This is a genomic window from Candidatus Nitrosopumilus sp. bin_7KS (genome assembly GCF_054095835.1).
In genome coordinates this window covers 215,121-330,463 of the sequence record NZ_JBSWSO010000006.1, presented here as the reverse complement: position 1 = coordinate 330,463, position 115,343 = coordinate 215,121, and the positions used below count along the sequence as shown (strand labels likewise).

General features: G+C 33.2%; 133 protein-coding genes, 1 tRNA gene and 1 pseudogene (2 of these 135 cut by a window edge). 77 read left to right on the top strand and 58 right to left on the bottom strand.

Annotated features, from left to right (window positions below; genetic code table 11):
* Window positions 1–273 carry the 5' end (the start) of a 2-amino-3,7-dideoxy-D-threo-hept-6-ulosonate synthase gene (locus ACW9W4_RS08295; protein ID WP_457761996.1) on the bottom strand. It extends 510 nt beyond the left edge of the window, so 273 of the gene's 783 nt are visible here — the first part of the coding sequence; it begins with the start codon at window positions 271–273; its stop codon lies off the left edge, out of view.
* 157 nt (window positions 274–430) lie between these two features.
* On the opposite strand from ACW9W4_RS08295, the gene mqnC reads away from it, so the two are divergent.
* Entirely contained in the window at window positions 431–1,549 is a 1,119-nt protein-coding gene (gene mqnC / locus ACW9W4_RS08290; RefSeq protein WP_457761995.1) for a cyclic dehypoxanthinyl futalosine synthase, read from the top strand.
* On the opposite strand, the gene ACW9W4_RS08285 is transcribed toward mqnC, so the two are convergent.
* Together ACW9W4_RS08285 and ACW9W4_RS08280 are read right to left on the bottom strand one after the other, a co-directional pair.
* Entirely contained in the window at window positions 1,544–2,986 is a 1,443-nt protein-coding gene (locus ACW9W4_RS08285) for a menaquinone biosynthesis decarboxylase (RefSeq protein ID WP_457761994.1), read from the bottom strand. The two genes, mqnC and ACW9W4_RS08285, sit on opposite strands and share 6 nt — an antisense overlap.
* Window positions 2,987–3,026: 40 nt before the next feature.
* Complete coding sequence (locus tag ACW9W4_RS08280) at window positions 3,027–3,401, bottom strand: hypothetical protein (RefSeq protein WP_179363289.1); 375 nt, start codon at window positions 3,399–3,401, stop codon at window positions 3,027–3,029.
* Between the two features lie 96 nt (window positions 3,402–3,497).
* On the opposite strand from ACW9W4_RS08280, the gene ACW9W4_RS08275 reads away from it, so the two are divergent.
* From ACW9W4_RS08275 to ACW9W4_RS08265, 3 genes are all read left to right on the top strand, one after another.
* Entirely contained in the window at window positions 3,498–4,241 is a 744-nt protein-coding gene (locus tag ACW9W4_RS08275) for a trans-sialidase (protein WP_457761993.1), read from the top strand.
* 63 nt (window positions 4,242–4,304) lie between these two features.
* Entirely contained in the window at window positions 4,305–4,496 is a 192-nt protein-coding gene (locus ACW9W4_RS08270; RefSeq protein ID WP_457761992.1) for a hypothetical protein, read from the top strand.
* Between the two features lie 112 nt (window positions 4,497–4,608).
* Window positions 4,609–5,550 carry a trans-sialidase gene (locus ACW9W4_RS08265; protein ID WP_457761991.1) on the top strand — a complete coding sequence of 314 codons (942 nt, stop codon included), beginning with the start codon at window positions 4,609–4,611 and terminating at the stop codon, window positions 5,548–5,550.
* A gap of 29 nt (window positions 5,551–5,579) precedes the next feature.
* Here ACW9W4_RS08265 and bcp read toward each other — a convergent pair whose 3' ends face one another.
* The gene (bcp, locus tag ACW9W4_RS08260; RefSeq protein ID WP_457761990.1) at window positions 5,580–6,044 is read right to left on the bottom strand and encodes a thioredoxin-dependent thiol peroxidase; all 465 of its coding nucleotides are present in this window, start codon (window positions 6,042–6,044) and stop codon (window positions 5,580–5,582) included.
* 104 nt (window positions 6,045–6,148) lie between these two features.
* Here bcp and ACW9W4_RS08255 point away from each other — a divergent pair, with 104 nt between their 5' ends.
* From ACW9W4_RS08255 to ACW9W4_RS08210, 10 genes are all read left to right on the top strand, one after another.
* The gene (locus ACW9W4_RS08255; RefSeq protein ID WP_457761989.1) at window positions 6,149–6,853 is read left to right on the top strand and encodes an MIP/aquaporin family protein; all 705 of its coding nucleotides are present in this window, start codon (window positions 6,149–6,151) and stop codon (window positions 6,851–6,853) included.
* A gap of 39 nt (window positions 6,854–6,892) precedes the next feature.
* Complete coding sequence (locus tag ACW9W4_RS08250; protein ID WP_457761988.1) at window positions 6,893–7,327, top strand: hypothetical protein; 435 nt, start codon at window positions 6,893–6,895, stop codon at window positions 7,325–7,327.
* Window positions 7,320–8,141 carry a hypothetical protein gene (locus tag ACW9W4_RS08245; protein WP_457761987.1) on the top strand — a complete coding sequence of 274 codons (822 nt, stop codon included), beginning with the start codon at window positions 7,320–7,322 and terminating at the stop codon, window positions 8,139–8,141. The genes ACW9W4_RS08250 and ACW9W4_RS08245 overlap by 8 nt, the downstream gene beginning before the upstream one ends.
* 38 nt (window positions 8,142–8,179) lie before the next feature.
* Window positions 8,180–8,254: transfer RNA gene (locus tag ACW9W4_RS08240), tRNA-Arg, on the top strand.
* Between the two features lie 63 nt (window positions 8,255–8,317).
* Window positions 8,318–8,812 (top strand): hypothetical protein, encoded by a 495-nt coding sequence (locus ACW9W4_RS08235; protein ID WP_457761986.1) that lies wholly within the window; start codon window positions 8,318–8,320, stop codon window positions 8,810–8,812.
* A gap of 60 nt (window positions 8,813–8,872) precedes the next feature.
* Window positions 8,873–10,765, top strand: a complete 1,893-nt coding sequence (locus ACW9W4_RS08230) for a hypothetical protein (protein ID WP_457761985.1) — start codon at window positions 8,873–8,875, stop codon at window positions 10,763–10,765.
* A 136-nt stretch (window positions 10,766–10,901) separates the two neighbouring features.
* Window positions 10,902–12,494, top strand: coding sequence for a peptidase (locus ACW9W4_RS08225; RefSeq protein ID WP_457761984.1), 1,593 nt, complete (start codon window positions 10,902–10,904; stop codon window positions 12,492–12,494).
* Between the two features lie 73 nt (window positions 12,495–12,567).
* Window positions 12,568–12,930: a DUF6659 family protein gene (locus ACW9W4_RS08220; RefSeq protein WP_457761983.1), complete on the top strand. Its 363-nt coding sequence runs from the start codon at window positions 12,568–12,570 to the stop codon at window positions 12,928–12,930.
* Between the two features lie 49 nt (window positions 12,931–12,979).
* Entirely contained in the window at window positions 12,980–13,507 is a 528-nt protein-coding gene (locus ACW9W4_RS08215; protein WP_457761982.1) for a hypothetical protein, read from the top strand.
* Window positions 13,508–13,602: 95 nt separating this feature from the next.
* On the top strand, window positions 13,603–14,691 hold the full coding sequence (locus tag ACW9W4_RS08210; RefSeq protein ID WP_457761981.1) for a dienelactone hydrolase family protein: 1,089 nt from the start codon (window positions 13,603–13,605) through the stop codon (window positions 14,689–14,691).
* A 22-nt stretch (window positions 14,692–14,713) separates the two neighbouring features.
* Here the strand turns inward: ACW9W4_RS08210 and ACW9W4_RS08205 are convergent, their stop codons facing one another.
* The 4 genes from ACW9W4_RS08205 to ACW9W4_RS08190 all read right to left on the bottom strand — a co-directional run bounded on the left by ACW9W4_RS08205 (window position 14,714) and on the right by ACW9W4_RS08190 (window position 16,443).
* Complete coding sequence (locus tag ACW9W4_RS08205) at window positions 14,714–14,980, bottom strand: hypothetical protein (protein ID WP_457761980.1); 267 nt, start codon at window positions 14,978–14,980, stop codon at window positions 14,714–14,716.
* 13 nt (window positions 14,981–14,993) lie between these two features.
* On the bottom strand, window positions 14,994–15,923 hold the full coding sequence (locus ACW9W4_RS08200; RefSeq protein WP_457761979.1) for a transcription initiation factor IIB: 930 nt from the start codon (window positions 15,921–15,923) through the stop codon (window positions 14,994–14,996).
* A 261-nt stretch (window positions 15,924–16,184) separates the two neighbouring features.
* Window positions 16,185–16,316: a hypothetical protein gene (locus ACW9W4_RS08195; protein WP_457761978.1), complete on the bottom strand. Its 132-nt coding sequence runs from the start codon at window positions 16,314–16,316 to the stop codon at window positions 16,185–16,187.
* 1 nt (window position 16,317) lies between these two features.
* Window positions 16,318–16,443: a hypothetical protein gene (locus ACW9W4_RS08190; RefSeq protein ID WP_457761977.1), complete on the bottom strand. Its 126-nt coding sequence runs from the start codon at window positions 16,441–16,443 to the stop codon at window positions 16,318–16,320.
* A 498-nt stretch (window positions 16,444–16,941) separates the two neighbouring features.
* Here ACW9W4_RS08190 and ACW9W4_RS08185 point away from each other — a divergent pair, with 498 nt between their 5' ends.
* Window positions 16,942–17,121: a hypothetical protein gene (locus ACW9W4_RS08185; RefSeq protein WP_457761976.1), complete on the top strand. Its 180-nt coding sequence runs from the start codon at window positions 16,942–16,944 to the stop codon at window positions 17,119–17,121.
* A 252-nt stretch (window positions 17,122–17,373) separates the two neighbouring features.
* Window positions 17,374–17,769: a CBS domain-containing protein gene (locus tag ACW9W4_RS08180; RefSeq protein WP_457761975.1), complete on the top strand. Its 396-nt coding sequence runs from the start codon at window positions 17,374–17,376 to the stop codon at window positions 17,767–17,769.
* Here the strand turns inward: ACW9W4_RS08180 and ACW9W4_RS08175 are convergent, their stop codons facing one another.
* Complete coding sequence (locus tag ACW9W4_RS08175) at window positions 17,770–18,195, bottom strand: hypothetical protein (protein WP_457761974.1); 426 nt, start codon at window positions 18,193–18,195, stop codon at window positions 17,770–17,772.
* A gap of 48 nt (window positions 18,196–18,243) precedes the next feature.
* Between ACW9W4_RS08175 and ACW9W4_RS08170 the strand changes: the two genes are divergently transcribed.
* Window positions 18,244–18,798, top strand: coding sequence for a DNA-3-methyladenine glycosylase I (locus ACW9W4_RS08170; RefSeq protein ID WP_457761973.1), 555 nt, complete (start codon window positions 18,244–18,246; stop codon window positions 18,796–18,798).
* An 8-nt stretch (window positions 18,799–18,806) separates the two neighbouring features.
* Here the strand turns inward: ACW9W4_RS08170 and ACW9W4_RS08165 are convergent, their stop codons facing one another.
* Window positions 18,807–19,115, bottom strand: coding sequence for a hypothetical protein (locus tag ACW9W4_RS08165; RefSeq protein WP_457761972.1), 309 nt, complete (start codon window positions 19,113–19,115; stop codon window positions 18,807–18,809).
* A gap of 100 nt (window positions 19,116–19,215) precedes the next feature.
* Here ACW9W4_RS08165 and ACW9W4_RS08160 point away from each other — a divergent pair, with 100 nt between their 5' ends.
* The 6 genes from ACW9W4_RS08160 (at window position 19,216) to ACW9W4_RS08135 (ending at window position 24,420) form a co-directional block, all read left to right on the top strand.
* On the top strand, window positions 19,216–20,487 hold the full coding sequence (locus ACW9W4_RS08160) for an NRAMP family divalent metal transporter (protein WP_457761971.1): 1,272 nt from the start codon (window positions 19,216–19,218) through the stop codon (window positions 20,485–20,487).
* Window positions 20,488–20,542: 55 nt separating this feature from the next.
* Window positions 20,543–20,782 (top strand): hypothetical protein, encoded by a 240-nt coding sequence (locus tag ACW9W4_RS08155; RefSeq protein ID WP_457761970.1) that lies wholly within the window; start codon window positions 20,543–20,545, stop codon window positions 20,780–20,782.
* A 386-nt stretch (window positions 20,783–21,168) separates the two neighbouring features.
* Window positions 21,169–21,660 carry a DUF192 domain-containing protein gene (locus tag ACW9W4_RS08150; protein ID WP_457761969.1) on the top strand — a complete coding sequence of 164 codons (492 nt, stop codon included), beginning with the start codon at window positions 21,169–21,171 and terminating at the stop codon, window positions 21,658–21,660.
* A gap of 41 nt (window positions 21,661–21,701) precedes the next feature.
* Window positions 21,702–22,328, top strand: coding sequence for a hypothetical protein (locus tag ACW9W4_RS08145; protein ID WP_457761968.1), 627 nt, complete (start codon window positions 21,702–21,704; stop codon window positions 22,326–22,328).
* 40 nt (window positions 22,329–22,368) lie between these two features.
* On the top strand, window positions 22,369–23,130 hold the full coding sequence (locus tag ACW9W4_RS08140) for a sulfite exporter TauE/SafE family protein (RefSeq protein WP_457761967.1): 762 nt from the start codon (window positions 22,369–22,371) through the stop codon (window positions 23,128–23,130).
* Window positions 23,131–23,277: 147 nt separating this feature from the next.
* Window positions 23,278–24,420, top strand: a complete 1,143-nt coding sequence (locus ACW9W4_RS08135; RefSeq protein WP_457761966.1) for a tyrosine-type recombinase/integrase — start codon at window positions 23,278–23,280, stop codon at window positions 24,418–24,420.
* A gap of 237 nt (window positions 24,421–24,657) precedes the next feature.
* Here the strand turns inward: ACW9W4_RS08135 and ACW9W4_RS08130 are convergent, their stop codons facing one another.
* The gene (locus ACW9W4_RS08130) at window positions 24,658–25,719 is read right to left on the bottom strand and encodes a DUF4062 domain-containing protein (RefSeq protein WP_457761965.1); all 1,062 of its coding nucleotides are present in this window, start codon (window positions 25,717–25,719) and stop codon (window positions 24,658–24,660) included.
* Between the two features lie 61 nt (window positions 25,720–25,780).
* Between ACW9W4_RS08130 and ACW9W4_RS08125 the strand changes: the two genes are divergently transcribed.
* Window positions 25,781–26,035 carry a hypothetical protein gene (locus ACW9W4_RS08125; RefSeq protein ID WP_457761964.1) on the top strand — a complete coding sequence of 85 codons (255 nt, stop codon included), beginning with the start codon at window positions 25,781–25,783 and terminating at the stop codon, window positions 26,033–26,035.
* On the opposite strand, the gene ACW9W4_RS08120 is transcribed toward ACW9W4_RS08125, so the two are convergent.
* The 5 genes from ACW9W4_RS08120 to ACW9W4_RS08100 form a co-directional block, all read right to left on the bottom strand.
* Window positions 26,032–26,667 carry a hypothetical protein gene (locus tag ACW9W4_RS08120; RefSeq protein ID WP_457761963.1) on the bottom strand — a complete coding sequence of 212 codons (636 nt, stop codon included), beginning with the start codon at window positions 26,665–26,667 and terminating at the stop codon, window positions 26,032–26,034. The two genes, ACW9W4_RS08125 and ACW9W4_RS08120, sit on opposite strands and share 4 nt — an antisense overlap.
* Before the next feature lie 1,096 nt (window positions 26,668–27,763).
* Window positions 27,764–28,297, bottom strand: a complete 534-nt coding sequence (locus ACW9W4_RS08115; protein ID WP_457761962.1) for a hypothetical protein — start codon at window positions 28,295–28,297, stop codon at window positions 27,764–27,766.
* 834 nt (window positions 28,298–29,131) lie between these two features.
* The gene (locus ACW9W4_RS08110; RefSeq protein ID WP_457761961.1) at window positions 29,132–29,527 is read right to left on the bottom strand and encodes a hypothetical protein; all 396 of its coding nucleotides are present in this window, start codon (window positions 29,525–29,527) and stop codon (window positions 29,132–29,134) included.
* A gap of 150 nt (window positions 29,528–29,677) precedes the next feature.
* Window positions 29,678–31,591, bottom strand: coding sequence for a hypothetical protein (locus ACW9W4_RS08105; RefSeq protein WP_457761960.1), 1,914 nt, complete (start codon window positions 31,589–31,591; stop codon window positions 29,678–29,680).
* A gap of 316 nt (window positions 31,592–31,907) precedes the next feature.
* Entirely contained in the window at window positions 31,908–32,603 is a 696-nt protein-coding gene (locus tag ACW9W4_RS08100; protein ID WP_457761959.1) for a hypothetical protein, read from the bottom strand.
* Window positions 32,604–32,978: 375 nt separating this feature from the next.
* Between ACW9W4_RS08100 and ACW9W4_RS08095 the strand changes: the two genes are divergently transcribed.
* The 8 genes from ACW9W4_RS08095 to ACW9W4_RS08060 all read left to right on the top strand — a co-directional run bounded on the left by ACW9W4_RS08095 (window position 32,979) and on the right by ACW9W4_RS08060 (window position 40,164).
* Window positions 32,979–33,233: a winged helix-turn-helix domain-containing protein gene (locus ACW9W4_RS08095; RefSeq protein ID WP_457761958.1), complete on the top strand. Its 255-nt coding sequence runs from the start codon at window positions 32,979–32,981 to the stop codon at window positions 33,231–33,233.
* Window positions 33,226–33,690: a hypothetical protein gene (locus tag ACW9W4_RS08090; protein ID WP_457761957.1), complete on the top strand. Its 465-nt coding sequence runs from the start codon at window positions 33,226–33,228 to the stop codon at window positions 33,688–33,690. Before ACW9W4_RS08095 ends, ACW9W4_RS08090 begins: the two co-directional genes overlap by 8 nt.
* A gap of 11 nt (window positions 33,691–33,701) precedes the next feature.
* Window positions 33,702–34,088: a hypothetical protein gene (locus ACW9W4_RS08085; protein ID WP_457761956.1), complete on the top strand. Its 387-nt coding sequence runs from the start codon at window positions 33,702–33,704 to the stop codon at window positions 34,086–34,088.
* Window positions 34,089–34,091: 3 nt separating this feature from the next.
* Window positions 34,092–34,808 carry an ABC transporter ATP-binding protein gene (locus tag ACW9W4_RS08080; protein WP_457761955.1) on the top strand — a complete coding sequence of 239 codons (717 nt, stop codon included), beginning with the start codon at window positions 34,092–34,094 and terminating at the stop codon, window positions 34,806–34,808.
* Between the two features lie 49 nt (window positions 34,809–34,857).
* Window positions 34,858–36,654 carry a COG1361 S-layer family protein gene (locus ACW9W4_RS08075; protein WP_457761954.1) on the top strand — a complete coding sequence of 599 codons (1,797 nt, stop codon included), beginning with the start codon at window positions 34,858–34,860 and terminating at the stop codon, window positions 36,652–36,654.
* Window positions 36,655–36,659: 5 nt separating this feature from the next.
* Window positions 36,660–37,892 (top strand): ABC transporter permease, encoded by a 1,233-nt coding sequence (locus ACW9W4_RS08070; RefSeq protein WP_457761953.1) that lies wholly within the window; start codon window positions 36,660–36,662, stop codon window positions 37,890–37,892.
* Between the two features lie 38 nt (window positions 37,893–37,930).
* Window positions 37,931–38,095, top strand: a complete 165-nt coding sequence (locus ACW9W4_RS08065) for a hypothetical protein (RefSeq protein ID WP_457761952.1) — start codon at window positions 37,931–37,933, stop codon at window positions 38,093–38,095.
* 176 nt (window positions 38,096–38,271) lie between these two features.
* Window positions 38,272–40,164: a virginiamycin B lyase family protein gene (locus ACW9W4_RS08060; protein WP_457761951.1), complete on the top strand. Its 1,893-nt coding sequence runs from the start codon at window positions 38,272–38,274 to the stop codon at window positions 40,162–40,164.
* 435 nt (window positions 40,165–40,599) lie between these two features.
* Here ACW9W4_RS08060 and ACW9W4_RS08055 read toward each other — a convergent pair whose 3' ends face one another.
* Window positions 40,600–40,941: a hypothetical protein gene (locus ACW9W4_RS08055; RefSeq protein WP_457761950.1), complete on the bottom strand. Its 342-nt coding sequence runs from the start codon at window positions 40,939–40,941 to the stop codon at window positions 40,600–40,602.
* A 171-nt stretch (window positions 40,942–41,112) separates the two neighbouring features.
* On the opposite strand from ACW9W4_RS08055, the gene ACW9W4_RS08050 reads away from it, so the two are divergent.
* The 3 genes from ACW9W4_RS08050 to ACW9W4_RS08040 all read left to right on the top strand — a co-directional run bounded on the left by ACW9W4_RS08050 (window position 41,113) and on the right by ACW9W4_RS08040 (window position 47,260).
* Window positions 41,113–43,320: an FTR1 family iron permease gene (locus ACW9W4_RS08050; RefSeq protein WP_457761949.1), complete on the top strand. Its 2,208-nt coding sequence runs from the start codon at window positions 41,113–41,115 to the stop codon at window positions 43,318–43,320.
* Complete coding sequence (locus ACW9W4_RS08045) at window positions 43,310–45,427, top strand: hydantoinase/oxoprolinase family protein (protein WP_457761948.1); 2,118 nt, start codon at window positions 43,310–43,312, stop codon at window positions 45,425–45,427. Before ACW9W4_RS08050 ends, ACW9W4_RS08045 begins: the two co-directional genes overlap by 11 nt.
* Before the next feature lie 99 nt (window positions 45,428–45,526).
* Window positions 45,527–47,260 carry a PEFG-CTERM sorting domain-containing protein gene (locus tag ACW9W4_RS08040; protein WP_457761947.1) on the top strand — a complete coding sequence of 578 codons (1,734 nt, stop codon included), beginning with the start codon at window positions 45,527–45,529 and terminating at the stop codon, window positions 47,258–47,260.
* A 423-nt stretch (window positions 47,261–47,683) separates the two neighbouring features.
* Here ACW9W4_RS08040 and ACW9W4_RS08035 read toward each other — a convergent pair whose 3' ends face one another.
* Both ACW9W4_RS08035 and ACW9W4_RS08030 read right to left on the bottom strand, forming a co-directional pair.
* A complete protein-coding gene (locus ACW9W4_RS08035) occupies window positions 47,684–47,983 on the bottom strand; it encodes a hypothetical protein (protein WP_457761946.1) in 300 nt (99 codons plus the stop codon).
* 452 nt (window positions 47,984–48,435) lie between these two features.
* A complete protein-coding gene (locus tag ACW9W4_RS08030) occupies window positions 48,436–48,600 on the bottom strand; it encodes a hypothetical protein (RefSeq protein WP_457761945.1) in 165 nt (54 codons plus the stop codon).
* A gap of 56 nt (window positions 48,601–48,656) precedes the next feature.
* On the opposite strand from ACW9W4_RS08030, the gene ACW9W4_RS08025 reads away from it, so the two are divergent.
* From ACW9W4_RS08025 to ACW9W4_RS08000, 6 genes are all read left to right on the top strand, one after another.
* A complete protein-coding gene (locus ACW9W4_RS08025; protein ID WP_457761944.1) occupies window positions 48,657–48,851 on the top strand; it encodes a hypothetical protein in 195 nt (64 codons plus the stop codon).
* Between the two features lie 90 nt (window positions 48,852–48,941).
* Window positions 48,942–49,205 (top strand): hypothetical protein, encoded by a 264-nt coding sequence (locus ACW9W4_RS08020; RefSeq protein WP_457761943.1) that lies wholly within the window; start codon window positions 48,942–48,944, stop codon window positions 49,203–49,205.
* 170 nt (window positions 49,206–49,375) lie between these two features.
* Entirely contained in the window at window positions 49,376–49,945 is a 570-nt protein-coding gene (locus ACW9W4_RS08015) for a hypothetical protein (RefSeq protein WP_457761942.1), read from the top strand.
* A gap of 9 nt (window positions 49,946–49,954) precedes the next feature.
* Window positions 49,955–51,109 carry a thermonuclease family protein gene (locus ACW9W4_RS08010; RefSeq protein ID WP_457761941.1) on the top strand — a complete coding sequence of 385 codons (1,155 nt, stop codon included), beginning with the start codon at window positions 49,955–49,957 and terminating at the stop codon, window positions 51,107–51,109.
* 39 nt (window positions 51,110–51,148) lie between these two features.
* Entirely contained in the window at window positions 51,149–51,367 is a 219-nt protein-coding gene (locus ACW9W4_RS08005; RefSeq protein WP_457761940.1) for a hypothetical protein, read from the top strand.
* Window positions 51,357–52,757 (top strand): hypothetical protein, encoded by a 1,401-nt coding sequence (locus ACW9W4_RS08000; protein WP_457761939.1) that lies wholly within the window; start codon window positions 51,357–51,359, stop codon window positions 52,755–52,757. The genes ACW9W4_RS08005 and ACW9W4_RS08000 overlap by 11 nt, the downstream gene beginning before the upstream one ends.
* A 25-nt stretch (window positions 52,758–52,782) precedes the next feature.
* Here ACW9W4_RS08000 and ACW9W4_RS07995 read toward each other — a convergent pair whose 3' ends face one another.
* Both ACW9W4_RS07995 and ACW9W4_RS07990 read right to left on the bottom strand, forming a co-directional pair.
* The gene (locus ACW9W4_RS07995; protein ID WP_457761938.1) at window positions 52,783–53,004 is read right to left on the bottom strand and encodes a hypothetical protein; all 222 of its coding nucleotides are present in this window, start codon (window positions 53,002–53,004) and stop codon (window positions 52,783–52,785) included.
* Between the two features lie 36 nt (window positions 53,005–53,040).
* Complete coding sequence (locus ACW9W4_RS07990; protein ID WP_457761937.1) at window positions 53,041–53,601, bottom strand: TATA-box-binding protein; 561 nt, start codon at window positions 53,599–53,601, stop codon at window positions 53,041–53,043.
* A 168-nt stretch (window positions 53,602–53,769) separates the two neighbouring features.
* Here ACW9W4_RS07990 and ACW9W4_RS07985 point away from each other — a divergent pair, with 168 nt between their 5' ends.
* From ACW9W4_RS07985 to ACW9W4_RS07960, 6 genes are all read left to right on the top strand, one after another.
* The gene (locus tag ACW9W4_RS07985; RefSeq protein ID WP_457761936.1) at window positions 53,770–54,120 is read left to right on the top strand and encodes a hypothetical protein; all 351 of its coding nucleotides are present in this window, start codon (window positions 53,770–53,772) and stop codon (window positions 54,118–54,120) included.
* 17 nt (window positions 54,121–54,137) lie between these two features.
* Complete coding sequence (locus ACW9W4_RS07980) at window positions 54,138–55,112, top strand: hypothetical protein (RefSeq protein ID WP_457761935.1); 975 nt, start codon at window positions 54,138–54,140, stop codon at window positions 55,110–55,112.
* A gap of 47 nt (window positions 55,113–55,159) precedes the next feature.
* Window positions 55,160–55,879 carry a hypothetical protein gene (locus ACW9W4_RS07975; RefSeq protein WP_457761934.1) on the top strand — a complete coding sequence of 240 codons (720 nt, stop codon included), beginning with the start codon at window positions 55,160–55,162 and terminating at the stop codon, window positions 55,877–55,879.
* Between the two features lie 80 nt (window positions 55,880–55,959).
* Window positions 55,960–56,802, top strand: coding sequence for a cupredoxin domain-containing protein (locus ACW9W4_RS07970; RefSeq protein ID WP_457761933.1), 843 nt, complete (start codon window positions 55,960–55,962; stop codon window positions 56,800–56,802).
* Between the two features lie 85 nt (window positions 56,803–56,887).
* The gene (locus tag ACW9W4_RS07965; RefSeq protein WP_457761932.1) at window positions 56,888–58,534 is read left to right on the top strand and encodes a sensor histidine kinase; all 1,647 of its coding nucleotides are present in this window, start codon (window positions 56,888–56,890) and stop codon (window positions 58,532–58,534) included.
* A gap of 39 nt (window positions 58,535–58,573) precedes the next feature.
* On the top strand, window positions 58,574–58,936 hold the full coding sequence (locus ACW9W4_RS07960; RefSeq protein ID WP_457761931.1) for a response regulator: 363 nt from the start codon (window positions 58,574–58,576) through the stop codon (window positions 58,934–58,936).
* Window positions 58,937–58,938: 2 nt separating this feature from the next.
* Here ACW9W4_RS07960 and ACW9W4_RS07955 read toward each other — a convergent pair whose 3' ends face one another.
* Window positions 58,939–59,799, bottom strand: a complete 861-nt coding sequence (locus ACW9W4_RS07955) for a hypothetical protein (RefSeq protein ID WP_457761930.1) — start codon at window positions 59,797–59,799, stop codon at window positions 58,939–58,941.
* 320 nt (window positions 59,800–60,119) lie between these two features.
* Between ACW9W4_RS07955 and ACW9W4_RS07950 the strand changes: the two genes are divergently transcribed.
* The 14 genes from ACW9W4_RS07950 to ACW9W4_RS07885 all read left to right on the top strand — a co-directional run bounded on the left by ACW9W4_RS07950 (window position 60,120) and on the right by ACW9W4_RS07885 (window position 68,806).
* Window positions 60,120–60,314: a hypothetical protein gene (locus ACW9W4_RS07950; protein WP_457761929.1), complete on the top strand. Its 195-nt coding sequence runs from the start codon at window positions 60,120–60,122 to the stop codon at window positions 60,312–60,314.
* Window positions 60,311–60,790, top strand: coding sequence for a hypothetical protein (locus ACW9W4_RS07945; RefSeq protein ID WP_457761928.1), 480 nt, complete (start codon window positions 60,311–60,313; stop codon window positions 60,788–60,790). Before ACW9W4_RS07950 ends, ACW9W4_RS07945 begins: the two co-directional genes overlap by 4 nt.
* Before the next feature lie 36 nt (window positions 60,791–60,826).
* Complete coding sequence (locus ACW9W4_RS07940; RefSeq protein ID WP_457761927.1) at window positions 60,827–61,396, top strand: hypothetical protein; 570 nt, start codon at window positions 60,827–60,829, stop codon at window positions 61,394–61,396.
* A 133-nt stretch (window positions 61,397–61,529) separates the two neighbouring features.
* Window positions 61,530–61,925: a hypothetical protein gene (locus ACW9W4_RS07935; protein ID WP_457761926.1), complete on the top strand. Its 396-nt coding sequence runs from the start codon at window positions 61,530–61,532 to the stop codon at window positions 61,923–61,925.
* A gap of 36 nt (window positions 61,926–61,961) precedes the next feature.
* Complete coding sequence (locus ACW9W4_RS07930) at window positions 61,962–62,213, top strand: hypothetical protein (protein ID WP_457761925.1); 252 nt, start codon at window positions 61,962–61,964, stop codon at window positions 62,211–62,213.
* A gap of 40 nt (window positions 62,214–62,253) precedes the next feature.
* Window positions 62,254–62,424, top strand: coding sequence for a hypothetical protein (locus ACW9W4_RS07925; protein WP_457761924.1), 171 nt, complete (start codon window positions 62,254–62,256; stop codon window positions 62,422–62,424).
* Window positions 62,425–62,447: 23 nt separating this feature from the next.
* Window positions 62,448–62,966, top strand: coding sequence for a hypothetical protein (locus ACW9W4_RS07920; RefSeq protein ID WP_457761923.1), 519 nt, complete (start codon window positions 62,448–62,450; stop codon window positions 62,964–62,966).
* On the top strand, window positions 62,963–63,502 hold the full coding sequence (locus ACW9W4_RS07915; protein ID WP_457761922.1) for a hypothetical protein: 540 nt from the start codon (window positions 62,963–62,965) through the stop codon (window positions 63,500–63,502). The genes ACW9W4_RS07920 and ACW9W4_RS07915 overlap by 4 nt, the downstream gene beginning before the upstream one ends.
* Window positions 63,492–64,244 carry a hypothetical protein gene (locus ACW9W4_RS07910; RefSeq protein WP_457761921.1) on the top strand — a complete coding sequence of 251 codons (753 nt, stop codon included), beginning with the start codon at window positions 63,492–63,494 and terminating at the stop codon, window positions 64,242–64,244. The genes ACW9W4_RS07915 and ACW9W4_RS07910 overlap by 11 nt, the downstream gene beginning before the upstream one ends.
* 3 nt (window positions 64,245–64,247) lie before the next feature.
* Window positions 64,248–65,072 (top strand): hypothetical protein, encoded by an 825-nt coding sequence (locus ACW9W4_RS07905; RefSeq protein ID WP_457761920.1) that lies wholly within the window; start codon window positions 64,248–64,250, stop codon window positions 65,070–65,072.
* Window positions 65,069–65,320: a hypothetical protein gene (locus ACW9W4_RS07900; protein WP_457761919.1), complete on the top strand. Its 252-nt coding sequence runs from the start codon at window positions 65,069–65,071 to the stop codon at window positions 65,318–65,320. Before ACW9W4_RS07905 ends, ACW9W4_RS07900 begins: the two co-directional genes overlap by 4 nt.
* Window positions 65,321–65,400: 80 nt before the next feature.
* A complete protein-coding gene (locus tag ACW9W4_RS07895) occupies window positions 65,401–65,619 on the top strand; it encodes a hypothetical protein (RefSeq protein ID WP_457761918.1) in 219 nt (72 codons plus the stop codon).
* 8 nt (window positions 65,620–65,627) lie between these two features.
* Window positions 65,628–66,011 (top strand): hypothetical protein, encoded by a 384-nt coding sequence (locus ACW9W4_RS07890; RefSeq protein WP_457761917.1) that lies wholly within the window; start codon window positions 65,628–65,630, stop codon window positions 66,009–66,011.
* Between the two features lie 236 nt (window positions 66,012–66,247).
* On the top strand, window positions 66,248–68,806 hold the full coding sequence (locus ACW9W4_RS07885) for a sialidase family protein (protein WP_457761916.1): 2,559 nt from the start codon (window positions 66,248–66,250) through the stop codon (window positions 68,804–68,806).
* A 182-nt stretch (window positions 68,807–68,988) separates the two neighbouring features.
* Here the strand turns inward: ACW9W4_RS07885 and ACW9W4_RS07880 are convergent, their stop codons facing one another.
* The 5 genes from ACW9W4_RS07880 to ACW9W4_RS07860 all read right to left on the bottom strand — a co-directional run bounded on the left by ACW9W4_RS07880 (window position 68,989) and on the right by ACW9W4_RS07860 (window position 71,846).
* On the bottom strand, window positions 68,989–69,525 hold the full coding sequence (locus ACW9W4_RS07880) for a hypothetical protein (RefSeq protein WP_457761915.1): 537 nt from the start codon (window positions 69,523–69,525) through the stop codon (window positions 68,989–68,991).
* Window positions 69,515–69,814: a hypothetical protein gene (locus tag ACW9W4_RS07875; protein WP_457761914.1), complete on the bottom strand. Its 300-nt coding sequence runs from the start codon at window positions 69,812–69,814 to the stop codon at window positions 69,515–69,517. The genes ACW9W4_RS07880 and ACW9W4_RS07875 overlap by 11 nt, the downstream gene beginning before the upstream one ends.
* On the bottom strand, window positions 69,811–70,386 hold the full coding sequence (locus tag ACW9W4_RS07870; RefSeq protein WP_457761913.1) for a hypothetical protein: 576 nt from the start codon (window positions 70,384–70,386) through the stop codon (window positions 69,811–69,813). The genes ACW9W4_RS07875 and ACW9W4_RS07870 overlap by 4 nt, the downstream gene beginning before the upstream one ends.
* A gap of 19 nt (window positions 70,387–70,405) precedes the next feature.
* Window positions 70,406–71,290 (bottom strand): nucleotidyltransferase domain-containing protein, encoded by an 885-nt coding sequence (locus ACW9W4_RS07865; RefSeq protein ID WP_457761912.1) that lies wholly within the window; start codon window positions 71,288–71,290, stop codon window positions 70,406–70,408.
* Window positions 71,291–71,702: 412 nt separating this feature from the next.
* Window positions 71,703–71,846, bottom strand: coding sequence for a ribbon-helix-helix domain-containing protein (locus ACW9W4_RS07860; RefSeq protein WP_457761911.1), 144 nt, complete (start codon window positions 71,844–71,846; stop codon window positions 71,703–71,705).
* A gap of 524 nt (window positions 71,847–72,370) precedes the next feature.
* Here ACW9W4_RS07860 and ACW9W4_RS07855 point away from each other — a divergent pair.
* The 3 genes from ACW9W4_RS07855 (at window position 72,371) to ACW9W4_RS07845 (ending at window position 75,697) form a co-directional block, all read left to right on the top strand.
* A complete protein-coding gene (locus ACW9W4_RS07855; protein WP_457761910.1) occupies window positions 72,371–74,269 on the top strand; it encodes a TIR domain-containing protein in 1,899 nt (632 codons plus the stop codon).
* 186 nt (window positions 74,270–74,455) lie between these two features.
* Complete coding sequence (locus tag ACW9W4_RS07850; RefSeq protein ID WP_457761909.1) at window positions 74,456–74,611, top strand: hypothetical protein; 156 nt, start codon at window positions 74,456–74,458, stop codon at window positions 74,609–74,611.
* A 30-nt stretch (window positions 74,612–74,641) separates the two neighbouring features.
* The gene (locus ACW9W4_RS07845) at window positions 74,642–75,697 is read left to right on the top strand and encodes a DUF4238 domain-containing protein (RefSeq protein ID WP_457761908.1); all 1,056 of its coding nucleotides are present in this window, start codon (window positions 74,642–74,644) and stop codon (window positions 75,695–75,697) included.
* 4 nt (window positions 75,698–75,701) lie between these two features.
* Here ACW9W4_RS07845 and ACW9W4_RS07840 read toward each other — a convergent pair whose 3' ends face one another.
* The gene (locus ACW9W4_RS07840; protein ID WP_457761907.1) at window positions 75,702–76,157 is read right to left on the bottom strand and encodes a hypothetical protein; all 456 of its coding nucleotides are present in this window, start codon (window positions 76,155–76,157) and stop codon (window positions 75,702–75,704) included.
* A gap of 77 nt (window positions 76,158–76,234) precedes the next feature.
* A complete protein-coding gene (locus ACW9W4_RS07835) occupies window positions 76,235–77,530 on the bottom strand; it encodes a Shedu anti-phage system protein SduA domain-containing protein (protein ID WP_457761906.1) in 1,296 nt (431 codons plus the stop codon).
* 38 nt (window positions 77,531–77,568) lie between these two features.
* On the opposite strand from ACW9W4_RS07835, the gene ACW9W4_RS07830 reads away from it, so the two are divergent.
* A complete protein-coding gene (locus ACW9W4_RS07830; protein WP_457761905.1) occupies window positions 77,569–77,859 on the top strand; it encodes a DUF5615 family PIN-like protein in 291 nt (96 codons plus the stop codon).
* Here ACW9W4_RS07830 and ACW9W4_RS07825 read toward each other — a convergent pair.
* The 4 genes from ACW9W4_RS07825 to ACW9W4_RS07810 all read right to left on the bottom strand — a co-directional run bounded on the left by ACW9W4_RS07825 (window position 77,854) and on the right by ACW9W4_RS07810 (window position 79,788).
* The gene (locus tag ACW9W4_RS07825; RefSeq protein ID WP_457761904.1) at window positions 77,854–78,141 is read right to left on the bottom strand and encodes a hypothetical protein; all 288 of its coding nucleotides are present in this window, start codon (window positions 78,139–78,141) and stop codon (window positions 77,854–77,856) included. The two genes, ACW9W4_RS07830 and ACW9W4_RS07825, sit on opposite strands and share 6 nt — an antisense overlap.
* Before the next feature lie 143 nt (window positions 78,142–78,284).
* Complete coding sequence (locus ACW9W4_RS07820) at window positions 78,285–79,007, bottom strand: hypothetical protein (protein WP_457761903.1); 723 nt, start codon at window positions 79,005–79,007, stop codon at window positions 78,285–78,287.
* Between the two features lie 24 nt (window positions 79,008–79,031).
* Window positions 79,032–79,541, bottom strand: coding sequence for a hypothetical protein (locus ACW9W4_RS07815; protein WP_457761902.1), 510 nt, complete (start codon window positions 79,539–79,541; stop codon window positions 79,032–79,034).
* A 40-nt stretch (window positions 79,542–79,581) separates the two neighbouring features.
* Complete coding sequence (locus tag ACW9W4_RS07810; RefSeq protein WP_457761901.1) at window positions 79,582–79,788, bottom strand: hypothetical protein; 207 nt, start codon at window positions 79,786–79,788, stop codon at window positions 79,582–79,584.
* A 162-nt stretch (window positions 79,789–79,950) separates the two neighbouring features.
* Here ACW9W4_RS07810 and ACW9W4_RS07805 point away from each other — a divergent pair, with 162 nt between their 5' ends.
* A complete protein-coding gene (locus tag ACW9W4_RS07805) occupies window positions 79,951–80,805 on the top strand; it encodes a hypothetical protein (protein ID WP_457761900.1) in 855 nt (284 codons plus the stop codon).
* A 178-nt stretch (window positions 80,806–80,983) separates the two neighbouring features.
* On the opposite strand, the gene ACW9W4_RS07800 is transcribed toward ACW9W4_RS07805, so the two are convergent.
* Window positions 80,984–82,378 carry an MBL fold metallo-hydrolase gene (locus tag ACW9W4_RS07800; protein ID WP_457761899.1) on the bottom strand — a complete coding sequence of 465 codons (1,395 nt, stop codon included), beginning with the start codon at window positions 82,376–82,378 and terminating at the stop codon, window positions 80,984–80,986.
* Between the two features lie 70 nt (window positions 82,379–82,448).
* On the opposite strand from ACW9W4_RS07800, the gene ACW9W4_RS07795 reads away from it, so the two are divergent.
* Window positions 82,449–83,066, top strand: coding sequence for a hypothetical protein (locus tag ACW9W4_RS07795; RefSeq protein WP_457761898.1), 618 nt, complete (start codon window positions 82,449–82,451; stop codon window positions 83,064–83,066).
* Here the strand turns inward: ACW9W4_RS07795 and ACW9W4_RS07790 are convergent.
* The 12 genes from ACW9W4_RS07790 to ACW9W4_RS07735 all read right to left on the bottom strand — a co-directional run bounded on the left by ACW9W4_RS07790 (window position 83,063) and on the right by ACW9W4_RS07735 (window position 96,162).
* The gene (locus ACW9W4_RS07790; RefSeq protein WP_457761897.1) at window positions 83,063–84,370 is read right to left on the bottom strand and encodes a hypothetical protein; all 1,308 of its coding nucleotides are present in this window, start codon (window positions 84,368–84,370) and stop codon (window positions 83,063–83,065) included. The genes ACW9W4_RS07795 and ACW9W4_RS07790 overlap by 4 nt on opposite strands.
* Before the next feature lie 49 nt (window positions 84,371–84,419).
* Window positions 84,420–85,472 (bottom strand): hypothetical protein, encoded by a 1,053-nt coding sequence (locus ACW9W4_RS07785; RefSeq protein ID WP_457761896.1) that lies wholly within the window; start codon window positions 85,470–85,472, stop codon window positions 84,420–84,422.
* A 2-nt stretch (window positions 85,473–85,474) separates the two neighbouring features.
* Entirely contained in the window at window positions 85,475–86,218 is a 744-nt protein-coding gene (locus ACW9W4_RS07780; protein WP_457761895.1) for a hypothetical protein, read from the bottom strand.
* Window positions 86,218–87,039: a ParB/RepB/Spo0J family partition protein gene (locus ACW9W4_RS07775; protein WP_457761894.1), complete on the bottom strand. Its 822-nt coding sequence runs from the start codon at window positions 87,037–87,039 to the stop codon at window positions 86,218–86,220. The genes ACW9W4_RS07780 and ACW9W4_RS07775 overlap by 1 nt, the downstream gene beginning before the upstream one ends.
* Before the next feature lie 49 nt (window positions 87,040–87,088).
* Window positions 87,089–88,255 (bottom strand): cysteine desulfurase family protein, encoded by a 1,167-nt coding sequence (locus ACW9W4_RS07770; RefSeq protein ID WP_457761893.1) that lies wholly within the window; start codon window positions 88,253–88,255, stop codon window positions 87,089–87,091.
* Complete coding sequence (dndE, locus tag ACW9W4_RS07765) at window positions 88,252–88,629, bottom strand: DNA sulfur modification protein DndE (RefSeq protein ID WP_457761892.1); 378 nt, start codon at window positions 88,627–88,629, stop codon at window positions 88,252–88,254. Before dndE ends, ACW9W4_RS07770 begins: the two co-directional genes overlap by 4 nt.
* A complete protein-coding gene (gene dndD, locus ACW9W4_RS07760) occupies window positions 88,619–90,655 on the bottom strand; it encodes a DNA sulfur modification protein DndD (protein ID WP_457761891.1) in 2,037 nt (678 codons plus the stop codon). The genes dndE and dndD overlap by 11 nt, the downstream gene beginning before the upstream one ends.
* Before the next feature lies 1 nt (window position 90,656).
* Entirely contained in the window at window positions 90,657–92,165 is a 1,509-nt protein-coding gene (gene dndC / locus ACW9W4_RS07755) for a DNA phosphorothioation system sulfurtransferase DndC (RefSeq protein ID WP_457761890.1), read from the bottom strand.
* Window positions 92,166–93,260, bottom strand: a complete 1,095-nt coding sequence (gene dndB / locus ACW9W4_RS07750) for a DNA sulfur modification protein DndB (RefSeq protein WP_457761889.1) — start codon at window positions 93,258–93,260, stop codon at window positions 92,166–92,168. It lies immediately after the preceding gene.
* 75 nt (window positions 93,261–93,335) lie between these two features.
* Window positions 93,336–93,497 carry a hypothetical protein gene (locus ACW9W4_RS07745; RefSeq protein ID WP_457761888.1) on the bottom strand — a complete coding sequence of 54 codons (162 nt, stop codon included), beginning with the start codon at window positions 93,495–93,497 and terminating at the stop codon, window positions 93,336–93,338.
* Window positions 93,498–94,084: 587 nt separating this feature from the next.
* Window positions 94,085–95,284: a tyrosine-type recombinase/integrase gene (locus ACW9W4_RS07740; protein ID WP_457761887.1), complete on the bottom strand. Its 1,200-nt coding sequence runs from the start codon at window positions 95,282–95,284 to the stop codon at window positions 94,085–94,087.
* 59 nt (window positions 95,285–95,343) lie between these two features.
* A complete protein-coding gene (locus tag ACW9W4_RS07735; protein WP_457761886.1) occupies window positions 95,344–96,162 on the bottom strand; it encodes a sulfide-dependent adenosine diphosphate thiazole synthase in 819 nt (272 codons plus the stop codon).
* A gap of 190 nt (window positions 96,163–96,352) precedes the next feature.
* On the opposite strand from ACW9W4_RS07735, the gene ACW9W4_RS07730 reads away from it, so the two are divergent.
* On the top strand, window positions 96,353–98,164 hold the full coding sequence (locus ACW9W4_RS07730; RefSeq protein WP_457761885.1) for a nitrite/sulfite reductase: 1,812 nt from the start codon (window positions 96,353–96,355) through the stop codon (window positions 98,162–98,164).
* Window positions 98,161–98,958 carry a sulfurtransferase gene (locus ACW9W4_RS07725; protein ID WP_457761884.1) on the top strand — a complete coding sequence of 266 codons (798 nt, stop codon included), beginning with the start codon at window positions 98,161–98,163 and terminating at the stop codon, window positions 98,956–98,958. Before ACW9W4_RS07730 ends, ACW9W4_RS07725 begins: the two co-directional genes overlap by 4 nt.
* Here the strand turns inward: ACW9W4_RS07725 and ACW9W4_RS07720 are convergent, their stop codons facing one another.
* Window positions 98,959–100,080: a tetratricopeptide repeat protein gene (locus ACW9W4_RS07720; RefSeq protein ID WP_457761883.1), complete on the bottom strand. Its 1,122-nt coding sequence runs from the start codon at window positions 100,078–100,080 to the stop codon at window positions 98,959–98,961.
* A gap of 125 nt (window positions 100,081–100,205) precedes the next feature.
* Here ACW9W4_RS07720 and ACW9W4_RS07715 point away from each other — a divergent pair, with 125 nt between their 5' ends.
* Window positions 100,206–101,828, top strand: coding sequence for a collagen-like protein (locus tag ACW9W4_RS07715; protein WP_457761882.1), 1,623 nt, complete (start codon window positions 100,206–100,208; stop codon window positions 101,826–101,828).
* Window positions 101,829–102,115: 287 nt separating this feature from the next.
* On the opposite strand, the gene ACW9W4_RS07710 is transcribed toward ACW9W4_RS07715, so the two are convergent.
* Window positions 102,116–102,448 (bottom strand): hypothetical protein, encoded by a 333-nt coding sequence (locus tag ACW9W4_RS07710; protein WP_457761881.1) that lies wholly within the window; start codon window positions 102,446–102,448, stop codon window positions 102,116–102,118.
* Window positions 102,449–102,744: 296 nt separating this feature from the next.
* A complete protein-coding gene (locus ACW9W4_RS07705) occupies window positions 102,745–103,854 on the bottom strand; it encodes an OBG GTPase family GTP-binding protein (protein ID WP_457761880.1) in 1,110 nt (369 codons plus the stop codon).
* Window positions 103,855–103,944: 90 nt separating this feature from the next.
* Between ACW9W4_RS07705 and ACW9W4_RS07700 the strand changes: the two genes are divergently transcribed.
* The 3 genes from ACW9W4_RS07700 (at window position 103,945) to ACW9W4_RS07690 (ending at window position 107,651) form a co-directional block, all read left to right on the top strand.
* The gene (locus ACW9W4_RS07700; RefSeq protein WP_457761879.1) at window positions 103,945–104,640 is read left to right on the top strand and encodes a phosphoglycolate phosphatase; all 696 of its coding nucleotides are present in this window, start codon (window positions 103,945–103,947) and stop codon (window positions 104,638–104,640) included.
* Between the two features lie 2 nt (window positions 104,641–104,642).
* Window positions 104,643–106,529, top strand: a complete 1,887-nt coding sequence (locus tag ACW9W4_RS07695; RefSeq protein ID WP_457761878.1) for an arginine--tRNA ligase — start codon at window positions 104,643–104,645, stop codon at window positions 106,527–106,529.
* 528 nt (window positions 106,530–107,057) lie between these two features.
* Entirely contained in the window at window positions 107,058–107,651 is a 594-nt protein-coding gene (locus ACW9W4_RS07690; RefSeq protein ID WP_457761877.1) for a response regulator, read from the top strand.
* A gap of 1 nt (window position 107,652) precedes the next feature.
* Here ACW9W4_RS07690 and ACW9W4_RS07685 read toward each other — a convergent pair whose 3' ends face one another.
* The 6 genes from ACW9W4_RS07685 to ACW9W4_RS07660 all read right to left on the bottom strand — a co-directional run bounded on the left by ACW9W4_RS07685 (window position 107,653) and on the right by ACW9W4_RS07660 (window position 110,026).
* Window positions 107,653–107,952: a hypothetical protein gene (locus ACW9W4_RS07685; RefSeq protein WP_457761876.1), complete on the bottom strand. Its 300-nt coding sequence runs from the start codon at window positions 107,950–107,952 to the stop codon at window positions 107,653–107,655.
* A gap of 45 nt (window positions 107,953–107,997) precedes the next feature.
* Window positions 107,998–108,510, bottom strand: a complete 513-nt coding sequence (locus tag ACW9W4_RS07680) for a hypothetical protein (protein WP_457761875.1) — start codon at window positions 108,508–108,510, stop codon at window positions 107,998–108,000.
* Window positions 108,511–108,559: 49 nt separating this feature from the next.
* On the bottom strand, window positions 108,560–108,697 hold the full coding sequence (locus tag ACW9W4_RS07675; RefSeq protein WP_179362055.1) for a hypothetical protein: 138 nt from the start codon (window positions 108,695–108,697) through the stop codon (window positions 108,560–108,562).
* An 89-nt stretch (window positions 108,698–108,786) separates the two neighbouring features.
* Entirely contained in the window at window positions 108,787–109,107 is a 321-nt protein-coding gene (locus ACW9W4_RS07670) for a hypothetical protein (RefSeq protein WP_457761874.1), read from the bottom strand.
* A 442-nt stretch (window positions 109,108–109,549) separates the two neighbouring features.
* On the bottom strand, window positions 109,550–109,777 hold the full coding sequence (locus ACW9W4_RS07665) for a hypothetical protein (protein ID WP_457761873.1): 228 nt from the start codon (window positions 109,775–109,777) through the stop codon (window positions 109,550–109,552).
* A gap of 51 nt (window positions 109,778–109,828) precedes the next feature.
* On the bottom strand, window positions 109,829–110,026 hold the full coding sequence (locus ACW9W4_RS07660; protein ID WP_457761872.1) for a hypothetical protein: 198 nt from the start codon (window positions 110,024–110,026) through the stop codon (window positions 109,829–109,831).
* Window positions 110,027–110,535: 509 nt separating this feature from the next.
* On the opposite strand from ACW9W4_RS07660, the gene ACW9W4_RS07655 reads away from it, so the two are divergent.
* Genes ACW9W4_RS07655 through ACW9W4_RS07645 form a run of 3 tightly spaced genes read left to right on the top strand, consistent with a single transcriptional unit; the run spans window position 110,536 to window position 113,737 of the window.
* Window positions 110,536–111,459 (top strand): tRNA (adenine-N1)-methyltransferase, encoded by a 924-nt coding sequence (locus ACW9W4_RS07655; RefSeq protein WP_457761871.1) that lies wholly within the window; start codon window positions 110,536–110,538, stop codon window positions 111,457–111,459.
* Window positions 111,460–111,515: 56 nt separating this feature from the next.
* Window positions 111,516–112,379: an NAD(P)H-hydrate dehydratase gene (locus ACW9W4_RS07650; RefSeq protein ID WP_457761870.1), complete on the top strand. Its 864-nt coding sequence runs from the start codon at window positions 111,516–111,518 to the stop codon at window positions 112,377–112,379.
* 5 nt (window positions 112,380–112,384) lie between these two features.
* Window positions 112,385–113,737 carry a M20/M25/M40 family metallo-hydrolase gene (locus ACW9W4_RS07645; protein ID WP_457761869.1) on the top strand — a complete coding sequence of 451 codons (1,353 nt, stop codon included), beginning with the start codon at window positions 112,385–112,387 and terminating at the stop codon, window positions 113,735–113,737.
* Here ACW9W4_RS07645 and ACW9W4_RS07640 read toward each other — a convergent pair.
* Window positions 113,734–114,150 (bottom strand): DoxX family protein, encoded by a 417-nt coding sequence (locus tag ACW9W4_RS07640; RefSeq protein ID WP_457761868.1) that lies wholly within the window; start codon window positions 114,148–114,150, stop codon window positions 113,734–113,736. The genes ACW9W4_RS07645 and ACW9W4_RS07640 overlap by 4 nt on opposite strands.
* 94 nt (window positions 114,151–114,244) lie before the next feature.
* Between ACW9W4_RS07640 and ACW9W4_RS07635 the strand changes: the two genes are divergently transcribed.
* Window positions 114,245–114,841, top strand: coding sequence for a proteasome subunit beta (locus tag ACW9W4_RS07635; protein WP_457761867.1), 597 nt, complete (start codon window positions 114,245–114,247; stop codon window positions 114,839–114,841).
* A 24-nt stretch (window positions 114,842–114,865) separates the two neighbouring features.
* Here the strand turns inward: ACW9W4_RS07635 and ACW9W4_RS07630 are convergent, their stop codons facing one another.
* Both ACW9W4_RS07630 and ACW9W4_RS07625 read right to left on the bottom strand, forming a co-directional pair.
* Complete coding sequence (locus ACW9W4_RS07630) at window positions 114,866–115,342, bottom strand: PUA domain-containing protein (RefSeq protein WP_457761866.1); 477 nt, start codon at window positions 115,340–115,342, stop codon at window positions 114,866–114,868.
* Window positions 115,339–115,343 (bottom strand): annotated as a pseudogene (locus ACW9W4_RS07625) (homoserine dehydrogenase) (its annotated part continues 1,015 nt past the right edge of the window); the annotation flags it as partial. The pseudogene ACW9W4_RS07625 and the gene ACW9W4_RS07630, both read right to left, overlap by 4 nt.

The following is a 115,343-nucleotide window of genomic DNA, read 5'->3' as shown; positions in this document are numbered from 1 at the left end:
AGTTAACATTTTGCGATTTGGTGCTAATGATAATGATGTGCTACTTGAAAAATGAACTAAAATTCCTATTTTGGTTGGTTTTGGTAATGCTTTGAGAATTCCTTTGTTAATTATTACACTTGTGAGTCCGTGTGTTTCACATTTGTAAATTGTTGATATTGGGTCTTCAAGACCTTCAATAGGTCCGTTAGAAATGCCATGATCCATCGGAATGCATAGCATTCTTCCCTTTCTGAGAATTCGATTAAGTCTGATTTGATTTCCTGATACCATGATTTGATCTGATTTTTGTGCCCTACTTAAAAATAACGTGAATCTTTGAACTCAAATTTCTCAAAAATCGTGCACAAATCACTCGTTTTGTTTATTTCTTTTTCCATTGTTTATTTCTATCAAGAATTAAATAGAAATTCTAAGGGATTATGATTACTTGAGTCAAACTACTGAGCAGATACAAAAAAGTGATATCAAAGACATTTTAGAAAATTCTCTTAATGGACAGCGACCTGGTCCTGAAGATGTTTTGAGATTATTGGAGTCTGATGATATTCATTTGATGGGTCTTGCTGCAGGCCATCTAACCCGAAAACAGTTTGGCAAGAAAGCATCTTTTGTAAATAATATTATTTTGAATTATACCAATGTCTGTATCACTGATTGCAAGTTTTGTGCATTTTACAGATCCCCTGGCGCTGAGGATTCTTACACATTAACTCTTGATGAAATTGAAACTAGAGTAAAAACATCATGTGAGATGTTTAAGATTAGACAAGTTCTGATTCAGGGCGGCCATAATCCTAATTTGAAAATTGAATATTATGAAGATGCATTTAGGATGATTAGAGAAAAATTTCCAACTGTTGGAGTTCATGGATTGTCTACATCTGAAATTGATATGATTTCTAGAGTTGAAAAATCATCTACAAAAGAAATCTTATCTAGATTAAAGGATGCAGGATTGCAATCAATCCCTGGAGCTGGTGCTGAAATTTTAACTGATTCAGTTAAAGAAATTATTAGTCCTAAAAAAATCTCTAGTGCTGATTGGATTAGAATTATGGATGAAGCACACACATTGGGTATTCCAGGTTCTGCGACAATGATGTATGGCAGTGTGGAAAACAATAATGATATTGTTGAGCATTTCTCTAAAATTGTAAAACTACAAGAAAAGACTAAAGGGTTCATGGCATTTATTCCGTGGAACTTTGAGCCAAACAATACCTTGATGCAAGAAGAAGGAATTGTTGATTATGGAACTGGTGGAACTCAACTATTGAAAATGATTGCAATATCTAGACTAGTTCTTGATGGGCTAATACCTCACATTCAATCCTCATGGCTAACAAACGGAGTCGGTATGGCTCAACTAGCACTACAATATGGTGCTGATGACTTTGGTGGCACACTCATTGGCGAAGAAGTTGTTTCTTGCACTGGTGCACGTTCAACAGAACTTACTGAGAAAATAATTGTTGATGCAATTCACCAAATTGGCTATCAGGTAGAAGAGCGAGATAATTTCTATAATCCTATTTCAGTATCATAGTCCATAACTGGACCATTTAGCATCTACTAGATCTTTTGTCTTCTTATCTACTTTGACTTGTTGTTGAATTTCTCTTTCATATCCTTCTTCTCTAGTTTTTTGAGTTGCATCAATTCCCATCTTGGATCCCAAGTTAACTAGTGGTGATGCTGGATCTAGTGTATCAGTTGGAGTGTTATTGATAATTATAGTATCTCTTGCAGCATCTGCCCTTGTAGTGATTGCCCAAATTACATCATTGATATCATGAACATTGATATCTTCATCTACGACTACAAACATTTTTGTCAGTGATAACTGCCCCATTCCCCAAAGGCCCATCATGACTTTTTTTGCCTGTCCTGGATATCTTTTCTTTATTGATATAATTGCAAATCCTTGGAACCATCCAGCAGGTGGCATGCTAAAGTCTATCACTTCTGGATGGAACATTTGAATCAGTGGCAAAAATGAACGCTCAATTACTTTGCCGATATATGCATCCTCTAGAATTGGTTTTCCAACAACTGTTGTAACGTAGATTGGATTTTTCCTTCGCATAATTCCTGTCAGTGTAAATGTTGGGTATGGCTCAACTGGTGTATAGTATCCTGTATGATCTCCAAACGGTCCCTCATCTCTAATGTCTGCAGGATCTACATATCCTTCTAAAACAATCTCTGCATTTGCTGGAACATCCAAATCAATTGTTTTACATTTTACAGTTTTGATTCCCTCTTTTCTTGTAATCCCTGCAAAGAGATACTTGTCCAGCCCTTCTGGAACTGGGGCAATTGATGAAAATACTGTAGCCGGCTCCCCACCAATAATAATTGCAGTAGGAATTTTCTCTCCTTTTTCTTTTGATAGTTCGCTGTGATGTGCACCTCTCTTGTGTTTTTGCCAGTGCATTAGTGCATGAGTTTTATCAACAATTTGCATTCTGTAAACTCCTAGATTTCTTACTCCTGTTTCTGGATGTTTAGTTGCAACTAGTCCTAGTGTTATGAATCGACCTGCATCATCAGGCCATGATTTTAGAATTGGTAAATCATCAAATGACGCATCACTTGATGTAATCTCAGTTACTGGTCCGCTTGATTCTGCTTTAGGAAATGATGCAGTCATTTTGGATAGTTCTGGAAGTTTTTTAATTTTATTTAGTAACCCTGATGGGATATCCATCTTTGTCATATCTACAATACGCTGACCAATTTCCGTAAAGTCTGTCATCTCTAATCCGATTTCCAATCTTTTCATTGAACCAAACGCATTTCCTAAAACCGGCATGTCGTACCCTTTTACATTTTCAAAAAGTATTGCCGGACCATTAGAGTACATTTCACGTCTCATAATTTCTGCAATCTCTAAATCTGAATCAACTTCTGTTTTGACTCTCTTTAATTCTCCATGTTTTTCAAGCTCTGAAATGAAATCTCTAATTCCTTCTATTCCCACATTGACTCTCTAGTCAGATCAAGTATAAGCTTAACTGGTTTTACATTGGTGGGAGTTCTGTTTTTCTATCATGTCCGCCAGAACCGAATTTACAGTAAAAGCACAATTCTGATTCCATGTACTTTAATTGCTCAACTTGAATTGCTCCTAGTTTTAGTGCAATTTTTGTTAGAATTTTATATTTTAATGGCATTGCAGGAATTACTTCATCCATGTACACTCTGTAATGATCTGGACAAAACTTTAGAGTAACTTTTGATGGCTCTTTGCCTTTCTCGTTTACTTGTTTTGTAAAATTGATCTGCTCTCGAATGTATTCATGTTTAGGACATGGACAATCCTTTCCTCCAGGATGTTTGTAGGCTGGAGTATTCTTCCAATCAAAATCTGGATATTCTTTTTCAAAGTCATCCATGAGATCAATTGTGCATTTTAGCATATAAAACTTGATCAAAATTAGTTGGCGGAATCAACCCAAATGTACATAAACCCCAGATTGACCATCAAAATTATGGCAGCTGCTAAAAAGCAAACTAAACAAGATCTTGAAAACAAGATTGCCGAATTAGAAGCAAAGCTAAACAAACTTTCTACTCAGCTAGATTCAAAACCTGCTGAAGTAAAACCAGCAGAAACTAAACCTGCTGAAGTAAAACCAGTAGAAACAAAACCTGCTGAGGTTAAACCAGCTGAGACCAAACCAAAAGGTGTACTGCCTAAAGGAACGGATTCAAAACCAGCTGAAGTGAAACCAGCTGAAAGACCTGCAGCAACTACAAAACCTAAAGGTACACTACCTAAAGGATTTGGAGATGCACCAGCAGAAGCTCCTAAACCACAGGATGCCCCAAAACCAGCTGAAACTACATCACAACCTCCAGCAACTGTACAAGATGCATTAGAGAATGCATACATGACAGCTCCTATGACATCATTCCATGATTATAGGGCCAAAGTCACAGGTTATTCTCCAGCACCTAACAGATACTTTGTCAGACTAACAGCTCCTGTAGGTAAAGTCCCAACCAAAAATTGGAATGATCAAAAAGCAGTAGTAACAGGTTACACTGCACCATCAAACCAATACTTTGCAACAAGAGCAAGAATGGCATACCATCCTGCTGATAAGCGATTTGGAAGTTTTAGTGGAGTCCCAATGACTGTTGACGGTCTTAGTGCACAAACACAAACACAACAAGCACCACCGCAAGAACCACCAAAGCCTGCAAAAGGCACACTACCAAAAGGTTTCTAATTCAAAAATAACTTTTATTTTCTATTTTTAATAGTAATATTCTTCTCTGTTCATACACTATACATGGCTCCAAAAATCCAATGTCCTAACTGTCAACAAAATGAATGGCTTGAAAATTCTGAACTAAGCTATCTTCCAACTGTTATGAAGATGGATGATGGAACTTATGCTGCTGATCCAAAAAATGGAATTCATGTTAGATTGTGGCGCTGCAACAATTGCATGTATGTAATGCAATTCTGGGAACCTGATTGATAAAAAAACTAATGTAATTATTACAAAATATTGTTTAATTTTACTAATTAATTTGAACAAAAATTTTGTATGAACAAAATGTAAATAAACAATGCGATATTTACTGTAAGGAATGGCAGCAAAAAGCAAAGCAAGTACAAAAAAGGATCTAGAATCCAAAATTGCTGAACTAGAGGCAAAATTAACAAAATTAGCTACACAACTAGAAGCTAAGCCTGCTCCAAAACCAGCTGAAGTAAAACCTGCAGAAACAAAACCTGCTGAGGTTAAGCCAGCTGAAGTAAAACCAGCAGAAACTAAACCTGCTGAGGTTAAACCAGCTGAGACCAAACCAAAAGGTGTTCTACCTAAAGGAACAGAATCAAAACCTGCAGAAACACCAAAACCAGCTGAAACTACATCACAACCTCCAGCAACTGTACAAGATGCATTAGAGAATGCATACATGACAGCTCCTATGACATCATTCCATGATTATAGGGCCAAAGTCACAGGTTATTCTCCAGCACCTAACAGATACTTTGTCAGACTAACAGCTCCTGTAGGTAAAGTCCCAACCAAAAATTGGAATGATCAAAAAGCAGTAGTAACAGGTTACACTGCACCATCAAACCAATACTTTGCAACAAGAGCAAGAATGGCATACCATCCTGCTGATAAGCGATTTGGAAGTTTTAGTGGAGTCCCAATGACTGTTGACGGTCTTAGTGCACAAACACAAACACAACAAGCACCACCGCAAGAACCACCAAAGCCTGCAAAAGGCACACTACCAAAAGGTATGGGTGAAACACAGCAAGCACCACCACCACAAACAGCTAATGTTGATGATGGAAAGTCTAGAGGGGAGAAACTTGCAGAATATGAAGCAGATTACTTGCAAAGAATAGAACAACAAAGAATAGATGATGAAAAAGCCTTTGATGAATTACTAGAAGCAGAATCTAAAGCACGTTCTACAGCTAGTAGAGGTACTTTACCAAAAGGATTTGAACCAAAATCGGAACCTGAAGCACCAAAAGCATCTAAAGGAACTTTACCAAAAGGTTTCTAATCTATTAACAATCTTTTCTTTAATTATTTTTATTTTAAATTTAAAAAATCTTCTAGAACTTCTTTAGAATGTCCTGCAGGTTTTACCTTGGGATATATTTTGAAAATCTTTCCCTTTTCATTTACAAGAAATGTACTTCTCATTACTCCCATGTATTCTCGACCCATGAATTTTTTCTTTCCCCAAACACCAAATGCATTTGAGACTTCTTTCTCAACATCTGCCAATAATGGATATTGTATTTTCATCTTGTCACAGAATTTTTTGTGAGAATCAACATCATCTGGACTGACTCCAATAATTTCAATTCCTTCCTTTTGGAATTTTTTATAATCTTTGGAAAATTCATCGGCCTCTGTAGTACACCCTGGGGTGAAATCCTTTGGGTAAAGGTAGATGACATGCTTTTTGCCCTTGAAATCACTTGACTTTACCTTGTTGCCATTTGCATCATTTACTGCAAATTTTGGAACAGAATCGCCTTCAGAAACCATGTGTTCTTGAATGGATTACTCCTGTAATTAATTACTTTTTGAGATCAATAGATCCAAAATCAAGGTCGAATGTTTTATATGGATAAATGCGAGGTTTTAGCTTGATGGTTAATCCAAGAGCATACCTTGCAGAAGTAATTGCAACTTTTGGTTTAGTATTCTTTGGTCCGCTTTCAGTAATTCTAGCAGTTTCTGCATTTGGTGAGGACTTAACAACACAATCAGTATTGTTCATTTCTCTTGGACACGGTGGTGCCATTGCTTTGATGGTTTATGCATTCGGACATGTTTCTGGTGCTCACATTAATCCAGCAGTTACAATTCCTATGATGATTACAAAAAAGATTGGAATCGTAGATGGAGTTGGATATATCATTTCACAATTAATCGGTGCAGTTGCAGCAGCTGCAACACTTGCAGCAATATTACCTGAACTTGGCGCCAAAGTTAACTTTGGAACTCAAGGCGGTCCAAGTGATTTAATTAACAACAGTATTGGTTCTGGTTTTGCAATTGAGGCAATCTTGACATTCTTCTTAGTTACTGTAATCTTTATGGTTGCAGTTCACAAAAAAGCAACTCCTGGAATTCAAGGACTTGCAATTGGTGGAATGGTTTTCCTAATTCACCTAGTTGCAGTACCATTGACAGGTGCATCCGTAAATCCTGCAAGAACATTCGGTCCTGCTTTAATTTCTGGATTCTGGGAATTCCATTGGTTATACTGGGCAGCCCCAATATTGGGTGGAATCATTGCAGGATTGATAATGAATTATGTCTATACCAAACCAGCAGAAAAAGAAGCGTAATCCTAACGTTTTTAAAAATTTGAACTTTAAATTTTACATATGACGTCCTCTGATGCTGTTTCTGAAATGTTTAATTCAGAATCTCAGAAACTTTCTAGTCTCATTGATTCTGCAAATTCAAAAACTGACATGAATATCCATGAAATTGTAGAGACATACTATCAAGTCATGAATGTCTCATCTATGGTTACAATGCTCAAACAACAGGCTGATTCTGAGCCTAATATCTTGTCAAAAATCCAAGAGACTGAAAAACTCATTTCAGAAAAATTTGATTCTGTAATTCATCCAAAAATTATGATACAAATATCTACAACAATTCAAGAGATGACTGAGAAATTACAATCTGGAACTTCTGGAGAAAAATCAAAAGAGCAGATAGAGTCTGATGCTAAACTGTTTGAGGAATTACGTCAAACAATGAGTACTAAGGAATTTGTTGAGCAATATGAGAAAGGTATCTCTCATGATTGATGATATTGCAAAAAACCTGGTTGAATTAAAACAAGAATTCGTTAAAGTATATGATGGGAAAAGTCAAATTCAGGAATTAATTCCAAAAGAAACATCTGAATTATTCCCAATTGAGCAATCTCATTTAGATTTGCTACATGAATTTGCAACAAAGAATCCAATTTACTATAATTCTTTTGAGAAAAAAATTGGTTCTATAGATTGCATTGTGTATGAAGGTGATATTAACAAATATTGGCTGAATAGTATTCAACACGGATCAAGCAAAGCTCCGTTTTCTCCTACTTGGATAATGTCTGGATATGTCGGTGTATTACTTGTAAAGGAATTGGGATATTCTGAAGTAATTGATATTGGTTCCGGTGATGGACGAATTGCATACTGTGCAAAAGTTCTAGATTTGGAATCGTACAGTATTGAAATTGATGATATGTTAGTTGATTTACAAAATCTTTTAACATCAAAACTAGATTTTCATCCTTACTGTACAGATGCTATCTCTTTTGATTATCTTTCTCTGAATTTGACAAGACCAATATTTTTCATTGGAGGATTAGCACAAATGGGTGGAGTCTTTCTTGCAACTGGGGTGTTGGAGAAAATCAATTCAATATCTAATTTGAAAAAAAATTCTGGATGGGTATTTGCTGGAACTCTATCTCAAAAATATGCCCAAGATCCTAAAAATGAGGCTGGATGGGGGACATTAATTGAAAAAAATAATCTAAAATCCATTCAAACTATTTCATTGCCTGCTGCTTGGACCATTCATGAATCTAATGATGTTCAATACATTTTTGCAAAATCTAACTAATAGCAATCCAAATTAAGCGTAAATTTTAAAATATTTTTGGACTCGTTGCATAGCTTGGATAGTGCGATTGCTTGCGGAGCAATAGGTCGTCGGTTCGAATCCGATCGGGTCCGTATTTTATTATGTCTTGATTAGAAATCCAAATAATTCAAATTACAACACAATTTTGCAAATTTATGAGTGATGAGAATTCAAATAAACAAATTCATGATGAAATTAAAATACTTCGTAAATCCATTGACACTCTTCATTCTAAATTTGATGATATTTTAACTCCAAATCGCCCTTGGATTAGCTCTGCTGATGTGGAAAGCAAATACAAACTTGAAAAAAATACATTGAAAATATTTTTCAAAAATTTTGGAAATACACCTGCAACTAATCTACAAATGAAAGGGATTGTTAGTGCTAAGGACGATATTAATCAGAGAATTTTGAATGGTTTGTCTTTTACAGAATCCTTGGCAATTGCTCCTGGAGAGATCTTTTCATGTGTTCTTAATGTGACTATGGACCAACTCATATCTGCAACAACTGGGGATAGTCTGCATTTTGGTGTTGAATTAGAGTATTCATTTGATGGTGACAATAAAGGAAGTACTGTACTTATTGGACATGTTCATGTTACAACAAATTCTGGAATGATCTATTCATTGAAAATACTAAAGTAATTTGTAATATGTTATGAGTAGAAATACGTTTTTTAACTACTATTTCTGGGTTTTGTTATCTTGATTAAAACAGGATTAATTTTTTCTGTAATCTTTTTGATTGCTGTGGGGTTTTTTACTGTTCCTATGTCTTTTGCACAATCCTCTGATGATCTTGAAAAGGAACGATTACAGTTAGAAAAAGAACGAAGAATTTATGATGAATCTTTTCAAAATTTACAACAACAAATCAATTCCCTTACTACTACTATTACTCAATTACAAAATAGTGGAGTTGATGATGATAAACTAGAGGATATTGAGGAACAGTTAGAAGAATTGTATGAGGATTTATCTAAACTTCAAGAAACAGAACCTTCCTTACTTGAACAAGAAAATTCCTTTAAAGAAAAATCATCTCCTCTGCAAAATACTCTTACATCTGAAGAATCTGAATCAACATCAATTCCACCTTGGTTCAAAAGCAATGCAAAATGGTGGAATGAAGGATTAATTTCTGATGGCGATATAATTAATGCCCTTGAATCTTTGATAATTCAAGATATAATTCCACTAGACAAATTTGTAAAAGAATCATCTGGATTGGAGCATACTGCAGGAGTTTCTCCTGGAGGTACATTTGTCAATACATCTGATAAAGGTAAAATTCCTAGTTATCAAAAAGATGTCTTTGGATATTGGAGTAATGGTCAAGTTTCAGATTCTGAAATAGTTGATTCAATTGGGCATTTGATGAGTCAGGGAATTATTAATTCTGCAAAAATACAAGGTGAAATTGCTGAACGACAGGCAAAGTTTGATCAAAAAATGAAAGAATTAGATTCTGCATTGGAATTTACTCCAGATAAAATCCTTGATGCTGCCAAAAATGATCGTGGAGATGATATAACATCTACATCTACTGCTAATTCTGATGGCTCGAAAACCATATCCTGGTCCGATGGAATTACGTCAACGTTTTACAAAGATGGTTCCATGATCACAACTTTCCCTAACAGTGATCATTATGTTGTTGGCGAAACAGATCCATATGGGAGATCTCCTGGAACATATCAAGTAAATACAATTACTACAACAGATGGAATACAATGGCACACTTTCTCTGATGGCTCAACTGACGTTGAATACCCTTCAGGTTATGCTGAGAAAAAAGATCTTACTGGTCTAGTTCAGTTAATTTACGGACTTCGAATTCATATTCCAGGACCAGATGAAATCTCTAAAACAGAAAGTCCTGTTGAAGGTGGAATGCAACAATTAACTCAAGTTACTACATTAGTTATAAATGGAATACACTTTCCACTCTCACAATTTGCAATGTGGAAATGGACTGGAGAATGTGATGATGCATGGCACTATCATACACCAACAACTCAAGCCATTGCTATTGATGGTGTAACTGGAATAACAGATCCTGATCAAGAAAACTGTGGGTTTGGCAAAGTAGGGGAGGTTCAAGTTGCAACCACGTTTATGAGCCAAGAACAGATTCAAAAATTTAGGGATAGAACTGATTCTGATCCTCTTACTAATGAAGCAATGACTGGTGGTTCTGATGATGTGGCAAGTCCTATTGATACTAATCCTGGCCCTGTTTCTGTTGAAGAATCTAATGATGGGGTGAAAATTACTCCAAAAAAGTCTCAATTTCTTACAGATTATGATGATTGGGATGGTGATGGAATTGCTGATGAATTTGATGATTCTCCTTATCTAGTATCTACTACATTTGGATCTTTTGGAGATGGATTGCCTGGAGAGATTCTTGATATAGGTGGTCTTGAAGTTAGACTTATTGGTACTGAAGGATTTGGCGGCGTGATCATTGAGATTACAGATGATGGTAGTATGTTCAAAACATACGAAGATGGTGAAGCACCATATGCTATAATCCAAATTATGGGGGTAGAATTTGAATTTTTACCTGGAATTTATGAACTCTCATTTGGATGATTTGTAATTTTTAGTCCTAACGTATACTCTTCTAATCTAGTCCACAATATCTCCTGACAGCCTTGCTGTATGCTGGTGTACAGAACAATCCTGATAGTTCCATATTGTATTTTAAGACCTTTGAAATACTGTTAACATGATTCAGAAATTTCTTCTAGTTGCATTTGCATTACTACTTGCTGTTTCAATTTCCCCTGCATATGCCCAACACCATTCAGGATCTCTTGCCCCTCCAGTTGATTTTGATGGTATGAGATTGGCTTTGATCACTGCACTCACTCCTGAAAATTTTACACTTGGTGATTCAAAAAATCCTATTCTCTCAATTAGATTGTTTGATAGTGATACTAACACCAATGTCAAAAGTGTAACATATCGTATTCAAATTTTTCATGGGGATAGTCTTGTTGCAAATGAATATTTTTTTGATGAAGATGGAAAATTAGATTTAGAAATTAAACCAAAATCTGAATGCATGAATCAAGAACTTTGGAAATGTACAAAATATTATGGTGAAAAACACCCAATCGCTGGTGGCTACTTTGCACGTGGAGATTCAATTCCAGTTATCCAAGGACCTGTTTTTGATAAGAGTGGAGAATATACTGTAAATGTGTCAATTGTAGGCGCAACAAATCCTAAAACTATGACTACCAAAGATTTCCTTTTTGAGACCTTTGTACATATTCCTCACAAAGAAACGTTTTTGATAAAAACTGCAAATGCACAAGAATATCCAGTTTCAATAAAATCCTACAACAGTGAAACCTCGAATTTCAAACATGATGGTTTGCTAGATGCAATTTCTTATGATACCATTCTTATACAAGAATATTCGTATCAGCCTAACTCCTATGTTGAACAATTAATTATTTTAGAAAAAGATTTTTCATCATTCAAACAAGGATATGATGTTGATGTATTTGTAGATGGAAATCATCTAGATTCTCAATATGTTAAATTTGATGATTCCTCTATTAGTGAAAATATAATTAAAATTAAAATTCCACATGATCCATATATAGAAAAAAATAATGATTCATTAAACATCAAAATTTCATCTGGTAATTTGATTGAATTTAATGTTCTGGATTTAAAATTTGATAACAATATTGTATCCAAAGTATCATGGGATTCAAAGTCTGAAACAGGCAAAAATATTCCATTTACATTTTCCTTTTTTGATTCAGGAAATAATCCTGTAAGTGATATTTTATTTGCATACAGTATATCTGATTCATCTGGAAAAGAAATATGGTCAAATATTGGAACGGGTGAATCATACCTTGGCATTTTAGCCAATAATGGAATGTCTCAAGAATCTATTTTCATTCCAAGTGATGGAGAATACAGATTAAAATTAATTTTAACTGGCCAAAACTCTCAAAACTTTGAAAAATTCCTTGTGTCCCAGTTAGATTTTGATATTTCTAATTCTGTTGTACAAGAGAAAAAATCTGGTGAAATTCCATCATGGATTAAAAACAACGCAGGTTGGTGGTCTGAAGGTACTATCGATGAGGATTCTTTTATTGGTGGAATTCAATTTCTGATTAAAGAAGGAATCATAGACATCCCAGACACTCCGCAAACTGCTGAATCTAAATCCTCTGAAATCCCTCAATGGATTAAAAACAACGCAGGCTGGTGGTCACAAGGATTGGTATCTGATTCTGATTTTATTTTGGGGATTCAGTTTTTGATATCAACTGGTGTTTTGGTAGTCTAATTCGAACATACATTCTAGTGAATATTGCTAATTATCTCTAAACGCTAATAATTTAGTAGGATAAACAACATTATTGGATTATGAAAAATTCTGCTCTCAAATTTTAGATGTAGATCCTAAAGTTAGATTTGCCACAGTATTTGATGAATGGTCAGCCAAAGTAGGGGGTGGAATGAGAGAAGGAGTAGAAAGCTTACTTTCTGAACGTGCATCAAAAGAACTTGTTAATCTTGCAACATTTGATTGGAAATCAAGAAAAGATATGGCTAAAATGTTGGGGAAAACAAAATACACTCTAGCTGAATACGAAACGGTTAAGCGTTTTTCATTTTATCTTGGAGATGATCATTTACTTCTTGTAAGTACTGAAAAAGAATGCGACACTAATACCATAGTTGATCAAGTGATCAAACTATATTATGAAAATCAAAACTAATTCATTCCTAAAATTGAATCTTTTTATGAGTCAACAATGAATAATAATCATGGAATTAAAGTCTGAAAAATCAATTAAAGATTATTTAGAAAAATTACCTGATGATACTATAATCAAATACTATCTAGATGTGGAGTATAGCCCATTTCCAGTATTGCTTATTGAAGAGTACACAAGACGATTCAAACGAAAAACTAAAAATGAAATTATTAAAGATCTTGTACTACAAACTCGTCTTGCCAAAAAGAAAACCAAAGAGCTAGGTTCTATGGCAAAAAAACATAAACTAGTTGATGATGTTACACGAGAGAAATCTGAAGCGGTGATCAAACAAGCAAAGAAAAAGGGATACAAAATAAGTGAAAGACTAGCTTCGAAAGGAAGTATTTTGGGTTCTAAATTAAAAAAGAAAACAAAATCTGGCATTAAATCTGGAATTAAAGCAAAAAGGAATCTCCAAACCCCAAAACATGGAAATCTTGACTTGCTGAAAAAACTTGGTGATTTGCAAAAAGCAGGAATAATCACAAAGAAAGAATTTGATGAAAAAAAGAAAAAAATCCTTTCTAAAATTTGATTTTGATTCTATTTTCAGCTTGAATAAATGCTGTAAAGTGAGGCTAATCTACCTGTATGAAATCGTTTAAATTTTAATCAATTGTTTTGAGTGTGATGAATTCATTTTTGTATAATTTTATGATTATCTTTTTAATTGGTTTCTCGCTAGTTATCTTTAACATTTCTTCAGTTGATGCTATTCAGTCTGAAGGAAAATCCGCATGGGAAGTAATGTCAGACAAAGTTTGTGGGGATGAATTATGCTCAAAAGTTTCATCTGTTGCTGAATCTTCTGCAATGCCCTCCATTGCATATTTCCCTCCACCTTTAGTGCAAATCACTCAAGGCGTTGATCCTTCAAACGTAACATGCACTGAAGGAAAATCACTTGTCCTAAAACAATCAAATGGATTACCTGCATGTGTTAATCCTACAAGTATTGAAAAATTAATTACAAGAGGCTGGGCAATCCATGTTTTACCTGATTATGTTGATGATAACAATACTTCTGAAATTTTTACACTGGGAACACATTTGACAACTTCAGAAATGGTTGCTTACTCTGGTAATACTTCTGGTTACTTGGCAAAACCCGTAGATGATGGAAAATATCCTGGGGTTGTAATGATTCATGAATGGTGGGGATTAAATGACAATATCAAAGAGATGGCAGACAAACTTGCATCTAATGGATATGTAGTACTAGCAGTTGATCTTTATGATGGTAAAGTTGCAACTACATCTGATCAGGCAAGACAACTAATTTCATCATTTGATTCTGAATACGGAATACAAAACATGAATTCTGCAGTTTCATTATTGAGTGATGACTATTCTGCAAGCACTATTGGTTCAATTGGTTGGTGCTTTGGTGGTGGCCAGTCTCTAAATCTCGCACTAGGTAATGGTGAGATGGATGCTACTGTAATTTACTATGGTTCATTGGTAACTGATTCTGAAAAACTATCTTCTATTGATTGGCCTGTACTTGGAATCTTTGCTGAGTTAGATAAGGGAATTCCAGTTGAGACAGTTAATGAATTTGAATCTGCATTGAATCATGTAGGCGTAGATAATCAAATTTACATCTATGAGGGAGTTGATCATGCCTTTGCTAATCCTTCTGGAGAGAGATATTCACCTGAGGAATCAAAATCTGCATGGGATAGAACTCTATCCTTTTTAGAATTAAACTTGAAATAATTTTAATTCAGATTTTTTAATGTTATTTTTCTAAGCATGATTTGCATAGTTTCTCATCCATCATGCTATTTTTAGGTATGAACTTGTTTTCACAATTAGTGCATACATTATGTAACTTTAGTCCCCTAACTGTACTTTGATTCTCGTCTATGTTGATTGTTTTTCCCTCATTTGATTTTTCAAGAGGCTTTGAACTATTGTCTATCCCTTTTAGTTCTTCATCTATTTTGTTGATGTCTTCTATTGATAGTTGAATTTTGAATTCACTATCTTTAGATGTATTCTCCATTTTAAAATCCTAATTAACTTAATTTGCCAAACAAATCCAATTTTATTTTAAATTCTTGAATTCTGTTTCTTATTGAAACTGTGCTAGTATTTGCAGCTGCTGCGATTTCTGTTTGAGATTTTGATTCTCCTGTAATTACACATGCTGCATAAACTGCAGTGGCTGCCATGATTTCTGGATTTTTACCAGATATGATTCCTGCATCTTGGGCTGCAGTTAAAATCTGTGTCGCTTTACGAATTGTTTTTTCAGATGATCCTATCTTACTTGCAATTTTACTAATTGATTTTATTGGATCAACTACGGATACAGTAAATTCTAATTCTCTAAACAATATACGATATGCTCGTGCAATCTCTTTTCTTTTAATTACAAATTGATCTGCAATTTCAGTTAGGGACCTATGGTGCTCTAAATCTCGACATGAAGCATACAGACATGCTGCTGCAATGGATTTTACAGTTCTACCACGAATGATGTTTCTCTCAATTGCCTTTCTGTAAAATAGCGATGCACGCTCAACTACTGTATCTGAGAGGCCTAGTTTTGACTGTACTTTGTCAAATTCTATAAGGGCAAATCTAAGATTTCTCTCTGCAGAGTTTTTTGTCTGTGATCTACTGTCCCATTTTCGTAATCTGTCAAACATTTGAGTAGTTTTTCCAGATAGTGGCTTTCCGACTGCATCCTTGTTTTGTGCCCCTATTCTTGTATTGAGTCCCTTGTCATGCATTTTCAGTGATAGTCCGGGACCTGTTCTGGCAGTATCTGTGGTATCTGAAATAAGTCTGCGCTCTGCTCCTCTATCTTCAGCATTTTCTGAAATAACAAATCCGCAACTAGCGCAGATAGTTTCTCCAATAACTTGATCAGTTACAAATTTTGAAGCATGACAATAATCGCAAAATATCTTTGTTTTTTTAATTACTTGAACTGTAGTCAATAATTTTCCTTAAACCACGACAGGTATTTTTTCAATGATGCAATTAGTGTGGATTTCTTTATCTGTATGAAGATTGCAATTGTGGCAAATAAACTCAATTGGTTTTTTACATTCAGGACAATTTTGATGCACGTCCATATTGAAACCGCATTTTCTACAAGAGGTTATTTTCATTAATTATAGTGTGTTTTCGCTTGTATTAAAGGAGCGTAAAATTAGTGTGCACTAATGATTACACTTACATCAAAAATTAAAACTGAATTACTTTTGATTAATTACGCGACCTTGTGTGTCAAGTATGTTACCGCATGTTTCACATTCCCACTTGTCACTAGATTCTGCTTGATTAATTGTAACTTTGGATGTGTTACAAACTTTACAACGAATTGACATCTTATTTGTATCCCTTACCTTTTAATTCATTTTTTTCTAAATGTTCTTTTTCATGTTGACGTACTTTTTCAAAAGTATCTACTGTTCCTTCCCATTTAAAATCACATTCTTTACAATTATACTTCATTTTGATTTTTCTTCAGTTTTCTTTTCGGATTCTTTGAATGCATTTACATTCTCTGTGGTTTTGGTTTTACAAGAACCAAATCTTAGTTTCTCCATTATTTTTTTAAACATACTCTGAGTAGGTTACCTGTGGTATAAACTGGAGTATTGAGTCAATTTCACGCCTAAAATTCTATAGATATGTTATTTATCTATAAAGATAATGCGCTGGTATATATTGATCATAACTAACTATATAGACATGACAAAAGAAAACAATCCAACAATTATCGTTGCAAACGATGAGAAAAAAGAAGAGCCAAAAAAAGACGACTCTGCAAAAACTGACAAATAGACAACTCACTACCCCTTCTTTTCTAGGGATGATTATTGATTAGAAAATTAATTTAATATTATGATTAACATTAAACTTTGTTTATGATTTATTTTTAAATAATTATAATTCTTGAAATGTGTAATTGATGACTAGTTACATATACTGCATATGATGATGATTCACATGGCAGACTACTTGGGTGATAATAATAAAAAACAAGTTCATGATTTAGAAAATCAACAAGAAGGTTGTCAAATGGATGAAATTAAAATTGTTCATAAAAGATACTTTATTCCAGATACTTTTGAACAAGCAAATGCTGAAGGATATTTGAGTTGCATTCATTGTATTGAAAGTTCTTAATTCTAGTTGATCATACGATGTAGTTCTAACTTTAAAAAATAATGCCTATTTTTTCGCTTAGATGGTAATTCCACCTTTTATCTAATCTGAGTCTAATTCTAGTTAAAATAATGCTGAAAAATTATCTGTTTTCATAATGCCATTTGTATTTGATCCGTGGTACATGGGGTGTAATTACGCCTGAAGGCGTGGGTTGATGGAGGAGTTACTCTGATATGAAGTTCTTAAATATTATTATTTTCTAAACAAGTAATGAATTCTGAGAATTTTCATTCTTCAATCTTAATTCAAGATGTAATGACTAGAGCCCTGATTACTGTAAATCTCTCCACTACCGCATTGCAGGTAGCAAAAATGATGGAGCAGGGGGGAATTGGGGCAATATTGGTTCAGGATAATTCCAATCCTGTGGGTATTGTTACCGATAGAGATTTTGCAACAAAAATTGCAGCAAAGAATCTTCCTTTTGATACTCCTGTAGAAAAAATAATGTCCTCTCCATTAATTACGATAAATCACAATGAACCAATTTCAGAAGCTGCTCAAAGAATGACTAGTAAAAAAATTAGAAAATTAGCAGTTACTGAAAACGGTAAAGTGGTTGGAATAATTACATCCACTGATCTAGTTACACAGTTGGCAAAATAACTAGAAAGTTTTAGTCTTTCTGAGAAAAACTGTAACTGATGCCATGTAACATCCTGTGGCAATAATCTCTGAAATTAATGATGCCAAGTATGGCTCTATTCCAATTTCAAGAAAATAGTATAATGTGGGCCATCTTATTCCAAGATAAATAATTTCACCTACTCCAAATGATGAAATCAAAGTTAGTAATTCTTTTTTAATTAAATTTGACTTCATAGATTTGTATCTATCCTTGTTATCCCAATAAAATAAGACTGAAAATATTCCAAAGTAAATAATGTATCCGATAATTATTGTAAATGTTGTATTGAGGTAATTTTCTTGATCACCTAGTAACTGTGCAGCAACTGCTGATAATGATGCAGAAATTATAAAACAAATTAGAAAGCTTCTATTGATTTGTAATAATTGCGGATTTAATTTCATGATGACTCTTTGGTAACTGTTATTTTGAATCATATGATAAACCAAACTATGAAAAAGCGATGTGAGTGGGCAAAAGATGAACCTAACACCACATATCATGATAAAGAATGGGGAACACCTCAACATGATGATAAAATATTATTTGAATTTCTAATTTTGGAGGGGGCACAAGCTGGTCTGTCCTGGACTACCATTCTTAACAGAAGGGATGGCTATAGGAGGGCATTTTCTAACTTTGATGCTAAAAAAGTCTCAAAATATACTGAAAAAAAAGTAGAAAACCTACTCCGGGATGAATCTATTATTCGAAATAAACTAAAAATTAATTCTGCAATAAACAATGCAAAATCCTTCTTAAAAATTCAGGATGAATTTGGAACTTTTGACAAATACCTGTGGGGATTTGTAAACCACAAACCAATCAAAAATAAATTCAAAAAACACTCTGATTTGCCTGCAACTAGTGATATTTCAGAAAAATTAAGTAAAGATCTTAAAAAACGGGGTTTTAATTTTGTAGGCCCTACAATTTGTTATGCCTTGATGCAGGCAGTAGGGATGGTAAATGATCATACCTCTAATTGCTATCTGTATCAAAAATAATATGATGATTATTGTTCTGCTTGAAACTTTTTGAGTGTGTCACTGTATAGGTTCATTGGAACTATTTTGACTGTACTCAAAGATGAAATTCCTACATCGATGCATAGTTTTTCAATGTCATGCGCATGTTCTGCATCAATTACTATAATCCATTCATGCTCCAAAACTGACATGTAAAATTCTACAATTTTATTAATTTGATATTTTTTCATTTCACGGTCCATGTTTTCTTTGAGTTTCATGAATATTTTTTTACTATTTTCGTTGTTTATTGGACATGATTCTGGACTGTGTACTGCAAAGACTCCAAATAGCATAATGACACTAAAATGAAATTACTATTAAACTTAATCTTGAATTAATAATTTGTATGAATTTTAGGTTATATTCTCCATTTTTTAATTATCTTTGATACATGTGAACTCTAAATTCTCTAGCTTTTCAAAGACTGCAGGACCTGGAATTTTATTTGCATGTACTGCCATAGGCGTATCTCATCTTGTCCAGTCAACTAGGGCAGGAGCTGACTATGGATTGTTTATTGTGGGGTTTGTCATCTTAGTAACTATACTAAAATATCCTTTTTTTGAATTTGGTTCTCGTTATGCAAATTCTACACAGACAAGTATCATTGATGGTTACAAAAAACTTGGCAAACCTGCACTGTGGTTGTATTTTCTATTAACGATTAGTTCAATGTTTTTTGTTACCGGTGCAGTGGGATTTGTCACTGCGGGATTTTTTGAAAATCTTTTTGGAATTGATTTTCTTGGAGAGTGGACAATAATTATTTTGTTTGCAGTATGTGTAACAGTTTTAGCTATTGGAAAATTCAATGCACTTGATAGTTTAATCAAAATTATTGCAATTGTTTTAGTTGTATCTACAGTTGCTGCATTCTTACTTACCTTGTATAATGGTCCGCTAGTACCTATTGCAGGATTTGAGCCAAAAGATCTTTGGGATATTTCTGGAATCTTTTTCTTACTTGCATTAATGGGTTGGATGCCAACTGCAGTTGATCTATCAAGCTGGAATAGCTTGTGGACATTGGAGAGAATGAAACAAACAAAATACAAGCCTAGTTTGAAGGAGACTCTCTTTGAATTTCGATTAGCCTATCTGATAACTGGAATTCTAGCAATAATGTTTGTTACATTAGGTTCGTTTATTTTCTATGGTTCTGGTGAAGAACTTCCAAACAGTAATTCCCTTTTTGCACATGAAATAGTTACATTATACACACAGACAATTGGAGAATGGAGTTACATCCTCATTGCAGCTTCGGCATTCACTGTAATGTTTGGAACTATAATTGCAGTCTTTGATGGATATTCTAGATCATTACAAAGAACAGTTGAATTGATTTTTACCAAAAATGAAGAGAAAATTCGCACAAAATTTCGTACTCTATACTTGTTTTTCTTGATTCTAATTTCTGGCGGCTCACTTGTTGTGATATTTCAATTCGGAAACAATCTCAAGGAATTAGTTGATTTTGCAACTGTCTTGTCATTTGTAATTGCACCTGTAATTGCAATTTTTAATTTTAGATTAGTTACTGGTAAATTTCTTGATAAAGAACATCAACCGTCAATTTGGTTAAAAATTCTAAGTGTTTCAGGAATTGTTTTTCTAATTGGATTTGCAGTTATATTTGCGGTATTGAAATTTGGTCTTGATATCTAAATTCAAAATAATGATATTCCAATACTCTTAAGTCTCTAATTCATAAAGAAACTCTATGACTGATGACAAAAAAATGAAAATTGTATGTAAATGGTGCACTGTTTCCCAAACTTGTCATGTTGTTAGCCAAGAAATTACAGATCATCATGGCGCCTATGGAATAGATAGTGTCATGATGGCTAAAATCAAAATCCACAAGCATTTCAAAGGAAAAAATTATTGTAAAGGGGCAGATAGAACAATTGAAGTGCCTCTAAATGAGGTGCAAAAATACAATGAAAAAAACAAAGACTAGATTCTATATTCCAAAGTTCATAATTCCTAAATTGTAGTTATCCTTTCATGAGGGATTTAGTAGGCTATATCGAATGATTAATCTTGAAAATTCTTAATATATCTAGTTCAACTCCTATAATCATGAAATATTGCCATGATTGTCTAACTCCAATTAACAGTCATTCAAAAGAAGAATACTGTGTTATTTGTAAAAGAGATAAAGCGATTAAAGAAAGCACTATAGCTTAGATTGTTTCATTCCCCATTTCATCTTAGCAGGAAAAAACCATGTTACCTTGAAATGATCATATTTTCTAAAATCTCTTGCATTGTCTGAATATCTTGATGCTTTCTTGCAGTCTAGGCAGTCTAACACATTTTAAATGGATTTTGCCAAGTTAATTTATGACTACTCGTGCTCAAGCGTTAATTCCAATAACAATTGCTGCAGTCATTATTGGAGTAATAGGAATGTTGACACTTCCAAGTGATAGTAAGTTAGAATCAGTTGAATTCCCACGTGGCACTATTTTAGTTGATGACATTCCACTTGAAGTACAAATTGCAGATTCAGAACCTCGAAGAGTTCGTGGATTAATGTTTCAAGAACAATTACCTTATGATCAGGGAATGATTTTCGTATTTGCAGATCCTGGTTTGTATTCTTTATGGATGCTTAACATGCAATTTCCATTAGATATGATTTGGTTTGATCAAGATGGAAATGTCGTACATATTGAAAAAGATGTCCCTCCATGTAAGACCGTAGTTGAAATTACCAGTTGTCAAAGCGTTGTTCCAGATGGTGAGGCAACATATGTACTAGAGGTAACTTCTGGATTTGTTGATCAAAATAATATTACACTAGATTCAAAATTAACCATAATTTCTATTTAAAATTGCAAAGCCTTATCTTTGAATAAATAATTTGTAATTCAATGAACAAGCCATTATTGATCATAATGGGGGTTGTGATTATTGTTTTAGGTGCTGTAATTATTTTATATTCTACTCCTGAAATAGAATCAAAACCTGTTTACGATACAGGATTTACATATTATGATATTGAAAAAATCCAAAAAACTTTAGCTTCTCAAAATATTTTTGTATCTTCACCAACTGCAATAACTGATCATACAATTAGTCAATACTGTACATTCTTTGATAAAGGACTGCCAAGAACTGTAGAATACTGTACTACTACTGCTGTAACTGATATCCATGGGAACACTTTGGGAAATATCAACATTGGAGGTGACACTAGTTCTCCCGTCTTGGCAATAGCTAACCTTGAAACCCAAACTTTGGAATCAAATCAAGATGATGTTTTAGCAGTAATTGAGGCTATGATTGAAACCCTTGTTTGTGACTGTTGGGAGGATGAGAAGGCAGATGATGATGTTGAATCCATTTCTGCGTGGGTTGATCTTGTTCACAAATTTTACTATGATTCCAGTGAACGTGGAATCAAATCACAAATTGATGATTTGAGAACTTCTGAAATAACTTTGGAAATCACCCCTAAGGAGAATTCTGTTTTGCAGACATTGATCATTCTAAAGTAGTCTAATTATATACTGCAAATTTCTTTGATTGACGATTACAATGATTGATCAATTATGGTTAATTCCTTTAGGCTTTGCAGCTGGACTATTGGGTTCTATGATTGGTCTAGGTGGTGGAATTATTGTTGTACCTGTCTTGACATTTTTGGGATTCCCGCCTACTGTTGCGGCAAGCAATAGTCTGTTTGCTGCATTAAGTAATGCTACGGCATCTACAATTTCATATTCAAAACAAAAACGAATTGAATATTCATTGGGAATTAAATTGGGACTACTTTCAATTCCTGGAACTGTTTTAGGTGCAATAATATCAACTGATGTTACACCAGATATTTTTAAAATCTTGTTTGGATTTGTATTGATTGCATCTGCTGCTTACATATTTTTAAGAAAAAAAATTGAAACCAAAGAGAAAACAATCTCAAAACAAATGATTGTATTTGCAATTGGTGCAAGTTTTTTTGCAGGAATAATCTCTTCATTTTTTGGAATTGGGGGTGGAATAATCTTTGTTCCCTTAATGGTTGTGGGAATGGGGATGGCGATGAAAAAAGCTGCACCTACTTCTCAGATGATTCTCTTGTTTGCATCTTTGTCTGGAGTGATAGTTCATAGTTTCTTGGGACATCCGGATTTTATTCAAGCAGGATTTTTGGCAATTGGTTCATTCATTGGAGGATTAGTTGGTGCAAGATTATCTATTGATATCAAAGAGAGATATTTGCAAATTCTTGTATCTGTTGTAATCTTAATTGCAGCTGCAAAATTGTTCTTTGATTCTATATCTGTGAATTTATTTTAGAATTTTAGGCTCAATATCCTACTTTATGTTTTTATACAAATTTTGTAATGTATGTTGTTCATTAGGTCTTATGACCTAAGGGCGGGAGAGACTAGTCGGCTCTCCTGTATTTTACTCACTAAAATAGCCCCTTGCCGTGCCTATGTCATGGAATTAAACATCACTGATCCAGATTTGTCATCGCATCAGAATTTTTTAGATTATATCAGAAGTGACAAAACTAGAATAAAATATTCCAGTGACTTGCAAAAGTTTCTAGATTTAATTCCTGATAAAATATTTCAAGAAAAAAATATTGATCATACAGACAAGACTGAAGCATTTGTAACTCTGGTTAGAGATGATGTAAAACTTGGTAAATCAATAATCAATGCATACGTTAGGGAATTGAAAAAGAAAGTTGATGATAATGAAATTTCTCCTGCTAGAGTTTTGAATTTAATTAAACCCATCAAAGCATTGTTTGCAGCAAATGATATTGATTTTTCATGGAAGATGATTGGAAAATCCATTCCAAAACCTGGCAAGTCAAAAGACATGGCATACTCTAGAGAACAATTACAAATGTTAATGGCAAATGCAACTAACTTGGCAGACAAAGTTATGATTTCATTGTGTTCATCAGCTGGATTTAGGATTGAAGCATGGGATTATTTTACGTGGGAAGATGTTGTATTTTTTTACAATGATGATAATTCATTGAAAGGTGGTGCATTGCGAGTCTATCATGGTGATGATGAAGAGTATTGGACACATTTTACCCCCGAAGCTGGCAAGTATCTGTTACTATACAAAGAATCTTGGAAATCTAGATTCATGAGATATCCTAAAGATTCTGATCCTCTTGTAGTATCTGTTAGAATGCATCATCCAAGAAGAATTGGAAAGAGGGGTATGGAATCTAGAATGAATGAATTGGCAAAAAAGTGTGGGTTGAGACCTCCACTAGAACCAGGACAAAAACGTCACAAGGTAATGCTTGATCATGGATTAAGAAAATACTTTAACACAATGATGAGGCGTGCCAAAGTCAATTACTTGGATAAAGAGGACATGATGGGGCATAAAGTAGGCTTGGAATCTCACTATGAACGATATCAAGAAGATGATTTTGAGCGATTCTCTGAATATCAAAAGGCGATTCCATTGTTGACTATATCTGATGATGAACGGATGCGCGTTGAAAATGAGAAACTAAAATCAGAAAAAACAGAACTTGAACAAATTAAAGAAGACAATGAAAAAATTTTGAATTGGATTGCAAGACAAGAAAACAAAAATGAAGATTAAAAATTCTGTTTAAATCTAAATAAATTCTCTGAAGACTAGTTGCATTAGTTAAATATTCTGATGTTTCTAAGAGATCTTTTAGGTCTAACAAAGACATTTTTCAGGGTTTTTACAATAACAAAGAATACGTTTACCGTCTTTATTATTTACAAATTAAACGATATTCAAAAGTTTTCCACTAAATTAATCATAAATTGATCAAAAACTCTTTTTAAATCTAGAAAATGTTGATTAAAATCATGCAGGACCATGTTCAATTTCTCTATGAATTGCACATACTCTATTCATTGTACTTTCACCAAAAGGAGTGAGCTTCCAATAATTTGATGAATCATTCAAACTACGTTTTTTGAAATTAGGGATGATCATTCCCAAAGCATGAAGCTGAACTATTACTTCTTTTATTGCTGCATCGGATGTACCATGCCTATGAATTGACCATTGTTTTTCTCTATAATCTACTTTTTCATTTTCATATATTGTTGCATGTTCAAAGAAAAGTGCATGTGCCATCTCCTCTTCTTTTCCTTCAGGAATCAATCTAGGCAAAACAGATTTTAAAATCTGATTCCAAGTAACATCGTTAGTATATGCAATTGATTGCTTTATGCTCTCACTAGAATAATAATTTCTTCCAACAAACATATCGACAGTGAATTGTAAAGAATATACATCATCACCTTGTGCTAACGTTTCAATGCCTACGGGACCTTTGGTTTCAAAAGAGGCAATATCAATTTCAAGTTCATCAATTCGTTTTCTCAGTTCAAGATTTTCTTTTGACATTTCAGGATCAGAAATATCATTGGCACGAACCCATCCAATAGCAGGTGTAGACTTCATTAATTTTATCATACTTCTGCTTACGACAGAACCTAATTCATCAGGAGTAGCCCAAAATTTACACATCTTTTTCTGAACATGTTCTCTAAATTTTGTTAACTTTTCTTTTTTAACAGAATCTGATTCAGATTTTCCTACAGGTATGGATTTAAGATCTTTATGAAGAAAAGCAATTACAGGTTTTTTTACAGATTCAGCATATTGATATTCCATTTCCGTAAAACTGATACCTTCAGGCCCCAAACTTCCATAACGCCCACCAAGAATAACGATATAATAATCACATTCATCAATTACCTTTTTAATCAATGTCCATTGATCTTCATTTGCTGCTGGAAATAATTCCATTCCGGAAGGCATACAGTCTAATTCCAATAATGCTTGCATTACTTCTTGACGTTCTTTCTGAAGATCTTCATAAGTAGAACTGACAAATACCTGATATCGTTTATCCAATAAAATTAATGAAAATATGATCTTAATAAAGATCAAATACCCCGTTCACTCTTAATTTATTATGGGAAAATTCTGGCAAAACAATGCGACAAATCAAGAAAACAATAGAGAATTCAAGAAGCAATCAACGAAATTACAACAAAGTTTAGCAGAATTAGAGTGTGAAGAAGCAATCATTGAGGATAAGAAAGAGTTTGGCAGGGCAAAAAAGAGCATGATGAATGTTTTGCGAGCAAAGTATAGTGATGATGTGACAAATAGGGCGTTAAGTAGAGTAAATGAAAGATTACCGATGAATTTTTTTCAAAGAAATTAATCACTATGTGGTAATGCTACCTTTGTTTTTAACACTTCATTCCTAAGCGAAGAATTGTATTCAGAAATAGAAAATAAGGGTTCGAACAAACCTATTGCTTTAGCGGATTTGTCGATATCTTCTTTAGACATTTTAATTTCAAATTCTTTAATGAATTCCTCAATTTTGTGTTTTCTTTCACTGGAATCCGCAGTTATTCTACATAATCCTATACCTTTAGTAATCATTGAGTCTAATTGGTTAGCCATTTTCAACAGTTTAGAATTCTTTTTAAAATATAACAGAATTATGTCAATAATTTCATTGGAAGTTTTAAGACTGTCTTTATGACACTGAATAATAATTTTTGATTGTTCAGATATGTTTTCACAATAGACTATTTCACTAAATTTAGAATATGCCCATGTATCTCGTTCAGAAAGTTTTTCAGCAAATTCTTTTTTTATTTCTAATTCAAATCTGTAATCTTCTCGTTCTCTATCAATTCTTTTCTGAGATGATTCTCGTTCATGTTCTATTTCCATTAATTTTTCTTTATGAACTGAATTAAACCACGGAATTAATCCTGCAGAAATTCCTCCTCCAATAATCAATAATCCTAAAGGATAAAGAAAATTTTCTGCAAAACTCATAAAATCATATCATATCATACCTTGGTTTATGTTTTTTGTAAATTACTAAACAATTTGAAACTGGATTCTTATGATACGGTTGAATCTCAACGATACGCCATCCTTCAGGATCCACATAGAATTCACCTTCCGTTTCAGGGGGAGAAGTCCATCCAAACAGACCATAGTGAAAAACAAGCCTCAATTTGGCATTGCATAGTGGACATTCGTTAAGATTCATCTCTTTTCAATTTACTATGTCATTAATTCTCTCAATAAGTTAATTCTCTCATGGGGAATTACGATATTGATTAAATACTCTATTTGAGTTCAAATCTATTGAAATTTATCATGATTCGTCCACATGTGGACGAATTTTCAAATTTTTTGTCTATTAGTAATTGATGGATATCTACTTCAAATACCTCCCTTTGAATTTCTTTTTTTGGATTAGATATCTATCATTTTACGTTATTGGCGGGGTTGTGGGTGTTTGGTGACTTGTAATTTTAGATGCAGTGATGACAATCCCAAAATTATTGAGGTTGAATTTGATACGGGATCCTTACAAAAAGATGATGTTTGGCATCTGTGTGAACGTTGTAATCTAAAGCCTGAATTTTTAAAATTTCGACTGAATATCAAAAAATTAGAGGATTCTGAAGACAAATCTTTGGTTGAATTCTAATTCTTAGTTGTTCTTGTGTAACGCAGGGCGCAAACGATGCATTCTAACTGTTTCAATTTTATAATAAAAAAATAAAATCAATTTTTTTAATCATCATTTCATCAAAACGCACTATCTTATAGGGAATTGATGATGAATGATGATTTGATGATGCTTGCATAGAACACCTCTTAATTTTCATCACAAATCATCATTTTTTCATCATAAATCATCAAAAAGTCACCAAAATCCATGCGTAATGATGATTACTATGACTATGATGTGAAACTAAATTATTTTTTATTATTTTTGTTGATTTTTTATTATTTGAAAATTATTTTCATATTGGGGCAAGTTTAGAGGACAAATGACCTGATTACTGATTAGTTTTCATTAATTTAAGAACTGTATTTTCAAAATTCCATAAAGTCAACTATGTACAGCATTACATCATAATACCTCCCGTAACCCTTTCCTGTCTGAATTTTCGTTATAATCCCATGAAATCTGCAATTCTGATGGATTTGAAGTGTGACTAATTACCCAAAATGACGGACACTTAGATTCAGGCAATCTTTTGATTTTACCTGTGATGTCTTCCTTGTCAGATACAAAATGGATATAATTTGTTTTTTTATTTTCAGAACAAATTGTAAAATGAACTAGATATTTTTCTGATCCAATTTTGAAGCTTGAAGTTATTGTTGGTTTTATTTGTGATTTTAAAATAGGTGCACTGTCTTGGTTAACCTTATGTTTGGATAAAAAATCAGGATCAACATATAATGACAAACATTTTTCCATTATTGGATATACTGGATATCTCTTACGAAAATTATCTTCACCCATCTTAACATATTTTTCATAAATATTTGTACAACGAATCTCATCACTTTTTTTTAAAGAAACTTTTGCTGATGATTCTTGAAAAAGATGGGTTGATAAAATCATTGAAATTAAAAACACAATAATTATTTTTTTCATCTTTTTTTAGAATTAAAATACTGGTAAAAACAATAAAAGAAACATGTTCTGAGTGAGTGGCTTTGACCTAATGTTATTTGGAACATGTTTCTATTTTTTCTCATTCTTCATCGGTGCTTGCTTTTCTTTTTCTTTTTACCAATTTCATAACCTCCAAAAATCCAACATCCAACTAGTATTTCAGATGCATGTGAGTTATGTTTAATCTGAATGAAGTCAGCTGGTTTATCTCGTTATGACTTAAATCAAGAAGTTTTGTTCTTAAATCCTAAACACAAAAAATATTTCTGATGTTTATGAAAAAATCCTACAAATTATTATTTCCACCAAGCAAAGATGTGATCAAAACATGTACTAGATGTAATGCCCAATTTCAAAATAGGGCAAGTGAATTTTGTTCTTCAGAGTGTGCAATATTAGACCATGATGAATTACGAAAGTTATGATGATCCTCTTTGAAAAATAAAAAAGAGAGGATTAACAATCCTCAAAGTCATCATATGATTCCGAGTCAAAGTTATCATCGTCGAAATCATCGTCGTTGTCTTTTGCATTGTAGCCCATGACAAATGTGGGTTAAAATTCTAAAATATAAACAAGATGAACGATTTATACTAAACTTCTAGTAATTACTCAAAATGACCCCATTCTTGGTCCGGATTCTCTAATTGTTCCCATTTGTTTTGAATTATTTTAAATATGTTTTTTTTATTTTTTAATTGAAACATAGATTTCATTATATAAAATTTGTATTTAACCACGACGTAGAAATTATACTAAAAAATTACTGTATTCAAAAACAATTGGAAAAATAGATAAAAATATTATGTTCTCTTAGGATTGGTGGTAGTTTGCTTTGTTTGTAATTCCTTCTGGAAATGTTTTTCCTGCAGGTAAAACAGTGCCAGTATCTATGACTGCATTGTCTAAAACGGTGGTGTCTTTTTCTAATACAACGTCATCGCCAATTTTGACATCGTTACCAATAACTGCATGATCTCCTACAACTATTTTTTTGCCAAATATGCCATCATTACCAACAGTGACATTTTTTTCTAATATACAACCATCTTCCATGGTTACGCTATTGCCAATAACTACATGTTTTTCAATTACTACTTTGTTTCCAAAGATACAGTTATCACCTATTTTGGCGTCACCTTCAATTACAGTACTTTCTTGCATTTTCACGCCATTTCCTATGGTTGCCCTTGGATCTACATTTGTCATACGATATTCTCATTGTTTCCCTATAAGAAACAATTTGTAATTATATTGATTCTAAATTAATACAACTATGCTTGTTTTAATTATGGATTTACAAAATAATTATTCATGTATTTTTTAGGTTTTGAAACCCAGTTTCAGGCTTATCTGCATTTAACTAAATGCCAATCCTATTTTGATCATCTTTGTTGCAGTGGCGTGTGTTGCGCAAATTGGAGAGTAATCTGAATACTTGAAGAGCAACTCATGGCCATTTTTACAATAATTTTCATCTGAGATATCTCCGTTTTGGTTTACATTAATTACAATCGCTGCTACTTTCTCAATTGACTCTATGTCAGTGCCCGCAAGAATTGACGCATTGAACTTACCTGATTCTTGAGGAATCCATGATAATCCGACATTTAGTGTCTGCTCTGGGTTTAGTGTCCCGCTCATCGATTTTGCTGGCTGAATAATTTTGTTAGAGTCATTTTTTATCTCTATGATGTACACAAAGCTCTTCTCTGATTCGTCATTGTTTGTAATGTCTGCTGCCACTTGCAAGATTTGTCCTGATCTTATTTCATCAAACTCCATACCAAAAGAATTTACAATATTGATGTTGTCTATTTGAAAAGTCTCCAAATTGTTCTCTATTGTAATTTCATGCTCTATTGGTTGCTGTGTCTGCTCTGGAAGATCTACAATTGCAACTCCTTCTGTTACTTTGTAGAGATTGCTCCAGTCAACATTGATCTTTTGGTTGTTTTGATGGCCATTGACAATTGTTTGTAGTGCTCTTTTCTGGTCTGTCTCTAGTCTGTTTAATGCATTACTTTTGTTAACTAGCATTTTTTCTTGTGTTTTTTCAAACTCGTCTCTTATCTCGATAATTACTCTGGTAACTTCTTCTTTGGTTATGTCTGAATCTGATTTGTATTGATTAATCATACCTTGTATGATTTTTTCTATCTCATCCTTTTCTGACTGTATCTTCTCATCAAACTCTCTTTGTAGTGTGTCTCTTTTGAGATCGTATTCAGAATTTATTTTTTGAATTTCCTTGTTTATCTCATAAATAATATCATCAGTTTCCTTTTGCTTGTCCTTGTTAAGAATATATTCTTCAAGTGTGTGCTTTTTTGCAATGCTGTCTTGTATCATCTTTTTTGCGGTCTCTTCAGACACACATTGGTATTGTGATGATTCAAGATTGTATACTACTTGATAACTGTCATTGCATTTTGTTGCAGGATTAACTCGAGTGTTCTGTATTGTATGGCCTTCAATTACTAGTCCTGAAACTCCACTTGAAATCCATTTGTTTGCAGTGGGTTCATCAACACATGTTTTAGTTCCAGTTGTTATGCGGAATACTGTCACATCTCCATTTTCACATTTTGTATCTCTTGGAATTGATTTATCATCAGCATTTACCAAGATGTAACTTGGCTGCATTCTATAGTCTGAATACATATTTGCAAGATTTTCTTTGACTGCATCAGATTGGTGAATCTGTCCTGTAGAATTGAATACCTGCTGCACTCTATAGTCTGCAAGATTGTGATTGACATTAAATTGTGAATTTACTTCTATTAGTTCAATTCTTTGGGTAGATGCTACTTGCAGGTATGCATTTCTTGCATCCTCCATTGTTCCACCATTTGTCAAAATATGATTCATTGCAATACGGCCCTCGATTACTTTGCTTTCCATAAACTCAAACTGATCCCAGAAAACACCTTGCACATAGTCTGGTTTCTTGTTAACAAAATTCTCAAATGCATTCTTTGATGTGTATTGCTCTAATACTCTCTGCCATTCAGCAAGATCTTGCTCTAGGTTCTGCATTGAAATTTGGCGCATCTTTTCTAAATTCTCTCGTGCTTGGTTTTCCTCGTATTCTTTTTCTTCTAGTTCCTTGATCATCTTTTTTGCTTGTTCTATTTTTTTGAGAATGTCCTGTGCTATGGGATTGTTCTCAATCTCTGTAATTGATGTTTGAGCAAAGACAGGCTCTATTGTAAATATCAGTGCAAAGACTACTATCAATACAGGAATCATGTACTTTGTATTACTATTCATTGATAGTTTCATTGATTTTATAATAAAAGCCGTTGTTATCAAGTAACACGTATCATTGTTACCTGATATTTTAGAAAAAAACAAGCTGGGCGCTGCTGCTTGCATTGGTCTATGAATCAGGTAGTTCCATGTTGGGGGCAAGTTTTGTGAAATTAGTTAGATGCCTATCAATTTTCTTTATAAATAAAATTATATTTTTGCAAATTTTGTTTATTAGAGCCTTGAACTAAAACACTGTCATTTTGACTGTCTTGATTCAAGTACAAAACTATGACATTATACTATCAAGTATTTGTAAAATAAATAAAAAAAGACTCTAGAGATCTGCGCTTTTCATATTAAGTACAGTCTGTTTGAGTTCTTTTAGTTGGTCTTTGATTGACTTTGCATTATCAGAATCTCCATTTGTATATGCATCTCTAAGCTGTTGCAACAAATCTAGAAATTGAGCCCTTTCAGTGTCAACATCGGCATCACCTGTTGGCTCTGTAAATTTTTGCTGGAATTTTTCAATTTTTCTATCAATTTTATCACTCTTTATTTTTGAATGATCAATTGTTTTTGAAATTGAGGTAAAGTTTGTATCATCACCTGCATCTACAACAAAGATGTTTTTTGTCTTTGTTTGAGATTCTGCATCTCTGTCTATGCTTGTAATGGTCCATACAACATACTTGTTGTCTTCACCGTCTTTTACAATTCCAATATTTGCTTTCATTGCATCAGTAACACCGTTATTTTCAGCAACAGAAACTGCCTGACTAAGAGAAACTGTTACTTGGTCTTTTAGTTCACCAAAAGTTTCTTTTGTCATTTCTGCTGGAAATGTAATTGATCCAGTAAATCTTTCAACTAGGATAGCCTTATGTCCATGCCCTTTCATGTGGTGTTTTTCTCCACCCCATTTTGCATAATCTCCGCCTTCTGCCATTACAGTTGGTATTGTAACTGCAAACATCAAAGCAAAGACTGCTGCAAATGCAGGAATCATGTATTTTGTTTTGCTATTCATTAATAGTTTCATTGATTTTATAATAAAAGGCATTGTTAACAAGTAATACGTATCTTTGTTACCTGATCTTTAAGTTCCAAAAGAAAGTTTTGTGTATGTGGTTCAAATTTGCAAGGGGGTTTGTGAGCAGAAAAAGGCATATTCCATGCCAAATAATTTACGTTACAAATCAGGACAGAAAAGATGTGGGTTATGTGATTGTTATTTTTATACTGATGAACTTTCTTGTCCTTGTTGTACCACTAAACTTAGGACAAAACCGCGAAGTAGGCGATTATGGGAGAAATGATGATGTATTATGGAATGTATTTTTAGAGGCGACTTTAACTGGCACGTGAATATAGAGATCGAATTTACATCAGGAAGGATATTCTCTTGAAACTTTACGAATATGGTGAGATGAATCAGAGTAGATTGATGAGTGTTTGCGGATTGAATAATGTAAATCACAAGGGAATTGTGGATAATATGGTAGAACAACAGATGATTGAAAAAAAAGAAGAACACAGGGGTAAAAAGACCGTTTACAAATACTCTATTTCTGAAAAAGGAAAAAATCTGCTAGAGGATGTTTTACAAAAATATGAAAACTTGTTTCCACGAGATGAGGGAGATGAAAAAAATGTCTAATAATAAAAAGCATGAAAATATTTTTGAAATCTTAGATGGCTTGATGTTCCAATTAAGTAAAACAAAAAAGATGTTCATGATCATGATAATAACAACTCTAATTATTCCACCAATTTCTTTAATTGCAATTACCAGCATATATGATTCCCCATATCAAGACAGATTCAGAGAAGACTTTGACACACGCTTGCAATCAAAACTAGACAATGGTGAAATCACTGAAGAAGAATATAATTTGATAAAGGAGAAATTCTCAAAAAGAATTAAACCAAATCCTTTACTACGACCACATCAGCTAGTGATTTTTGTAATTTCCATTATATGGTTGGGAATAGGACTAAGACAATGGTTTGCCATTTCAAAATGGGATAAACGATACAAACAATTCATGGAATATCAAAAAGAGATTGATAAGAAATTTGAAAATGACTCAGATGATGAAAAGGAAAGCAATTAGGAGAATTTGAAATGAATAAATTAAATATTTTATTTTATGCAGCAGCAGCAACTACTGCAATTGCAGGAATAATCCATGTTGTTTTAGGAGTTCCTTCAAACAATCAGAATATGCAAATACTATTCGTTGTTGGTGGACTGACACAGATTTTCTGGGTTGTTCCAATGATTAGAAAGTGGGGAACTCTCTGGTATGGAATAGGTCTTGGTGGAACCGTCGTCTTTATTGTAATATGGGTGATTACTAGAATTCCTGATAATTTCATTACTGGACGAGGTGGAAGGATTAGTGATAATGGAATTTTAACTGAAATATTTCAGATTGCCTTTATTGGACTTGTAATTGCAATTCTTGTATTGGAAAGGAAATCATTTTCTAAAAAAGGAAGTTCGAGTTAAGTTATGAGTTCTATATTCCAGACAGTTACACAAGTAAATGGCATACTTGATGTTCAAAATGTTTCCAAAGTTTACCAAACTGCAGCTGGAAAAGTTATAGCTCTGAAAAATGTTAGTTTCTCCATTCCAAAAAATCAGTTTGTATCAATTGTTGGCCCATCTGGAAGTGGAAAATCAACTCTGTTGAATATGATTGGGGCTTTGGATAAACCGTCTAGAGGTACTGTGTTAATGGATGGCATAGACTTATTCAAATTACCTGATACTAAACTAGCAAAGATTAGAAATAACAAAATTGGATTTGTGTTTCAATCATTTAATTTGATAAACAGATCATCTGTTCAAAAAAATATTGAAATGCCAGGAATTATTTCTGGGATGGATAATGTAACTAGAACTAGACGAGCTCAAAGTATTCTGAAAAAACTTGGTATATTAAAAAAAGCAAATCATAAACCAAATAATCTTAGTGGTGGAGAACAACAAAGGGTTGCAATAGGTAGGGCCTTGATAAATAATCCTGCAATTGTTCTTGCAGATGAGCCAACTGGAAACTTGGATACTGTTACAGGCGAAGAAATTTTTCAACTTTTAACTGAATTGACAAAAAAATATTCTAGAACAGTAATAATGATTACACATAATGTTGATTTGGCAAAAAGGACAGACAGATCAATATACATGAAAGATGGAGAAATTGAAAAAGATGTCTACAACTAAACCGACTAACATTTTTTTAAAGTTATTATCGATTTCTTTGTTTTTACTCTTGGTAATTTCTATTTCACCAAACTTTGCACATGCTCAACAAAGTGATTGTTCATCATCTACTAATACCAGAGTAGATTCTGATTATAATGGTCCTGTTTACTTGGATGCTTATTGGACTGATAGAAGTGAATCTAGTACTGATACATTAAATCCATCAGAGTTAGAGGTGGGCCCTGGAGAAGGTCCATCAACTCTGGCAGTTGTATTTGTAAATCGCTCCACTCTTGACTTGTATGCCATTACAGGATACCTGCGTCTTCCTGCAGGATTTGAGCCAGGTGGAACCAGTGCAATTCCTGAGGCAAAATCTTACTTTGCTTCTGAGTTTAGTAGGAGTGTTGGAGATGTATCACAGGCCAGTTATTTTGCTAAACTGGTTGAGGGTGAAGTGTTTACTCTATACTTTGATGTTGACATTACTGATGATGTAAAAGTTGGGTCGTATCTTAGTTCTGTAATCTTGGATTATTCAACTAGCCAACATGTGAGAAGCTGTAAATCCGCATTACTTAACGTGCCATTTATTTTACCTGGAAAAGTTATTTTGGATCTAGGTACTGAGAATAAACCTCTGATCCCAAAGATTCCAAATTCTATTGATTTTATAATTTCCAACATGGGAAGCTCTCCTGCAACGGGTGCAATTTTGACAATATTGAGTATTGGAGATGATAGTAATCGTTCATCACGGGATAGTGCAAGCTCTACTGTAACTTTGGAGTCATCTAATACAGAATTGGTTAATCTTGGAGCTAACACGTTTAACATTGGAACTATTCCCGCAAATGGTTCCACTAAAATTTCGACAATAATTTTCCCAGAAGCTACATCTGGTTCATCAGTTCAAAACATTAGCATTCAAATTACATATGGCAATGCATACGGATACAAACAAACTGAATTACTAACTACAGGACTTGTTGTTTCCCCAAAACCATCTGAATCTCCAATTATTGTTTCAGTAGATACACAGCATGATGAACCAGTGGTTACTGCAGGAATTGTTGAAAATATTATGTTCCAAGTCACAAATAATGGGGATGATGAAATTACTGATCTTTTACTTACTCTGTCAGGAGAAACTACGGAAATGAAAATAATGGGCAAGTCCAAGTGGATGATAAGTTCCCTTCCTGTTGGTGAAACTTTTGAGTTTACCACTGATGTCTTTGCATCAACTAGTCTAATCAATAATCCAAGTTCATTTGATATGAATCTAGATTACATCTCTGATGGAGAATCAAGTTTAGATACTGCAAATGTTGGAGTATTCGTTGCTGGAAGCATAGAATTGACACTTTATGATGTACAAGTTAGCAGTATTGGTGGCAAATTACATCTTGTTGGAAATGTGCTTAACCAGGGAAGCACTACTGGTAAATTTGCCAATATTGAACTATTGTCCCTTACAGATGTTTCTGATGTTTCTGATATTTCTCCACAATATATGGGGGATTTGACTGATGATTCATCAATTCCATTTAATATTCCGTTACCCGTACCATCTATTTCTCAAGGTAAGCACCCATTCTCAGTTAAGATAACATATGCTGATGATCTTAGGAATTCTCATGAAATTGTTTTTGATGACATAGTCAATGTATCTCAAATTAAACAGCAATCCCCAAATGAACGTGGTAGTGCAACTTCATTAATACCCGTGGAAATTTTATTAGGAATTGCAGCAGTTGTGGCAATTATTTCAGTGATAGTTTTTAAAATTAGAAAAAAGAAAAATCAAATTGATTCTGGCAGTGATGATTTAGATTTTCTTTTAGGTGATTCAAAGAGTTAAAAGAATTGGATCCCAAAGAAATTCTTTTACTGTCATTTTCTGCTTTGAATGAACGTAAGGTCAGAACATTACTGACAGTATTGATGGTTGTAGTTGGAAGTAGCTTGATGATTGTTCTTAATGGACTTAGTGCAGGACAAACTCAGTTTATTGAGGATCAATTGAACCAACTTGCAGATAATGTCTTGACGGTAACTCCTGGGCAACGCTCATTTCGAAGTGTAGATACAACTCCTTCAATTGTCTTTAATTCTGCAGTTGTAAATAAGATAAATTCATTGTCATCGGTAGTTGAAGTAGTGCCGAGATATTCGGGTTCTGTTGATCTTAATTCTCAAGCAAGAGTATTGCGTACATCCGTATTGGCAATGAATCCTGATGATGTTTATGTTAGCGTACCTGGTCTTGAAATGGAGGCAGGTTCAGTGATAAAACGCAATGATCCTTCTGCAATACTTGTTGGTCAAAGTGTTGCATATCCAGATGGGGCCTCTTTTCCAATAGTGACTTTGGGCCAATCTCTAAAACTTACTTTTAGATATGTAGATGCTGAAGGTGAGCAGCAAGAAGATTCTAGAACATTTGTTGTTTCAGGTATTTTAAAAGAATCTGGTGATCGTACTTTGGATCGTTCTGTAATAATTAATGAACATGTTGGAAATACATTTTTAAAAAAATCAGGCAAGTTTGATAGTCTCTTAGTTTCTTTACAATCTGCAGAATTAATTCCACAAGCAGAAGAGGATTTGAAAGAACTCTTTGGCACTTCGATAGGAATTGCTAGTCTTCAATCTAGATTACAATTCAGACAGCAATTCACTGAAGGAAATAATGCGTTTATTCAAAGCATAGGTGTAATTGCTTTAGTTGTAGGTGCTGTGGGAATTATCACTACATTGTACACATCAGTTACTGAACGAATCAAAGAGATTGGTACGATGAAAGCGATAGGTGCTCAAAATAGCACAATACTTTGGCTTTTCTTAATGGAGGCATTGTTAATTGGTCTGTTGGGTGGAACGGCTGGAATATTGGTAGGTATGATGTCTGGACATGCTCTAAGTTCTATTTTATCTCCACCAGGATTTGGAAATACATCGAACATTGTTCCTATTTTTCATTTTGTTGATACGTTATACGTATGGATGCTATCTGTAATACTTAGTATTTCTGCAGGGATACTTCCTGCATGGAAAGCTTCTACCTTATCACCACTTGTGGCATTACGTCGGGAGTAAATTTGGAGCATGTCGTCATCTAGAAAGGAGAAAATACATTGAAACTAATTTGTATGCATTGCGGTAAATCCTTTGAAGATAAAAATAACAAATTTTGTTCTCAAGGTTGTAGAGATTCCCATATAGCATCACTTCAAAACCGAATTAGAGAGGCAGTGAGAGATGATCCTAGCCATACTACTAAAATGAGTGCAGATGATTGAATTCTTGTTTTGTCTGATTTGTCAATCTGTAGATGTTGAAGGATGGTATGTTGTGTTCACTGTAGAGTAAGGATTCCAGTTTGCCTTTGTTGGAATTGTTATTGCAATTCTTGTACTGACTAGAAACCTATCGAAGATAAATTAAACATTATAAGTTGCAAAACCAATTGACTTCTATGAATTGGAAAATTATTGCTTTATCCACAATCCTATTTCTCTCTTTATCTATCTCTGAATCTTATTCTGAAGAGCCAGCCATAAAAGAATGGGATATACCAACTCCTGATTCATCACCACATGATGTCGTAGTTGGACATGATGGAATCGTATGGTTTACTGAGATTGCAACAAACAAGATAGGGAAGTTTGATCCTAACACAGAACAGTTTTCAGAGTATGTTATTCCTACAGAGTCATCAAGACCTCATGGATTGGTTGTAGATGATCAAGGCAATGTTTGGTTTACTGAAGTTGGAGCAGGACAAATAGGAAAGTTTGATCCAGTTACTGAGACTTTTGAAGAGTTTGCAACACCAACTCTTGATTCTGGTCCCCACACTCCAATCTTTGCTGATGATAATACATTGTGGTTTACAGAACAACGTGCATCTCAGATTGGAAAGATGGATAAAACAACCGGTATTATTGAAGAATTTCCAACAATTACTCCTTCTGCAAATCCTTATGGAATAATAACTGATAAACAAGGAAATGCATGGTTTGCAGAACTAAGAGGTCATCATATTGGCAAAGTTGATGCACAAACTGGAAAAGTTACAGAATATGCTCCATTAACTAATGAAAGTGGTCCCAGAAGAATTGCAATTGACAGCAACGGGATGCTTTGGTTTACTCAGTATAATGTTGGAAAAATCTCAAAGTTTGATCCTAATACAGAAATAATGACTGAGTTTGATACACGTTCCGCATCCTCTGGTCCTTATGCAATATGGGTGGACCCATTTGATAATGTGTGGTTCAGCATGACTGGAACTTACAAAGTTGGCAAGTTTGATCAATCCACAGAAACACTACATGAATACGAATTGCCTTCCCCTCAAACTCATATCAAATTTATCCATACTGACAGTAAGGGAAACATTTGGTTTCCAAATTATAACAACAACAAGATTGGTGTAATTCTTGCCAGTCAATCTACAAATGAAGGTATTGTATATTTTCCTCCTCCATTAAAACAGATTCAGAACGGAGTAGAACCAACAAGTGTGACATGTACTGAAGGATTAGAATTGGTGTTGAGATTCGCAAACGGAAATCCTGCATGCATAAGATCATCGTCTGTTGAAAAGCTCACTGAACGTGGATGGGCAATTCATGTATTGCCAGATTATGAAAAAAATGAAAACAACAACTCTGAGATATTTGCAATGGGAAATTTTGATGTATCTACAGAGGATGTGAATTATTTTGAAAATTCCCAAGGATACATTGCAAGACCTGATTTAGATGGAACTTACCCAAGTATTATTATGATTCATGAGTTCTGGGGACTCAATGACAACATAAAACAGATGGCTGAAAAATTAGCATCTCATGGATATGTTGTTTTTGCAGTTGATCTGTATGATGGCAAAGTAGGCAAAACAGCAGATGAGGCAAGACAACTTAGAAGTTCATTTGAACAATCCCAATGGACAGATAACATGAGTACTGCAGTGACATACTTGGAAGAAAATTACTCTCCTTCTAGTATGGGTTCCATTGGATGGTGCTTTGGAGGTGGCCAATCACTAAATCTCGCACTAAATAATTCGAATATGGATGCAACTGTAATCTATTATGGTCAGATAGTAACAGATTCTGAAGAACTATCAAAAATTAATTGGCCAATACTTGGAATCTTTGCAGGACTTGACAATGGAATTCCACCTGAAACTGTAAAAGAATTTGAAACCTCTTTGAATGAAATTGGTGTGGAAAATGATATTGTGATATACCCTGATGTGAATCATGCATTTGCAAATCCGTCTGGTGACAGATATGCTCCAGATGAAGCCATGGATGCATGGAACAAAACTCTAGAATTTTTTGAACACAACCTCGGTTGATTGAATCTCTCAGAGACTTTTTAAAATATATTTTACGCCTATCTGCGTCCGTTTTCATCCCCAATTTGGCAGGCGAATCCCCGTGGGGTTAAACCTTAATTGAAACTAAAATTAAACACAACTTACATTGAACTTGAATGATGTGATTCCAACATCGAAACTTTGTTCATTTACTTTTTCTTTTTACACGTAATTGAGTTCTACAACATGGACATTGTATTCCATCAAATTCAAGATAGGTATCACATGAAGTACATCTTTTTGTAAAAGAACTATACCTTTTTCTCTCAGAGCGATATCTTTCACAAATTCCTCTACATGCCAATTTAAGAAATCAAAAATCCCTTACATTTTGGGCATTTGTTTTTTGTTTGTGACATTGGGTAAATTGTAAAAGTACTACTACATAACTTACAAATTTTAATTGATACTAATCTAGACATTTTGATTTTTCAGATTTTTTTTAAATGTAATTGTGGGTTTGAATTTAGAAATGATGATATTTGCATCCATGATTCTACTTTGATATAGTTTAACTCTGTGTCCATTATTTGCAAATATTAATTCAGATGAAATTAATGCATTTTCTTCTAATGATTGAATTTTCTTATATGTTGAACTAAGTGGTATCTTCAATTCTTTTGTTATTTCTTGAACGCTTTTTGATTTACTGATAATTGAAAATAAAATATGTCTTGATTCCAAGTCTGAAAATTCGTTTAGAATTTTGTGATTGATGTCAAATTTTGTTGCATGTATGGGGTTTGTTTTTTTCATTGTAAAAAAACTTCAATAGACCAAGTAATAACAAAATCAGTTATTTCAAATGTATAGAATTAACCTTTAGAATTAGTATAACCACTAGCAATTTCAAAATAGTTTCATTCTATGATTATAGAATCAATCAGAAATTTAAATACCATCTATAGAATTTCCGACTTGTTCTTTATGAAAACTAGAATAATTGCTGTTTTTTTAATTTTTTTCGTATATGTAACTTGTATCGATAATCTGTATGCTGAACCAGATACTGCATCCATTAGAACTGCCATAGAATCCACTTCTTTGGGGCTTGAGCAAATTCGAGATAGTTTGAAATCTAATAATTTGGATGATGCAAAAAAACACTCTACATTCTCTTCAGAAATTTTTGGTAAATATGTTCAAACTCTGAGAACTACTGAATATGAACATGTAGATGAAATTCATATTTCATTACTTGATCTAAATTCAAAAATTGATACTGATGCTGATATTTTATCTGAAATTGATAAAATCCAAAACCTGCTTCAACAAATTCCTTATGATCAGTCTTTGCCAGATCATGTAATTGTTAATTTATTATCTATTGCTGATGAGAAATATCAAACTGGAATTCAAAATAACGATGAAGCATCATATCAATATTCAATAAAATTAATCCAAAAAGCTGAGACTCTGTTACCTGAAACTAATTTTGATGATAGACTTGATCTTGAGATTAAATCTTTTTTCAATGAACTTAACAGTATTACTGAGAAAAGAGAGGACTTTGTAAAAGTTGGGTATTTAATAACTGTTATACAAAAAGATATTCTTGGAACTGAAACAGTTGCCTTTGATCAATTAAAACTGTACCAAAATATTTACGTTCTATATGATGAACTTGTTGAATCAGTTAATGCAGGAGATTATGTTACAGCTGAAGAAAAAGCAATTGTTGCATATCTTGATAATTTTGAATATCTGGAACCTGCAATTGAAAAGATAGACAAGGAATTACTTTATACTCTTGAAATAGACATGCGTGAAAATTTACGCGATATGATAAAAAATAACAAATCCCCAACTGAAATAAAACAATTTTTAGAAGAAAAAATTATTCCAGATCTAAACAAGTCTGAGTCATTAATATCTGAACAATTATCATCAAATCCCTCTCTATTAGCTAAAAGTGAGACAACCTCTGATAGTCTTAAACAGATGGGAGATTCTACTGAGGAAGCAAAATCGACAGTTAGAAATGAAGTTGATTTTATACGAGATTCCTTGGATGATGTATTGATTTTTTATGAAAATGGTGATTTTCAGTCAGCTTATGCTACTGCAAGAACAGCATATCTGGATAGTTATGAGTTTGTAGAAATTCCTCTAAGAATGATAGCACCTGATTTTACTTTGGAGGTGGAATACCAATTTGCAGAACTTCGAAATCTTATTGATAAAAAAGAAGACTTGGAAAAAGTCAGAGAGGTTGTAATTTCAATTAATAGAAATCTGGATGAATCTGAAAGACTAGTTAGTGGAACTGGTTCTTTAGCACCTTCAATTGCATTTACTTCCTCATTTGCAATTATTTTCAGAGAAGGATTAGAATCTGTATTAATTCTTGGTGCAATTATGACTTATCTTGAAGCATCAAGAAATAATCAATTAAAAAAATATATTTACTATGGTGTGATTGCAGCATTTGCAGCAACTGCAATAACTTGGATAATTGCATCGTATATAATTGAAATTTCGGGAGCTAATAGGGAATTAATAGAAGCAATAGCTGCTCTATCTGCAACTGCTGTTTTATTTTACGTGAGTTTTTGGGTACTAAATAAAATTGAACATAAAAAATGGATGGAGTTTGTAAAAGCCAAAGTTTGGCAGGCTACGACCACTGGCAGTGTTTCGGTTTTTGTAATGTTGTCATTTTTTACTGTATACAGAGAAGGATTTGAAACTGTATTATTTTACCAAGCAATGTCTGGGTTTGCAAAATATATGGAATTTTATGTTGCTCTAGGTTTTATTTTAGGTATCTTATCGCTTTTGGGATTGTTCTTTGTAATGAAAAAACTTGGAAAGCGATTACCACTACGTGCATTATTTGGATTGACGATGGGAGTTGGAGCATACCTCTCAATTGCATTTTTAGGAAATGCAATACGAGAACTTCAGATATTGGATATTGTACCTTACACTAGTATGATAGGAATAATTCCAAGATTGGATATCAATCTTGCAGCGATGACTGGAATTTATCCTACACTAGAAACGGTAATTGCTCAGATCATATTATTGGGAGTCTATTTACTTGCATCATCATATGTACTGGTATTGAGGCCAAACAAGGAAAAACAACTGGCATCCATGAGAAAATCTAGAGGCGTAAAAGATGCCCAATAATCAAAGAGTTAGAGTGGGAATTGACGTTGGAGGAACTTTTACAAAGGCAGTTGCAATCGATGTTAAGACTGGATCAATTATTTCAAAATCCACTGTACCCACTACACATTCATCTGAAAGAGGTGTTTCAGAAGGAATAGTACAAACTATCTCAAATATATTAAATAATTCTGAAATTGAATTGGAAAATATTGAATTAATTTCCCATAGTACAACTCAGGCAATCAATGCTCTTTTAGAATCTGATACCTCTAAAGTTGGGATAATTGCAATGGGAGTTGGTCCTGAAAGAAAAGATGTGATTAAACGTACCAATTTACAAGACACAAAAATTAATTTTGATCAAGACATCCGTACATGTCATGCATTTTTAGACACTTCCCATTTAATTTCCGAAGAAGAAGTGAAAACAACAATTAAAAATCTACAAAGCAAGGGTGCTAAAGTAATTGTTGCAACTGAATCTTTTGGTGTAGATGATCCTTCAAATGAATTGTTTGTTATGAAAAACGCTGCAGATCTTAACATTCCTTCTACTGCATCCCATGAAATTTCTGGAACTTATGGACTTGAAATTCGTACTCTAACTAGTGCAATAAATGCAAGTGTATTGCCAAAAACTTTTCAGGTTGCAAATTTTGTAGAGCAAGCAATTCGTGATGCAGGAATTAATGCACCTCTGATGATTATGAAAGGAGATGGTGGTGTTACGAGCATGGATACTTTTAAGACAAAACCTGTTCTCACCATATTGTCTGGACCTGCAGCAAGTGTGGCAGGTGCTCTTCTTCATCTCAAGATAACAAATGGAATTTTTGTTGAAGTTGGCGGTACTAGTACTAACATATGTATCATAAAAAATGGAAAACCCGAATTTCAGTATGTGACCATAAAAGATCATCCTACATGTGTTCGTTCCATGGATGTGAGAATTTTAGGTGTTGCTGGTGGTAGTATGATTAGACTCGAAGATAATCGAGTTTGGAAGGTAGGTCCAAGAAGTGCACATATTGCTGGATTGAAGTACTCCTGTTTTGCAGATCCTGATGAATTGAAAGGTGGAAAAATAATCATGATACGACCTAAAGAAAATGATGATGAATATGTGGCACTGGAGTGCAAAAATGGGCTCTATGCTATTACAAACACCTGTGCTGCAAATGCTTTGGGCATGATTGATGAGAATGATTATGCATTTGCAAACAAAGAATCTGCAAAAATAGCAATTGAAATTTTAGCAAAAGAAATTGGTGTAACATTTATCGAAATTGCTCAGTCTATTATACAAACATCTTCTTTTGAGATAATGAAAACCATTAGCAAAATCATAAAAGAATTCAAACTAAATCCTCAAACAACAAAAATTATTGGTGGTGGGGGAGGTGCATCCGTATTAGTACCGTTTGTTGCAAAACAACTACAATTACAATATGAAAAAGCAAAACATGCTGAAGTTATTTCCTCTATCGGTGTTGCCTCATCAATGCTACAAGAAGAAATAGAATACACTCTAATTAATCCAACCCCTGAACAGATTAATCAAACTAATAAAAAAATTCATGCTATAATGATTGGTAAGGGTGCAGTTCCTGAATCAATTGTAATTGATAGCCAGTATCTTCCTAACAGATCAATTTTAAGAGTTACGGCAATTGGAAATGTAGAACTTGACAGTGCTGAATCTACAAAAAATTTCTTTACGTTACAAGAAGCAAAGAGTAGAGCTAGTGAGATATTCCAAATTTCAGAAGAATTAACTGATCTTAGTTTTGAATCTGATCATTATATGGTGTTTTCTGGACATATTACAGAAAAACATCTTTTTAGTAAAAAACATCGTCATCCCTTACTGGTACTTGACAGATTTGGTAAAATGAAAAAATATTTGAAAAATGGAAAAATTTTTCAGGGTGGAAAAATATCTATCCTTGAAGAATTAGATGATTTTTTAGAGTCTAGAAATAATGACGTTGCTCCGCAAGTTTATCTGATCAATGATTTAAAATTAATTGATTATTCCATCTTGACTTCTTCTTCTCACATATTAAATGCAGTAAGACAAGAGTTGGATGAACACGAGCGGGCATCAATAATAATTGAATTGTAGAATTTAGATAAATTTTCATTTCAAATGATTCTATGTTTTTAGAATAGATTTCAAGAATTCACATACCCTTTAAATCAACATTCTCAAGTTAATGCACTAATGACAAAAGTTACAATATTGACACTTCTAATGACATCTGTTCTTCTGACGTCTACATTTTCTCAAGTAGCATCTGCAGAATCTTATCAAGACAAGGCCGATTTTGCTTCCTCACTTGAGGAAACACTAGGACATTTTTGGGCTCTAGAACAAAACCTTGATGATAAAAATGCCGAGCTTGCATTAATTCATGCAACACATCCAGTTGCAGAATTGTATGATTCAATGAAACCTGTACTAAAGGCATCAGATCCTAATCTTGATGCTCAAGTCCAACAAACATTGATGGACCTGCAGAACAAAGCAAATACCAAGGTATCACGAGCACAAGCTCAGCAAGCAATCGATGATGCAAAAGATGTTGTTGCAATAGCACGTTCAACTGTTGTTGGGGATAAATTAAGTGGTGAAACTGCCTTTAAGGTAGAACTAATGAAAGTCTTACTTGATACATCAATAGCAGAATATGCTGAGGCAGTATCTGATGGTGTCATCGGTGAAATGGCTGAATTCCAGGATGGCTCTGCATTTGTATGGAGATCACAGCAGATTTTTGCTGAAATAGAATCTAATGTTGATCATCATATGGCTGAAGAGATTGAAGAACTATACGAAGATCTTTGGGTAGCATATGATGCAAGAGCAGATCCTTCACAAGTAGCAATTATAGCTAATGGTATTATTCATGAACTTGATGAAACTAATGAATCAAAAATAGAATTTGCTTCCTCACTTGAGGAAACACTAGGACATTTTTGGGCTCTAGAACAAAACCTTGATGATAAAAATGCCGAGCTTGCATTAATTCATGCAACACATCCAGTTGCAGAATTGTATGATTCAATGAAACCTGTACTAAAGGCATCAGATCCTAATCTTGATGCTCAAGTCCAACAAACATTGATGGACCTGCAGAACAAAGCAAATACCAAGGTATCACGAGCACAAGCTCAGCAAGCAATCGATGATGCAAAAGATGTTGTTGCAATAGCACGTTCAACTGTTGTTGGGGATAAATTAAGTGGTGAAACTGCCTTTAAGGTAGAACTAATGAAAGTCTTACTTGATACATCAATAGCAGAATATGCTGAGGCAGTATCTGATGGTGTCATCGGTGAAATGGCTGAATTCCAGGATGGCTCTGCATTTGTATGGAGATCACAGCAGATTTTTGCTGAAATAGAATCTGATGTTGATCATCATATGGCTGAAGAGATTGAAGAACTATACGAAGATCTTTGGGTAGCATATGATGCAAGAGCAGATCCTTCACAAGTTGAAACACTTGCAGGTGGAATCATTCATGAAATTGATGAAATTTTAGGTGTTGAAGATGAAGGACATAATCTATTAGAATATGTCGAAAATATTCAAGAATTACTTGAACAAACAAAACTAGAATATAGTAATGGAGATAAGGATATGGCACTAAGTCTTGCCACAAAAGCATATCTTGACAACTATGAATTCCTAGAAGCTCCTCTAATCGAATTGGGTCAAAAAGAACTCATGGAGGAAGTTGAAGTTATGTTAAGAGAAGATCTTCGAGGTATGATTAAAAATGGAGAGCCAAGCTCAAAAATCAATTCACAAGTAGATGCAATTCTTGAAAAAATGGATACCATTGGTACAGTTGTTCCAGAGTTTGGTACAGTTGCGATGATGGTATTAGCTGTTGCAATCATAAGTATAGTTGCAATTACTGCAAAATCTAAAATCAGTCTAAGAGTTTAGACTCTTTTTTTCTTTTTATTTGAATATATTCTGGTTTTCTCAGTACCTGTTTTTTTCATTTTGTAGTTTATCTTTCCATACTCTGTTTCTAGGCTTCATTCTAAGTCTACAGCCACAACAGGGGCAAAATGGTCCACCATCCCAGTTGATGAATATTTCACAGATTTGGCATCTTTTCTGTCCTGAACCATATCTGGTTGAATTGGATGGTTTTTTTGCTTTGTATTGAAAGCACGTTTCTTTGCATTCCATGGTTATCAATGAATATGAGTTTGAATTTGTTCAATACCTTGACAGCATTTACACTTTGTTGAAATTATCAATTTACATTTTGAACCTTTTTCATTTTCTGTTATCTCACATCCACAAATTCTACATAATTCATTTTTTAGCGTCATTTAAAAAAAATAAAACATATGTCAGTTATTTTGAAAGAACTGACAAAAGTGGCATTGCATCCCATTGGTACATTTCATAAGTTAGTATTCCTGAACAAATATTTTCATATTTTTTAAAAAATTCTTTTGCTTCTTGTTCAGTTGCTTCAAAAACTGCCATGGATGAAATCTGATTATCAAATGCCCCTGACCACATTATTTTTCCTTGTGATTGCCATTCATCTACTAGAGTAGATATTTGTGGAGAAATCATCTCAAGATCAATGGGTTTTGTTTCTTTTTGTATGCTGCTTACTAATACCCAAGGCTTTATTTCTTGATTCATATTTTTTATTATATTTTTTTAATATTAAACATAATGATGATTTTATTTTTTTATTCTATTTGTTTGAAACTATATAATTTCTAAACTCTGAATCTATCATTATGAAATATAAAAATATAATTTCAGACATTAATAATAACTTGATATCTTTAGTAGTGTTGGTCTTGTATTTGGTCTATCATTCCACACAAGTCATTCAAGACTAAATCATTGGAACAATTGGTATGCAATAGTCTTCATACTTACCCGACCAAGGAAGTATTCCTATTGGCACTTTTTGGTCAACATCCAGTTGTTTCAATGATTATTTTTTTAAAACTTTAAAAACAAATACAAAATTAAGATGTTATTTTTTAATGTATTTTTAGAATATTATGGGACATAATTTTACAACAATACACATTGAAACTGAACAAGTATCAACTCACATCTAGTCTTCCAAAACTTTTTAGTCAATCATTTGTACCTACATAAATTGGCAAATTTACATATGTCATCTCAACTAGTTTCCCTCCTGATGATACTGGGAGAAAATATACAGGTGGATTGATTGTGGTTGAAAAATTTGCCAAATCATATGTTGAAAATAATGGATGCGGAGATGGGGTTGGTCTCATAATAAAGCCTGATTTTTCCTCTCTAGTGTGTGTAAGTTCTGATACACATCAAAAACTTGTACAACGGGGATGGTGTATCTGGACTTGGGGTTGCAGCAGCTGTAGGATTCTTTGTAATTAGTGACAGAAATGCAAAGAGAACTAGCTCAGAGCAGTCAGGAATTGATCCTGCACATTTGGAGTCAGTTCCAATATCCAGTTCTGTTGGTGGATACCAGACAAACAGAGGAACATCACAACTAAAAACCTAGAATATTCAAGAGTATAGTTTTGTCAAAAACAGTATCCTATTGAAACTATGAATAGTCAAAATTATAAGCGTCGTTCATTTTCATTAGTTCATGGATGAAGAATCCAGATATTGGGTAATTCCAATAATTGCCTTTATTTCAGTAGGGCTGTTTTTAGTTATTGGAGCAAATGAAAGAATTAACACGCCAGAGAGATACATAGAACCTGAAGTGATAGTAGAAAAAGATACAGCACCTACAGGACTTAATCCATATGTAGAATTTTGTACTCCAGGTGGTTTTGCCCCTGTTAAAATAATTGAAAACAGTACACACTCATTTAATCATGATACTTGTATTTGGGATGTAAAATAATCTTGTTTGAGTTCAGAAAAGTATGTCAAAAATGGTATTTTTAATTTTTATCATTGGATAGTATAGAAATTAAAAATAACTTTGGTTGATAGTTATTTGAGAAACTACACGCAGAATTATCATAAAGAATAGAAAATCTTAAGAATACATCACCTAGAATTCGGTATATTATGGAAAAATTATCTAAAATTACAATTTACATTGGTATTGCAGTAGGGATTTCGTTTTTTGCCTTGTTTATGATCATAGCATTACCTCATATGATACAGGATTCAGGCAGACAATGGGAAGAGGCATTTGGATCAAAAAAGTCCTCTGAAGAAATTAAATCCCTCTTTTATCAAACAGAATCCTACAAGACATTTTTGGAAAATTACCCCAACGCAGGTGAATATTACAGATATCAAGGAAACGGTGAGGGCAGAATGGAAATTACCGCAATGAATTTTGAGACTTTTAACACATTACTATTGGAATTAAATTTTAACCGATACGATGAATCCGTGTATGAGGAAGTGTCTTGCTTTAATCATGCTAATGACATGCGTCATCAAGTAAGGGGAACTATCACTAAACAGTTCATTGAAGAATCAAAGTGCTTGGATGGCGATGGGATAATTGCATCTCCTTCTCCCTTAATTGATGCAAATGGAAAACCAATCCCTTTCATGTGTGGCCCTGATGCTCATTATGATTCAAGTAATGATGTATGTATAATTATTGAGAAACCAATCCAATAATTTTAGAAAATGAAAACTAAATTTTTAATAATTATTGCGTTTGTTTTGATACTTCCTGTTTACATTGTTCATGCAGAAACTTCCAATGAATATACTGAAGCAAAGTTGGAATGGAGTCAACATAACTTTGGAATAATAAACGGAACTGGAACTGCAAAAATAATTCTAACTGACTTTGACGTACCAAACATTCCAACATATATTGATAAAGTGACAGTCTTTGTGTATTCAGATAGTTTTCCTGAAGGTATTGCTTTGACACTGTATGAAACTGAAAAAAATTCTGGAATATTTGAGAGAACTTTTTCATTAAGTGATACACGCTCTGCCCCTAGTGTTTTATATGCTCGTGAGGGCGACACTGCAATTGTCAAATACCTTGATGATACGCTTCCAACTGATCATGAATTATCTGAGATTCAACTTCGCGAGACTACTTTGATTGGCTTGCTTGGTCATCCAATAGAGCGTCTTCCTGCAACTAATCCTAGAATTGTAAATTTGGATGGAGATAGGCTTGATTTCCCAATACTTGGACAGCAAATATTACTACAGTCTGATATTGCAAACCCGCAAGATATTCTACAGAACTTTATCTGGCTTGCCCAAACTATTGATTCACAAAAAAGAATTGAATCCCTGTCATGGATTAACGGAACAATAAACCCGCAATCTTCTTTTAGTCCATCGACTTCATGGATTCCTACTACTGCAGGAGAATACAGAACTACATTTTTTGTCTGGGAAAGCATTGATAACCCAACTGCCTTGTCTCCTCCAGTTGAGTTGGAGTTTACCGTTTTAGATGAACCTGAATCCAAATCCGAACATTATGACATTGAAATTATTGGGTTGAAAAACCAGTACAAGATAGGTGAGAAATACTCGTTTACTTTTATCATTTCAGGATATGGATATGCGTGTGCAAATTATGATGCCAAATACCACGATGAGAACGGAAATGTTATGGTAATGGGTGCAGAAGTACTATGTGAAGCAAAACAGCGCATGAATACATTTGAGATAAATCACGCAGAAAGAAAAGAAATGATTGGGGATATTGGAATTAAAAAATCTGGAACTTATTCAGTTACTGTTACATTTGAGAAACCAAACCCCTACTTTCCAACTAGTGTAACTAAAACATTTGAGGTTGTAGAATAATATGAAAACTAGAGTTTTAATTATTATTGGAGAAAAATCATGCTAGAATATAATATTGTAATTGTTGCAGTTTTAGCAATAATTCTAATTGTTGCAATAATATCTACTGTCAATAATCATCGTAAGAAAACAAGTTCTAATCAAGAAACATGTGTTTCTTGTAGAGGGATGGTTTTATTCCTACATATACAAGTAAACCAATTCCTCCATGCAAACGCTGTAATGGAACAGGATATGTGGATAAAAAATGAAAATTAGATTCCTTTTTGCAATTCTTTTTTTAACTATTTTCTCTATTATGATATCTGAAAATGCGTATGGGTCATTGTCTTTAGACAAGGGCGGGTATTCTTGGACTGACAAGGTGAAGGTACGATTAATGGTTCATGGTTTTGATCATAAACAAGACACAATACAGATCTCAGTTGGAGATCATGAACTCAAGTCATACAAGTTGTCAAAAGCTGGAAATGGACTGTATACTGGAGAGGTGATCCTTACTGGATTTTCACATGATGTTGATGGTGACGGTAGACCTGACACTAATCCTAGAACAACAGGAAGTGGGCCCAACAACGGCTTTTTGGAATCAATGCGTGATGAGAGTCTTGAAGTATCGGTCCGACTCCAAGACGGAACCAAGATGAAAACAACTACAAAGATTGCATGGAATGTTGGAGAAATTGCTTTTGATATGTCAAATCATCAATTAAATGAAACTGCAAAACTGCAAGCAATTGATCCTGACATGAATCTTAATCCAGAAACTTTGGACAAGTTACCAATACATGTTTTCTCTGATTCAGACAAGGCAGGAATTCTAGTTGATGCAATAGAGACAGAAGAAGAATCAGGGATTTTTGAAACAACAATATCTTTTACACAAAGTAGTGGTTCAAGTGGAAACAGGCTTTTTGCAATATCTGGAGATACAATATATGCCCAGTACAATGATCACACACTTCCAAAACCGTATGACATTCATGCAAATTTGGAAATTGTTGCAGAATCTACAGTATATGATTCTCTAATTCCAGAACCAGAACCTCCATATTTTGAAAATATTGATAAAGAAAAACCATGTGGTTTGGGAACCCTCTATCAGGACGGCATATGCGTTGTTGATAAAATAGAAAATTCTACAGAAACATCCACGGATCCTTCTAAGCGTTGGGGAGGGCCTACATTAAACTATGTTAAATCACCATTAAAACAGTTCAAGTCAGGATTTTCGTTTTCTGAAATAAAATGCAATGGAAACCTTCAGTTGACTCAAAGATATGACGATAGTCCTGCCTGTGTAAAGTCTGAAACAGTTTTTGAGTTGATTAAGAGAGGCTGGGTGAGTAATATGATCATAGCAGTTCAATCTCGAGATGTTTTCCTAGATCCTCAAGACGCAACTTCATCATACATGGAAAAAGTAATTCCTACACTTGATGATTTTAAAAATACTTTATCTGAACCTTACAGCATTGATACCATTTTTTCTAAATTTGGAGAGCCTCATGACGACATAGGAAGTGGGATTCATATCTATGTGTATGAGTTAAACGATTCAACTGAAATTTGGATAGGATACACTGATCATATTTGGTATGTAAAACATGTTGATTTGGACGGCAATGTGTTGGAAGAATTATTGTAGAAAATGAAAACTAGTTTATTGGTAATCATTCATTAGAAAAGGAATATTTTTCACCGCATTTCCCGCATCTGTCATGAAGTTTTTCTGTAGGTTTAGTCAATCCACACAAACCACAAAAGCGCATGATTCCCATTTCGACTAGCTTTTTTGAGCATTCTGAAATTTCCTTAGAGTTGTGTTTACTTTTTGGTTTACCACACATTGGACAAATTTCATCACCTGCAGTTGAATTTGGAGGATCACTCATCATATTGCTATCTTCAAATTATTTTTGTTAATATTTTTAGCTATATTCCATCAATTCTTTCTCTTCTAACAAAACATGCAAAGAATTTACTGCACGATAAACATCTTCTGCTGTCTTTCCACCAGTACAAACAAGTTTCCCTGATGCAAAAATCAAAATCACAACTTTGGGATCAAGCATCCTATGAATTAGTCCTGGAAATTGTTCTGGTTCGTACATGCTTCTGGGAACTGTCCTAGCTGCTTTTTCAATGTGTATCTTTCCTCCCAAGTTTATTGATGCAACAATATTCTGTATGGTCACTATTGCGTCATTTTTTATCTTGATTTTCTTTTCTCTAAGATTTTCAACCACTGTTTTTACTGCATTTTTTGCCATGTCTGCAGATTTGGAACCCGTACATACCATTTTTCCTGTTCTAAATAACAGAGTGGCAGTCTTGGGTTTTGTCAATCTGAATACTGCTCCTGGAAATTGTTCTGGATTATACTCTACTTTGGGAAATTTTTTCTGAATTTCATTAAGATCCAAGTCTTGGTTTATTGTGGCTGATGCTACAACATTTTCAATACTGACTATGGGTCTTGTTTGAGGCATGAATAATTATGATTTGGATTGTATTATGATATTTATGACTTGGTACTAGTCTTGATTCCTAGAATGAGAGAATCATACTTTATCTGATAACCTAACCAGATCATAGTGTGAATCCTACGATATACTTAAAAGATAAAACTCAAAGTTTTCAGAATGGGCAAGGTTAAGATGAATTCTAGATTTATATTTTTCACAATTGCGAGTTTGTTTACAATCCTACTTATTCCTGCCTTTGATTCAGTCTATGCGCAACCACTGCAAAAAGTTAATGCGGATGTGCTTGAATTTGATGGAATTTTTGCCCTTGTAGAGATTTCATGGAATGACAATGGTGCATCATACTATGAGGCTGGATGTGTAAGTTGTATGCCGAACTTGTCTGATTTTACAACTGAAAACACACTCGTTCTAAACAATGTTACTTCTTTTGCAGGTGGCAATGCATTGTTGTATGTAATTGCATATGATGATGGCGATGAAATAATTTCAGCCAAACAAATCATGTTACAACTGTCATAATCTTAATTGGTAAAATGATGAATTCTAAAATTATAATTGCTGCAAGTCTATTTGCAATTGCAATTGTTGTAATTTTATTTACAGCAATACCTGAAAAAGATGCATCCCCACAACAAGAAATTGAAGAATCTATACAAAATGAAATCTCACGATATCCACAAATTACAGGTATCCATGCAAAAAATATTTGTACAATTTTGGATTTAAAATGTTCATCTGAAAAAACATTTCCAGCAATATATGATTCTGATGATGGTTATATGAAATTCACCTATACCAAAGAGTTTGTAGATTATTTTTTTAATGTACATGGTGATGAGCTAGTCTACAGAACATCCAAAAACCCCTCTGTTTGGAAAACTTTTGATGAGAATTGGGCAGAAAATGTAGATTATCTTAAACCAGTATCTTCTCAATTGATCACATATGACTATGAAGATGTTTGTGGATTTCCTGTAACTGACAAGATGAGGCTCGACCTAGTCTATGAGGCAAGTCATGATTTTACAAATGATGGATTGTCCTACATTAAACTGCGAGGAGGTACTTTTACTCACGTTGAACTTGCTCAACATCCTAATCATATTTACCCCTCATTGGAATATTGGTTTATTTTGAAAAATGGCCAGCAAATTAATTTCAAGATTGGAGCATGTGATGTTAAAGATCCTAACGTATCTTTGGGAAGTGCTTTTGAGGAGCATTACAAAATAAAACCTAACACTGGAGAAGAAGAATATGAACATCTGTCTGCACCTGGATTTCCAATGGTGAATTCAGTAACAATGCAGCCTGTACTTGATATGGCAAACTGTCATAGGATGACAGATTATTATACAAAGATGCAAAGTCCAACGATGTTTACACGTGAAAACGTAACTTTTGATCCGCTGTGGAAAAATCAGGTTTTCCCAATAATAGATTATTGTAATGATGTTGGTGAATTTAAAATGAATATAATTAATGAAAAAATAGAATGGAATTTTATATAAAAATGAATTTGAAATTACAAATAAACTTGATGAATTGTTAAATGAACATGAAACCTAGACTTTTGATTATATTTGCACTTGTTGGTTTTTTGTCATTGATTTCGACAACACAAATAGTACAAGCTGTACCTGAACTTACTTTTGATGATGCATATGATTTCTCTGAATTAGTAATTGTTGGTCAAATAGAATCAGTAGAAATTTTGTCCGAACCCATTATAGGAGAAAACACCAGTAGGTCTGGCATAGCTCTGTATGATGTTGCAATCTTATTTTCTTTAAAAAATCCAGATAACATTACAGAAATCACTGTTCCTGGTAAATTCTTAAGAGAACCACATGGGATGTCTTATGATGCATATCCATATGAAGTAGGACAAATAGTAGTTCTGTTCATTCAACCTGATGATTATGTATCTGGTTATGATTTAGTAATTAGATCAGGTAATTCTGAAGTCATTTATCCTGCTTCTGAACAAGATGGTCAATGTGCAAATCACCGTTATTCATATTATGGTGGATATTGTATGAGGACAGAAATTCAAAATCAGGATTTACCTACATGTGATCCTAATCCTGAACATGATTTTGGAAAATGCAAAAAATCTGAACCTGAAAGTATTATCGATGAACGTTGTGGTGTTAATACAGTATCCATTGATGGGGTTTGTCAAGTAGTAAAAGTAAAAACAGTAGGTGACGATGCACCATTCTTTGGGATTTTTGCATATCTTGATGATTTGATTTCATGGATATTTGGAAAATGAAAACTAAAACCCAAATCTATTGAAATTAGAATATCCTTGAATAGAACCATTTATGAATATCTTACTAAGAATTAGACTGAATGCAGTTACAAAGTTATGCAAAAATTGGAATTTGTGTAGGTATTGGAGCAGCTGTGATTTTTACAATAATTGGTATAGTTGGAGCAAGTAATGAGATTCAAGAAAACTGGATTATCTTAACAATGAACAAAGACCAACTGATGGAAAAGATGAAAGTACTTCCATCGGTAATGCTGTTTGCCGAAAAATATCCAGATCATTACTATCTTGAAAATCTCAATAGGCATAGAGTTCAACTTGAAATGTCTGCATATGATTTTGAAACTGGAAATGAATTGAGATTAGATGTCAACTATGATATTTGGGATGAAAAATTTCGTGAATACGTTAGATGTGATATTAATGATAACAAGTTCAGAAAGAGTTTAGGTTCTACTGGAGAATTTACTGGTGGTTTTGTAATTGAGAGGTTATTGCAAGAAGGAAGAGCAGAAGACAAATTTGCACATGACTTTATCAAGTATACCAACTGTTTGGAAATTGGACAAGATGATGCAACACAAGAACTTGAGATAGTTGCACCAGAATATGGAGACATTCCAACTTATACAATATCTGTTCCACAAGGAAGCTCAGTTCCTGGTTGTGAAGAGATTGCACATTGTTTTGAGCCTGAAGAAATTACAATCAAGGTGGGTGAAATTATAGAGTGGAAAAATTATGACGATGCAATGCATACTATAACTTCTGGTAATCCTGAAGATGGCCCTACATCATTATTTGATTCGGGATTGGCAGAACCTGATGCAACGTATGCGTTAAAATTTAACAGTGCTGGAAAATTTGATTACTTTTGTATGATACATCCTTGGCAGACAGGATTAATTACTGTGATTGAATAATCCTCTTGCATTTCTTTTTTAAAAACTAATTTGATTTTATAGAATACTTTATGAATCCCACTTGAATTAAATAGTTTGATTCTAATTGTTATCTCAAAAGAAAAAACAATTAATTTGGTATGCAATAACAATTACAATAATTCTCTTATTGATGGTTGTCACTATTGAAATTTACAGTATAGCAGAGGAAAATATCAAAAACACGTTTATTAAAAATCAAATCGCAATACAAGAAATTGTCACAAAATCCATTTCTAAGAATATAGCGTCTGAATTGGAATTAATTATATTTGAACTGTCTCTTCTTGCAGAATTGGATGAATTACAAAATGATCTTGGCACTGCAGAATCAAATCATTTGATAAATCAAACATTTAATCGCTTAAACTCTATCTCACCTACTGCACAAATTCTTGCCCTTGATGAAAATTATACAGTTCTTTCTCAAGCCAGTAAAAAACATGATTCATTTGTTGGGGCAAATGTAAATGGATTATCTGAACTAATTAACTCTGAAGAAGATGGAATGAAACTTACCCCAAAAATTTTATCAATAAACACATCCCTATTTGATGAACCTGAAATTGCAATTATTTTTCCAGTGATAGATAAACAAACAAACATTTCCAAGGGATTGTTACTTGTAACATTTCCATCTAGTGAATTTTTCAAGCGACACGGAAATATATATGATATAGAATCTCAATTTCTAATGGTGATGGATGAAAATAATGTATTACTCATTCATCCAAATATGGAAAATGTAGGGAAGAACTTCTTTGGAGATGAAATACAACAAAACATTAAACATAATTTACTCTTAAACGAACATATCTCACATGTTCTCAAAGGTAATTTATCAACTATAATTTTTAGTTTGGATGATAATATAGGTGAGAGAATAAATTCTGCAATATCTGTCACTGTTAATGGTAAAAATGAATTTATGTTTGGGGTTGTTACCCCAACACAATCAATAAATCAAGAGATAGATGAAATAATCTTTTTCACAAAAATCCAGACTATTTTCTTGTTGCTATCTACAATTATTGTTTTGTTGCTGTTCTTGCTAAAGCGTACACAAAGCTTCAAAAAAGAAAAGCTTACAGTTATTGGACAGCTCTCATCTAACATTGCTCATGATATACGTAATCCATTGGGTACAATAAAAAATGCAGGAGTTATAATTGATAAAGAAAATAATTCCAAAAATGAAATAATCTCCAGAGAATTAAAACGCATTAATTTGTCCGTGCGACGTATTTCACATCAGATTGAAGAAGTGTTAAACTATGTTCGAACAACACCTATGATAATAAAATACCACTCCATCAATCAAACCATTCAGGAAGCAATAGATACACTAGATGTTTTAGCAAATGTCAAAATTGATATTCCAAAAAATAATCTGGTAATTAAATTTGATCATGATAAGATGTTGATTGTGTTTATAAATATAATTTTGAATGCAATTCAATCCATTGGAAAAGATGGCGGATATGTTCGAATTAATTTACTTGAAACATCCTCTGATGTTAGAATGGAGTTTGAAAATTCTGGTCCGGACATACCACGAAAAGATTTGAAACACATTTTTGATACACTGTTTACCACTAAATTGGAAGGTACAGGACTTGGTCTTTCTAGCTGTAAAAATATTGTAGAGCAGCATAAAGGATCCATACATGTATCTACTAATCCTGTGAAATTTTCAATTAGGTTGCCAAAATGAATATTCTGACATTTACAAGTCTAAAATTCAGGAGAAAACATGTCAAATCCTAGAATTTTGCTAGTTGATGACGATACTCAGTTTTTGGAGGCAACAGAATACATGCTAAAATATGAAAATTATGAGGTAATCACTGCTAAAAATGGAGAAGAGGCCATCAAAAAATACAAAGAATCAATCCCTGATATTGTTCTAATGGATTTGAAGATGCCAATAATGAACGGATATGATGCATTTTTTAAAATAAAAAAAGATAATCCTGATGCAAAAATAGTATTTACGTCATCTTATGCTATCAATAATGAAGAATTTGCACGGGCAGAAGATTCTGGTTTGTTTGGGTTGTTGACAAAACCATTTGATCTTAATGAATTAAATGATATTATCAGATCAACAAATTAATTCTATTTTAAAATCTCTGATTTTTTTAAAACACTATATCTTTCATGGTAATATTTTTTTGATTCTTTAAAAAAAACTAGAAACCATTCCTTTAATTCTACATCGTTATCAAATAATTGATTTAAATTGCTGATTCCACTATTGGTTAAGTTTTCTTTTTGAATTGGTTGATATAATAAATTAATGTAAAACCAAAAAGATATTTGCTCTGCAAGTTTTTCTTCCACAATACTTTCAAAATTTCTTTGATATTTTATGTGTAAATATGACATTAATTCATAGAATGGAATTCCTGGTTGAATTTGAATTTGTGGATTATCTGCAAGTAAACCATTTGATAACAAATTAATTCTATATGCCTTGTCTCCTATTTTTGATTTAATATAACCCCATTTGCCAAAAACTTTTGGTAATATTTTAGAATATTTTTCCGCAATTTTATCAATCTCTTTGTTGCTAAGATTCAGTACATCGATACAATACAAAATACCATACAATGACAATCTGTATTTGTCAGCTACCCCTGTCTTGAGACTCTTACCATCTTTTATTACAAGTCCAACATTTAAAATTCCGTCTGAATGTTTTCCTTTGTCTTTCCTGCCAATTAATAATCTTCTGTAAATTTTTTCACGTTCACGAAGTTTAGATATGTCATTTGGTATTGATATTTTTGCCAAATCCCAAGTGGTCATTGATTCATTTTTGCTCATTATTTTTAGTAATGTTTGAACATTTTGTTGATGCTTACTTAGTGCAGATTTCTTTTCATCTGGTGAACCATAGTGAGAATGTGCATTAGGACGAAGATACAGTTTGTAATTTTGTAAATTTCCATATGTTGCATCATTTTCTAAAGGCATACCGATATACGGTATCTCTTGTTATATATAACTCAGGCATAGTTATTTTCATGAAGCAGCAAATCATACACAATTGGCAACACTCGCCTTCTAAAATTCAGGTTGCAAGCAACCCTGTAAAAGCAGTGTCAAAATCCTTGCAACAGACAAAACCCTCCACGTTCTCTATTGAGGATTTAATGGGTCTATCTTGGATTTTGTTTGAGGATAGATGTTGAAATGCCTGTACAATCTATGTCCCCTAACAATCAGATTGTATGTGATATGATTAGTCATAACCGCCAACTGCATCACCAAGCCAATGTTAATGAGGTGATTAGATGAAACCTTTGGACAACAAATTTTTCACCAGAGGTGGATTTTCATCCTCACAATGGAATCTTGCAGAAAAAGTACATGATGCCCCCATCGTGGACTCTTCTTATCACCACCCACTACATTCTGATGACTTGAAAAAACATCAAAGCAAGTCAAGAAGAGGCCATCAAAGATTTGAGTGTGGTTTGTCAGTATGAGTGTAATTCCTGCATCTAACATCTCGAGAACTCGTGATATGGAATATGCAAAAAGTTTAGCAACATTATGTTTTTTTGGAATGATGTTGAGCATGTCTGTTTTTTTGTTAGACGTGCCAGTGTTTGCAGAGACATCTCAAAGCACCATAATAAAGTTGGATGATGAGATAAGTCTTAAAAAAACTGTAACTACAATGAGTATATCTGAAAATAATACCCTGCCCTGGGGTACTGTCAAAGGTAAAGTCAATGATCCAGCTCAAGGATACCCTGTGATTATTCAATTCTTCAAATCAGTTGAAGAAGATCCTATTCATGTTGCACAGGTAAATTTGAAAGGTGATGGCTCCTTTGAACATCGGTTCAGAGTGTTATCCATAGATGAAGGCAATGTTACCAATTTTTTTGAAGGCGACTATATTGTCAAAATCTTCAAGGTAATAAAAACGCCAAGAGTGGATCTAGATTATGTCTAGATTACCTCCATCTATTTTTTTTGAGGTGTTGTAAAATTGGAAAGACTAGTAAAAATTGGGATTGCCATTGCAATTGCAATAGGTTTGATTTTCTTTTCATTGTTTTTAATAACAATAATACCTCACATTGTTACAAACACACAACGGGATTGGGCAGATATCCTAACGCCAAAACTCACAGATGATAATGCTATGAATATTTTTAGCAGCAAGCAAGTATATTCAAAATTCAAAGAGAAATATCCTGATGCAAGTGAGGTTCTTACAAATTACAACAACAGAAACGCACGTGTTGAATTGACTGCGATGAATTTTACAACTTTTCACTACATCACACTAAATATGGATTATGACATACGTAATCAGATGTTGGATTATTCAATCAGGTGCAATCTTTCAGGCGATGACCGACTTCCAAGAGCTAAAGACACATTGGCAATTCTTTATTTACAATATACCCAATGTTTGCAAATTCCAAAAAAATCCTTTGTAAATAGTGATGAGGATATGGTTTACCGTAACTGGGATCAAAGCGGTGATGCTGTTATCTTGTCTCAATATCAGTTGGCAGTAGAGCGTGAAAGTGCGGGACTTAGTGTCAATTGATTTCTTTCATAGTTTGGTGTGATAAAAAATGATTCCTAGATGTTTTATGATATAATGTTGTCTTACTATACATTGGATTTTTCCTTTGTAGTAGTGTAGAACACTATGAATATCTATTTTCATATTAGTTACTATGGCTGGCAAAATTAGTCAAGTTTTGATGAAAACAAAATTGAAAAAAATTGCAGGCGTTATGGCTCATTTTTCATTAGATCACTCAACTAATTCCCCTGAAGCATTTTGTGCATTGGGTGTGCTATATTATGACACAGGAAAGATGAGTAGTAAGAATAATTGGGAAGATATTGATGTACGTGGAGATTTTGAATTGCTAAAAGAAAATTATCCCATAACTCGAGAGCAATTTAGAAAATTATATAATTGTCCTGCATGCGATAAATCCGAATTTGGATTAAACGAGTTTCTAATACATCTAAATGATTACCATGATCCAAAGAATAGACTTGCAGGAGTTATTCCTTTTACGTTTAAAGAGATTGGGCAAATCCTTGAGAGAGAAGGACTGTAGTGACAAATCAAACTATAATGTAATGGGTTACAAATCATGGATGTAAAATTTCAAAACAAAACAATCAATTACGAACTTGCAACGTTTGATGAATTTCAGTTAGATGAAGATCTTGAATTTTGCTGTTACAGACTTCGTATAATGGATTCAAAATCACCTCTATGGAATAAAAAATCTGCAAAATTATGTTGGGCTGATGCAGTATCTGAAGATGATGTAGTGTATTATCCAATAGATTTTTGTCCTTTTTGTGGTGAACGTTTTGAATATGTTGAAATAAAAGATTAGAATCCTTTATGAGATACATACTATTTAATTTCAATATCTTATGGTTTGGTATCTGATAGCAATTCCAATTGTTATAGCAGTGATTATCAAACTAGTCATTCCATATATCAAGAAAAATTATCTTGATGATACAATGATTTGTGGGATTTGTAGTAGTAAATATAACAAAAAACTGTCTGGTTGTCCTAATTGTGGTGTTGGTAGTAAATAATATAATTTGAGGAGAAAAAGAAAATGAAAACTAGATACAAAATACCGCTCATTGTTGGAATACTTTTTGTCATAATTTGGCCTCAAATGCCCCATGTTATTTGGATTGCATGTGAAATTTTGCCTGATTGTAATACTGAAACATCTTATGCATCTGGAATCGGACTCCCATGGATTTCTATTAACACCAACCTTTTTGATAATTTGTCAGAAGGTCTTGATGGATTTTTTATGTTAGGTATTTCATTTACTCTGATGATTTTTTTAGTTCTTTGGAGGATTAAAATCAAAACCCTGTACAAAATTTTAATTCTCTGTTTTGTTTTTACAATTCCCATCTTTGCTTTTATGTGGATAGAATATGGTACTGTATGTAATGAGCATGTGGTACAACATCTTCAAAAACATTCCAATCTGTTTGATGTGAATTATGATGGCGAATTTGTAATAAACAGTAAAGATTATTCTTTTGGAGTGCATGAATTAAACATTCAAGAATGTGTAAATTACATACTTGAACAAAAGACATTGGATAGGAAATGAAAACTAGGATTTTGATAATTATTGGAATGATTGTAATTCTCGTAGGTTCTTTGGGCATTTTGGCCATTTCACAACAAACAGAGATAGAATGCTTGAGACTTTACAAGGAGATACGAGAGTTATCACGCACTCCAGAAATGTCTCTTGCTGAACGTGAAACGATAGATTTACACAAAAGATCAGTGTTTGAATATGTGGAAAAAAGTTGTCCAGATTTTCCGGACTTGGAATTTATTTATGACAACTATCTACAGATAGGATTACAATCACCTACATCATCATACATGGACAAAATAGTTCCCACAATAGATGATTTTAGAAAGTTTGCATCAGATTCACCTGATATCGACAACATATTTTACAGATTTGGTGAACCTGCAGATGACATCGGAAGTGGAATCCACATCTATGTGTATGAACTAAATGACAATACTCAAGTTTGGATAGGATATTCAAATGAGATATTGTATGTACGTAATGTTAATGCATATGGAAATGTTCTAGAGTCCTTGTTTGAGGTAGAAAATGAAGACTAGATACAAAATAATTATCATTGGAATAGTTTTAGCAACTACAATTTTTGGCACATATCAGTCTCTAATGTATCAATGTGGAACTTTGCCAATATACATGGAAACTCCCAAAAACCCAAACTTGTGGCATTGTTTAGAAATATGGGAGAAACAACATTATCCTCCACCGTGTGCTGGATGTCAAGATAATGAAAAAGATGCAACATTACATACTGAATACAAACCACATTTAGGTCTGGGATTGTTAAATCAAAATGAGCGAAAAACCACTGTATCGGATCACACTACAGTACAACTTAAAGCAGTATTGGAGTATTGCATTGATTCTAAAGATCTTGTAGAGATGGTTGGTCTATCATACTATAATGAAACTCATTTTATTGATACAATAACTTGTGAGTGGCAAAAACATGATGGACTACAAATTGATTCAGAAGGACTTGATTCTGGGTGGATCTCAGATGGAGTTGTAAAACATTATTCAATTCCATCTGCACAAGAATTTTTACAAATGGACTGCGAAGATCTAAACCATCTTTATCCTGAATTTCCAAATGAAAATGTTGCAGACGCATGGATTACCAGAATGCATGAATGCCTTAATGAACAAGAAAATGAAAAACAAAAATTAGAAGATTTTTGTGCATGGAGTTTTCCCAAAATTGAACATGAAATGTATTATGCTGATTGCATGAAAGGACATCTTGTTGGAGTTAATCAATGGGTACAAAATCAAGAGAATTGAAATATGAAAACTAGACTTTTGATAATCATTGCATCATTTCTTGTACTAATTCCATGGGCAGGAGGATTGGAATTTGGAATAAACAACGAGGTCATGGTAGATGGTTTTACAATTAGCGCCATAACAGTGATGATTCTTACTCTTTCCTTCTCTATGACATCATGGTTTTTACTTTCATGTGCATCAAAAAACATCAGCATTCCAGGAATTTTACTGAGCATAATTACGGGAGCATCATTAGTAATTCCATTTCTCCAAGTTCTTGGGCCAATGGCAGGAGTGATTGTAGGCGTTGTAGCAGGATTTGCAGCATTTATGCTTCAAAAAAAGATGACAAATCCTTTACAAACCAAACCTTTGAAGATTGCATTTGTAACTATTGCCGCGACATATTTTGTTTTGATTGTGATGGTTCTAGCAACTCAGACTCATTCAATATGGGATACAGGAGACGGCATAGGTGAATGGACTGGTACGGCAGAAGGAATGGAGAGGGCAGGATTTGCCAGTGTTTTAGGCAGTGATATTTCATTTGCTTTTTTTCTAGTGATCCCCGTTTTAGTAATCACAGGACTGATAATACAAGACAAAAAGAACATCCAGATTAAAATTATTTTAGTTGTAGGAATAGCATTGATCATAGAAGGTTTCTTTGCAACAATATATTCTGCATTTGTTTTGTTTCCTCCAACTGAACCACCAATGATGCGACCGCTTGAAGGAATGGATTATCTGTTTTTCATACATCGTCAAGCGTTCATGATTAGCGGCATTGTTGGAATTTTTGTAACTATTGCAGGAATTATTTTTTGGAGAAAAAGAAAATGAATAACACTTTTTTAAAAATTGGAATAATCGTATTACCCATAATCATAATGTGGCTCAGCGGATGGGCATATGTTTCTGTTTCAATATTACTTCATCCACCTGTATTATCGATGATGATGGAAGAAGGAGGTATGACTTTCAGCAGATCAAACCAATTACCTTATCTTGGAAGTTATGTGGTTTTAGGACTATCAATTTATCTATCTATCAAACTCTGGATAAAATACATACATTACGATAAAATATGAAAAATTCTTTGATTTTAAGATGGATAGTATTTAGCATTAATTTGTTAATCGCAGGTTTTCTTATCTTTGCTGGTGGTCTTATGATCGTTTTTGCTATTTGGATGGGTACTGGTCTTCCAAAACTATTATCAAGTATTGCAAGCCATCCAATACATCTAACACTAGCTATCTTTGCATTTGTAATAATTGCATTATTGCCAGTATCTTATAATTTCCATGAAAATAAAAGAAACAAAATAATTTTTTGTGGTACAATAATTGGAATTATTATTACTACTTCGATACTGTTATCCATTTAAGATGAAAAATGAAAACTAGACTTTTGATAATTCTAATAGTTGTTGTAGGGATGGTAACTGCGTATGTAATTTATTCTGAAATACCAAAATATGGTGCCACGGCTAATGGTGCTCCTAAAACCAATCCCTATTGTGAAGGAACTATTCAACATGGATTTTTTTCAGAGGTTCCGATTATAGAAGAATTGATTTTAGACCATATGGAAGATTCTGATTCTAGACTTGCACTTGAAATCCCCTTTAATGAGTTTGAATCTTATAGAAATTTCATGATCAAAAACTTTGGTGAGCCAAATCCTGATTGTTTTGTATATGAATACCAAGATAAACAATATGATGTGACAATCCTTATTGGACCAAAGGGGTACTTTACACACTCTTTTTTCCCATAATTCTCACATTCATCCAAATTCAATAAGACATGCTATCTTACAAGTATTTTTTTAGGACTCGTTTATGTTAATCATATTTTTAATAAAATAAATGCAAACCTGTCCAGATTTGAACTGCTCAATCTTTACAAAATATCTTTCATGGTTTAGGAGAAAAACATGGCAAGATTGTCTGTGTTTTAGAAACAAAGTATTATTCATTATTCTTAAATAATAATTAAAGATGGATTAACCAAATGAATATTTTTTTATGCCTTTTGATAACAGGTGCAGTGATATTTGGCGGAATGTCTGTATTTTCTGCATACACAATTTCTGATAAAGATGACATTGCTTGTAGTGGCCTTCCAAATCCTCTTGGATGCCATAATGAGGATTATTTTGCATTTGGATATCATGAAAAAGAAAATATCAGAAGCATTGATGATCCAATACTATCAATTCAAGACAACAAGGCAAATATCGTATGGGAAAATAGAATTAACAATACTAATAGGGATTTAATTTTTTCACAAGTAATAGATGGCAAAACAACCATTCAACCAAAAATCATAGTAGAACTATCTAGTATTGGTGACACAAAAATTATCACTGAAGACAATGATATTTTTATCATTTATGAGAAATCATTTTACAAAGATGGAAGGCAAGAAAGACCGCCATTGTTTGAAGCAGTAATTAGCAATGATGATGGTGAAACATTTACCAAACCAAAACAAATTATAACTACTGAAGATATACATTTTGAAATTAATCATGTAAAATTAGTTAATAGTAAATTATACACATTTGGCACCCAGTGGACTAGGGGAGAAAATACAAGTTATGTGTATTATAATGTAAGTGATGATTTTGGCAAGACGTTTTCTGAACCAACAAAATTATTCAATCAAGGAAAGACTCGTGAAAATATTGCAATAACTGTATCTGATGATGTAATTTATCTTCTGTTAGACGACCAAAAAAACTATGATGAAAAAGGCCATCTATATCTAATCAAGATACTACCTGATGGCACAGTAACAGAAAAAGTCAGTGTAAACAATGCCGATACTGAAGTTAGTGCTCAAGATATTGCAGTATCAGGTGATGATGTCTATGTTGTTTGGTCAGCAAGACCAGGAGATCAAAGATATGTTCAAACATTTGCAGCAAGTCATGATGGAGGCAAAACATTTGAAAAATCAAAAAGCATGCCTATTGATTCAAAAACGGTTGACATAGTTCCAAATGATCCTCTTAGAATATTTGTAATTGATGATACAGTTCACGTGATGCAAAGAGCTGAATATTGGGATGGTGAAACTCAAACTTTTAAAATATTTGTAGCTATCAGTGAAAATAAAGGCAAAGACTTTGAGTTAGAATCACTTCCACTTAATGGGGTTATTAGTGATTTTAATTATATTTATTCAGTAATTGATAATGACAAACAATATCATTTCAAGAGTGCTTTTAAAAATTATCCCCATCAACACATTGCACTCCATTTTAACATGAAAGATACTAGTGGAGAATATTCTGAAATTTATGATATTTTACAAGATTATAAACTAAAAAATTATTTTATAGAAATGGCTGTTAGTAATGAAAATATCCACATACTTGGCGAACCAATTAGAGATGGAAATTGCTTAGGATATCTGTATAGTTCTAATGATGGACTGTCATTTAATACAATTTTAAATTTACCAGACAATGATGATGAATGTTTTTCCGATAGTAAGGAAATAGATCCACCATCTAAACAATATGAAAATGGCATAGAAAAAAATAATATTCAATGCAGGACAGATATGCATGATAGTCGCATCCTTTTTCTAACAAAAAATACTGGCAAACCAGTTTGTATTTCAAGTAATCACTATTATGACCTCACAAAAAGAGGGTATCTTGATGAGGATTCTTTTACAAAACTTGCAATCTTGTCAGGTGAGCAATTCTTAGAATCTGTATTATCTGACAAATATGATGCAAATATACAAAATCTCAAACTGAGTTATAATGGCCAACGAGATTCACTTCCTCCACTTGTTAGTTTAGGCGGAACGTTTGAAACTGATAAGCAACTTTATCCAACAAAAAATACTGATGATTACAAATACACTGTTGGTATCGGAGTCAATAGTGTCAATCATGTTTCTAAAGTAACTATAGATAACAACTGGGATTTATTTGAGCAAAAACCTGTTGATTCGGCAATACAAAAACTCTTAGAAAAACCTGTAACAAAAGAACACACTATTCTCACCCTTGAGGATCCAATCAACAAACGCGGTTTATTACCAGTTGCAATAACTGAAGTAAAGACAAATGTTAATGGTAAAGTAATCTGGGATCGTTTCCCAATTAGGGATGATGGAGATAAAAATAGAGTAGACTGGGGTTCATTGCCTGATGATTATGGTGTATGGACCTTTCTTGATAAAGATGGGAATGATGCTTGGGATAATTCTGTTATTCCTTCTGATCAATTTGCTATGATTATGCCAGGAATTTCATGGATTGCTATCTGCGATGATAAACGAATTGTAAAAGCTGGTGGCATTTCACCAACAGTTCCAATATTGCCTGAGGTGGAGACAGTATACATGACACAAAAATCGATAGGAATTTTCCCAACTAGTGAGGGCAATTATCATTTGGAGTTTATTTCATTGTATGAAACTCTAGTTAATTTACCCTCAAATGCCACTAATGTTTCCGTTGATAGCATCATCTGCAAACACGAAGCCCCTAGAAATCTTGCGGACTATGCTTTTGTTACAATAATTGATTTTAATTTAAAAGAGTAATGAAATAATGTTTGATCTAAAATCAAAACCTCTACCTCTGAAAGAGTGTTGAATTATCGGTTTGATGTCGTCATTTTTAATAAAATATGTGTAAATTAATCAGATTTTGAAAGGGTTAGACTCGTAACATGTAAAATCTATTGCAGATAATTATCAAAAACATAGATTTCATCTCTTTTCCATCATGTCCTGCTTTCAAACACATAATCTACACATTCTTGAATATTTCCTCCATGTACTACAAATGGATAACCCCTTTCCAACATGCCAGATGGGTCACCTCTTTCCAGCATGCCAAATGTTTCCCTAGTGGTATTTTCGTCAAACAAGTTAGAGTATTTTCTAAGATGATCAATCACGTGATCATTGCAAACAACACCGTATTCAATCCACAGTGAGACAAATACAAGAATCAAGAAAACAATACAGGGAATTATAATCTTGAATATCTTTTTTAATTTAATCCTCCAAACTACTAGAAAAGTCATCAAAGAAAATGAGATTCCCAATATGAGAAATCCAGACATATTTTCAGGCAGATTATCAAAAAAATTGGTGTTAATAGAAATCCATGGGAGTCCGATTCCAGATGCATAAGATGTTTCAGCATTACAATAAGGCAATATTTCACATCCAATCCAGATAATGTGAGGTATTTGAGGCCAAATTATGACAAAAAGTATTCCAACAATGAGTGGTATTTTGTATCTAGTCTTCATTTTCTTTTATTCCTGCATGTGCTAAAAAAGATCCACCTAGAGTCAACAAAACTCCCAATCCCAAAAATAGCTTAACAATGGCAGATTGAAGCAGATGTAATTGCATATGACAATTAGTTTCTAAAGATTTGTTCAAATTATCTAAAATTTGCGATGATATAATTTTGCAATTAGATTGAATTAAAAATGTTTCAAGATATGTAGTGTTTAAACTTGAAAAATAAAAATGCAAAGTAATCCCAATTGTTAATAATATTACTCCGATGATTGTCAAAAACCCAGTTTTCATTTTACTCCCCCGTATCTTATTTTATCAGTGACATCTAGAATTTCTGAAGATGATTTAATCCAATGTGTTTTACCGTACATTCCAGTAAACTCACATGAATTTTCTTTATCTTTGCTGTTAATGTCATAAATATTTCTACAATTTTCAATACAGTGCGATTCTGAACTTACACCACTGCTTGTCCCTCCTCCTAGTTGAAGTGTCCCTTCACCCGATACTTGATATGATGTGATGGTACAGTATCCTGATTCCCATTGTGGGATTACATATCCTGATGGAAGTAAAATGGAAAATGTGGGTATGAGTATTATTATTAGAATGGATATTTTTCGATATTTTTTTTGTTGTGGAAAAAATGAGGGTTTCACATAAATGAACGCCATGTACAAAAACATCGCTAACATTCCAAATCTTACAAAATTAAATCCAAAAGTTGCCCACGTCATATGATCTACAGGTAATGAGATTATTTCAAAAATAAGGTGGATTGGAATGTGTCCAAAGTAGAAACTAATTATTCCTAAAATAATGTATTTTATTCTTTTTTTCCAGTTTTTCTTATAATCAATCATTTTTTATTTTTCCTAGTTTTCATTTTCTCCAAAACATTTTCTTCAAAGCATGAAGATATAATCCAAATACAAAGCCAGTTGATTTTGCCATGTATTTGAAAACAAACACTCTGGTCAAATTCTCAATTTTTATTTTTCGTTTGTATTGCAGTGCCTCATCCAGATGCTCAAATTCCAATTCAGTCTCTTTGAACATTTTCTTTATTTGCTGAATTTCCTTTGATGTCGTAGATAATGGCTTTTCAAAGGCAAATAATACGTCATCGCATGCCCAGAGATTGGCCTTTACTGCGTGAGAAAAGGACGTTTTCACACTGTATGGCAATATTGCTAAACTCATCATTAACAGCAAAATTGCGTTAAATGAGGCCTTGATTTTCTCTATGCTTGGAATTGACTCGGGAATTTCTTTTCGAATGTCTTTTCCATACAAAATCCTACCCGTACTTTTGATTCTGTGCAAAAACATGTTCAGGGATGCAAGCACTGAGAGGCCAATCTGAATTTTAAGATCATGTCTGATCTTTGCATTCTTCAAATCAAACTGGTCTTCAGATAACACAAAGAATGGGCGTCCGAACATCATCATGCTTTCAACTTTTAAAATTAAATTCAATGCAGGGTTTGGTGTTTTTTTATATGTGGTACAAGTTTCAGATAGTCCTAGATTGTATTTACCATCCAGTTTAGTCAGTAAATTATCAAAGGATTCCTCAATTAATTTTCGCATCTTTCTGTCTTTGATTAACACGATACAATCAATGTCTGATTTTCCGCGAATCCATTCTCCAGTTGTTGCAGAGCCAAACAGTACGACTGAAACAATTTGATCTGGAAACTCGTGTGTTATGTCACTGATCATTTCATCTAGAAAATTTTTCAAGACTTTATCGTGAATTGACAATTAATTTTTCTAAAATTGCTACTTCTTAAAGTAACCGAATCATTTCTAAATCGTATAACATTAAACTAGATAATATGATAAAGTTGGGCTAGACTTTTTGCCCAACTGTGAATACTAGGGTCTGGCACATACACTGAAAATGACTCTTCTCAGTAGTATGAGTATATTCTAACAAATTTGTATAAAAGAGACATGTAGAAATCATTCATGCAAATTATAAGCAATTGCTAAATACTAAATTGCATTAGTTAGTTTAGTTGGACTTTCACCAAGTACCTAATCGGTTTTGGTCTTAAGATCTATTTTGTGTACTGTTCTGTAATGTTTATCTAGAAAGCCTTGACCGTGTAAGTCTTTGATTTTTTAATTTTTTTGGTTCAAACCTAATAGACTTTGAATTTGATTTTGCTTTCTAAGGATAGGATTCTTCTTTGAGTGCAGTTATTGCATACTCTAATGCATGTGATCTATTGGCAAACTTTTTCTTTTTAATGCCGTTATCAATCCATTTCACAAGTGACTCATCCATAGATACTGAAAATTTCTCTTTTGCCATCTTAAACTTCTACTCTCCATCTTGATAATTTGGATAAAACTTCTGTGTGAATGTCCCAAGTATGGAAGTCTTTCATGCTGTAATACTCAGTGCCACTAGCTAGTATTTTTAAGCAAGTACTACAAGGTAATACAAGGTAGTACAGTGTGGCATTATCAATATGTAAAAAGGAATCAAAATACTACAAAATGACTTGTATTTTTGATGGATGTGATGCTGTGCTGTCTATGGATGATTTAGGGCATCACATCAAAACTCATGTTGCGAACATCATTGAAGAGATAGATCGTATTCAAAACTAGGATTTTTTTCCAAAATGTGGACCTCAACAGATTTGAACTAATAGGGAATTGAACCGATATTGTAAATCTCTATGAGCGAATTGCAAATATTTGCTGTAAAATGATTTCAAACAAATCTCTGAAAGGGAACTGTCATTGTGGTACAATACTCTATCTTACCTGATCTCTTTTACATGAGAAGAGTAAGAAATCCTAATAACCTAAATTTCAGTAGTGATATAATTGGTTTTTAAGATATTCATATCATACTCTCAAGATGATTTCTTTGGAAGAGCAAGAGGCATCCATAATTATTTATCAAAAATGTTTCCTGATGATGATATTTTTATTGATCAATTGAAATCAAAAGCAAAAAAATGGAGAGAGGAAAATGACGAAAAATTAAGAGAATGTGATTTAGTTATTTTGATAATTACGCCAGGTGCACAAAAAAGTGATGAAGTAACACGAGAAATTGAAATTGCAAATGAAATTCAAAAATTAATTCTTCCATGCAAAATAAGTGCATTGAATCTTAATTGGGAAGAATTAAAATGGAATATTGGAACTAGAGAAGGAATCTCATTTGAAAATGATGAGGAACTCAGAACAAGTCTTTATGGTGCAGTTGATAAAATAAGAAAAGAATTTCCAGATAAACTACAGAATATTTCTAATTTATCATCTGATGCTATTACTGTTAGTGTAGACAGACAAACATATTCTAATGGGAATATAATTATCATTTCTGGTAAGGTCAAGGAACTTCTTTCTAATGTACCCGTGAGTCTTATCATCATGTCACCACAAAATCAATTGGTAAGCATATCACAAGCTATAGTACATTCTAACAAAAAATACGATACAGAATTAACAGCAGGAGGTGCATTGATGCAAGATGAAGGCAATTATACAATAAAAGTTCAATATGGTAATATCTCTAGATCTGCGGAAACCACTTTTCATTTTGAAGGTTCAACTGAAATTTCAAAATCTTTAACCACTGTAGACACTATTGTTTTAGAAGGTAGTAATTCTCAAATAAAATATAGGATATCAGGTGGTAAAATTATCAATGCGGTAAAAGATCCAGGAGTATCTTCATTAATTATAGATATTGAAGCCACAAAAAATGGTGAAATTAATCTTACAATTCCTAGAGATGTACTTGATGCACAAATTGACAATATTGATGATAGTTTTTTTGTATTAGTTGACGGTGATGAAACAAGTTTTGATGAGGTTAAGGCAAGTGATGAAAGGATTTTGACTATTCCTTTTTCTTTAAACTCTCGAGAAATTGAAATTATAGGAATTTCTAAATCAAGTAAATCTGCTTCACCTTTATTTAATAAACAATTTACTTTTGGTGCTAGTTTAAAATTACCTGATCATACCCATGCAATTTCTATTTCTACATCATTTGACAGAACTGTTTACCCATTAAAGAGTACATTGTACATACGAGTAAATTGTCAAGATATAATCTTTGGAAAACCTATCGATTTAGCAATTTTAAATTCAAAAAATGAAATAATAACATCAAAACAAATTGATCCTGTTACTCATCCTGATTCAGAACTAAAACTAGCAGGAATTTATCAAGAATCATTCCAAATGAGTGAAACCGAAATGGAATTAGATGAAGTCTATACTGTTCGTGCTTCACATGGTAATGCTTGGGCAGAGGATACATGTGTTGTAGATGAACGAACTCCCATTATTCAGACAGACAAATCAGTATATCTTATGGGATCAGATATGATTCTCACTGTGATAGATCCAGATGGTGATAAAGACTCACAAGAAGTAGAAGTTATTGGAACCTCACCAGAGTCTTTTATTACAATTTCATCAAGTATTGATAAAATTGAAGGTTATCCTTTATGTGAAACAGGTGATTCTACAGGAATATTTCAAGGAGTAATTGGTCTTATTGGTACACTTGATGATGGTACGGTAATGCCTTATTCACATACTGAAAATTTTTCTAAATTTTTAGAAGAAAGAGGCTCTGCTAATGTTGGATATCTTAATTTTAAACAAAATGATACAATCAAAATTATTTACACAAGAAAATCTGATGTTACTACCTTAGTTGCTCATGCTACAAATAAAATAGATCTAGGCACAAAAAAATAATTTTTTGTGTGTTTATACAGTAAAAAACTGCAATAGAAACCACTTTCTCTGAAATTAGTACTTTCATTAGGAATCATAACTTTGGTTAAAGCCTCCTTTCATTAGTCATATAGCTTCAGCTAAATTTCAGAGTTTAGCTAAGGGAAATTTGTGAGGCTTTATTATTCTGCAATATATCAAATATGCATGGCAGATATTACGACTATAAGGATTACCAAAGACACTCACAAAGAAATACTCAAAATAATGGGGCAGATTCAGGCAAGAACTGGAGAGATCCCAACCTTAGATGATGCATTGCAAGAAATGCTTAGCAATTACAAGAAGAAATCTAAAAAATAGATAATAAGATTCTTCAATAAATTCAAAGATATGAAAGGAATAAAATCCCATTTTGTACCACAAACATATCTAAAAAATTTTGGCGAGAGGTTTTTTCAATATGACAAACAACGTGGAAAAATTAATGAAGCTACTCCAAAAACAGTTGCTCATAAATCAGACTTTTATGGTCCTGAAATAGAGGGGAAGCATCCATTAGAAACTGCATTTAGTCAAATTGAAGGAAAAATAAATTTTGCATTAAAAGAATTAATGGAAAAACACATAGTTTCAAAAAAAGAAGATGAATACTTTAAAGAACTTTGCGAGTTTATTGCACTACAATATATCAGAACAGATGAAAAAAGACAACAAATTGGGGAAATGGGGAATTTTGCATTTAGAGAATTATTTATTGCAGAACATCCAGAATTTGATAATGACCTTGTCAATAGGTTATTTTTGACAGATGAATTTAATCTTAAAATTCATCTCAATGCAATTAGTGAATATCAGAGATTAGCCCATGTAATATCTAAAATGAAATTCATAGTTTTAAAAAATAACACATCATCCCCATTTTGGACATCAGACAACCCAATAGCGTTGTTCAATAGTATCGATTATACTCCATATAGTGGATTAGGACCAACAGTAGAAGGAATAGAAATACACGTACCCATTGAACCAAAAATTACATTATTAGTATGTGATCCAAAAAAATTTGAAAAATATCCAGATGTTTTAATTTGTGAAAAACCATTTAATGTTTTACAAGAAAATTGGTTACAATTTGATTCATCAACACGATTTTTATTCTCAAATAACAGTAAGTTTTCGGAGATTAGAAAATTTCAAAAAATTATAAAATCAACAAATCAAAAAAAGAAAAACAATTCACGAGTAATTTCAGGACAAGAATTACAAAAAAAAGAATTAGTATTTTGGGCAGATAAAGAAACACTTGCAATTTTAGACCCTCAACTTAAAGAAAAAGAGAGGCCACCATTTATCAAAGCAAATCCAAATATTGAAAATATTATGACTAGTCTTAAACGAACTAAATCAATTTATGATCCAAGAATTTATGAAGTGAAATTTGATTAAATAATCAAAAACGAAACGCATCATAATATTCATCGCTAATTGATTGTACATGTTGTGAATTGTAAAGTGGAGTAAATTGTTGGATTAACTGTTTTTCTTTTTTCTTAGTTTCCTCATGCGGTAATTCTTCAATGTATATTCTTTTGATCTTAAACCAATGATAATCTATAGCTAATGGAGTAATTTGTGACATGCCTCTTACTTCAAAATCAACCCAAGACTCTAGAAAATCATTGTCCCATTCAGATCTATTTTGGGGATTCCAGCCTTTTTTTTCAAGCATTCCTCGATAAAACATTCCTTCACAATGAAAAAGATAACACCTATGATGTCCTCTTACTCGAGACCGGAGGTTCTTTGCTTTTCCTATGTAAAGTAGTTCATCATCATCCCCATAGAAAAAATACAAACCAGATTTACCCGTAGGAATTTGCAAAATCCCATCTAAGTTAGGTTCCATGTTTAATCTCAACATGAATAAAGTAATTAAATAAAATTAAAAAAATTCAATGAATTTTATTAATATTAAAATCATTTTCAAGTAGATGTAGAAGGCTCGGATTGGATTGATGGTGGTTGTTCATCAACAGGATTAGAGGGTCCATCTGCAAATGTATCAAGTCGTTTTCTAGCATCATCATGGATTTCTTGAAAAGTTTTGACAGAAATATTGTGTAAAAATGTGTTAAAATATGGAATAAATTCATCCATATCATTGCCAATTACTATCAATCCTTCATAAAAGATAGATTTGCTTTCCTTGATGATAGGAGTATTTTCCTCTAGTGCGGGATTATTTTCCTCAGGTGCAGTAATATTTTCCTCTGTAGATTTTTCATGAATTTCTTTGGTATATTGTATTAACTGAGAAATTGCATTCCCAATGGTGGCAGTAATTGCGGCTCTATCACGATATTTCTTTACAATATCAACATCAGGACGTTTTAATTCAATAATTAATCCTTTTTTAAAACCAAGATAACTGCCAACAACCAAAACATCAACATATGGGTGAGTAGTTACATCAACATCTTTTTCATTGTATGTAAAATCTATTATCCATGGATTTTTTTTCAAATGATCTTTCAGTTTATTTTCGAGATTAGATTTTTTGCCTGGTTCATTTTCCTTTTTTTCTTCATGTATCAAAGTTTCAAATTCAATTAATCGCTCATCAAATAATTTATAATTTTGTTCAATTCTACTCTGTAGAAAGTTAGAGGCATTATCAAGCAGATTAGATAAATCATCTAAAGTATTAATTTGATATTTTTCAATCAAGGTAGAAACATCAGAAATTGAAACTTCATTTGCATTCATGATCAATTGAAGTTTATCAGGTTTTTCTATTAACCAACCACGAATAATCTTTTCAATTTCAGGATCTGGAAAATCATACATAAACAAATTTACAAAATTTTTTCTTGTTATCGCCTTAGCAAATTTTTTAAAATAATTAATGTTAATTATTAAAACTCTATGTCCTTTGATTTCAACATCCCTCATATTGAAAGCCATAGAATCAGATAAAACCAAACAATAGAACTTGTCATGGATAATTCTAAAAAGATCTAAATATCCAGCCCTTATAGCATTCCAATAAGCACCATCAGGAATGTTATAATCAACAAAAATCCAACCAAAAGTAGTAACACCATTCCAATGTTTTTTTAGATCACGTTTAGAATGTGTGATTCTTTTCACAGTAGTACCAATTTTAGTTATAACATCATCGGCATCAGAAGAAGTGTCAGATTTTAATTTTGAAGTAATATATTTTCCATTTGTATTTGTTACATTAGATTTAGTGGAAGGATCATAATAATATTCCAATACGCAATTCAGAAATACTATGTATATAATATAATTTTATGAAGTTCCTAGTAGATGTAAACCTCTCAAAATCTAAAAAATTTCTCAAAGACCATCCAAATTTACTTAACGTAGTAACTGAAATTGATGGAAAAATTACTGACAAAAATCTCATAAAATATGCTAAAAAGAACAATTTGGGAATCTATACTCAGGATAAAGAATGTGCCTTGTATGGTTTAGTTGCAGGTATACCAGTGTGGTATAGAGACCAAAAAACAAAAGAAAGTTACAAACTAAAAGCACAAACTATTGCTAAAACAAAGAAAGAGAAAGAAGATAGATTATAGATTAGCATTACAGTTCATGCAATACCAAATTCCTTCAGGATCTCTATCTCTCATTTTCTTAGGATGTTTACAGTTAGATTTTAGATTATTTTGAAACAATAATTTTTGTTGCAATACCTCCAAAAATTGGACATCAGTCTGGAGTGAATCTATCAATGCAGAAGTAAGACTAGATATTTTATCATCAGACCAAAATTTTATCTCATTTTCCAATCCAGAAACTAGTTGTTTTTTTCCTTCCAAATAGATATCAATTCCTTTTAGGATTTTTTCTAGAGACATCGTGTGGTGCGTGTCTTGTCATTTAAAAAAAGTTGTCCAAGATTCAACGCCAACCGGACCAGTAGAGCAAGTTGGACCTAGAAAAGTCCCAATTATGCGTAAAAAATCAACAAGATTAAGAAAAATTAGAATGCGAGGAAGAATTATTCATTATCTTTTAAAAATTTCTGATAATCTAAAACTTGTTTTTTCATTGGTTCTGATTCAAAAAGATCTTTTATCAAAGATATAGGGAGAGACAAAGTTTTGTTTTGTTTTGGATTCAATGTAGGGACAGATTTAACAATTCCTACTAATTGGGGGAAATTAGATTTACTTTTAACAAAAAGAGGGCCTCCGCTTGCTCCACCTTGTCCATTAGTGTTAGTAACAATTCTATCAGAATCATAGAACATTACAGTCCCAATTAGAGGTATTGGGAAATAACCTAATGCGCCATCAGCATAAGTAGCTCCAAGTTGTTCAGGATATCCAATATGAATAATTTTTTCGTTTGGCTCTATAGAATATGGAATATTCCAATCAGATTCACATATCACATGAATATCCATGTAATCCTTTACAGTAAATGGGATAGCAGAAATATCTATTAAATTATCAGGATGATGAACCCAATTCAAATTTACAATATCAGAAAAAGCACTAGTACTAATTCGATGTATTTTTTTTCCAGTATCATAATAACAGATCATTGGATTTTTACAAGCATCAAGAACATGTGTTGCAGTAACTGCAAAAACATTATTTTGATATTCTACATAAAATATAGTTCCTTCAGTGTCAGTAGGAACAATATTACCAGGTTCGGTTAATACCGGAGCTGCACTTTTCAGCCATTGGGTTGGAAACCATTCTAAGGAACTCATATTCATCCACACAGTCAAACATAATCAAACAGAGTTTCTGGTTTCTGAAATATCCCCATCATGGGAGACTATGCAAGTCATAGAAACATCAATTCCATTTTCATCTACAGAAGAAATTTCAAATGTAGTTCCTTCATTAGATGTGCTTTGATAAATTAAGACAAAAACTGGAGGATAATGAGACCTGTTCTCTTGAATATGTTCTCGCAAAATTAATTCGGCACTTGTTTTTGGTAATCGAATCTGTATTTTTGGATCACGATTTCGAATAATTTCAATGCCTTTAGTTGTATAATTTGCAATGACACCAGAAATAACACCTAAAATAATTACATCAACAATACAAGAACCTTGAGAAATAACATATCTGGTGCGAATACCTTCTTTTCTAAAAAACTCTTCAAGATCTGCCATTAACATTGAGGCTTTACCAAATTCGTCATGGACATTATTGTAGTCTATTCTAAAAGAAAATAATGCAAATTGAGTATATTTCACAAACCCATAATCATCATTATTGTTAGATTTGGACATAAAATTTCTAGATTTGTATGAACTTAAGATTTTCTAAATATTAAAGATCAGAATTACAATTCATACAATACCGCTGACCATCAGCAGTTTTATCCCTCATCTTCTTTGGATGCTTACAGTTTGGAATTAGTTCCTTTTTGATAATATTCAAAACTTGGATGTTGTTTTTATGACAATCTGAAAGAGTCTTTGCCAATTTACTGAAACTATCATCTCCGATATTCCAGAATTTGGAAGGATCACTCATGCCATTGTACATCCTAGTTTCATATTCAATAAGAAAATCAAGTAATTTCAAGGCCTTTTTGACTGTCATCATGCCTGAGACAAGTCACAATTAAAAAAATATTCTCATATCTCATGTAGAAGAAATCATTAATGTTTAGATATTAAACAAATTAGAGGTAAAATGAAAACACCATTTCTTTCGGAAAACAACATATTTTTGAAAAATGAAAAATGCCCAATCATCGAATTTATGAATGAGAAAAGAAAACAAATTCCAGAAGAACGTTTAGAAGAATTTGCATCATTAGCAAGAGTTATCCAATATAACTATATTTTTTTAAAAAGAATCATTCTGAGAATTCAAAAAGATGTGGAGATAAATGAAAAATATTGGGATGCGTATTATAGATTAACAGACCCATATGACGAAGGATTAAAAATTACAAATGATGACAAGGAAGTGTTATCATTGGGAGCAGAAGTTCTTGAAGATGTTCATTTAGACATAGCAAATTTTTTCATACATGCAAGTATATTTGTAAATCAATTAACTAAAATTTCAGGATTTGCTTTAAAGACACAAATACGGTCATTATCAAGACATAGAAAAAAGATTGAAAATACACAATTGCCAAAAGAGTATAAAGAATTCATCGAAAAAATGGATTGGTATGATAATCATTTAAAAAATTCAAGAGATAATTTTGTAGTACATCCACAAAATACATTTTGGGCAATTTCTACAGAGGGAGGAAAATTAACTGGAGCAAGTAAATTTTCTTTCAAAAAAAGATTTAGACAAAAAATTGATTATTTGAAAGATAAATACTCTGAAATTACAAAGGACGAGAATTATGATACAGTTTTAAAAAAATTAAGGATGAATATTGAAAAATTAGAGAATAATGATAAAACCATGTTAGAAGCAATTGAAAAACAATGGGGACATGATTTTTCTTCAATTGATTTTGTTTCACTAAAAATATTTGAATATATGGAATTTATTCAGAGATATTTCAAAGATAAATTACAGTAGCAAGATTACTTGTGTCAAATCTAGATACAAAAACATAGAAAACACCCATCAGCAGGTACGGATCTTTAGAGGCTCAACTATCATTTTGGGCATTTCTTCCGTGCCATTATGGCTGACCTCTTAAGTCCAGAGTAGCATAATGAGCCAATCTGGCTTGCTAAAGAATTATCTTCAGTTATTAAAGATCATATGATTTTCCATATTCTGGATAAATAATATTCTTAACAACTCCCCCATATTCCTCTGGAGCCCCTGAATGTATAGGAAATAGTGTTTCAGCATCAATTTCTTGAACTATTTGAAACAAATCTGATCTATTCGCATGACCTGAGCAATGAATTTGCTCATTTGACAATCCAAAATGTTTAACCCAATTATCTCGCCTCTCCACACTAAAGGTCTGTTCTTCACTCCAGGGTTCGGAAGCTGAATGAATGTAGGTTCCACTTTTAATTTTCATGTCAATGAATTGAGGGAAATTATAAAATCCCATTGCACAAAGATATTTTTCAGGATTTTTTCCAATCTCTACAGTTGTTTTAGTATTAACTAATTGAACATAATCTGTAAATCCACGATAATCCGAATCCTGAAACATTCCAGAATATGTTCTGGGTTTGCATAAAATTACATCAGGATCATCATAATTTGGAATCTCTAGGTCTGGGAATTGATGAAAGTATTTCAGATATGGTGCATTTTTTATGTTGATTACTAGTTTTCTTCCTGTTCTTTTTGCAATCTCATAAAATGTTCTAACTCTATCAACATCTCTGAAATTAAAATCAGCACAAACAAAACTACTGGACCTGGATACTACTTGTAACCCATCTTCGAAAACTTTGGATTCACTTTCATCTTTAGGGGAATCCGAGATGTGTGTTCCTTCTGCAAGTAACGCTATGGGTTTTTCTTTTTTTGCAGCATCTATGAACTCTCTAGTCATCTGAGGTTTTGTTCCATGTAATCTTAAATCACCAGTATACACGACAGGTCCAGATGAAGTGTAAATGATGAACCCATATGCTCCAGGAATAGAATGATCAACATGAATTGGTAAAATTTCCAGTGAATCAATTTTGAATTTTTCCCCAGAAGTAAATTCCCTAATATCTCTAGGAATTGGAAAGTCTCTATAGCTTGATCCGTGTTCTTTAAAATCTAAAATTTGTCTATCTCGTCTTCCTTGAATTTCAAAGAATGCTTTGAGTATTCCTTTTGTTGTCTTTCCCATGTAAAGTGGAATATCTTTATGAAGAAATGTAGCATAATCAACATGGTCTGAATGTGCATGAGAGATTAGCACTCCTTGAAAATCTGCTTCTTTTTCAGAATATCCTTGCTGTTTTACCAAATCATTTCTGTATAATCCATTAATGTCAGGTAACATCCCTAGGTCGATGTAATCACCTAATCCATTTGATTTTCTAGGCTGGATATATCCTTCAAGATATTTTCCTTCTTTTGCATAACTTTTTCCAAAATCTAGGAATATTTTTGTGTCTTTATCTTGGAGTAGAATTTTGTTTCCTCCAACTTCATTTACCCCACCGTAAAAAGTTAAAGAAGTCACATAAAATCTACAGAATCCAACCTAAAATACTTGAGTATTATTTTCATAAGGCAAAATCCTAGAGAACCTGATGGATGTTCAAAAAAGAATTTGTAAAAATATTTGTAAAAAGTTTATTGTTAAAAAACCAACATCTGGGAGTAGATACGGTGTAGGTCAAGGACGTTGTCAAACATGTGAGGTGTGGATTGATTATAGGGGAGCCCATATAAAAGATGGATCAAAAGCATCCAAAGATACTCTGAGTTGGTTTTGTAATTGTTGTAATTATAGAATTAGACAAAAGCCTAGAAACAAAGTATACAAAGAAAAATTATCTGTAGAGATGAAAATAAAAAAAGAAGGAATAGAATCAATTAACCAAAAACCATGTCCCAAATGCAGTATAAAACCAACTAAGGACAATATAGAATCAATTTTTGGAATGAGGATGTCTAATGGTAAATCAATTAGACAAAGTTATTGTCGAAATTGTCGCATTTCAAATTCATTAAAAGATAGAGATAATGAAATATTAGAATTTATTTTGCTAAATGCGCCAGCAAATCCATATGATATAACAAAAAACTTTCAAAGAATTAATTTAGCACAGTTAGAAAGGGAAGAAAAGATTCAATGGGATAAAACGGGGAAAGGTTGGATTTTAACACCAAATACAAGAAAACAAATAAAAAAATACATAGATTAATGCTTCAACTTATTCTTAAGAAGATCTAATTTTTTTCTATCATATATCGATTCATCTAATTCTTCAATAATCTTTTTCTGAGTGGGATAGAAATCTAATAAATCAATCATTCGAAGTATAGATTTCTTAGAAAATTCTTCTAACTTATTTGCAACTGTTTCTAAATCAATTATTTCTGAATTTACGGAAAAAGTTCTTTCTTTAGTTTCATGTAAATAACCACTTCTAAATTTATAAGCTGTTTTTACAAAATACCAAATCCATAATCGCTCATCGTCAGTTTCACCTAAAAGAGAAGCCATCCTATGAGATAATTTTAAAGTTGAATCACCAATATTTGGCACAAGTAATGATTCAAGACAAATTACATAATCTACAATTGTGTCAACTGCTTTTCTATGATTAAATGACATACCAAAACGTCTAATTGCAGATTCAAGGAAATTTGAATTATCTAGATTTGAAAATTTTTCATTAATATTTTCAAAAAAAGGGACAAATTCTTTAGCCAATTTTGAATTTAATACATATTTTTGAGATGATGCAGGTCTTTCATGGCCTTTTTCAACCAAATTTAGCCCATCAACATTCCAATTTTGAGAAGAAAACCAGTACAGATTGCCAAACTGAGGATTTCCAAATTTGAACAATTTCAATGAATTGGCTACATGTTCAAAATACTCTAAAGCAGTTGGGATAATTTTCAGATTTTTTTTGCGAATAATTTTACATACTAAAACATAGTTTAGTCTTTTTTGATGAGGAGGTATTTCTTTCAAGGGTAAATTGTCAATGTTGACAATTTTTGCAAATTCAAATCTAGTGATTTTTCTAATCCATAAATTTGGAGACAATTGTATTTCTTTAAAATTGCCATCTACATTGTATAATGGAGAAAGATAACAATGTGAAAAAAAGTCTGTTGTTATATACTGATTAAAATTTTCCAGATTTTTTTTAAATTTTAGATTATCAAAATTACTTCCATGTTCTTTTAAATATTGTAAAATAAAATTAAAAAGTTGCTCATTAGTTAATTCTTCATAATCTATATCTAATTTGTATTTATTTTTAGATTCTATTTTTGTAATATTTGTTTTAAGAATATTTTTAATTATTTTAAATAATGAATTCATTTCGGGGTATTTTTTAATTTTATTTTTTAATGCATGGATAAGCTTGTCATAATCAACAATTGTAGAAGGTGTTAAATCAACCAGCACATTATTCCTAAACACAGGTTTGTTGACAGTTTTTTGATAGGTAGTTTCAGATTTTTGAATTTCTTGGTTGCAGGTAGCCAAACCTGATTTTAGGAATTCTTTTAAATAATTTTTAAAAAGTTGTTCTTGTTTAACCATCTTTAATCACAGGTAATGATTTTGAAGGAATTCCTAAACGAGTCGTAATTTCTTCAGATAATTTATTTCCAAAAGAAGCTCTAGAGCCATCAGTAATCACAATTCTAGGATTTGCTTCTTTTACATATCGTAGAAGATCTGAAAATTCTGCATGTTCATCAGAAGCCATCCAATATTTTTCGCCATCATGTCTCATTATGGCTTTTCCAAATCCACCCATCATTGTTAAACTAGTCATTTGTTCCCTTTCCTCTCTTTTAGTCATCGTAGGAGTTGGTCTAAATTCAATCCAAGGGTAACTATCGTGAGTAATTTCTTCAGCTTCATATGATTCTGTATCAATTAAAGGACGAATGCCTATTCCATATTTTGCATAAACTTGAGCAACTTGATTATCTACATGAGAGCCCAAAAATGATACTGTTTCAGGGATATCCACATGGTTTGATAATAGATGCATTATGTGCTGTAAACGTCCTCTATGTGCATGAACACATACAGGTTTTCCGTTATCTATGGATTCTGTAACTATTTCAAGTAATCTACGTTCTAAACTTTGATTATCAATAATTTTATCAAATCGTGGATCACCATGAGTAGAGTCAATAACTAGTACATCACATTTTGGTGGATGATCATTTGGAGAAATATCTCCAGAATACAGAATTTTTAGTTTATCATATGTTTGAAGAAATACTTGACTCGAACCAAGCATGTGGTTTGACTCAAGTAATGTCATAAGATCACCATTTCCATTAAATTTTATCATTTGAGGAGAATCATAATCTATTCTATGTAATTGAGTTCTTGCAATATAGGTATCTTCAGTAATTGATTCTAGTAATTCCCCAGTAATTTTTGAAGTATAAACATCATATTGATGCATACAAGTTTCAAAACTATCAGAAATATGGTCAGAATGAATATGTGTGAATACTGCAGCTTGATATCCAGGTTCAAAACCATCACATACAATAGATTTCCCTAAACAGATTGCTCCACTATCAGTAATTTTAACTTGAGAAAATAATTCTTGATCGTTCATTTTTAAAATCCTTCCTTTGAAAAAATATCATCTATCAAATCTTTTCTTAATAAATTATTTTTATCAATATAAGAACGAATGAATTCCCTACCATCCTTTGATAAAGAAAGTCGCACATAATCATCATGGACTTTGATTCCTTTTACTGACTGAGATGGAAAGACTTTTGAAATAATTTCTAATGCAAATTCATTTAGATTTTTACTACTTTTCTCAGAGGCAATTTTTAATGATTGGACGATTGATGGTTGAATTCCACTTATGAAAAGAAAATGTTGTATAACTACGGGGCGAGTAACATTTAGTACTTCTGTAATACAATCATCAATTGTTTTTTTAGAATTTCTATTTTTTAGACTAATAATTCCCTTTACTTCATCTTTGGTTACAGGTCTAGGCACACTATGAATAGCACTGACAAGTTTCAAAATATCCTCAGAGCTGTTTAATTTTACCAATTCTTGAGCAGATGTAAAAGAAATTTCCCCTGTATCTTGTTTAGATTGACCCCAAATCACAATATCTTGGATTTCCATAGGTAATTCCAACAATCTTAGAAATGCTTTAACCATATCCAAAGAAATAGGTAATCTATTCACCAACTCATTTTTATCATTATGTAATTCCGACAACAATTCTTTAATTTCTTCAGCAGTGTCTATTGGGCCTAAGGGCCTATCTGAATGTGTAACATTAACACTGGCAAGTAATTTAGCTAATCTCTTTGGATTTTTTAAAAGAGACATTAATCTTCAGCAGAATCTAAACCTCTATCAATTAATTCTACTGCAGCATCTTCTGTTTTATCGATACTTTCATTCTTTTTGAATTTATCAATTCTTGATAATTGATCATCAGTTACTTCAACAGTGAATTCGTTTAGTTCAGTTCTCTTGGTAGCTTTTTCAGCTGCTTCAGGTGCACCAATTGTTGGCTCATGTTTCTTTATTTCAACAAATTTCTTTCTTGCTTGTGGAGATAATTTTTCAATTTCTTGTGCTGTTTCTAACAATGAATTTTCATCTACAGTAGATTCATCTCCACCTAATGCATCAAGAGCTTTAATTGCATTTGATGCAGAAATATTTTTAGCTTTAACTTCCTCTTGAATTTTTTCAGGCAATCTACCAATTGTAAGATATTTTCGCACAGTGTCTACGGATAGTCCAAGTTCTTCAGCAACTGTTTTCGTTGAACCATATCGATCCATAAAAATTTGAACAGTATCTACATAATCAGCATGTTTCATATCTTTACGTGCAGCATTTTCAACTAGAGATATTTTTTTTGCCTCAAATTCATCTATGTCTTTTTCAACAACATATGCCTTGATAGTAGGTTTCTGAAGAATTTCATGGGCTCTAAATCTTCGCTGTCCAATCAATAATTCATAATTATCATCAGGTAATTTTTTTACAATAACAGGACTAATCAATCCATCTTTCCTAATACTATGAACAAGATCATCATCTTCTTCAACTTTAGTATCTCTTTGTCGGGCTTGACTTGTAGCCAAAGAAATTTTTTCTAATGGAATTTCTATAGTGTCTTTTGGTAATAGGCTCATACTACTAAAATTCCATTGAGGGATAAAAGAATTGTGTTAATTTTTAATTCTATTTTATCATGATTTTACGAATTTCTAAAATGGATGAAAGAAGTTTAGACTGTGCATAGTCAATCTCATTTTGTATGTTCATACGTCCAAATCCAATTCTAATTGATGAATGGGCACGGTTTTCGTCATAGCCCAATGCTAAAAGAACATGTGAAGGTTCAACAATTTGAGTGGTACATGCAGATCCAGCTGAAATTGAAATTTCTTTAGAGACAGAATTAATTATTGCTTTACTTTCAATTCCTGGAAAATATATGTTCAGATTATGGGATAATTTCTTTTCAGGATGTCCGTTTAGTTTTCCACCCACTTTCTCAAATTCTTTGAGCATCAAATTGGACCATTCCTTGAATCGGTTATTTTCTGAATCCATCTCTTTTACTGCAATTTCCATTGCTTTACCAAATCCAACAATTCCAGGAACATTTAGAGTTCCTGAACGAATGTTTCGTTCTTGTCCTCCACCATGAAACAACCCATCAGGTTTTACTCTGGGTTTTACTCCACGTACATACAAAACCCCAATGCCTTTAGGACCATACATTTTGTGAGCTGAAAAGGACATTAAATCAATATTCATTTTCTCCACGTTCATTGGAATGTGTCCTACTGCTTGTGCAGCATCTGTATGAAAAATAACTTCATGTTCATGTGCTATTTTTCCAATGGATTCAACATCTGCAATTGTTCCAATCTCATTGTTTGCTGCCATGATACTAATCATCACAGTCTCATCTGTAATGGAATCTTCTAACTCTTTAAGATCAATTTCACCAAATTCATTTACAGGTAGATAAGTTACTTTTTTTCCTAAACTCTCCAAGTGTCTTGCAGTATCAAGGACAGCCTTGTGTTCGGTAACACATGTTATCAAATGATTTCCCCTATCTGCATACTTGTTCATTGTACCAATCAATGCAATGTTATCAGACTCTGTAGCCCCTGATGTAAATACAATCTCATCATGTCGTGCACCAATTGCATTTGCAATTTTCTCACGTGCATCCTCAACTGCTACTGATGCCTCATATCCAAACGGATGGTCCAGACTAGATGCATTACCAAATTTTTCAGTAAAATATGGCAGCATCTTCTCTAAAACTCTAGGGTCTACAGGAGTTGTAGCATGATGATCCAAATAAATCGGAAATTTGATTTCACTCAATGTGATCTCTCAACTTCAATCATCTCATGGAAATTAGACAAGTCATGAATTCTTGCAAATAATGCAATTGTTCCTCGATTCAAATGAGCCTTTAACATTTTGTTTAGCATTTGCGAATCCAAAGTTAAGTTGTCTGTTTTTAATCGCTGTATCAAGAGTGCACGAAATACATCTTCATATTCTCCAAACAATACTAGAGGACTAATTTCAGATCCCTTTTCATCAAATTCTTCAGGATTTGGAATAGATTTGTCCTTTAGAGAAAGACATAGAGAAAATCGGGCCAAAATATTCGGAGTCAGTCCTGTTCTCTTCTTCATTGTTCCAAGCAAGTTTTGTGAGCGAAAGCTTATTCGGATTCTATTAAATCGCAACTATTTTCTCCCCCTCTTCATTCCAAAAATATCCAGAATTTTTCTGGGTTTGTCCTTTTTCAGGCACAAATTCCATAGCATAAGACCTATTCAGATATGGTTTTAATTTCTTGTAATGCTCAAAAGTGATTTCAGTATCAGTTGAAAATATTGCCACTTGGTGTGATGCTAATGGAAAGAATTTCTCTATCAAATTTACTCTATGCCCTTCATCTAGTCTTGCCAATGGAGTATCAATTAAGAAAGGTAATGGCTTTCCAGATGTTTTTGCCAAGGCCCACAAAATTGCAGTTGCAAACATTTGTTTTTCACCTTTAGATAACAAATCTTTTGGGAATGGATCATTGTTTTCTCTATACAATGTTACTTCAAATGAATCCTTATCCACAGATACTCTTTGAATGAATTCTTTTTTGTGCATTAGAATACCAATTGCCTCTAAGAGATATTTCTCTAACAATTCTAATTTTTTTATTTTTAGTTTTTCAACATACTCATCTAATACCACTTGAACTTTTTCTGTCAGGTCTGCTTGAGTTTGTGCCTTTTTATTTTTAAATTGACTGGACACTGTATCTCTAATTTTTACATTGATATGTCTCATCATACTATCATTGCTAACAATTTGACTCTCTAAATGATCAATTTCTGCTTGCAGAGCACCAGATTCTGAATGTTTTTCATTTAGTTTTGCAATTAATGGTCCAATCTCATCATCTGAAGGTGCACTGGCAATGGATGTTTCAAGCATTGCTATTTTCTCACGTACTTCAATGAATTTCATTGTATCTTTTTCAAGTGTAGATGTTGCAGTTGTGCTTGCTTGATTAATAATTTCTATAATTTTTGATGCTTGGCCCATCGACAAATTAAATAATCCCTTCTCCTCAATTTTCGGAGAAGTTGATTTTTGTAATGCAGATATTTTAGTTAGTATTTTATCTTTAACATCAGATGATATCTTAAACTCACTCCAAAAAGAATCATCTTTTAAATTGGAATTTATTTCATAAAACTTTGATTTGATAATTTTCTCCTCAAGTGATTGTTTTTGTATCTCCTCATCTAAAATAATTTGATTTTTTAATTTCTCCATCTCTTGGGGAATCAAACTAAATGGTAAAACAGAACTACATGTTTCTCGAATTCTCTCGCTGATATTATCCAGTGTGACTTTTTGTCCCCCCAGAGAATTTCTAGTCTCTTCTCTATTTTGAGCAAATTTACCTCCTATTTTTGAGACTTGAGCCTCTAAACTATCAATTTCTGCGCGTAAACTATCATATTCTGACTGTTTTCGGGCAATTTTATCATTATAGTGTCCAGTTTGCTCCAACAGATCGTTTTTCTCATTTGTGTATTTTTCAAATTCAGATTTTAGAAATTTATCATCATTTGTTAAATTTCTCATTAAATTTACTTGCAAATCTTTTCGTAATTGTTCTACAACATCTAATCCTAATAGAGAGCTAAAGGAGGATTTTATCTCTAAACTTTCAGCCTCATTTTCTGCAATCTCTACAATTTTCTCACCATCAAAAAAGAATAGTTTTGCAATTCCTTTCGGAATTAATTCCTCAATAAATGACTGCCAATGATTCTTTTCAATTGTATTCAGAGATTCAAATACATTTTCTGATTCCAATCTCTTTTTGATGTTTAATTCTTCAAGAATTTTCCCATCTTCTTTTCTCCAAGTTCTCTCCACTTGATAATTAATCTCATCTCCTTTATGGAAATATTTGAATTCAACAATAATTGATGCAAAATCAGCAGATGTGGAACTACCCAAATATCTATGAATTTTTTTTGCAAGAAATTCATCATAGGATTTTTTGGTGATTCGCTTCCCTAGGGTAGAGATTCCATAAAAACATAACATGATGGATTCAAAGAGAGTAGTTTTTCCTGCACCGTTACTTCCACCAATTAGTATGATTGGCTTATCAGGTGTACATGTAAAATCAAATTCATTTTTGCCCTTGTACACTCCATAATCTTGTAAAGTTACTTTGGTTAGTAGCAATTTATCGTCCTAAATCTTGTTTACTCTTTTTTCTATCTTTGAGGTCTTTTACAATTTCATCGAGGTCTTCTCTCCATTCTTCTGAGAGAATTTTGTTTAATTCTTTGTAGATTTTTGAATGCTGTGACATGCCTTGAGCGTCATACTCTGCGTTTAGTAATTTTGATACTAGTAATTGTGGAACATCATTTTTAATACAAATCTCTTCAAGAATTTCTTGCTCATCTGAGCCGAATCCATTTAGGTCTTCTTGTGGAGGGATAATTTGTTCGCCAAAGACTTTTTCATAAATCTGATATACAGAATTCTTCCAGTCTCCTCGCTCCATACGCCAAATTCGTTGAATTTCATGTAGTTCTGACTCTAAAATTAACTCCATGTGTGGGTCAGGACCGTTTTGTCGCACCTTTTTTTGTCCTCGCAGTAATTTCTCTAAAAATTCTTTACAAAACTCCATAGTGTATGGTCCCGGAATTAAAACAGAATACGGGTCTGTGCTTTTTAGTCGTTCAGTAATACTTGATCTTGCACGGGATTCCTGAATGTTTTCCTCAAATGCCTTTTTCTTTATTTCATCAACTAGTTTCATTTGTCCAGATCTTCGTTTTAGTTCTCGTACCTCTCGTCTCTTTTCTGGGTCTTGTGTTGCTTTTAGTTCTGTTCGCAATTCTAACAATGGCTCCATCCATTCAGCGCCGTTTTCAATTGTGTTTTTCAAAGATACATCTTCAGATACTACAGTGCATACCCAACATCCGAATCTTGAATTGCCACATGAAGGAGTACTAGTATCAACTACCAGAGGACATTCTGATGAATTTGCATTTTGATATAATGCAAGTAAATCTCTATTCTTTGCACCCCACGGATTCTTGTTTTGTAAAAGATAATTCCAAACATCTTCTGTGATAAAATCACGCAGTGGAGTATACACATAGGTTTGAGGAAATTTTGAATGTCTAGATAACAAACTACCTTTAATTTCATACATGTTCATCAATTGATTTCTAGAGCCACTCTCATCTTTTCTTGTACCTAAACATACAATTGCTTCGCCGTATTGAGAAACTTTTTCTTGAATGAATCTATCTGCATTTTTAATTTTCAATCTATCAGTACACCATCGAAATAGATTAGATGGTGCTGGAAATCCTTTTCCTAAAAGACATACCCAAAAACTATCCTCAATTTTGGGTCTTACAAGATTTGTAGATATTGGAAGGTTTGATTCCTTTGCTGCCTTCTCCATTGTATCTAATGAAGTAGTGATTTGGTCAATTACTGTAGGAGATTCCACCAGAGTATCAGATGATATAATGTAAATTTTCTTGAGTAATTTCTCAGTCGGTAATTCAGATAATGCATTCCAAATTAACTGAGTCATACAGGTAGAGTCTTTTCCACCACTAAATCCAATAATCCAAGGGCGATTATCATTGAGGTATACCTCCTTGATTTCATCATGAATCTCTTGTAGTGTGCGTGTTTTGAAGACAGATTCGGCAGTCATCTATTTGCCCTCAAATTCATCCAAAGTCTTGTTTAATCCACAATGCTGAAGAATTTCATTTGCGGCTTGTTTAATTCCCAATCTAGTTTTAGTCATTCTACCATCATTCATAATTTTGCCCTCCCAAATAGTACTTGACTTTTGCCAATCAACTTTTTGTAGTCCTTTGAGTTTTTCTTTCCAGTTATCAGGAAATTCAGTTGTTAATGCATATCCTACCATCCCTAAAGCATTTAGAATATTGGTATGTGCATGAACATAGTTTGTTCTTAATTCAGAAGGGGAAACTTTTTTCTGAATCAAAAGATTCCATTCTGGAATGTTCTTTGATACTGTATCCCAATAGTCTACTGCAAGTTTTTGTTTCTCTGCTGCAATGGATTTTGTTTTTAATTTTAAAAGATATTTCGTAGCATCAGCAATTCCATTTAATGTGAAAAATGCCGTAGAGCGATTTGAGATATTTGTTTTCTCCATTTCTGTTCTACCATGAAAAACATCCACATCATTTGCCAATGTAACAATAAATCTTGCAAATGTATCACGATGATCATACAATATTCCAAGTGAACTTGTAGGCTTTACTGCATGTTTATTTAAATCTGAAAACATCTGTTGACTACGCTTTAATCCCTTATCCTCAAAAATTACAACGGAAACTTTTTCGTTTCCTAAAGAAGGATTTTGTTCATATGCATATTTTATTGCAGCACATCTATGTTGTCCATCATTAATCAATATTGGAGCATCAATTGGAAGAATCACTTTACCCAGTCTTCCTTCTTCTCCCTGTCCAGGTGATGGATTAAATCCCACTTTACCTCCAACAGAGACTGTGATTGATGAAAAAATGTAATCTTTAGGGTTGTTCAAAATATAATTTCCCATCTCAGGGATTCTAGATTCTCGGAGTTTTCTCTGGGCTCTCAAAGCAGCTGGAATTTGAGGGTCATTGTTGAATTTGAAATGATTGTAAATTGTAGCAAAGGAGCACATTGCATTGTAAAATTCTCTCCCTGCTTGTCTACCCCTAACAGCTTCAAAAAATATTGTACCGCTATCCTGGTCAACTTCATTTGAAGCAATAGTACTCATCTACTAGTGTATAATGGAAGCATGCTATAATAGTTGTGGAAGCATGTTCTAATATAGGCACAAATTATGGCATTTTTAGAGTTTTGCTAACTTTTTGATATCTGCAGGAGTCAATTCTAGAGTCATTTTTGCAGCATCGGGATGTTTTACATTTTCTCCTTTATGGAAGAATTTGACTATAGTTTTGCCACCTGATTTTTTTGCTTCGTATGGATATCCGCCAATTGTATCTCGCATAGTTTTGATAAATTATTAATTGCATATAGAGTTATTGGATTTTCTTGAAATTCGAATCTATTCAAATCAATATACTAAACTGATGCCAACATGATTATTTTGATATTAGCTAACAATGATTAGCTAAATTCATGCTCTCATAGAGATTTGATATATTGGTTTAATGCTCTGACGTGAAAATATTTTAGAAAAAATACTCTCATGGAGATTTGAACCAAATTACTTTCAATATCATTTCATTTTTTGTAATGTTTAATTTTTTCTTAACTGAATTGATTTTTTATAAAAATCTTAAGAAATCAAACAAATCCACAATTTGTGCCTGAGACCAACGGACAAAAATTACATTTTTGTGGATTTTTGTCACATTTTGTGTCCGTTTCTGTAATTTTTCATGCCTGGAAAACGGACAAAAATTACAAAAAGACAATTTCCCTATGTTATGGGTGATTGTGTCTGTTTGTTTGTAATTGTAATTATGAAATTATTGTTCTATAGATTAAATTAGTTTAATGTAATTGATAACGCGCACGTCTAGAGGAAATTATCTATTCTTCCTTGTGATTTATTTTGATGAACTAATGTTGTTATAATTTTTCTTTTTCTTGTAATCCTTTGATGTAGTTAGGATCTGTGAACTTTTTTGCTTGTTCTTCAAATAGTTTGACAACTGAATCATTCCAGTCCTCATCTCGTTTCTTCAAGTTACTTTGCAGTGTTTGTATTGTATTTTCAAGTTCTTCTATCTTTTCAGTATTCTCTTCTAGTTCTGATATTTTCTTGTTTTGCTTGTTGATTTTTATCTGATTTCTAAAGTCCTCCTCAATTGTTATCTTTGGTTCAAGCTCAATGTATTTCTCTAATCTGTCCTCGTCACTAAGTCTATAGTATTGCTCTAGGTATCCACTGTGTCCTATTAGTGCATGAGCATATTCCAGTCCATGTGTGTTTGATGCTTGTGTCTCAAAAAATGCTCTAAAGGAATGCAAAGTTATCTTGTGTATTGTAGAGTTTTCATATTTTGTGTCAAGTTCGGTCTTTTTCCTCAAATGCCAGAAATTTAGGATTTCATTGTTAACTGACTTTCTAATGTCCTTGTTTGTACTAAAAACAAGATCATCTTGATTCATTCTTTTAATTATTGGCAATAGATAGTGTTCTGCCTCTTTTGAAATGTAGGTCTGTCGTTCTGTGTTCTTTTTTGTGATTTTTGCAGGGATGGTGATTCGTATTCTTTCTTGTGAAAAATCAAAATCTCGCTTTTTCAAGCCCAATGTCTCTCCTATTCTCATCCCTGAACTAATCAGTACTGTGTAGAGTGCTTTTCTCTTTGGTTTAGAATGATCAATTAATTTTCTAATCTCTGGCAAAGTTACAGCATATTTCATGTTTTTTGGATCCTCTGGGAGTGTAATGTCTCGTCTTAGATTGTAATGGTTGATTCGCAATTGGTGATATGCAAAATACTCTACTGCTGTCTGGTAGTATGCAACTGAAGTGCTGGCCTTTGAGTCCTCATGTTTCCAATGAAGATACTTTTGAAACAAGTCGACCATCACTGATTCGTGTCTTGGTTCTGGAAGTTTTTTGACATCTTCAATCACTTGCTCAGTAGTGTCTTTGCCAAACTTTGCAAACGCAAACTTGTCAAAGCTGAGCAGTGCACCCTTGCAAAAATCAACTGTGCTTGTAGATTTTGACTTGTTAAACTTGTTTGTGAGAAACTTGTCTCTGGATCTCAACACATTGAGATATCCTAACTCATCAATCTTCTCACGCTCAATCATATAAAATAATGATGAGATCTGGTATTAAAGAAATCCTAACCCTTTCAAAAACTAATTGATTATCTTTCTAACTCTTTGATTTTCTGGGCTGTGATCTCTGCTGCTCTCTTTCCAGAGTATAACATAGAGCCAAAAGTTGGTCCCATTCTTGCCAATCCATGGGTTTCAGTTACTGACATTCCAGCTGCAATTAATCCTGGGTATACTTCACCCGTCTTGTGAACTACGTGTTCTTCACCGTCGTTGACATGCATTGGTTCCATTCCTTTCCATTTTGCTAATCCTCTATCTACAAGTCTTTTCACTGCAACTGAATCATGACCTGATGCATCTATGATTATTTTTGCTTCAAGTGCAATTGGATCGACACAAGTAATGTTACGTGGTAATGCTGAAACTGGCATCCAATTGACAACAATTCCTGCAACTCTTCCGTTTTTCAAAACCAAGTCATCAAATTTAGTTAATTGTAAAAATTTTACTCCTGCATCACATGCAGCTGCAATTAATTTTGATACTGCGTGTGGTCCTGGTGTTAAGTATAATCCCTCTGCAACTTTTTTGTATGGTATTCCAAGTTCGTCCCATATTTTTTGTGCTGGTTCTCTAACTGTAACTGGATTCATCATGTATCCTCCTAACCAGTAGCCGCCACCTAGGTAGTTGTTTTGTTCAATAACTAGAACTTTGTATCCCATGTTAGATAATTCTCTACTAGCTGTTAATCCTGCAGGGCCTGCACCAATAATGATGACGTCTGATTCTGCTCTGTCAATTAATACATCATGAAATTCATTTGCAATTGCACGTGTAATTTCAACTTCACGTACGTCTGTAAAAATTTTCTCTGATTGTTCTGCAACTGTTGCTTCTTGCATGAAGACACATCATTTCCTGAACAATTAATACTTTCCCACATCTAATTTCTAAAAAATTAGGTAATACTAATTATTTCTAAAATTCTACTCTTCATAGATATAGGAAAATTTTGTACTTTGAGGAAAGTATCTCTCCTAAAACCTCCAAATTTCAAAAATTTATATCCAAACTAAAAGAAATTCCTTTGTATTGACCATATCAGATCTTAAACAATCTCTGCCCGATTCTGTAAAATCCAAAATAAACTGGGCTAGAATTGAGGAGGCTGATGATTTTGCAAATACTGTAAAGTTATTCCGTCAAGGGAAATACGACGAAGCTAGTTTTAGACGATATAGATTACAACATGGAGCATATGGAACTAGAATGACTAGTGACTATGCCATGGTTCGAATCAAACTCCCAGCTGGAGAGGTTTATCCTGATCAAATTGAAAAAATCTCTCAACTAAGTGAACAATACTCTATAGGAAGTGCACATTTTTCCACTAGAGAAAATATCCAACTACACTGGGTAATTCTTGAAGATGTCTCTGAAATATTCAGAGGTCTGGCCGAAGTTGGTTTGACATCCAGAGAAGCATGTGGAAACTCTGTAAGAAATGTGATGTGTAGTCCTTTATCTGGTGTTTGTCCTGATGAAGAATTTGATGCAACTCCATATGCACTTGCAACTGCACGATTCTTTTTGAGAAATCCTATGGCTCAAAATCTTCCTCGTAAATTTAAATTCAATTTTACCTGTTGCGAGAAACATGGAATGGTAAGAATGGTTGATGTGGGATTGATTCCACAGATTAGAGAAATTGATGGAACTACTCAAAAAGGATTCAAAATTTTCCTTGGTGGTGGTTTAGGAAATAGATCTTTTGTTGGACATCAATTAGAAGAGTTTACTCCTGAAGAAGATTTACTTTACACATCAATTGCTGTTGTGAGAATATTTGATAGAATGGCTGATAGAAAAAATCTTGCTCGAAACAGAATGAGATATTTGGTAAATGATATGGGTTGGGATAAATTCCAAAACCTTGTATTAAAAGAAAGAGCTGTAGTTCGAGCTACGCAGTCAGTTGTAACTCAATTAGAAGTTGATCATACTCCTGATGTTATCAAAAGACCAATTCGAATCTCTGATGAGAATGGTGGTGACACAACTCCTGATGGATATGCCAGATGGCTTAAAACCAATACTGTAAAGCAAACCCAAGAAGGATATGTATCCGTATTTCTTACACTTGAAGCAGGAGACATTACTTCAAGTCAACTAAATGGATTGGCTGATATCATTCGTAATTTTTCATCTGAAGGTAAGGGAAGATGTGGATTTACACAAAATATTGCTCTACGATATGTACATGAGGATGATTTACCTCGCCTGTATTCTAAATTACTTGAGACTGGATTGGCAAAATCTGGTGCTTTAACCATGACTGCACCTATTGGTTGCTCTGGAACCACATCATGTAATCTCGCATTAACTAATTCTCATAGATTAGCAAAAGAAATCCAGAGAAAATTCCTAGAACTAAAACTGGATGAAGATGAGGACCTTAGTGATTCTTCAATTAAGATTAGTGGATGCCCTAATTCATGTGGACAACATGGAATTGCAACTTTGGGATTCTTTGGTGGTGGTGGACGTGTTGGAAAAGACATGTATGCAAATTACCAAATGTCTGTTGGTGGTCGTTCTGATGGAGATACAATGTTGGGACAAACTCTACTTCGTGTTCCTGCAAAACGAGTGATACCTGTAATTTTAAAGATAATTGAAATTTTCAAAGCAAATAAAAAATCTGATGATACTTTAAAGTCTTGGATTCATAGAGTTGTAAATGGAACTGAAGATTCTGAAATTAAATCCATCGTTGATATTAAAAAAATTCTGGAACCTCTAATTATTCCGCCAACAATTGATGAGGATCCTGACTTTTACTTGGATTATGGAAGTGACTCTAGCTATCACACAAAAACCGGCAAGGGTGAATGTGCTGCTTGACAGACACTGTTAAAATTACAACTGATGTGGACTCTTTGCGTTCAGAGATTCGCGACAAAAGTGTTAGAGTAATTGATGTTAGACGAGAAGCCGATTACAAACAAGATCATATTCCAACTGCTGTAAATTTACCTCTTGCAAATTTATTGTCTGATGATAGCCCTGAACGTGTTTTAAAATTAGTGAATTCTATGGGGATTGACGATGAAACTTCTGTTGTAGTTTATGATGATACTTTTGGTGCATTGGCATCAAGAGTTGCATGGACCTTGGAATACCTTGGGCATTCAGATGTAACTCTGTTAGAATCAACATATAGTCATTGGAAATCTCTTGGATTGGAAAATGATTCTGCCATTCCTGAAATTCAATCAAAGGAACACTCTATGAAATTAAAACCTGATATTTTGGCAACTTCAAATTATTTGGAAACTGCAAAAACTCGAGATGATGTGATTTTAATCGATAATAGGGAAAGACTGAACTTTCTTGAACAGCATATTCCGGGTGCTATCAGTTTACCTTATCGTACTTTGGCCTCAAATGATAAAATTTTACGCTCAAAAGATGATATGAAACGATTATTGGATAATCGTGGAGTTACAGGGGATTCTGAAATTATCACTTATTGTGGTAGTGTTGGCACACTTTCAGGTTTGGCATACTATGCGTTGAAATCTACTGGATTGTCAAATACAAAACTATACGTTCGTTCTTTTAAAGAATGGAAAAATCTTCAAAAACCAACTGAAAAACAAGCAGATGCTAATTACTGGGATTTATCTGCAGAATAATTAAGAAATCTGTTCTCTAAGTTTTTTCGTTACAGTTCCTTCAATGTTATCAAAGAGATCTACCATTTTGTCTTTGTTGTCAATTAGATAATCTACTCCTCTATCTTTTAGTCTAATTTTCCATAATCTAATTTCTCTATGTTCATCAAAGAACGTCTCAATCATTTGTTCACCTGATTTTGTTGGGTCGATGAATTCATCAAACAGTTCAATTGTTTTATCAACATCTTCTTCTTCTATTGCTTCTCTAACTGATTGAATAGCTTGACTAAGTTCTTTCAAATTTTTAACTGGTCGTGGTAATGTTTTCTTTGTAATTCCGAATAATCCTTTCTTTTCTTTGCCTAGTTTTTCTGCAATGTTATCTGCAAGATCATATATTGGGATTTTACTTAGACCATCACGTTTTTCATTTTGAACAATTAACCCTTTCTCTAATAATTTTCTCAAAGCAGTTTCTGCATCCACTTTATCTAGAAATGTTGTCCATACGATTGCACCTATTGTATGATATCCCTGTCTAATTGATTCTAAAACTACAACTTCTTCAATTCTTTTAAATCCTTCTTCAATTTTGACATTTGTAAAATCTCTATCTCTAATTGATCTTCTTGCATTTTTAACATCAATTTCTATGGAGCGCTTCAAAGCTTCAAGTGATTCTGGAACTTGATTTAGTAATGATAAGAAACATGCTTTGTTGTACCATGCCATTCCATATGTTGTATCTGACTCTATTGCTTTCTGTGCTGCATCTAGAGCTTGAGCATATTTTTTCTGTTCATAGTGCACTAGCCCTTTGAGATTCCAAGCTTCTGGATTTGTAACATCAATTTCTAAAACTTTGTCATATACTTTCAAAGCATCTGAGAATTCTTCTAGGTGGAATCTGGCATATCCTAGTTTCATCAATACTTCAACATTTTTTGGGTCAATTCGTAATGCTTGCTCAAACATCTCAATGGCGTCTTCTAGCTTTTCATCAGCCATCAAATTGATGCCTTTTTTGTATAGTCTTTTTAAATTATAATCAACATCTACTAAACTTCTTTCTTGCGGGATGGTCTTCTCGACTTTTGTTTCCTCTTTGTCCTTTGATTTTCTTCCAAAAGGTTTCTTCACAGCTCAAATAGGCATTTTATCTAGATAAATACCAACCTTAATTGCGCCTAATCTTGTTCGTACTCGATTTCAGATAGAACTTTGCGATCTAAATACAGAAATACTTGAAATATTAACAAACGTTTGTGTCATCTCAGCCACGTTTAGAGATTCAAGGACAGGCACCATTCAAACAATCTGGTGTCTATGAAGCTCAAATTGCAATTACTGATAGTAGGCCCTCAGATGACGATATTCGTTCAAAACAATTTTCAACTTTATGGCGAGGCAATTTCCATCTTAGAGTAAAAGATGGATTCTTTTCTGAAACTTTAGGTTCTCCTGCAAATCCACTTCCATCATCTATTGCTAATCTTAATCGAGTTTGGATTGTTGTCACTGATTTATTTTCTTCATTACATACTGTGTTTGAAGTTCCGTTATCTAGATCATCCACACAACCTGAAATAAAATCCGAAACAAAATCTCAAACAAAAACAAATACTGATAATCAAAAACCTACTCGTTCTACAAACACAAATGTTGTTGGAACTGCAGGTCAACCTGGTAACAAAGGTCCTGATGGTCCACCTGGTCCTCCTGGTAACAAAGGTCCAATCGGTCCACCTGGACAACAAGGACCAATGGGCATTAAAGGTCCTGAAGGTCCTAAAGGTCAACCTGGTGACAAAGGAGCAACTGGTGACAAAGGTCCTCAAGGAGATAAAGGAATTTCTGGCGATAGAGGATTAACTGGAGATAAAGGAATTACTGGAGATAAAGGAGATAAAGGAGATAAAGGAATTGTTGGTCCTCCTGGTGACAAAGGAGAAAAAGGATCAACTGGACCACTTGGTGACAAAGGTCCTTCAGGATTAAAAGGACCACTTGGTGACAAAGGAGAAAAAGGTCCTACTGGATTAATTGGTGACAAAGGAGCAACTGGATTACGTGGTGTACCTGGTGACAAAGGAGATGACGGTCCGCAAGGATCATCTGGAGATAAAGGATTAACTGGTCCAACCGGACCACCGGGAGAAAAAGGTCCAACTGGATTATCTGGTGTACAAGGAGAAAAAGGAATTCAAGGTGGTCCTGGTCCTATTGGAGAAAAAGGTCCTGCCGGACCACTTGGTGACAAAGGTCCAATAGGTCCACCTGGTCCACATGGAGATAAAGGATTAACTGGCCCTGTCGGACCACTTGGAGATAAAGGCCCTGTCGGACCACCAGGTCCACTGGGAGAAAAGGGAAACAAAGGTGTTGAAGGTCCTATTGGAGAAAAAGGTCCACAAGGTCCACAAGGTCCTGCAGGTTCTAAAGGATTAACTGGAGTTCCTGGTCCACAAGGTGAAAAAGGTGACAAAGGTTCCATTGGTCCTATTGGAGAAAAAGGTCAAACTGGCCCTCTAGGTGCAACTGGTGACAAAGGTCCACAAGGTCCACAAGGTTCACAAGGTGAACGTGGAACAACTGGTCCTATTGGAGAAAAAGGTCCACAAGGTCCACAAGGAATTCAAGGACCTCAAGGTGAACGTGGTCCAACTGGTCCAATAGGTTCTATTGGTGAACAAGGTCCTGTAGGGGGACAAGGTCCAGTAGGTCCAGCAGGTCCAAGAGGTCCTCCAGGTGCACCCGGAGAAAAAGGTCCATCTGGTGGAATGTCTGCTGAACAGAAAGCACTCTTCAAAGATTTACTAGAAATATTAACTGACAAAAATGTAATTTCTACTGAAGAACAAATTAAATTGATGAGTTATCTTTACTGAGAAATTTAATTTTTAATTTAAAGGAATTATTTTAATAATTTCATTTTAGAATTATAAATTATAATAATCTCTTTTTTAATTTCTGTTAACTTTATTTAAAATATTTTTCCCTTTTAGTATTTTCATTTTTCTTTACCTTTTGTATACATGTTGTGTAATGTTGTAAAAAATTAACAAACTGTAAATCTTTTTTTAAAATTGATTGTTCTATAGTTAACACTATTTTAAAATCTGAAAAATGAAAACAATTCGTCGTCATTAAGACGATTGTTAATTTGTCGATTAGATTATCGTCTTTTTGCTGCTGCTTTTCTCTTTGGAGCGGCTCTGCGTTTTGGTGCTGCCTTTCTCTTTGGAGCTGCTTTCTTTGCTGCAGTTTTTCTCTTTGGAGCTGCTTTCTTTGCTGCTGCTTTTCTCTTTGGAGCGGCTCTGCGTTTTGGTGCTGCCTTTCTCTTTGGAGCTGCTTTTCTCTTTGGAGCGGCTCTGCGTTTTGGTGCTGCTTTTCTCTTTGGAGCTGCTTTCTTTGCTGCAGTTTTTCTAGTAGCTTTTCGTTTTGGAGCTGCTGCTGTAGATTTTTTAGTTGATCTACGTTTAGTTGCAGCTTTTCTTTTTGTAGCCATACAGAATTCCGCAATTTCATCGTTTTTCAGTGGTTAAACTAAAGAAATTTACACAATTTGATTACAAATTGTCAAGTAATTTTATTTGTATTTTTTTTATTTTGATCGTAAAATTTCTATTTTTTTCTTTTTCACACAATTTTTTTGGCCTCAAGAACAATTATTCTTCTATTTTTTTTCATTTGTCATGTATTTTGGTCGCAATATTGATTATTTTTTTAAAATCATTTTTTTGTAATTCATTTTTAATTAACTTACAAAAATTTATCTTGCAACTTTTTTAGATCTATTTTTGATTATACACCACGTCTTTTGATGATAGTTAACACATCTTCATCAAGCATTATGTGCGACAATCCTACACGCTGTCCTCCAAACTTTACACTCTTTCCCCAAATCAATCCATATCTGAATTCTCGTTTTAATCTTCGATGTAGTTTATTACAAATATCTTCTACAGTATCTCCTTCTCTTGCAATAAGTGGGTCTACGAAATCTGCTTCGCCTCCTTTTGGTTTCAAGTAAATTCTAATGAACTTTAATTTTTCATATATTTTTTCTTTAAGCAACTCGATGTTGGTATCGGAGTTTGCAGATACTTCTATTACATCTGATTTGATTTTTGTTTTCAAATCTTTTAGAAATGCATCATCAACTAGATCAATTTTATTTAGAATGGTTAATGCTTTAGAATAACTAATGTTTCCTGCAATATGATCAGCTAATTGCTCTGATGTCACGTCTTCTCTAACTACAACACGCGCACTAACTAAACCATAAAGGTGTAAAATATCTTTGAGATGATCTACTGAAATTTTTGTAAGCTTTACTTGTTGAGCAACTGCAATTCCGCCCATTGATGCTTTTTCAATTGTAATGTTTGGTGGCAATTGATTTAATCTAATTCCTATATTTCCTAATTCATTTACTAATACATCCTCATGGAATGGTTGAAAAACATCTAACACTAGTAAAACAAGATCTGCAGTTCTTGCAACTGAAAGAATTCTCTTCCCTAATCCTTTACCTGAAGATGCCCCTTTGATGATTCCTGGAAGATCTAATACTTGGATATTTGCACCTCTATATTCCATCATCCCTGGAACTACAGTTAGTGTTGTAAACTGAAAAGCTCCTATGGTTGAATTTGCACTAGTCATTTTGTTTAACAGGGTTGATTTCCCCACACTTGGCAATCCGATAAAAACAACAGTTGCATCCCCACTTCGCCTTACATCAAATCCATCTTCTTTCTTTCCAGATTTTTTGACAACCTCCTCTTCTTGCTCTCTTTTGAGCTTTGCAATTTTTGCTTTGAGTAAACCTATGTGTTTCTCAGTAGCCTTGTTAATCTGAGTTTTTGCCATTTCATCTTGAATGGATTTGATTTTTTCAGGAATTCCCATTACTGTTCACTCCTTTTCACTTTCTTTTCAAATAAAACCGTATAACTTGCACTTAGTAGCAAATATTATTCGGTTCAAAAAACGATTCTTATGAAAAAGAGAACATTTGCAGTAGATATTGATGGAACTATTACTGAAAATGGTGGGGGTAGAATTCATCTTGATGCTCTTGAAGCATTACGCCGATTAACTAACATGGGGCATAATGTAATTTTTGTAACTGGAAGGTCTTCAGTTGAAGGATATCTTTTATCTGTTTTTGGTGGAACTACAAAAATTGCAGTAGGTGAGAACGGTGGATGTATTACAACCGATTCTGATGAACATATTTTGCTTGGAAATATGGATGAGTGTAAAAAAGCATTTGAAATAATTAAAAATAATATTGAAGATGTACAAGAAAAACATGTTTTTCCAAGAATGACTGAAGTTGTTTTGGAGAGAACATTTGATTTAGAATTGGCAAGAAAATTACTAAAAGAAAAAAATATTTCAGTTGAATTATCTGATAGTCAATATGCATACCACATTAATTCTCCGGGAATTGACAAGGGAACTGGATTTACTAAAATCATGGAAAAATTGTCTATTTCTACTGATGATGTGATTGCAATTGGGGATAGTGCAACTGATATTCCACTATTCCGAGTATCTAAAACAAGTATTGCATTAGGTAATGCATCCGATCATGTAAAATCTGAGGCAACTATGGTGATGTCGGCCCATGCGGGAGATGGAGTTCTTGAGGCATTAGATAAATTAGCACCTATATTATCTGAGATATAGAAATGACTTTCAAATCAATTCTTGATGAAATTGAAAATAATCTAAACAAAATATTATTTGACCTATCTATTTCTAATGTGACGTTTTCTGTAGAGCCTGCAAAACCTGGATTTGGAGATGTAAGTTCTAATGTTTCATTTTTACTTGCAAAACAACTGAAGAAAAGTCCTAAAGAAATTGCTGAACTTCTTTCTTCAAAATATTCTGATTGTACTAGTATGCTTGTTCTAAAATCTGAGGCTCATCCATCTGGATATCTTAACTTTTTTGCAAATTGGGATAAACTAAATCAGTTGATTTTATCTGAATCGTACCTTGACACATGTGGTGATGTTGAAATTGGTAATGGCTCTAGTGTAGTAGTTGAGCATACTAGTGTTAATCCTAACAAGGCACTTCACATTGGACATATCAGAAATATAATAATCGGTGATACAGTATCTCGAATTTTAAAGAAAGCAGGCTACAAAGTAAATGTACTAAACTATATTGATGATTCTGGATTACAGGTAGCTGACATCATAGTTGGATTCAAACATTTTGGATATACCCAAGAACCACCTAATGGAAAAAAGTTTGATCATTATTGTGGAGATGATGTTTATGTCAAAACTACTGAAAAATATGAACAAGATTCTAGTTTAGAGGAGATTCGAAAGAATGTTCTTAAAGAATTAGAAGATGGAGATTCTGAAACAGCAAAGTTTGGAGATAAGATAACTCGACGAGTTTTGGCAGGACAACTAGAAACTTGTTGGAATTTTGGCGTAACTTATGATTGTCTAAACTTTGAATCTCAGATAATTCGTTCAGGGTTATGGGATAAAGTATTTGAAAAACTCAAAGAGATGAAACTAGTTGAATTTGAAAATGAAGGCAAGAATAATGGATGCTGGGTTATTCGTGGAGATGGTAAAGAAGAAGATAAGGTAATAGTTCGTAGTAATGGAACTGCAACATACATTGCAAAAGACATTCCATATGCTGCCTGGAAGCTTGGACTACTTGAGGATCCATTCAACTATGAAAAATATGAAAAAGAGCAACCAAACTCTAGAGTATTGTGGCAAACAACTCTGAAGAATACTGATAAAATCTCTAAAAATTTCACTGCAGAGAAAGTTGTTACCGTAATTGATTCACGTCAGGCTAGATTACAAAAAATTATCACTGGTCTGATGGGTAAATTCAAGTCTGTCCCTGATGCCTATAATCATCTGGGATATGAATCGGTAACTTTGAGTTCTGATACTGCAAAAACTTTAGGACTTGAAACTGATGGCAAACAAGCTCAAATGTCTGGTAGAAAAGGACTGTATGTTTCAGCGGATTCAGTTTATGATATTCTAAAAGAGAAAACAAAAGAAGAAACAAAAAGAAGACATTCTGAGATGGATGATTCTGAAATTGAAAAAATTGCTCACTCTGTATCTGTTGGTACGATTCGATATGAGATGATAAAACAGGATTTGGATAAAATAATAACATTTGATTTAACAAAGTCTCTTAGCTTGGAGGGTGATACATCACCATACATCCAATATACTCATGCAAGAGCATCAAGAATTTTGGAGAAATCTGGTCGCATTCCAACTATCGATGTTGATTTTACTTTATTGAATGAAAAATCAGAGTTAGACTTGATTAAAAATATTGGTCTATTCAATCTCCAGGTTAGAGATGCTGCAAACAATCTATCTCCAAAAGTTATTGCAAGGTACTGTTATGATTTAGCAGTTTCATTCAATTCATTTTATGAAAAATCCAAAGTTCTTGAATTAGGGAATGTGGAATTGGAAAATTCTCGTCTATGTTTGGTAAATTCATTCAAAATTGTTTTAGAAAAGGCTCTGGATCTTTTGGGAATTCAATCTCCTGATAGAATGTAATGTCCTAGGAAGAAAACTAGTCCCTTCCTAGGGATATTCTACTGAGCCGAAGCCCTATAGAATATCTTGGCGTGCAAACCAATTATTCACTGTGATTTGTTTTACTCCAATAAACTTTACTTTACAAAAATCACTAGAACATTGAATTGCTCTGTAAAGTATCTATGAATGTGCACATTTTATTATTTTAAAAAAATCATCTAGTTTTTACATCACTATGCTGGTTAATTGTTGCGTGATTCCAAAAATCGCGATTATCAAATCGGGTAATCAAAACGCAATTATGAAGAATGGATTCTCTCCAATCTTCATGAGATTGGGAGAGACTCTTCAGTTCTTCCAATCTCGCTTTTGATATGTCAAAAAATATTGAATGTTTAAACGAAATTCATATTTTCGTAAAAAATATGAAAATATGATTTTAAATACTTGTACTTGATTTATTATTATTATTGTGTTATTTCTTTATCAAACAGACACCTGTTAATTTTATAATCGATCAAAATTAAGGATGGGCATGGGATCAAAATGACATCTGTAATTGTAATTGATGATAATGAAGATATTGTATATTCAATGTCTGAACTTTTAGAAATATATGGAATTAATGTAGTTGGCAAAGGCTACAATGGATTAGAATGTGTTGAACTATACAACAAACTACACCCTGATGCTGTTTTACTTGATTTGATGATGCCAAAATATGATGGATTGTATGCATTAAAAGAACTCCGAAAAATAGATCCAAAAAGTATCGTACTAATTGTTACCGGGGGGGCTTCTCCGTCAATGAGTGATGGGGTAGATGCTTTGCAGCCTAACAAAATACTTTTCAAACCAGTCGACGTAAATACTTTGGTTGAAACGATATTGGAGGAGACACACACCACGATGCCGTTTAGAATTCAATATTCATTCAAGGATGATCCAAATTCATACACTTGTATAATGACGCATGATCAATACAAAAATTTCAAAGACTTACCTGTATTGCAAGAAAGTAAAATTCTCAAAAATGATGAGGATAACGTTGAAGCATACAAACAGGAAATGCAAAAAGCATTAAACTTGGCAGCTGAAAACGACCTTACTCATATTCAAAAATTATCTCAACAGGTTTAATCTATTTTCTTGGTCTTCGTCTAGGATTTTTCTCATAATATTTCTCAACATTCTCATTCCATTCTTTAGTTTCTGCAAGACGAGAGCGTACATGTGGTCTTTTACCGTTGTTTGAAAGTACAGTGCTATTGTTTTCATAAAATTTATCTGTCTCGTTAATTAGAACATCTAGAAATTCTGATGCTCCTTTAGCTTCATCACTTTTAGGCTCTTTGTGGGATAAAATGGATTTTGCAAGTGTTTCGATTTTTGCTATTTTAATTCTATATTCGCTTAATACTCTGTGTTCAAAGGAAATCATTTCATTTTTGCTCCATTTTACTAGTGTATGTTCATTTCAGTCTTCTTATCCATACATTGATTTGTCAATTGTTGCATCAGTAGTGTTGTTTTGAGCTGAAAATCCACTTAAATTTGAGCGAAGGATTTTTTGTACATGTCCTGACACTCTTGCTACATTATCCCATGCATTGTGAAATGAGATTCTATCTAATGACTGCTCATCTACATGGGAAAATATTGCTAATCCTGCAATATCCTCTCCATCTTTAATCCATTGATGACCTACGCCACATGTTGTACAAATCTCACTAATTTCCATGATTGCTTTAGAAAATGATGGATTTTTCATTACTAGTAATTTTGAATCTTGGGATGGGAATCTCATATTCACATTGATGTGAACTCTGTCTTCACGGTTTGCATTTTTGCTGACGATGACATTACTACCTACATGAAACTGCCAATCTATGATCTGACTCTTCTCTTTGATTTTTTTAGTTTGATCTTCATAATTGATTTTAGTAACTTTGATGAAATTTTCAACCAAATCTTTCATTTCTTGAGGTGTTTTTGCCATGAGTCTGGTTATTCCTTATCTGATATATCCATGTTATAGAAAAAAAGAATTAATGGCTGTGTCCACAACCACAAGAGTCATGTCCACCATGACCTTCTGATTCTTTACCTGCACATTTGGAACATTTCTCTGCTCCTGTTGGGGAGAAGAAACCAATTCCACATGATACACATTTTTGATTTGACATGATGAGAGTACAAAATTGCCGTATTTAATTAATACGCATTATTTAGGCTGGGGATGAAAATAATAAAGTTCAGAATAATTTAGTTTGAATTATTCAGTTTTCTGAAATACTCTGTATTCTCCGATAATAGAGTTACACTTGTGACATGTGTATTGTCCTCTTTCTATCAAAGTTAATCCATCTGCAACTGCTTCGTTTGGTTGCTCCTCAATTTGTATTTGAGTTGGTCCATCAAACTCTGAATTGCATTGTTTGCAAAAGTGTTTTGACATTTTTACAGTATCTAATTTTTCAAGTGATGCCAAAAAATGCTTGTCTATATTTGGAACAAGTTTTGATTTTGTTACTTGTTCATCAGTAAGATCTGCATTAATCCATCCACCTGATCCGGCTAGTTGAATTTCTGTCAATTTGATATACTGTCTTGTTTGGTCTTAAAATACTGTTTGAACTAGATGATTTTTTATTTTCATCACTGAAAAAAAGTCAGTCTCCTTTACTATGGAGACTCTGAAATGTATTAACTAGTTTATGTGAGCATTGGGCTCTTCCAGCTAACACCGCGAGATGTCTCTGACTCAATGAATCTCTTACGTCTATGTTTTTGTTAAAAAACCAGAATCAAAAATAATTACTTTTAGGTTAAATTTCTAAACGTCCGATCAAAAAAATCATGCGTAATTGTTTGAGAATTATCTTATCTCAATATACAAGAAATAGCTTCATTATTCGGCAATATTCATCAAATTTGAGGAAATCAGATAGAACCCGTTGTAATAATCATCAGCACATGACTTTAATTTTTGAGGTAAATAACACTTTGAATTACACTGGAATGGAATATTTTCTTATCTAGTTCATTACGCCATTGTTGTCTTTAGAATCTGATTCTACAATTGCTTTTATTTGAGATGTATCTTCACAGTTTTTTCTAAATCCAATGGTGTGTTGTAATATTCTGACCATACCATATCGCTTGTAACTACTAGTTGATTCATCATATTCTTTGTCATGTTTTGTCAAAATTACAGCTTTGACTTTTTTCTTGCATGTTTTGCAATATACAAAAATCTCCTTCACAACTTTTTTGAATTATTTGTGAACTTAAGGTTATTGGAATAATTGTAGGTTTTACTCTATGCCTTTTTCTAACTTTATTTTCCTAATGACTTCTTGAACTAATTCATCATCTTTTGTAACTAATTCTTGTAGTTTTTCTCTGTATTCTTCATCTCCCCATTTGTTTAGATCAAACATTTCTTTGACTAGTTTTACAATTTCAGATTTATTTCTCTGATGGTCACGCTTGGCAATTTCTGCACCTTCCATAACTTTTCTCAAATAATTATGAATTTTAAGCGTATTGATTTTTTTAATAGGACTGGGGAATTATATTGTTGAATTTTAACTGTATTTTTTCGTCGTGTAGTTTCAAGTGCAATAATGTTGATGAAGACGAATTTCTAAAACATTTGAATAAAGAACACCATGATGAAATTTTGAAAATTTCAAAAAAAGAGAACATTTCAATTAAAATGGCAGAAATGATTACGGTGACAAACTCCACGGTGTTCATTAATTCTGGATAATTATCAACAAAGTGGATTTAGATTCTATTCATTTACCTGTGACATAACTGATATACAATATTGATGAGGCGATAACTGAAATTCCAATGATTATTGCCAATTCTTTTGTTGAAAATACACTTGTTCTAACACCCACTGATTCCCTATAGGAATTCCAAACTTAAGCTTATTGCAAGTCCGTATATCCGATATGGGTGAAAAGTTAAGAAAAACCAGTAGATTCTTATCTAAAAATTTGAGGCAAAATATATGGCTAAAATTAAGAATAATTCTCCGGTATTATTCTTCTATAACAATTCCAAAAAATGGTTGACTAAAATTTCAAAAAAAGAATCCTTTCACACTCACATTGGTATAATCAAGCACTCTGATGCAATTGGCAAAGAATATGGTTCTAGATTGATGACAAACAAGGACAAGTACGTCTATCTTTTGGAGCCGACAATGTATGATTATGTAATGAAAATCCAACATGGAACACAAATTGTGTATCCTAAAGATATTGGATACATTATTGCAAGAGCTGGGATTGGTGATGGACAAAAAATCTTAGAGATTGGAACTGGCAGTGGTTCGTTTACTTCGTTTGTAGCTAGTGTTGTAAAACCTCGTGGACATGTGTACACATTTGATGTAGATGAAAATTTTATGAAAATTGCTGAGAAAAATATCAAAAAAGCAGGAGTTTCAAAATATGTAACTCAACATAATCTTGATTTAAAAACTGCTAAAAAAATGCCTTTGGAAGAAATGGATATGGCAATTATTGATTTAGGGGATCCTTGGGTTGTAATCCCTCAAGTTAGACAGATGTTAAAGGGAAGTGGAACTATGTTTGCTATTTGCCCCACGATGAACCAATTAGAAAAATTAACCATGGCATTGGTTGAAAATGAATTCACTGACATTGAATCCACTGAACATATAATTCGAAATATAGAGGCCCGAGAAGGGAAAACCAGACATTCCTTCCAGGGAATTGGGCATACTACCTATCTTTGCTTTGCAAGGAAGGCATTTTTTGGTAGAGAGGCTCGAAAATCTGCAGAAGCAGTAAAAGTTTCAGAATCTTTAAAGAAAACTCCTTCAAAAATTGTTAAAAAAACTAGCACAAAACCCGTAAAAAAGACTAGTGCAAAAATCACAAAAAAGACAAGTAAAAAATCTGCCTAGTCATTTCTTGATACTTTAAAACAAGATTTATTCATCTATTTTTTAGAGTGTATGGTATGGTGAGGAAGAATCTAACTGCTGCAATTGTTAAGAAATTCATTCCTGCCCGAAAATCAAAATCCCGAAAAGGTGATAATGGAATTGTTCTAGTTGTTGGTGGAAGTTACATTTACCATGGCGCACCAATATTATCTTCACTTGCTGCATTGAAATGCGGAACTGATCTAGTTTACACATCTGTTCCCAAAGTTAACGTTACTCCAACTCGTGCAGTTTCTCCAAATTTGATTGTAATTCCTTTAGTTGATCAAAAACTCACATTAGGTGCAGTAAACAAATTGATTGGTGCTTTGCCACGTAATTTACATTCAGCAACAATTGGAATGGGATTGGCAATTCAAGAAAAAAATTCACTGTTACATTTTGTTAAGTCTTTACTTGATAGGGATGTTAGATTGTCCCTAGATGCCAGTGCATTAATTCCTGATGTTTTACCATTTTTGGCAAACAAGAATGTTGTAGTAACTCCACATGCCGGAGAATTCAAAAGATTGTTTGGAGATGTTCCACCAAACACAAAAAATGAAAGAATGAAACTTGTGGAATCTAAAGCAAAAGAATTTGGAATTACTGTTTTATTGAAAGGTGCAACTGATATTGTATCTAATGGCACTACTACCTATCTTAATGAGAAAAAAACTCCTGCAATGACCGTTGGTGGAACAGGAGATGTTTTGTCTGGATTAGTAGCAGGATTGTTATCAAATAATAGAAATTCTTTAGAATCTGCAGCAGCTGCCACATTCATCAATGGATTGGCAGGAAAAGCCGCCCAAAAACGATTAGGATTGCACATGACTTCGATGGATCTTTTAGATGAAATTCCATCTGTAATGAAGCCTTTTGATAGAATTGTGTGAGTAAAATGATTCCTACAAAGTATGTAGATTCTCACATGGATGAACTTGTTTCAGATTTACAAATACTAATTCGTCAACCAAGTGTTTCTGCAAAAAATGAGGGAATTGAGGAATGTGCCGTTTTGGTTCAAAAATTACTAAAAAAATCTGGAGTCAAATCAGAAATTTTACGATCAAAGAAAGGAGTTGCACCAATTGTATATGGTGAAATAAAATCAAAACAAAATCCCAAAAAAACTCTAATGTTTTACAATCATTATGATGTCCAACCTGCAGAACCTTTTGATCTGTGGGATGATCCTCCATTTAGTGGTACAAAAAAAGGCAACAAAATCTTTGGACGTGGTGCAACTGATGACAAGGGCGAATTAATTACTCGAATCAAAGCAGTAGAAGCCTATCTGAAAACAACAGGTGATGTACCTTGCAACATAAAATTTGTAATTGAAGGTGAAGAGGAAACAGGTAGTGCACACATTGAAGAATATTTGAAAAAATACAAAAAGAAATTTTCATGCGATGGAGTAATTTGGGAATTTGGATATGTTGATGCAAAAAATAGACCCATCATTGGACTTGGAATGAAAGGATTACTCTTTGTTGAATTATCTGTAAAAGAATCCATTCGAGATGCACATTCAAGCTTGGCAGTATTGATTAAAAATCCGGCATGGCGTTTAATTGAGGTTGTAAATACTCTGAGAAATTCTGATGGCAAAGTCCTCGTTAAAGGCTGGTATGATGAAGTATCATCTTTTTCAAAAAATGATTTGAAAATAATACGAGAGGAACCCTTTGATGAAAGTGTATTCAAAAAAGAGTTTGGAATAAAGTCATTTGTAGGAAACAAAAAAGGGATGGATGCAAAAAAGGCTCTAGTTGGAGGGGCAACTTGTAACATTGCAGGTTTTGTTTCAGGATACATTGGTGATGGTGCAAAAACTGTTCTTCCTGGCAGTGCCCTTGTGAAGATTGACTTTAGATTAATCCCTAAAATGGATCCTAAAAAACAAGTTTTACGATTAAAAAACCACTTAAAATCAAAAGGATTTTCCGATGTTGGTATCAAAGTATATCACGGTGAGGCAGCTGCTAGGACTGATTCTTCCAATCCTTTTGTATCTCAAGTAAAGGATGCGGCAGACAAGTCATTTGGTAAATCTATTCTTAATGTTTCAAATGCCGGTACTGGTCCGATGTATCCATTTGTTGAAATTCTAAATGCCCCTTGCATATCTATTGGAAGCACATACATGTTTTCAAGAATTCACTCGCCAAACGAATTTGCAAGAATTGATTTGTTAAAGAAAACTACAAAGTGTATGTGTGAGATAATGAATAATTTTGGAAATTCCTAGTGGAGACATCTAGGTAATTTTTTGATAGCTTGAGCAAGTGATATTCTACCTGGGCCTACTATCATAATTACAAGTGCTACTGCAAGTAAAATTAAATCTAATTCCACTCCTCCTTTACCTGTAATGCTTGATGCTCCTTTGACCATGAAAATTGCACCAAGCATAATGATTGAAATTAATGATGCAGATAGTCTACTTAGAACTCCGATGATTAGTAAAATTCCTGGAACTAGTTCTGCTAATGCGATTGGAATTTGTAATTCTGCAGGCAACCCCATGTTTGGCAAATTCTCTGCAAATCCTGAACTAAACTTTGAAATTCCATGAAGAATAAAGATCACACCAATTGCAGATCTTAAACCCATGAACACTACATCGTTTAGAATTTTCTCTCGAATTTCAGCAGAGGTCATGAGTCTACCTTGAATTTTCAGTATAATTATTTTGCCCACAAATTACACGTTAAATGTAGAAAGCCCTTTATTATGCGGCAAAATTATTTGAAATATGTCAATGTATATGCCAGGAGCAACTGCTGTTGGAATTACTTTTGATGGTGGTATTGTTCTCGCAAGTGAGAAAAGGATCGCATTTGGAAACTTTTTGGTAAGTAAATCCACAAAGAAAACATTTCCTATTACTAACAAAGTTGGTGCAACCTGTGCTGGTCTTGTAGCCGACATGCAAATTCTATCATTACAAATTTCTGCTTTAGCTAAAATTAGAAAAATGGAACTCAAAAGAGATGTTCCTCCAAATACAGTGGCCAAAATGATGTCCAATATGATGTATGAGAGAAGATACTTCCCATTACTAACTCAGGTAATTGTTGGTGGTGTCGTCGACAAACCAATCATGTACACATTAGACCCATTAGGTTCAGTACTTCCTGATGATTATGCAGCAGTAGGAACTGGTGCAGAAATGGCATTGGGTGTTTTGGATCCTCAATTCAAACCAAACATGAGTAGAGATGAAGCCGTAGATTTGGCAAAACGGGCAGTCCGTTCAGCAGCTCTTAGAGATTCTGCTAGTGGTGATGGATTGGATATCCTCGTGATCACTAAAGATGGTACTGAAGAATTTACAGAAGACATTAAATAAAAAATTCTTTTTTCAAAATTAGTTTTAATCGTAAATGGTTTTTCCTGTCTCCCAGAATCTATCTGAGATGTAATGCATATTTTTTATAACCTCTCCTTTTTCCATGGTTTCTAGTTCTGAACTACTTACCAATGACTTTCCAACTGCTAAAAACTTGTGTTGAGATTCCTCAACAATGCATACTATCTTATCTTTTTCAAACTCTGTAAATTTTTTAATTCCTGGCCTCATCAAATTTGCCCCCTTACACATAAATTTCACTGCTCCCATGTCAACTGTAACTGTTGGAAATTTTTCTAACATTTCAATTTCAGATAAAAATGGAAAATAATCTTCATCAACTTTAAGTATTTTTAATCCGTCTCCTGTGATAATTTGTGCATCATCTAAAATTTGATGAACTTTAACATTTTTCATTTTAGGAAGTTCCATTCCCCATTTCTCTGAAACTGTTTTTAGCAGTGTGCTAGTTTCACTTTTGGAAATTAAGTTGGACTTCAAT

Coding starts and splice junctions, on each gene's coding strand:
- ACW9W4_RS08060 (WP_457761951.1), top strand. CDS start 38,272: ATGAATTGGAAAATTATTGCTTTATCCACAATCCTATTTCTCTCTTTA.
- ACW9W4_RS08225 (WP_457761984.1), top strand. CDS start 10,902: ATGATTCAGAAATTTCTTCTAGTTGCATTTGCATTACTACTTGCTGTT.
- ACW9W4_RS07895 (WP_457761918.1), top strand. CDS start 65,401: ATGATCGTTTTTGCTATTTGGATGGGTACTGGTCTTCCAAAACTATTA.
- ACW9W4_RS07745 (WP_457761888.1), bottom strand. CDS start 93,497: ATGCGAGATACAATTGGCGGATATCCATACGAAGCAAAAAAATCAGGT.
- ACW9W4_RS08235 (WP_457761986.1), top strand. CDS start 8,318: ATGAGTGATGAGAATTCAAATAAACAAATTCATGATGAAATTAAAATA.
- ACW9W4_RS07935 (WP_457761926.1), top strand. CDS start 61,530: ATGGCTGGCAAAATTAGTCAAGTTTTGATGAAAACAAAATTGAAAAAA.
- ACW9W4_RS07820 (WP_457761903.1), bottom strand. CDS start 79,007: ATGAGTTCCTTAGAATGGTTTCCAACCCAATGGCTGAAAAGTGCAGCT.
- ACW9W4_RS08170 (WP_457761973.1), top strand. CDS start 18,244: ATGAAAAAGCGATGTGAGTGGGCAAAAGATGAACCTAACACCACATAT.
- ACW9W4_RS07990 (WP_457761937.1), bottom strand. CDS start 53,601: ATGCCTCAAACAAGACCCATAGTCAGTATTGAAAATGTTGTAGCATCA.
- ACW9W4_RS08280 (WP_179363289.1), bottom strand. CDS start 3,401: ATGGATGACTTTGAAAAAGAATATCCAGATTTTGATTGGAAGAATACT.
- ACW9W4_RS07650 (WP_457761870.1), top strand. CDS start 111,516: ATGGTGAGGAAGAATCTAACTGCTGCAATTGTTAAGAAATTCATTCCT.
- ACW9W4_RS08050 (WP_457761949.1), top strand. CDS start 41,113: ATGAAAACTAGAATAATTGCTGTTTTTTTAATTTTTTTCGTATATGTA.
- ACW9W4_RS08120 (WP_457761963.1), bottom strand. CDS start 26,667: ATGAGTTTTGCAGAAAATTTTCTTTATCCTTTAGGATTATTGATTATT.
- ACW9W4_RS08265 (WP_457761991.1), top strand. CDS start 4,609: ATGGCAGCAAAAAGCAAAGCAAGTACAAAAAAGGATCTAGAATCCAAA.
- ACW9W4_RS08215 (WP_457761982.1), top strand. CDS start 12,980: ATGGAATTAAAGTCTGAAAAATCAATTAAAGATTATTTAGAAAAATTA.
- ACW9W4_RS07930 (WP_457761925.1), top strand. CDS start 61,962: ATGGATGTAAAATTTCAAAACAAAACAATCAATTACGAACTTGCAACG.
- ACW9W4_RS07660 (WP_457761872.1), bottom strand. CDS start 110,026: ATGGAAGGTGCAGAAATTGCCAAGCGTGACCATCAGAGAAATAAATCT.
- ACW9W4_RS07685 (WP_457761876.1), bottom strand. CDS start 107,952: ATGATTTCCTTTGAACACAGAGTATTAAGCGAATATAGAATTAAAATA.
- ACW9W4_RS07945 (WP_457761928.1), top strand. CDS start 60,311: ATGAGTGTAATTCCTGCATCTAACATCTCGAGAACTCGTGATATGGAA.
- ACW9W4_RS07810 (WP_457761901.1), bottom strand. CDS start 79,788: ATGAGTGATCCTTCCAAATTCTGGAATATCGGAGATGATAGTTTCAGT.
- ACW9W4_RS07880 (WP_457761915.1), bottom strand. CDS start 69,525: ATGAAGACTAGATACAAAATACCACTCATTGTTGGAATACTTTTTGTC.
- ACW9W4_RS07705 (WP_457761880.1), bottom strand. CDS start 103,854: ATGGGAATTCCTGAAAAAATCAAATCCATTCAAGATGAAATGGCAAAA.
- ACW9W4_RS08210 (WP_457761981.1), top strand. CDS start 13,603: ATGAATTCATTTTTGTATAATTTTATGATTATCTTTTTAATTGGTTTC.
- ACW9W4_RS07740 (WP_457761887.1), bottom strand. CDS start 95,284: ATGATTGAGCGTGAGAAGATTGATGAGTTAGGATATCTCAATGTGTTG.
- ACW9W4_RS07960 (WP_457761931.1), top strand. CDS start 58,574: ATGTCAAATCCTAGAATTTTGCTAGTTGATGACGATACTCAGTTTTTG.
- ACW9W4_RS07850 (WP_457761909.1), top strand. CDS start 74,456: ATGGCAGATATTACGACTATAAGGATTACCAAAGACACTCACAAAGAA.
- ACW9W4_RS07985 (WP_457761936.1), top strand. CDS start 53,770: ATGAATTCTAGATTTATATTTTTCACAATTGCGAGTTTGTTTACAATC.
- ACW9W4_RS08000 (WP_457761939.1), top strand. CDS start 51,357: ATGAAAATTAGATTCCTTTTTGCAATTCTTTTTTTAACTATTTTCTCT.
- ACW9W4_RS08100 (WP_457761959.1), bottom strand. CDS start 32,603: ATGAATAGCAAAACAAAATACATGATTCCTGCATTTGCAGCAGTCTTT.
- ACW9W4_RS07875 (WP_457761914.1), bottom strand. CDS start 69,814: ATGAAAACTGGGTTTTTGACAATCATCGGAGTAATATTATTAACAATT.
- ACW9W4_RS07925 (WP_457761924.1), top strand. CDS start 62,254: ATGGTTTGGTATCTGATAGCAATTCCAATTGTTATAGCAGTGATTATC.
- ACW9W4_RS07970 (WP_457761933.1), top strand. CDS start 55,960: ATGCAGTTACAAAGTTATGCAAAAATTGGAATTTGTGTAGGTATTGGA.
- ACW9W4_RS07920 (WP_457761923.1), top strand. CDS start 62,448: ATGAAAACTAGATACAAAATACCGCTCATTGTTGGAATACTTTTTGTC.
- ACW9W4_RS07680 (WP_457761875.1), bottom strand. CDS start 108,510: ATGGCAAAAACACCTCAAGAAATGAAAGATTTGGTTGAAAATTTCATC.
- ACW9W4_RS08155 (WP_457761970.1), top strand. CDS start 20,543: ATGACTGATGACAAAAAAATGAAAATTGTATGTAAATGGTGCACTGTT.
- ACW9W4_RS08195 (WP_457761978.1), bottom strand. CDS start 16,316: ATGTCAATTCGTTGTAAAGTTTGTAACACATCCAAAGTTACAATTAAT.
- ACW9W4_RS08205 (WP_457761980.1), bottom strand. CDS start 14,980: ATGGAGAATACATCTAAAGATAGTGAATTCAAAATTCAACTATCAATA.
- ACW9W4_RS07700 (WP_457761879.1), top strand. CDS start 103,945: ATGAAAAAGAGAACATTTGCAGTAGATATTGATGGAACTATTACTGAA.
- ACW9W4_RS07890 (WP_457761917.1), top strand. CDS start 65,628: ATGAAAACTAGACTTTTGATAATTCTAATAGTTGTTGTAGGGATGGTA.
- ACW9W4_RS08055 (WP_457761950.1), bottom strand. CDS start 40,941: ATGAAAAAAACAAACCCCATACATGCAACAAAATTTGACATCAATCAC.
- ACW9W4_RS08105 (WP_457761960.1), bottom strand. CDS start 31,591: ATGAATAGTAATACAAAGTACATGATTCCTGTATTGATAGTAGTCTTT.
- ACW9W4_RS08250 (WP_457761988.1), top strand. CDS start 6,893: ATGACGTCCTCTGATGCTGTTTCTGAAATGTTTAATTCAGAATCTCAG.
- ACW9W4_RS08030 (WP_457761945.1), bottom strand. CDS start 48,600: ATGAGACCAACCCCATCTCCGCATCCATTATTTTCAACATATGATTTG.
- ACW9W4_RS07695 (WP_457761878.1), top strand. CDS start 104,643: ATGACTTTCAAATCAATTCTTGATGAAATTGAAAATAATCTAAACAAA.
- ACW9W4_RS07900 (WP_457761919.1), top strand. CDS start 65,069: ATGAATAACACTTTTTTAAAAATTGGAATAATCGTATTACCCATAATC.
- ACW9W4_RS08275 (WP_457761993.1), top strand. CDS start 3,498: ATGGCAGCTGCTAAAAAGCAAACTAAACAAGATCTTGAAAACAAGATT.
- ACW9W4_RS07975 (WP_457761934.1), top strand. CDS start 55,160: ATGAAACCTAGACTTTTGATTATATTTGCACTTGTTGGTTTTTTGTCA.
- ACW9W4_RS07645 (WP_457761869.1), top strand. CDS start 112,385: ATGATTCCTACAAAGTATGTAGATTCTCACATGGATGAACTTGTTTCA.
- ACW9W4_RS07785 (WP_457761896.1), bottom strand. CDS start 85,472: ATGAACGATCAAGAATTATTTTCTCAAGTTAAAATTACTGATAGTGGA.
- ACW9W4_RS08110 (WP_457761961.1), bottom strand. CDS start 29,527: ATGACAAATGTAGATCCAAGGGCAACCATAGGAAATGGCGTGAAAATG.
- ACW9W4_RS07870 (WP_457761913.1), bottom strand. CDS start 70,386: ATGATTGATTATAAGAAAAACTGGAAAAAAAGAATAAAATACATTATT.
- ACW9W4_RS08080 (WP_457761955.1), top strand. CDS start 34,092: ATGAGTTCTATATTCCAGACAGTTACACAAGTAAATGGCATACTTGAT.
- ACW9W4_RS08040 (WP_457761947.1), top strand. CDS start 45,527: ATGACAAAAGTTACAATATTGACACTTCTAATGACATCTGTTCTTCTG.
- ACW9W4_RS07885 (WP_457761916.1), top strand. CDS start 66,248: ATGAATATTTTTTTATGCCTTTTGATAACAGGTGCAGTGATATTTGGC.
- ACW9W4_RS07780 (WP_457761895.1), bottom strand. CDS start 86,218: ATGTCTCTTTTAAAAAATCCAAAGAGATTAGCTAAATTACTTGCCAGT.
- ACW9W4_RS07690 (WP_457761877.1), top strand. CDS start 107,058: ATGACATCTGTAATTGTAATTGATGATAATGAAGATATTGTATATTCA.
- ACW9W4_RS08175 (WP_457761974.1), bottom strand. CDS start 18,195: ATGAAATTAAATCCGCAATTATTACAAATCAATAGAAGCTTTCTAATT.
- ACW9W4_RS07635 (WP_457761867.1), top strand. CDS start 114,245: ATGTCAATGTATATGCCAGGAGCAACTGCTGTTGGAATTACTTTTGAT.
- ACW9W4_RS08150 (WP_457761969.1), top strand. CDS start 21,169: ATGACTACTCGTGCTCAAGCGTTAATTCCAATAACAATTGCTGCAGTC.
- dndC (WP_457761890.1), bottom strand. CDS start 92,165: ATGACTGCCGAATCTGTCTTCAAAACACGCACACTACAAGAGATTCAT.
- ACW9W4_RS08180 (WP_457761975.1), top strand. CDS start 17,374: ATGAATTCTGAGAATTTTCATTCTTCAATCTTAATTCAAGATGTAATG.
- ACW9W4_RS07980 (WP_457761935.1), top strand. CDS start 54,138: ATGAATTCTAAAATTATAATTGCTGCAAGTCTATTTGCAATTGCAATT.
- bcp (WP_457761990.1), bottom strand. CDS start 6,044: ATGGTTTCTGAAGGCGATTCTGTTCCAAAATTTGCAGTAAATGATGCA.
- ACW9W4_RS08125 (WP_457761964.1), top strand. CDS start 25,781: ATGGGAAAATTCTGGCAAAACAATGCGACAAATCAAGAAAACAATAGA.
- ACW9W4_RS07905 (WP_457761920.1), top strand. CDS start 64,248: ATGAAAACTAGACTTTTGATAATCATTGCATCATTTCTTGTACTAATT.
- ACW9W4_RS07995 (WP_457761938.1), bottom strand. CDS start 53,004: ATGAGTGATCCTCCAAATTCAACTGCAGGTGATGAAATTTGTCCAATG.
- ACW9W4_RS08145 (WP_457761968.1), top strand. CDS start 21,702: ATGAACAAGCCATTATTGATCATAATGGGGGTTGTGATTATTGTTTTA.
- ACW9W4_RS07675 (WP_179362055.1), bottom strand. CDS start 108,697: ATGTCAAATCAAAAATGTGTATCATGTGGAATTGGTTTCTTCTCCCCA.
- ACW9W4_RS07805 (WP_457761900.1), top strand. CDS start 79,951: ATGAAAACACCATTTCTTTCGGAAAACAACATATTTTTGAAAAATGAA.
- ACW9W4_RS08140 (WP_457761967.1), top strand. CDS start 22,369: ATGATTGATCAATTATGGTTAATTCCTTTAGGCTTTGCAGCTGGACTA.
- ACW9W4_RS07735 (WP_457761886.1), bottom strand. CDS start 96,162: ATGCAAGAAGCAACAGTTGCAGAACAATCAGAGAAAATTTTTACAGAC.
- ACW9W4_RS08270 (WP_457761992.1), top strand. CDS start 4,305: ATGGCTCCAAAAATCCAATGTCCTAACTGTCAACAAAATGAATGGCTT.
- ACW9W4_RS07840 (WP_457761907.1), bottom strand. CDS start 76,157: ATGGAACCTAACTTAGATGGGATTTTGCAAATTCCTACGGGTAAATCT.
- ACW9W4_RS08165 (WP_457761972.1), bottom strand. CDS start 19,115: ATGCTATTTGGAGTCTTTGCAGTACACAGTCCAGAATCATGTCCAATA.
- ACW9W4_RS08115 (WP_457761962.1), bottom strand. CDS start 28,297: ATGAAAAAAATAATTATTGTGTTTTTAATTTCAATGATTTTATCAACC.
- ACW9W4_RS07955 (WP_457761930.1), bottom strand. CDS start 59,799: ATGCCTTTAGAAAATGATGCAACATATGGAAATTTACAAAATTACAAA.
- ACW9W4_RS08245 (WP_457761987.1), top strand. CDS start 7,320: ATGATTGATGATATTGCAAAAAACCTGGTTGAATTAAAACAAGAATTC.
- ACW9W4_RS08020 (WP_457761943.1), top strand. CDS start 48,942: ATGGATGAAGAATCCAGATATTGGGTAATTCCAATAATTGCCTTTATT.
- ACW9W4_RS08255 (WP_457761989.1), top strand. CDS start 6,149: ATGGTTAATCCAAGAGCATACCTTGCAGAAGTAATTGCAACTTTTGGT.
- ACW9W4_RS07655 (WP_457761871.1), top strand. CDS start 110,536: ATGGCTAAAATTAAGAATAATTCTCCGGTATTATTCTTCTATAACAAT.
- ACW9W4_RS08085 (WP_457761956.1), top strand. CDS start 33,702: ATGAATAAATTAAATATTTTATTTTATGCAGCAGCAGCAACTACTGCA.
- ACW9W4_RS07640 (WP_457761868.1), bottom strand. CDS start 114,150: ATGACCTCTGCTGAAATTCGAGAGAAAATTCTAAACGATGTAGTGTTC.
- dndB (WP_457761889.1), bottom strand. CDS start 93,260: ATGAGTACTATTGCTTCAAATGAAGTTGACCAGGATAGCGGTACAATA.
- ACW9W4_RS07825 (WP_457761904.1), bottom strand. CDS start 78,141: ATGTCTCTAGAAAAAATCCTAAAAGGAATTGATATCTATTTGGAAGGA.
- ACW9W4_RS08190 (WP_457761977.1), bottom strand. CDS start 16,443: ATGAAGTATAATTGTAAAGAATGTGATTTTAAATGGGAAGGAACAGTA.
- ACW9W4_RS08045 (WP_457761948.1), top strand. CDS start 43,310: ATGCCCAATAATCAAAGAGTTAGAGTGGGAATTGACGTTGGAGGAACT.
- ACW9W4_RS07860 (WP_457761911.1), bottom strand. CDS start 71,846: ATGGCAAAAGAGAAATTTTCAGTATCTATGGATGAGTCACTTGTGAAA.
- ACW9W4_RS07815 (WP_457761902.1), bottom strand. CDS start 79,541: ATGTCCAAATCTAACAATAATGATGATTATGGGTTTGTGAAATATACT.
- ACW9W4_RS07915 (WP_457761922.1), top strand. CDS start 62,963: ATGAAAACTAGGATTTTGATAATTATTGGAATGATTGTAATTCTCGTA.
- ACW9W4_RS07710 (WP_457761881.1), bottom strand. CDS start 102,448: ATGGCTACAAAAAGAAAAGCTGCAACTAAACGTAGATCAACTAAAAAA.
- ACW9W4_RS08035 (WP_457761946.1), bottom strand. CDS start 47,983: ATGAATCAAGAAATAAAGCCTTGGGTATTAGTAAGCAGCATACAAAAA.
- ACW9W4_RS08010 (WP_457761941.1), top strand. CDS start 49,955: ATGAAAACTAAATTTTTAATAATTATTGCGTTTGTTTTGATACTTCCT.
- ACW9W4_RS07910 (WP_457761921.1), top strand. CDS start 63,492: ATGAAGACTAGATACAAAATAATTATCATTGGAATAGTTTTAGCAACT.
- ACW9W4_RS07830 (WP_457761905.1), top strand. CDS start 77,569: ATGAAGTTCCTAGTAGATGTAAACCTCTCAAAATCTAAAAAATTTCTC.
- ACW9W4_RS07845 (WP_457761908.1), top strand. CDS start 74,642: ATGAAAGGAATAAAATCCCATTTTGTACCACAAACATATCTAAAAAAT.
- ACW9W4_RS08185 (WP_457761976.1), top strand. CDS start 16,942: ATGGCAGACTACTTGGGTGATAATAATAAAAAACAAGTTCATGATTTA.
- ACW9W4_RS07950 (WP_457761929.1), top strand. CDS start 60,120: ATGAAACCTTTGGACAACAAATTTTTCACCAGAGGTGGATTTTCATCC.
- ACW9W4_RS07775 (WP_457761894.1), bottom strand. CDS start 87,039: ATGAGCCTATTACCAAAAGACACTATAGAAATTCCATTAGAAAAAATT.
- ACW9W4_RS08135 (WP_457761966.1), top strand. CDS start 23,278: ATGGAATTAAACATCACTGATCCAGATTTGTCATCGCATCAGAATTTT.
- ACW9W4_RS08015 (WP_457761942.1), top strand. CDS start 49,376: ATGGAAAAATTATCTAAAATTACAATTTACATTGGTATTGCAGTAGGG.
- ACW9W4_RS07795 (WP_457761898.1), top strand. CDS start 82,449: ATGGATGTTCAAAAAAGAATTTGTAAAAATATTTGTAAAAAGTTTATT.
- ACW9W4_RS08005 (WP_457761940.1), top strand. CDS start 51,149: ATGCTAGAATATAATATTGTAATTGTTGCAGTTTTAGCAATAATTCTA.
- ACW9W4_RS08090 (WP_457761957.1), top strand. CDS start 33,226: ATGTCTAATAATAAAAAGCATGAAAATATTTTTGAAATCTTAGATGGC.